The sequence below is a fragment of the Streptomyces sp. NBC_00038 genome (assembly GCF_026343635.1).
Taxonomy (GTDB): domain Bacteria; phylum Actinomycetota; class Actinomycetes; order Streptomycetales; family Streptomycetaceae; genus Streptomyces.
This window is the reverse complement of the sequence record NZ_JAPELQ010000001.1, coordinates 7,206,208-7,318,902: the sequence shown is the minus strand read 5'-3', so window position 1 is coordinate 7,318,902 and position 112,695 is coordinate 7,206,208. Positions and strand designations below refer to the sequence as shown.

The window sequence follows — 112,695 nt, the reverse complement described above, 5'->3', positions numbered from 1 at the left end:
AGCTCCGATCCGACCACATCCTCCGAGGAACCGTCCTCCGCCGGCACGACGGACGACACCGAGACCCCGGACGCCGACACCCCGGACCCAGACACCACCGCCGACGCGGCCGCCTACATCACCGGCACGGGCACGGGCACGGGCACCGGCACCACAGCCCTCCAGGCCGCCTACCGCACCGCGACCGACGCCGAGTCGGCAGCCCTCACCGCCGACGAGATCTTCGCCCTCGACGGCCTCGCGGGACCCGGCATCGGCGGCACGACCGCGGTCGCCGACGCCTCCCTGAGCGGCAACGGCGATAGCGACGGCAGCGGCAGTGACCACGAGGCCACCCTCACCGTCACCCCGGACTCCGACTTTCTCGCCTCCGAGGACACCGAGCTGCCCCTCTTCATCGACCCTCCCTTCGTCGGCCACAAAGAGGCCTGGACCACGGCGTACACCCGCTACCCCGGGTCGAGTTTCTGGAACGGCACCAACTTCAACGACGGCACCAGCGAGGCGCGCGTCGGCTACGAGTCGACGACGTACGGCAAGTCGCGCTCGTTCTTCCGCCTCGACTGGAGCCCGGCCCTGAAGGGCGCGCACATCACTTCCGCCTCCATCACCGCCCTGGAGACGTACTCCTGGTCCTGCACCGGACGAACCGTCCAGCTGTGGCATACCGGCGGCATCTCCTCCAAGACGACCTGGAACAACCAGCCGGACTGGAAGACCCAGATCGACTCCAAGGACGTGGCCCACGGCTACAGCAGCTCCTGCCCCGACGAGTACCTGAAGTTCGACGCCAAGTCCCTTGCCCAGGACGCGGCCGACGGCGGCTGGGAGAAGATCACCATCGGTCTGAAGGCGGCCGCCGACGGCGAGGACGACGCGGGCGCCTGGAAGAAGTTCAAGGCCACCGGTGACCACTCGCCGTACCTCAAGGCGTACTACAACCGGAGGCCGACCACCCCCAGTTCGCTCACCATGACCCCGGGCCCGGACTGCGACCGCACCTCCCCCTACGCCCACGTCGGCAAGTCCGACCTGGTCTTCGCCGCCACCTCCTCCGACAAGGACGGCAACCTGGCCTCCCTCGACTTCGAGTTGTGGCACATTGGCGACTTCGACGACAAGATCCTCGACAAGAACGTCAGCACCGACGCCGCCGGCCACGCCTCCACCACCGTCGCCTCCTCCAAGTTCACCAACGGCTACATCTACTCCTGGCGAGTACGCGCCCTCGACGACCAAGGCGAGGGCGCCGCATCGTCCTACGCGCCCACCGCCGACCCTCAGGCCTGCCGCTTCGTCTACGACAGTGCCGCCCCGAACTCCCCAGAAGTCTCCTCCACCGACTTCCCCGCGGCGAACGACAGCGGCAGCGTCTGGTCGAAGGTGAAGTTCGGCACCTCCGGCTCCTTCACCTTCGCGCCTGACACCGACACCGACGTCACCAAGTTCGAGTACTCCTTCAACTCCACCGCTTACTCGGGCAGCAAGACCGTCACCGCCGGCGCCTCCGCGACCGTCGTGCTCAAGCCCCCTGTGGCCGGCCCGAACGTCCTGTACGTGCGTGCCGTCGACTCCGCCGGAAACGTCTCGGAGGGCACCAAGCACCTCTTCTACGTCACCCCCCGGGACACCGCCGACGCCGTCGGTGACACCACCGGAGACGGCGTGCCCGACCTGCTCGTGATCGACGAGAGCGGCGACCTACGCCTGTACCCGTCCAGTTCCACCGGCGACCTTCACGTCGGTCTGGAAGCCGCGCACCGTGACGGCACCGCGCTGACCGGCAACGGCGAGAGCGGTTACTGGAAGTCGTCCACCGACAACTCCCCCGCCCTGATAGCCCACGGCGGCGACCTGCTCCCCGGCGACGGCGTCACCGACCTGATCGCCCGCATGCCGGACGGCAACCTGTACGCCTACCGGGGCGACGGCTACGGAAGCGTGGACGTCTCGCAGCGCATGTCGATCCGCCTGCCCTCCGGATCTCCCGACCCCGGCACCTTCACCCAGGTGATCCTCGGTGATTACAACCTGGACAGTCGCCCCGACCTGTTCGCCACCACCGACGGCGGCGGCCTGTGGGCGTTCAGCGGATACACGGGGGCCTCGTTCTCGACCGCCACCCAGATCGCCGCAAGCTCCTGGGCCGTACGTGACCTGGTGAGCATCGGCGATCACAACAGTGACGGCGAACCAGACCTGCTCTGGCGCTCCGGCTCGTCCGGAAACCTGTACGTTCGCTACGGCATCGCGGACAGCGGCGGCGGATCCACCATCGCGTCGCTCTCAAGCGCCGCGGGTTCCCTCACCGGCATAGACACGACGTATGCCACCGGCTGGACGGAGGACGCGAAGCCGATGCCGCGTTTCTACGGCACCCCGGATGTCACGGGCGACGGCATCCCCGACATCTGGGCCCTCGACAGCGACGGCACCGTCGACGTGTACCCAGGCGGCAGCGCCGCGATCGGAACGGCCACCCAGGTCATCAGCGCGAGCACCACCTGGGCCACCAGGCTGGCCCTCGGCTGATCCCCAGAAGCTCCGGCTTGCCTCGCGCGAGGCCGGAGTTCATCCCCGTCGGGGAGGCGGAGACGCACGTCACATTCGCCCATGTCACAACCTGCCGAGCTGACCCGTCACAGAGGTGTAAGCGCAGACAACGGCAGGGAGTGCACCATGGAAGCTCGGTTGAACCTCTTCACCAACCCGGTCGCAGCCAAGTTCGGGAAGCACATCGTCGCTGCGGGCAGGGTGCTCGCGGACTCGACTGTGCCGGTCTCGACGCAGGAGCTGGTGAGGCTCCGCGCCAGTCAGATCAATGGGTGCGGCTTCTGCACCGACATGCACACCAAGGACGCCGCGCACGCCGGGGAGACATCGACGCGCCTCAACCTGGTCGCGGCCTGGCGCGAGGCCACGGTGTTCACCGATGCCGAGCGTGCCGCCCTGGAGCTCGCGGAGCAGGGCACCCGCATCGCCGACGCGGCCGGCGGTGTCACGGACGAGGCATGGGCGAACGCCGCCAAGCACTACGACGAGGACCAGCTCGCCGCCCTGATGTGCAGCATCGCCCTCATCAACGCCTTCAACCGGATGAACGTCATCGTCCAGCAGCCCGCCGGCGACTACCAGCCCGGCCAGTTCGGATAACGAGAAGCAGCCGACCGGCCGGAGCCCTCTTGCGGGCTCCGGCCGTTGCTGTCCCCCGGTCCGGCTACCTGTCTTCCTGTGCCGACAGGAACTCCTCGGCTCCGTCGGCTCCGGAGTCCCGTACCCCCAGCAACCTCCGCGTCAGCCGGTCCCGGTCGGAGAGCAGTTCGTCGACGGCCGCGCGCAGATCGTCGGGCTCGGTGTGCTCCGACTCCCGCTCCGCGGCGATCAGTACGGCCCGTCGTACGAGCTCCTTGGTGAAGGAGGCCGTCGTGCCGTCCGTGCGGGCGACGATCTCGTCGGTGAGGTCCTTGCCGAGGCCGAGGGAGGAGCCGTACAGGGTGAGGAGGCGGGCGCGGCCCTCGGCGTCCGGGACGGGGATCTCGACGGCGAGGTCGACGCGGCCGGGGCGCTGGACGAGCGCCGGTTCCAGCAGATCGGCCCGGTTGGTGGTGAGCAGGAAGGCGACGTCCGCGTCGTCGCCGAGGCCGTCCATCTCGTTCAACACCTGGAAGAGGAGGGGCTGTTCACCGCCCCCGTGGTCGCGGGCCTCGGCGATCAGGTCGCAGTCCTCCAGGACGACGAGCGCGGGCTGGAGCATACGGGCGAGCGCGCACGCCGGGCCGATGGCGTTGATGCTCGTGCCGGCGAGGACGACAACCGTGAACTCCGGAAGGTGGGAGAGGAGATAGCGGATCGTGTGGGTCTTGCCGGTGCCGGGCGGACCGTACAGGAGAAGGCCGCGACGCAGGTGCTGCCCTGCGGCGAGGAGCCGTTCGCGACGCCGAGCCACCCCCACCACCTGCCGCTCGACGCGCTCCAGCAGCCCGGCCGGCAGCACGATCTCCTCGCGGCTGAGCCCGGGGCGGCGGTGGAAGCGGAACGGCCCGAGACCGTGGCCGAAGTCGGAGCCCTCGAAGGAGAGGACCTGCCCGCGGAAGATGTTGTGCTCACGTACGAGTGCCTCGATCTCGGCGAGCAGGCGGTCCGCGAACTCCTTCTCCTGGGCGAGGACTTCGATCTCGACCTTGTTGCGCCCGTACTGGTCGGCCGGGCCGCGCAGCAGCACCGCGAACCGCTCGTCGCCCTCCACACCGAGGTAGAACCCGAAGGAGACACAGGGGAGTTCCTCGTCGGGGGAGACCGGCAGATGCGCGTAGTCGACCGCGCCGATCACGAACCGGTTGTAGCGGTCGGCCGATTCGAGGATCTCGCCCAGCGTCAGGTCCCCGTGATGGGAGGAACCGCGCATGCCGATCAGCTCGTAGGAACGCCCGTCCGCCGCGAACCAGCGCTCCAGCGCCAGATGCACGTTGGGCAGGTCGTACGGGGCGTACGCCGCCTTGACCACCGGCTGGTCCCCGGGCGCCGACCCCAGATGCGCCCGCATCCGCTCGGCGAGGTTGCGACCCTCATCGGCCCGCCGCTTCGGCCGCGCGACCGCCTCGAGAAACTCCTGAAACAGCTCGGCCACCCGATCGAGCGGCAGCGCCTGCCCCGCCCCCTCCGCAGCAACCCGGGCCTTGTACTCCGAACCGCTGATGATCTCGGTCTCACCCATGCCGCCTCCACGCGATCCGGGCCACTGAGGCCCCCAGCGTGGGCCCGAACACATGGGCCAGTCAAAGGATTTGGGCGGGATGTCCCCGAAGAGATGTACGGGCGATTCCGGGTGCGCGGGCCTCGGCGCCCTGGAGACGATCCGGGCGTCGCGGAGGGTTCCCGTGCTCCGCGTGCCCGGAGTGGCGGGCCCGGTGACCGGACCCGCCACTCCGCTCCCCCGCGGCGCCTCCCCCGGACGCCGGTCGGCCCGCGAACGCGGGCATGTTCAACTGCCGGCCGGAACCGCCCCGTCGACCCAAGGCAACGCCGCCTCCGTACGCCCCGTCAGCAGAAGCAGCAGCGCGGAGACCGGGCCGCTGATCTCCGCGCCCTCGCCCCGGGTCCACTCGATGTCCGTGGCGACGAGCCGGGCGTGCGGGAGGGGCCAGGGGCGGGGTGGGAAGCGCATCGTCCATACGCGGTCGGCCGCGTCGCGGGCGGCGTCGAGGGGCATGGTTCGTTCGCGGCCTACGGCGAGGGCGATGTCCTGGCCGTGGACGAGGATGTCGAGGAGCGGTTCGCGGCGGGTGGTGCCGGGGGCGAGGCGGCGGGAACCGACGGTCGAGCGGAGGTCGGCCAGGATGTCCGCGGGGGGCCGGTCGGCGGCGCGGACCGCGGTGTCGTGGATCATCCGGTCGGCGTTGCCGCGGGCGCGGGCGAACTCCCGTAGGGCCGTCCCGTACGAGATGCGCGGGGCGAGCGCGAGATGCGCGGCGACGTCCCGTACGCGCCAGCCGTCGCACTGAGTCGGCAGCTCCCACTCTTCGGGGCTCAGACTCTCCAGGAGGTCGGCCAGGCCGGCTCGCTCGCGGTCGATCGCCTGCCAGCGCTCTTCGGTGCCGAGGACGGTCCCTAGGACTGCACCCATGGGGATCACCACCTACTCAAAGTGGTAAGCTTCTCTGACCAAATTAGTCAGAGACTCTGACCATTGTCAAGGAACCCGGGAGTGGCGATCATGGTGGCCGAGAGCGAGCTCAACACGGGGCTGCTCCTGTTCATCCCGTACCGGGCTCTGGAGAACCGTGTCTTCGCCGCGCTCGCCGAGGCGGGCTTCGACGACTTCACGCCCGCCCAGGCCCGGGTCATGCAGCGCATCGGCCCGAACGGCACGCGGCTGACCGAGCTCGCCGAGCAGGCCCAGGTCACCAAGCAGACGGCGGGTTTCCTGGTCGATCAGCTGGAGCGGGCGGGGTACGTGAAGCGGGTGCCGGACCCGACCGACAGGCGGGCCCGGCTGGTGTGCGTCGCCGAGCGCGGCCTCGCGGCGATCCCCGTCGCCGAGGGGACGGTCGCCGAGGTCGAGAAGGAGTGGGAGGCCCACCTCGGCAAGCGCCGTATGTCCCAGCTGCGGCAGGCGCTGTCGATGCTGCGGGAGATCACCGACCCCTACGCGTGAGCCGCACGAGCCACGTGAGCCGCACGAGGCGTGCGAGGCGTGCGAGCCGTTTCCAAGCCGCCGACCTCTCCGCCGCACCCGCCCTACCCACCTCACTCGCCTCACAGGAACCACACGCAGCCCTCGCCAGACCAATTGGTGGAGCCCTTGTGGAGGGAGCAAGGGCTTTCCCCCCGGCCGTGCACAATGGCCGCCATGACCACGGAAATCCCCGGCCGCGCGGCGGTCCCCAGTCGCGCGGCAGCCCCCAGTCGCAGGGGAATCCCCAGCCGCGCAGACGTGAACCGCCGCCGCATCCTCGACGTCGCGCTCGTCGAGCTGCTGCGCGACCCCGACGCGTCGATGGACCAGATCGCGCGGGCCGCGGGCGTCGTACGGCGCACGGTGTACGGGCATTTCCCGGGTCGTGAGGCCTTGGTCTGCACGCTGTTCGACGGCGCGGTGGAGGCGGTGGAGCTGGCGCACGCGGCGGGGCGCGACGGCGTCGGGGATCCGGCGGAGTCGCTCGTCCGCTCGACGCTCGCCGTCTGGGAGATCGCCGACCGCTACCGGCTGCTGGTCGCGCTCGCCCAGCGCGACGTCACGCCCCAGGGCATCCGCGAACGTCTCGCACCCGTGCGCGAGGCCAGTGTGGACGTGCTCCGGCGCGGACTGGAACAGGGCGTATTCGAGTCCCCGCTGTCCGCGACGGCCCTCGCCCACGTACACGAGCAGATGCTGTTCGCCCTCATGGAGGCGGTGAACGACGGTCTGCTGGCAGCGGAAGAGGCGGGCCGCTCCGCCGTGGTCACGATGTTGACCGCGGCGGGCGTACCCGCCTCACGCGCCACCGAGCTGGTGGCGAAGCTGAGCGACTGAGGCTGCGACTTCAGGAGACGCACCGAGCGGCCAGGCTACGGGGGGAGGCCTGGCCGCTCGGCGTTCTGGGGAGGGGATGTCCCGGTCCCCGGTTCGCGGGCGCCCCGTTCAGGAGGGCACCCGCGACGATTACGCCTTGGTCAGTTCCTTCTCGCCGCCCTGCTCCGGGATCTCCGCGTCGGCCGGAACCCCGGCGTCGTCGTCATCGTCCAGCAGGGTCTTCTCGTCGAACGGGAACTCACCGGCGAGGACGCGGTTCACCCGGTCCCTGTCGATCTCCTTCGTCCACGTGCCGATCAGGACGGTGGCGACCGCGTTGCCCGCGAAGTTCGTCAGGGCGCGCGCCTCGCTCATGAAGCGGTCGATGCCGACGATGAGGCCGATGCCGTCCACGAGGGCGGGCTTGTGCGACTGCAGACCGCCGGCCAGGGTCGCGAGGCCCGCGCCGCTGACGCCCGCCGCGCCCTTCGAGGCGACGAGGAGGAAGAGCAGGAGCGGGATCTGCTCGCCGAGCGACATCGGGGTGCCCAGGGCGTCGGCGATGTAGAGCGAGGCCATGGTCATGTAGATCATGGTGCCGTCGAGGTTGAAGGAGTAGCCGGTCGGGATGGTGATACCGACCACCGGCTTGCTGACACCGACGTGCTCCATCTTCGCGATGAGCCGCGGGAGGGCGGACTCGGAGGAGGAGGTGGAGAGGATCAGCAGGAACTCGCGGCCCAGGTACTTGAAGAGCGTGAGGATGTTCAGGCCCGCGACGACGCGCAGCAGCGTGCCGAGCACGACGAAGACGAAGAGGAAGCAGGTGGCGTAGAAGCCGAGCATCAGGACGGCGAGGCTCTTGAGCGCGTCCAGACCGGCGGAACCGGTGACGGCCGCGATGGCGCCGAAGGCACCGAGCGGGGCCGCCCACATCACCATGGCGAGGATGCGGAAGACGAGCCGCTGGATGTGCTCGACTCCGCGGAGGATGGGCGTTCCGGCCGATCCCATGGCCTGGAGCGCGAACCCGGCGAGCAGCGCCACCAGGAGGGTCTGCAGGACCTGGCCCTCGGTGAACGCGGAGATCATGGTGGTCGGGATGATCGACAGCACGAACTCGACCGGCGGCAGCGCCTCGGCCGACACCTGCCCCTGACCGGCTTCCTTGACCGCGTCGGTCACCTGGAGGCCCGTGCCCGGGTCCAGGATGTTGCCGACGACCAGGCCGATGGTGAGCGCCACCAGCGACATGACCAGGAAGTATCCGAGTGCGATACCGCCGACGGCGCCGACCTTGGCGGCCTTGCGTACGGAGCCGATGCCCAGCACGATCGTGCAGAAGATGATGGGGGAGATCATCATCTTGATGAGGTTCACGAAGCCGGTGCCGATGGGCTTGAGCTCGACCGCGAAGTCGGGAGCGATCAGGCCCACGGCGATACCGAGGATCACGGCGCCGATCACGGCGATGTAGAGATAGTGGGTGCGGTCCCGCTTTACGGCGGGTGCGGCAGGTGCGGTTTGCGGGGTGCTGGCCACGGCTGCCCTCCTTGACGACGTCGTCGGCATCATCCGGCGTGCGGCTCACGACCGGCGGAAACCCGGAGTACGGCTCACGTCCGGGGGATTCTGGAAGTCGCGCCTCCCGGGATCCGGGAGGCGGATTCCCGGCGGGACCGGGAGACGGGCTCCCGGCGTGTCCGGGAGGCGCACTCCCAGGGGATGCGGTGACTATCTCCCGCCTTGTGAGGGCGGTCACCCTTCCGTTCATTTAGTTCACACTTATACGTAGAGGGAGACTGTTGGTCATGCGCTTCCCCCGCGTCCCGAAACCCCGCAGCCTCGCCGGTCAGCTCTTCGGCATGCAGGCCGTGCTCATCGCGGTGCTCGTCGCCGGGTACGCGCTGTTCAGCTACGTCACCGACCGCGGCCAGGCCGAGGACGCGGCGGGCCGCCAGGCCATGGCCGTCGCCGGCGCGGTCGCGGACTCCCCTTCGGTGCGCGAGGCGATCCGCACCCCCAAGCCGACGACGACCCTCCAGCCGTACGCCCTCCAGGTCCAGAAGGACACGGGGGTGGACTTCGTAACGATCATGAACCCGCAGGGCATCCGCTGGACGCACCCCGACGAGACGCTGATAGGCAAGCACTTCCTCGGGCACATCGGCCCCGCCCTGGAGGGCGAGTCCTTCACGGAGACGTACACCGGCACCCTCGGCCCTTCCGTCCGTGCGGTCACGCCCATCTGGGACGACGGCAAGATCGTCGGTCTTGTCAGCGCGGGCATCAAGGTCGAGGCGATCACCGCGCGCGTGCAGGAGCAGGTGACGGCGCTCCTCGGGGTCGCGGCGGGCGCCCTGGCCCTGGGCGGTCTCGGCACGTACGTCATCAACGCCCGGCTGCGCCGCTCCACCCACGGGATGAACGCGGCCGAGCTGAGCCACATGCACGACTACCACCAGGCCGCGCTGCACGCCGTACGCGAGGGTCTGCTGATGCTGGACGGGCAGTTCAAGGTGGCGCTGATCAACGACGGCGGGCGGGAGCTGCTCGGCGTGAGCGGCGATGTGGTCGGCCGTTCCGTGGCCGAACTCGGGCTGCCCGCACCGCTGACGGGCGCGCTGCTTTCGGCGGAGTCACGGGTGGACGAGGTGCACCTGACCGCGGAGCGCGTCCTGGTCGTGAACACCTCCCCGGTCTCCGGCGGCGAACGCCGCGGCACCGTCGTGACCTTGCGCGACGTGACCGAACTCCAGTCCCTGATGGGCGAGTTGGACTCGGAGCGCGGCTTCACCCTGGCGCTGCGCTCGCAGGCGCACGAGGCCGCGAACCGTCTCCACACGGTGGTGTCGCTCATCGAGCTGGACCGTGCGGAGGAGGCCGTCGACTTCGCCACGGCGGAACTGGAACTGGCGCAGACGCTCACCGACCAGGTGGTCGCGGCGGTCAGCGAGCCGGTCCTCGCCGCGCTCCTCCTCGGCAAGGCGGCGCAGGCCAACGAGCGGGGCGTGGAACTGGTGGTGTCCCAGGACAGCGCCATCGACGACGGGCTCCTGCCGGACTCGCTGTCCGCCCGCGACCTGGTCACGGTCCTGGGGAACCTCATCGACAACGCGGTCGACGCGGCGCAGGGTACGACGGGGGCACGCGTCACGGTGACGGCGTTCACGGACGCCGACGGGCTGGTGCTGCGGGTCGCCGACACCGGTGCGGGGGTCGCTCCCGCCCATGCGGAAGCGGTCTTCCAGCGCGGCTGGTCGACCAAGCCGTCGGGGCCCGGCGGGCGGGGGCTCGGACTGGCTCTCGTACGACAGGCCGTGAGCAGGCACGACGGCACCCTGACGGTGACGGAGGCCGCCGGGGGCGGGGCGGAGTTCGAGGCCCGCCTGCCATTGCCTACGGTGTCCTCGGCGGCGAGGGCCGCGGCGCCCGATGCCGAGGCATCCGCCGCGCCGACCCGACAGCAGGACGACCGGCCCGAATCCGCCCAGCCCGCCTTGCCTGGAGGCGACGTATGACGCCCGACCCCGGACGTACGACGACCGACCCCATCCGCGTACTCGTCGTCGAGGACGACCCGGTCGCCGCCGACGCGCACGTCATGTACGTCGGCCGCGTGCCCGGCTTCACGGCGGTCGGGAAGGCGCACACGGGTGCGGAGGCGCGGCGTGCGCTGGACCGTACGCCGGTGGATCTGCTGCTGCTCGACCTGCACCTGCCGGACGTGCACGGGCTGCAGCTCGCGCGTTCCCTGCGTGCCGCCGGCTATCACGCGGACGTGATAGCGGTGACGTCGGCGAGGGATCTGGCGGTCGTACGGGAGGGTGTGTCGCTCGGGGTCGTCCAGTACGTCCTGAAGCCCTTCACCTTCGCCACCCTGCGGGACCGCCTGATCCGGTACGCGGAGTTCCACGCGGCGGCGGGCGAGGCGAGCGGTCAGGACGAGGTGGACCGCGCCCTGGCCACCCTGCGCGCACCGGGCCCGGCCGCGCTCCCCAAGGGCCTGAGCGCCCCCACCCTCGAACGCGTCACCGTGGCCCTCCGGGACTGCGCCGAGGGCCTGACCGCGGCCGGGGTCGCCGAGTCGGTCGGCATCTCCCGGATCACGGCCCGGCGGTACCTGGAGCACCTGGTGGAGTCGGGCCGGGCGGCGCGCGCTCCGCAGTACGGGCAGGTGGGGCGGCCGGAGTTGCAGTACCGGTGGGTGAAGGGGTGAGCCCCGTGCCACCCGTGGGACGTCAGCGACTTCGCGGCACCTCAGGCAGCCGAGTGATCGCCGCGAAGGCCACGAAGGCGGCCAGACTCCCGCACACGAGGCCGGGACAGGAGGCCCAGTCGGGATCGACGGATGCGGGCACCCCGGCATCCACCAGCGTGCCGACGGACCAGCCGACCCCGAGACCGACGACGAAGGCCGGCCATCGATGCCGTACTCCCTTGATCACGTCGTCGAGCAGCGCGTACACCGTGCCGACCACCACCAGGACCGCAACGTCGAACCACCCGACGGCGACGGCCCCCGCTGCGGCACCGAAGAACCAGACCCGCGCCAGCGGCAGGACCGGGGCGACATCCCGCCGCTCCCCCGGCGGAAGCCAGAAGAACCGGCGCACACTCTCAACGAACCCGCGAGCCCTGTCCCCGTCGTACGACGTCATGCCGCCCCCCGTCGTGATGGCCACCCGGCCGCCCGCTCACCTCGTACGAGGTGGACTCACGGCAGCGCCCGAGGGTTGCGCGTACAACACGACCTGCACCCCGAGACCCACCGCGGCCAGCGCCTCGACGACGGACAACACCAGCAGTCCGTCCGCGACTTGACCGCTGCTCCAGTACACGACGAGCCCGGCGAGCGGTACGACACAGAAGGCGAGCAGGTCGACCCCGCACTGGATGACCTTGCGGGACACCCTCCGCCTGTCGCCGCGATGGGCGCTCTCCCACCCGAAGGCACCCTCGGCGTAGGCGAGTCCGGCCAGCCTCGGCCCCAACTCCTCGCGCACATAGGCCCCGATCGCGGAGATCTTCTCGTCGTTGACGAGGTAGGTCCACCCGAGGACGACGCACACGGGCGGAAGGGCCAGCAGCATCGACGTCTGCTCGGCCTGCGCGGCCGCGGCGACGACAGCGGCCACGACGGCGAGGGTCACGTACAGCAGGTTGTCCCGAAACCCGATCCGCACCTTCTGCTCATCCTTGACGACCTGATACTCGGCGAGCAGCAACTGCCCGACGGTGACCCCTTGCTCCGGCACCCGTGCCCCCTTCGATCTGCTCCCAACACACCTTCTGGACAGGCGACTTGGCAGTACGCGGAAATGTGCCCGACGCGCCCCCCGGCGCCCGGATCGTCGCCGCCCTCACGCAGGAGTATGCGGGAGGTTGTCCGGTACCGGCCGACCGCGAGCGAATAACAACGTTGTCACGTTGATGACATGCACCGTTGCACAGGCATTGACCGTGCTCCAACACCCACCTTAGGTTCACCGAGCAGAGAATCCCGGCCACCATCGACGTCGGCCAGCAGGAGGTCCTGCCCGTGCGCCCCACCGCCGCCCCACTTCTCCTCGTCACGCTGCTCACCGCCACCACGCTCACCGCCTGCGGATCGGGATCCGGCAGTGATCCGGACACCGTGAAGGTCTCGTTCAAACAGTCCACGGACAACTCCATCAAGGTGATGGACACCTATCTGGGCGAGATGAAGAAGCAGTTCGAGAAGGCGAACCCCGGCAAGAAGATAGAACTGGTCCCGATCAAGGCCGCGGACTCCGAGTACTACACGAAGCTCCAGCAGATGCTGCGGTCACCGAAGACGGCCCCCGACCTGGTCTACGAGGACACCTTCCTCATCAACTCGGACATCACCAGCGGGTACTTGAAGCCCCTGGACACCTACCTCGACAAGTGGGCGGACTGGGACCAGTTCATCGACACGGCCAAGACGGCGGCCAAGGCGGAGGACGGGAAGACGTACGGCGTGCCGGACGGGACGGACACCCGGGGGCTCTGGTTCGACAAGGGCATCTTCGAGAAGGCGGGCCTGCCGAGCGACTGGCAGCCGAAGACGTGGGACGAGGTCCTCGACGCGGCCCGCACCATCAAGGAGAAGGTCCCCGGCGTCACGCCCCTGAACATCTACACGGGCAAGCCGGCCGGTGAGGCCGCCACCATGCAGGGCTTCGAAATGCTGCTGTACGGCACGGGGGACGGCTCCACGGACCCCCTGTACGACACCGCCTCCAAGAAGTGGATCGCCGGCAGCCAGGCCTTCAAGGATTCTCTCGGATTCGTCGAGACGGTCTACAAGGAGAAGCTCGGCCTCGACGTCTCCGACGCCCTCGACCCCAACATCGCGACGAGGGTCCGCGGCGAACTGCTGCCCGAGGGCAAGCTCGGCATCAACCTCGACGGCAGCTGGCTCCCGCAGGACTGGCTGGAGGGCTCGGGCCACGAATGGCCCGAGTGGTCCGACAAGCTCGGCCTCGCGTACATGCCCACGCAGAACGGCCAGGCCCCCGGCAAGGTGAGCATGTCCGGCGGCTGGACCTGGGCGATCCCCTCCAAGGCGGCCAACCCCGACCTCGCCTTCAAGTTCATCGAGACGATGCAGACCAAGGCGAACGCCCAGAAGTGGTACATCGCCAACTCCGGTATCGCGGTACGGAAGGACGTCGCCGCCGACCCCGCGTACGTGGAGGCGCAGCCCGGCATCAAGTTCTTCACGGACCTGGTCGCGAGCACGCACTACCGGCCCGCGTACCCGGCGTACCCGAAGGTCTCGACCGCCATCCAGGAGGCCATGGAGGGCGTGACGACCGGGGACAGTTCGGTCGCGGATGCAGCGAGCGGGTACGACGAGGAGTTGAAGACGGCGACCGACGACCAAGTGATCACGAAGTGAGCGTCGGCACGCCGGCGGTGCCTCAGGTCCGCCCCCCGGACTCGGGCACGAAGGTCGCCTCCCCTCGCCGGGGAGGCCTCCGCCGCTCCCTCGTCCGCGCACTCCCGGTCTCCCCCGCCGTCATCCTCCTGCTCCTCTTCCTCGCGGGCCCGATCGGCTACTGCGCCTACATCGCCTTCACCGACCTGCAGTTGACGGGCCAGGCACAGTCGTCGTTCGTCGGCTTCGACAACTTCCGGGCGGCGTTCCAGGACGAGGCGTTCCTGAACGCGGTCTGGCTGACGCTGGTGTTCACGGTGCTGTCGTCGCTGGTCGGGCAGAACACGCTGGGGCTGGCCCTCGCCGCACTCATGCAGCGGGCGTCGAAGCCGGTGCGGACGGTGGTGGGCGGGATCGTCGTCACGGCGTGGGTGCTGCCGGAGGTGGTCGCAGGGTTTCTGCTGTACGCCTTCTTCCGGCGGGAGGGGACGCTGAACGCGATCCTTGACTGGCTCCATCTCCCGTCCCAGAACTGGCTGTTCACGCTGCCCATCCTGGCGGTGTCGTTCGCGAATGTGTGGCGGGGGACGGCTTTCTCGATGCTGGTCTATTCGGCCGCGCTGAACGAGATCCCCAAGGAGATCACGGAGGCGGCGGAGGTGGACGGGGCGGGGGGCTGGCGGCGGATGTGGCACATCACGCTGCCGATGATCCGCCGGTCGATCGGTACGAATCTCATGCTCAACACGCTGCAGACGCTCTCTGTCTTCGGGCTGATCTGGGTGATGACCCGGGGTGGGCCGAGCGGAAAGAGCCAGACCCTTCCGCTCTTCATGTACGAGCAGGCATTCCAGAAGAGCATGATCGGGTACGGGACGGCGGTGGCGTTGTTGCTCCTGATCGTCGGCTCGTTGTTCTCGGTCGTGTATATGCGGCTGCTGCGGACGGAGGTCTGAGATGGCGCTGTCCACGGCTCGTACGACCGCTCGTGCCACCACTCGTACGTCCCTCAAGTCCCGCCGCACCAACCGGCGTCTGGCCGCTGACGCGGGGCTCCTCTTCCTGGCCGCCGCGTTCGCGCTGCCGCTGGCCTGGGTGGTCCTGTCCGCGCTGGACCCGGACGCGGGCCTGAAGGTGCAGGTTCCGGACGGCCTCACTCTGGACAACTTCGACGCGGTCCTGAAGCCGGACATCACGTTCACGCCGTTGCTCAACAGCCTGATCCTGTGCGGGGGCGGAACGCTGCTGACGGTCGTGTGCTCGACCCTGGCCGCCTATCCGCTGTCGCGGTTCCGGTCGCGGCTGAACCGGCCGTTCCTGCTGACCATTCTGTTCGCGACGAGTCTGCCGATCACGGCGATCATGGTGCCGGTGTACGCGCTCTTCGTGCAGGTGAATCTGATCGACACCATGCAGGGCACGATCTTCTTCTTCGCTGCGTCCCAACTGCCGTTCGCCATTTGGCTGATGAAGAACTTCATGGATGGGGTTCCGAAGGAGCTGGAGGAGGCCGCCTGGACTGACGGGGCTTCTTCGCTTCAGTCGCTCGTGCGGATTGTGCTGCCGCTGATGGGGCCGGGTGTGGCTGTCGTGACGGTGTTCTCGTTCGTGATGATGTGGGGGAACTTCTTTGTGCCGTTCATGTTGTTGCTTACGCCGGATCAGATGCCTGCGTCGGTGAGCATCAATGAGTTCTTCGGGAATCGGGGGACTGTGGTTTATGGGCAGTTGGCGGCGTTTTCCATTATTTATTCGACGCCGGTGATTTTGTTGTATGTGTTGGTGGCGCGGCGGTTGGGTGGGGGGTTTGCTTTGGGTGGGGCGGTTAAGGGGTGAGGGGTGGGGTGGGTGTTACTGCTGTTCCTCGGCCCGGGTGCGGGCCTGGTCGGCTTGGGCGGTGGCACCGACCCGGGTGAAGGCGTCGGCCGCCTGGAGCCAAGAGGCACGGGCCTCGGCAGGACGGCTGGCGGACTCGTGGACAAGGGCGAGGTTGTGCAGAACCTCGCCCGTCCGGTACCAGTCCTCGAACTCCCGGTAGACCTCCAGCGCTTTGCCGTACCCCTCGACCGCCTCCGCCACCCGGCCCTCCTCGTCCAGGGCGTCGCCGAGGCCGTGCCACGCGGTGGCCTCGCCGTGGCGGTCCCCGGCGGCCTGGTACAGGTCGCGGGCCCGGGTGTGGGCCTCGATCGCCTCCGCCACCCGGCCCGCCTCGTGCAGGGAGGCGCCGAGGTTGCCCCACGCGACGGCCTCGCGGTGGCGGTCCCCGACAGCCTGAGACAGGTCGCGGGCACGAGTGAGGGCCTCCACCGCCTCCGCCACCCGGCCCGCCCCCCGCAAGGCAATGCCGAGGTTGCCCCACGCGACGGCCTCGCGGCGGCGGTCCCGGCCAGCCTGAGACAGGTCGCGGGCACGAGTGAGGGCCTCCACCGCCTCCGCCACCCGGCCCGCCCCCAGTCTCCCGAGCCTCCCCAAACCCCCACTCCCCACCACACACCCGCACCACACACCCCAACACCCGCAACGCCCCCCGCCTCCGCGCATCACAAGCCGCCACCAGCCGCGGATGACTGTGCCGAGGATGCCCATCAAACAGAACCACCCTCAACGCCCCCTCCCGATAACGCAGCGACACATACACCTCGGCATCCGGCGTGAACCGACAAGCGCAAGCCGCCAGTTCAGCCACCACCTGAACCGCCGCCTCCGTCATGTCCTCCAGCCCATGCGACTGCAGAACAACCCGAGTCGCCGCCCGCGCGACCCGCGAACTCGCCGCCCCGGCGGGCAACGTGAAGCTGTACGCGAGCGTGTCCGGAGACGGTGGCGCTGTCTCCCGTAGGTCGGCTGAGATGGGACAGGCCGAAGCGGCCAGCGATGCGGACATGGCGAACTCCCTCTAGCTGCGGTGGACTTGACCTGCGCGTACGGCTCGACCAGTGGCCTGTCTCCCTGGCGCGGGCCCGCCCCTCCCAGGGAGGGAGAACGCGGGCAGGCTCACGCGATGCGCTTCCGAACGACGTCGGGCCGTAAGCGACTCGTCACCGACTGTAGGGCATTAGAGGAGTACATGTACTACTCTCCTGGGAACTTCCCGGTGGACCGATCACACGCCCCAACGGCAGACTGGCCCCGCCACAAAACCGGACGGGAGGGGGCGCATGCCGCCGAGGAGTGCACCGACAGAGCGACAGCGGCGGCTGGGCGCGGAGTTGCGCAGGATGCGCGTCGCGGCCGGGATGAAGACCGAGTACGCCGCCGGCCTGCTGGGCGTGCCCCGTACGAACGTGCCCAACATGGAGTCGGGCCGCTCCGGCATCAGCGTCGACCGCGTACGCACGCTCGCGAGCAACTACGGTTGCGTGGACGGGGAGTTCGTCGAGGCTCTGGCCGCCATGGCCGCCGGGCGCGACAAGGGCTGGTGGGAGGCGTACCGGGGTCAACTGCCCGACGGCTTCCTGGACATCGCCGAGTTGGAGTGGCACGCCAGGCGGCTGCGGATCGCGGTCACCGTGCATCTGCCGGGGCTGATCCAGACCGAGGAACACGCCCGCGCCGTCTTCGAAGCGGTGATCCCGCCCCTGCCCGTCTCCGACGTCGACGTGCGTGTCGACCATCGCGTCGACCGGCAGCAGGTGCTCGACCGGCCCGAGCCCCCGGACCTCGACGTGATCCTCCACGAGGCCGCCCTCCGCATGGAGTTCGGTGGACCGGCGGTCGCGCGGCGGCAGTTGGAGCACCTGCTGCACGTGTCCGAGCGCGAGACCGTGACCGTACGCGTCATCCCGTTCAAGGCGGGCGGCTTCCCCGGCGCCGGGCAGTCCGTCGTCTATGCCGAGTCGGACGTTCCCCGCCTCGACACCGTGGAGCTCGACAGCACGCACGGCCCGGAGTTCATCGACACCGAGGCGCAGCTCGGCAAGTACCGGGCCCAACTCGACGCCGCCGCCTCCGTGGCACTCCCCCCGAAGTCCTCCCGGGACTTCATCCGCACCCTCGCCGACGACCTCTAGGAGACCTCATGCCCGACATCACCTGGGAAGACCCCTACTGCGGTGAAGGCGCCAACTGCTTCCGCATAGGCACCGACCCCACCGGCAACGCCTACATCGCCATCGCCGGCCAGGAAGACACCTACCTCACCGACACCCGAGAAGCCCTCCGCACCCTCATCCAGGACATCAAGGCCGGAAAGGCCGACCACCTCCTCTAGCCCCCCGCCGGGTCGCAACTCCCTGACGGCCGTCGGCGAACTGGTCCGGTGTTCGAAAAGCGCACGCCACGGCGCACCCCCGTGGCGCACCATGACCTCATGCGCACCCGGCTTTCGTACCAGCAGCAGGACGAGCGACCGGCCTCCTCCCTGGCGGCCGCGCTGAGGCGTGTCGGGGCCGACCTCGTACTCGACGCGTGGACGACGGGCCCGGGCCCGGGCCCGGACAACTCCCCTGCGTCCCGCGGCAAGGCGGACCCCTCCGCCGATACGGAGGACGCCGTCGTCCTCCTGTGGTCGGCCGCCGCCGGAACCGCGTGGGGCAAGGCCCTGGAGGAATCCGGCCTGCCGAGCGGCCTCACCGGCACCGGCGAGGCCCGCCTCGTGCCCGTCCGGCTCGACGACACGCCGCTGCCGCCCTCCCTGGGCAGCCTGCGTCACGTACGGCTCGCGGGAGGCACGTACCGTATGACGGACGCGACGGCGGCCATGATCGTGCACCTCGGTTCAACCACCGTGCCCGCGCCCGCCGTTCGGGGCGACATCTCCGAACACGTCTTCGCCATCAGCGACTTCGGCGACCTGGGCCTTTTCGCGGCGTGTCCGGGGTGCGGCGTGAGCAGTGACCGGCTGGGCTCGTACACGACCGTCGAGCACATCAGCGACCGGGCCCTGTACCTGGTCATCTGCGGCGCGTGCGACTGGCAGGACGCCTGCGACATCTGACTCCGTTGAACCGGAAGACCTCTGACGAACCGAAAGCACGCGACACGGGGGCGACATGCCAAAGCGAAACCCGAGCCGACGGAGACGGACAAGCCGGCGCCCACTTGAGGGCATCCAGCTCCGCACTCCGAACCCACCGGCCCAAACCGTGGAACCCGGAACCGTGCGATGGCGAGTGCACGTAGGAGGCAAGGTGCACTCGGCGCCGTACGTCACCGACGGGACCGTCTACGTCACCGGCCGGGGCGTGTGGGCCGTGGACGGAGCCGACGGATCCGTCCGGTGGACCAACGCCGACGCCGGACTCACAGGTTCTCCCACCGCGGCCGGTGACACCGTCTATGCCGCAGGTTATGCCCCGTACTGGGGCACGTTGCTCGCCCTCGACGCCGCCGACGGCCGACCCCGCTGGCGCAGGCGGATGGGGCAGTACTCCTTCACCCAACCCCTCGTCGCGAACGGGCTGCTCCACTACGTCGACGGCGGCCGGTACCTGCGGACCATGGACGCGGCGACCGGGCGCCGCCGCTGGAGGGCGAAGTACCAGGGCAAAGGCTGGGGGACCGTATCGGCGCCCGCGCTCGCCGACGGCATCCTGTACGCGGCCGCCAAGGACGGAACCGTCTGGGCGTTCGACGCGGCCACGGGCAAGGTCCGCTGGAAAGAGACCGTCTACAGCCAGTCCCCTGCCACGCCGCTGCTGCACGACGGCACCCTGTACGTGGGGGACGGGCTGGGCCCGCACGTGCGGGCGCTGGACGCCGCCACCGGCGCATTCCGCTGGCGCACGTTGCTCCAATCCGTCGGCAGCGTCCGGACCACGCCCGCGATCTCCGGCAACACCCTGTACGTCGGCTGCCAGGACCATCGGCTGTGGGCGCTGAACGCCACCACCGGCGCCATCCGGTGGCACGTCACCACGGACGGCCCCGTCGACTCCTCCCCCGTGGTGGCGGACGGCACCGTGTACTTCGGCAGCGACGACGGCCACCTGTGGGCCATCAGCGCGGAGAACGGCCGTGTGCGGTGGAAGGTGAAGACGGGCGGGCCGGTGAAGTCCCCGGTCGTGGCCGACGGCGTGCTCTACGTCGGCAGCGGGGACGGATACCTGTACGCGATAGAGGCGAGCCCGGACCCGAACGGACCGTAGCCCTGGAGTCATGGATACCGCCAACGACCTGGCCCCTCCGGTGCCGGGAGCCCCCGTCCTCAGCGGCGCCCCAACGCCCGGTACCGCCACCCCGCCGCCCGCCAAGCGGCGGGGTCGAGCACATTGCGGCCGTCGACGACATTGCGCACCGCCACCGCCTCCCCCAGCTCCTCCGGTGAGAGGTCGACGAACTCCTGCCACTCGGTGAGCAGTAGTACGACGTCCGCTCCACGCGCCGCTTCGGCGGCCGAGGTGGCGTAGCCGAGTGAGGGGCGGGCTTTGCGGGCGTTGTCCAGGGCCGCCGGGTCGTAGACGGAGACCCGGGCGCCTTCCTGTTCGACGGCCACGGCCACGTCCAGGGCGGGCGAGTCCCTGATGTCGTCGGAGTCCGGCTTGAACGCGGCGCCGAGTACCGTCACGGTGCGGCCGGTGAGCGAACCGCCCACGAGCTCGCGGGCGAGATCCACCGTCCGGGCGCGGCGCCGCGTGTTGATGGCGTCGACCTCGCGCAGGAACGTCAGGGCTTGGCCCGCACCGAGTTCGTCGGCCCGGGCCATGAAGGCGCGGATGTCCTTGGGCAGGCAGCCGCCGCCGAACCCGAGCCCCGCGTTGAGGAAGCGCCCGCCGATGCGGTCGTCGTAGGACAGCGCCTCGGCCAGCCGCACGACATCGGCGCCGGCGGCCTCGCACACCTCGGCCATGGCGTTGATGTACGAGATCTTCGTGGCCAGGAACGAGTTCGCGGCGGACTTCACCAGCTCCGCGGTGGGAAAGTCGGTCACCAGGACGGGCACCGCGCCGAGTGGCTCGTACACCTCGCGGAGCACCGTCTCGGCCCGCTCAGTGGCGACGCCGAGGACGACGCGGTCCGGGTGGAGGGTGTCCTTGACGGCGAACCCCTCGCGCAGGAACTCCGGGTTCCACGCCAAATCGACGTCCACGCCCGCGGGGGCGAGCGCCCTCAGGCGGGCGGCCAGCCGCTCCGCCGTACCGACCGGCACGGTGGACTTGCCGACGACGAGGCACGGCCTGTTCAGCCCCGGCGCCAAGGAGTCGACGGCCGCGTCGAGTTGCGAGACGTCGGCCGCGTATCCGCCCTTCCGCTGCGGGGTTCCCAGGCACAGGAAGTGGATGTCGCCGAACTCGGCCGCCTCCTGGTAGGAGGTGGTGAAGCGCAGGTTCCCGGAGGCCAGTCCCCGGCGGAGGAGTTCCTCCAACCCCTGCTCGTGGATGGGCAGTTCGCCGCTGTTGAGCCGACGGACCCGGTCCTCGTCGATGTCCAGGCCGATGACCTGGTGGCCGATCTCGGCCATGCAGGCGGCGTGGGTGATGCCGAGATAGCCGCTGCCGATCACGGTCATGCGGTACCGCATGGGCGCACTCCTGTGGTGTGTGGAGGCCGTCTTGGTGGAGGTCGTTCAGGTGGGACGGGTACCTCAGAGCCGGGTGCGAGGCAGGCTGCGTACGGGGCGGACGACGAGCAGTGCGAAGGCGCAGCCGAGGCTGACGACGGCGCCGGCCAGCAGCAGTTCACGCACGCCGACGAGGGAGCTCGCCGGCCCGGCGAACGCCTGGCCGAACGGCACGGCGAGGATGGAACCGGCGATCTCGTAGGCGGCCACCCGGTTGAGCTTGTCCTGCGGGATCTGGGTCTGCACCGAGGTCGCCCACTGGACACCCCAGAACGCCCAGCCGATCCCACTCACCGCGTATCCGAGCATGAGCACCGGCACGGACGGCACCAGAGCCGCCGCCAGCGGCATCAGCGGGAACAGGCACATGGCGATCCCGCCGGCGAACAGCGGACGCGCCGGACGCACCCGGATGGCGAGCAGCCCGCCGACCACGCACCCCGCGCCGAATGCGCTCTCCGCGTAGCCGAACGCCGCCTTGCCGTGCGCCTCGATGATGGAAGCGGCGCCGACCGGTGTGATGGGCCCCCAGACGAACACGCCGAGCACCCACCAGATGAGGATCACCGACCAGAGCCAGGACCGGGACCGGAACTCGTCCCATCCCGTGCGCAGGTTCTCCAGCGTGGACTCGGTGCGGTCGGCCTTGAACGGCGGCAGCCGCAGCGCCGCGAGACAGACACCGCTGACCGCGAAGGTCATCGCGATCACCACGAACACCGACGCCGCGGAGACCGTGGCGACGAGCGTGCCGGCGATCGCGGGGCCGGCCATCGTCGCGAGCCCCTGGCTGACCCGCACGACCCCGTTGGCCTTCTGCGGATCCTCGGAGACCTGCGGCACCAGGCTGGTGAGGCCCGGCTGGAACATGGCCGTCGCCAGCCCGCCGAGCAGCGATCCGCCGATGATGAACCACAGCGGCGGATGCCCGATCCACAGGGAGAGGGCGAGCGAGGCCTGGATCACGCAGCGCAGGGCGTCCGCCCCGATCATCTGCGGCCGGGGATGGAACCGGTCGGCGAACACCCCGCCGAACACGACGAAGAGGGCGAACGCCCCCATCCAGGCACCGAGGGTGACCCCGACCTCGCTCACCGAGAACCCGAGCGCGTACATCGCGACCGCCATCGCGACGGGCATCATCGTGTCGGCCAGTACCGCCATGGTGCGGGCGGTGAAGTAGAGGCCGAAGTTGCGGGTCCAGAGACGGGAGGGCGCGTCGACGGACACGGCCATGCGGGATCTCCTTGGTGAAGTCGGCTTTCCGGGGGCCTGCGTACGGCTCAGAGGTCCAGCCGCACACCGTAGGTACGCAGCCAGCTGTCCAGCTGAAGAGCTGTCTCCAGCACCGCCCTGCTCACCCCGACGTCCAGGCCGGCCGCTCCTCGCTCGGCCACCGCCTTCCTGAGCGCGGAGGAGAGCAGGGGCGCGGCCGGGCTGAGGGGGTCGCGGACGACGGCCGCGAGCCGCTCCCGGAGCACCTGGTCGTAGGCGCCGGAACGGAGATTGGGGTACGGCGTCTTGACCCGCATCGAGACGGCCTCGGGCAGCAGGCCCTTCATGGCGGCGCGCAGCAGGCTCTTCTCCCTGCCGTCGAAACTCTTCATCGCCCAGGGGATGTTGAAGGCGTACTCGACAAGCCGCGGGTCGGCGAACGGAACCCTGATGTCGAGGCCCGCGGCCATGCCCAGCCGGTCGAGGCGGTCGAACAGCACCCGCGTGTGACGGGTGTGCGCCAGGTGGGCGACCTCCCGGTACCGCGCCTCGTCCGGGTCGTCGATATGGTCGCCGGCCGAGATCTCCGCGACGGCCGAACTGTGGCAGTCCCGCTCGTACGAAGCCAGGTCGAGTTCGCCGAGCAGTTCGGGGTCGAAGACGGCGTCGTTGCCGCGGAAGCGGGGCCGGCCCTCGTCGACCCAGGGGAAGGTGTCGGAGGACACCCACTGAGGGAGCCGGTTCCAGTTGTAGCCGCCGAAGACGTCGTCCCCGACCTCGCCGGAGAGGGCCACGGCCGCGTGTTCCCGCGCGGCGCCGAACAGCAGGCGCAGAGAGGCGTACTGGTCGCCCTTGTTGAGGGGCACGTCGTAGGCGGCGAGCACCGACGCCCGCAGCTCCGGATCGAGCAGGTCCAGGCCGAGCAGGGACACCTCGCTGTGCCGGGTGCCCGCGTGGTCGGCCATCAGCCTTGCGTAGACGTGGTCCTCGTTGCCCTGCGCGCCGGCGGCCGCGGTCGGGTCGTGGTCGTTCACCGCGAGTGAGCGCAGGGGTTCGCGTCCCTGGTCACGGGCGGCCGACGCGGCGAGCGCGGTGAGGGAGCTGGAGTCGAGACCGCCGGACAGGAGCGAGCACGGCAGCTCCTCGCTCCCGAGGTGCTGAACGACGGAGGCTTCCAGCAACTCCCGTACGGTGGCAATGGTCTGCTCAAGGTCGTCGGAGTGTTCCGCGACGCGCAGCTGCCAGTAGCGGGTCTCGGTCAGGCCTGACCGGGTGACGCGCACCAGGCCGCCCGGAAGGACTTCCCGCAGGCCGCGGAAGACGGCGTGACCCGGCACCCTGGCGACCGACAGGATGTCGCGCAGCCCGTCGGCGTCCACCGCGGCACGGAAGCCGGGATGCGCGAGGACCGCCTTCGGCTCGGAGCCGAACAGCACGCCGGCCGGGGTCGGCGCGTAGAACAGCGGCTTGACGCCCATCCGGTCGCGGACCAGGAGGAGTTCCTGCCTGCGCGCGTCCCAGAGAGCTATCGCGTACGTCCCCTGGAGCCGGGCGACGAAGTCCGGCCCCCACTCCAGGTAGGCGTGGAGGACCACGTCGGCCTCGGTGCCCTCGCCGAGGTCGTGGCCGGCCGACCGGAGCAGTCCGCGCAGCTCCTCGACGTTGTGGAGATGCCCGCCGTACGTCACCACGCGCGGGCCCGAGCCGTCGTCGAAGGCCCGGGGCAGCCGCTCGCCGTCGCCCGATCTCCGGTGCCCGAGACCCGCGTGCTCCGCGCACCACAGTCCCGCACCGTCGGGACCTCGCCGGACGAGCGTGGCCGTCATGGCCTGTACGACGTCCCTCTCCCTCGCCACATCGCGCGAGAAATCGACCCAGCCAGCTATACCGGACATGACGTACTCCAGAAGACGTTGGAGAGGACCAGGGGCCACGTACAGCTGCGCGATCGGCCGGGGCCGGGCATCACGAGCGTACGGATGAGAAGCCGTTTCCACAGGTGAAACGGTGGAACCGGAGTACGCGGTCGCGGTCGCGGACCGCTTCCGTGAAGCGGCTACCCGACGCTGTAGTCGCCGTGGATGTCGCAGGCGTACCACTGGGCGAGCGCCCGCATGCTCTCCCGGAGCGGGGCGGATCCCCGGGGGCCGAGTTCGGTTTCGATCAGTTCCGTGGACATCGTCCACCGGTCCCTGGGTACCGGCCGACCACGCGGTGCTGGCCGCCGTCACCATCGGCCCGGACGGCCACCGGTTCCTGCCCAACGCCGCCGCCAAAGCGGCAGGCCACCGAAGGCTCGGCAGGAACTACGGCGAGGCCGTCCTCGTCGATCCCCACCTGTGCGGCAGTGGAGGGTTCCGCTACGGGCACTCCGCCGAGGTACGCGGCGTGATCGTGGGAGCCAGTTCCCAGTCCCCCGACCAGGACCTCTTCGAGGCCGGCCAGCTGGCCCGCGACTTCGTCAACGCGATCGCGGCACACCACCTCTCCTGGGAGGAGAGCCGCGGCCCCGGCGACTGGTTCTCCGACACCGACGCCCCGCACCCGGGGCACCGCGAGATGGTCGACTTCTTCACCGCCGACATCCCGGTCCACGCATAGCGGACGCCCCCGAACCCCTCACCCACTTCTCACCCACCTGAGAAGGAACTCATGATCCACACCTTGGTGTGACCATGCCGCTTAACTGACGCTTACACGCATGAGCCACAGACCCCTCGTCGCCATGACCGCCACCACCCTCACCGCAGCCACCCTCTGGTACACCGCAACCCCCGACGGCGAAGCGGCGACCACGACCGCGACCACCGCCACAGCGATCCCCAGCGGCCTCAACGCCCCCTACCTCTACCTCGGTTGGGGCAACCCGCCCTCCCCCGCCAAGGTCATGTCGGCCACCGGCACCACCCAGTTCACCCTCGCCTTCATGCTCTCCGACGGCACCTGCAACCCGAAGTGGGACGGGGAACGCGCACTCACCGGGGGGACCGACGCCGCCGCGATCAAGTCCATCCGCAAGGCCGGCGGCGACGTCACCGTCTCGTTCGGCGGCTGGAGCGGCGCCAAGCTCGGCGAGAAGTGCACGACCGTCGCGAAGCTCGCGGCCGCCTATCAGAAGGTCGTCGACGCGTACGACCTGAACTCGATCGACATCGACATCGAGTCGACGGAGTACGAGAGCGCAACCGCGCGCAAGCGGGTCGTCGCCGCCCTCAAGACCGTCAAGAAGAAGTACCCCGGCCTCAAGGTGTACGTCACCTTCGGCACCGGTCCCGCCGGGCCGGGCGCGGCCGGTGTCGCCATGGTCGAGCACGCCGCCGCCCAGAAGCTGAACATCGACGGCTGGGCCGTCATGCCCTTCGACTTCGACGACGGCACCTCGGACATGGTCACGGCCACGAAGTCCGCCGTGAAGGGCCTCAAGGACGTGGTCGCCGACGCGTACGGGATCTCCTCGGCCGCCGCCTACCGACGCGTCGGCTTCTCCACCATGAACGGCGTGACCGACTCCGACGGCGAGACGGTCACCCTCTCCGACTTCAAGGCGATGGTGACGTACGCGAAGACGCGCCACCTCGCACGCGTCTCCGTCTGGTCCGTGAACCGCGACCGCGCCTGCGCCGACGGCGCCGAGGCGACGGCGTCGGACACATGCAGCGGCATCGACCAGACCACGTACGCCTTCACCAAAACCCTGGCGGGCTACACCGGTTGAGCGGCTGACCCCCCGTAGGACCTACGGGCGCGGCGCATCCTCCCCCACCAGCCCGTCCACCGACTCCCGGATCATGTCGGCGTGGCCGGTGTGCCGCGCGTACTCCTCGATCATGTCGATCAGGATGCGCCGCAGGCTGGGGGCGCTGCCGTCGCGCGAGGTACGCAGGGCGAGCCGGTCCAGGCCACCGTCGGCCAGCGCTTCCGCGGTCAGGGCGCGGGAGCGGGCCACGGTGTCCTCCCAGAGCGCGTAGAGCTGCTCGGGGGTGTCCTCGGCGGCGGAGCGCCACTCCCAGTCGGGGGTGGCGTCCCAGTCCGCCGTGTCCCAGGGGGACCCCGGCTTCCGTCCGAACAGCCGCCCGGAGAAGTAGTCGTCCTCCACCAAGGCGAGGTGCTTGAGCAGCCCGCCCAGGGTCATCGTCGAGGCGCCGACCGTCGCACTCAGACCTGCCGCGTCCAGCCCGCCGCACTTCCACGCGAAAGTCCTGCGCTGGCGCTCCATGGAGCCCAGCAGCGTGTCGACCTCGTCGCCCGCGACGGGAGGCTCCCAAAGAATCGTCTCGTTGCTCTCACTCATGGCAGGCAGGCTACTGGCGGGCACTGACACCTAGGAAGACGCCTCCGGCAGCACCCCCGCCCTGAACGGCTCCACCCCCACCAGCTGCCGCACCCGCACCACCTCGATCAGCAGCATCACCCGCCGCTCCCCGGGCATGAGCCACGGGTAGCGGTCCTCGCCGATGTACTTCTTCGCCAGCCGGTCCATGGACCGTTCCGCCTCCTCGCCCTCCACGAAGCGGACGACGCGCCCCCGGATCTCGGCGCGGTCGTACGGGTTGTCGGGGTCGTGGTGGGACAGGGACACGTTCGGATTGCGCCGGAGGTTTTCCTCCTTCACGCGCCCCATGGAGGTGTTGACCATGACGTAGTCGCCTTCCATGTCGGCCCACATGGGCGACACCTGAGGCGCACCGTCGGGTCCCACCGTCGCCAGATGCCAGAAGTTGGGGGCGAGCAACCGCTCACGCATATGCCCGTCTACCTTGCCATTCACGTTTTCGCCGCCTTTCCGGACCGCCCGCACGAGCCGCCCGGCGCCATACTGACCGCCCCCGGCCACGTGTCACCAGGTGATCTTCGGCCACCACGGCCCGACGTCCGAAACCGTATGTTCCTACAATCTGTGATTGTGGCTGAACAGACCGTAGTCACCGCAGCCCCGCGCCCATAGCTTGGCCGCGTGCACCGACCGCAGGCCCACCAGCCCACCCCGCCCTTCAACGCCCCGGCTGCCCGCAGACTGCGGGCAGCGCTCGGAATGGGGCCCGAGCATGTCGCGTACGGGATGAGAGCCTCGTACGGACTTCCCTACGTCACTCCGGACCTGGTCGCGGCCTGGGAGCGCGGGGTTGCCGAGCCGAGCGCGCCCGAACTCACCGCGCTCGCGGGCGTGTTGTGGTGCTCGCAGGGTGAACTCATCGGCGCGCCACGGACCTTGCGCGAACACCGTGTCGCACGCGGCCTCGCCACCGAGGACCTCGCGCGTGCCGTCGGGCTCGAACTCCTCGCGTACCAGCGGATGGAGGAGTCCGGCGAGTGGCGCGGCAACGAGCGGCAGTCGGCCACGCTCGCCGAGGTACTCGAACTCTCGCTGCCCGACTTCATCACCGTGACGGGGCGCGACGACAAGCTCGCGGAGCTGCTGCGCAGCGCGATGACGACGCGCTGGCAGGCGTATGTGCGCCCGGTCGGCAAGATGGTGCCCCTGGACCGGCGTCTCCTGGAGGGCGTCCTGGAGGAGATGCACACCGAGTACCAGGGGCAGATGGTCGCTTCACTGAGCTGGGCCGGCGGGTCGGCCGCCACCGACGCCGGCGAATCGGGCCGGGACTTCCTGGACCAGATCGTCGGCAACTTCTGGTCGATGGTCCAGAGGAGTACGTCCTGAGCGGCGAACCGGACGCCGGTTAGAACACCGACTCCGCCTCGTCCATCCGGTCCTTCGGCACCGTCTTCAGCTCGGTGGTCGCGTCCGCCAGCGGCACCATCTCGATGTCCGTGCCGCGCAGCGCCGTCATCCGGCCGAAGTCGCCGCGGTGGGCGGCCTCGACGGCGTGCCAGCCGAAGCGGGTGGCGAGCACCCGGTCGTACGCGGTCGGTGTGCCGCCGCGCTGAATGTGGCCGAGGATGACCGGCTTGGCCTCCTTGCCGAGGCGCCGCTCCAGCTCGTACGCGAGGGCCGTGCCGATGCCCTGGAAGCGCTCGTGGCCGAACTGGTCGATCGCGCCGTGGCCGTAGTCCATGGTGCCCTCGACGGGGTGGGCGCCCTCGGCGACGCAGATGACGGCGAACTTCTTGCCGCGCGCGAAGCGCTCCTCCACCATCGACACCAGGTGGGACGGGTCGAAGGGCCGCTCGGGCAGGCAGATGCCGTGGGCGCCGGCGGCCATGCCGGACTCCAGGGCGATCCACCCGGCGTGGCGGCCCATGACCTCGACGACCATCACGCGCTGGTGGGACTCGGCGGTGGTCTTGAGCCGGTCCATGGCCTCGGTGGCGACACCCACCGCCGTGTCGAAGCCGAAGGTCCGGTCCGTGGCCGAGATGTCGTTGTCGATCGTCTTCGGGACGCCTACGACCGGGAGACCCGCGTCCGACAGCATCCGGGCGGCCGTCAGCGTGCCCTCGCCGCCGATGGGGATGAGCGCGTCGATGCCGAACTCGCGCGCCATGTCCTGAGCGTTCTCACAGGCCTCGCGGAGCCGGTCTCGCTGCAGGCGGGAGGAGCCGAGGATGGTGCCGCCGCGGGCCAGGATGCCGCTGACCGCGTCGAGGTCGAGGTTGCGGTAGTGGCCTTCGAGCAGGCCGGCGTAGCCGTCCTCGAAGCCGACGACCTCGTCCCCGAAATTGGTGACCGCTCGGTGCACGACCGACCGGATCACTGCGTTCAGGCCAGGACAGTCGCCGCCTGCGGTGAGAATTCCGATGCGCATCGTGCTGTTTCTCCTGCTCGCTGCCGGTACGTGTGAGCCGGTCCGATTGTTTCACGGCACGGAGGGCATCGTCGCTTCCGCACCCCCGGGCAGGACGTTCTCCCTGGCGGGCGCCCTAGCTACCCGCAGAGGTATTGTCAAGAGGGTTCTGCTCACGTTGGCGGGCCATTTTCTTGAGCCCCGAAAACGGCTGACCCCCAAAAACTCGCCCCCCCAAAAAACGGATGGAGAACGCGCGTGACGCGCAGCGTGTACGTGACCGGGATCGACCGCGGCGACGGCCGTCAGGTCGTCGAGCTGGGGGTCATGGAGCTCCTGACCCGCCAGGTCGACCGGGTGGGGGTGTTCCGTCCACTCGTGCACGACGGTCCCGACCGGCTCTTCGAGCTGCTGCGCGCCCGCTACCGCCTCGCCCAGGACCCCGCGACGGTCTACGGCATGGACTACCACGAGGCGTCCGCGCTCCAGGCCGAGCAGGGGGCGGACGAGCTGGTGTCCACCCTGGTCGACCGTTTTCATCTCGTCGCCCGTGACTACGACGTCGTCCTCGTCCTCGGCACCGACTTCGCCGACACGCAGTTCCCCGACGAGCTGGCGCTCAACGCCCGGCTGGCGAACGAGTTCGGCGCGTCCGTCATCCCGGTCATCGGCGGCCGCGGCCAGACCTCCGAGTCCGTGCGCGCCGAGACCCGCAACGCCTACCGCGCGTACGACGGACTCGGCTGCGACGTCCTCGCGATGATCGTGAACCGGGTCGCGCCGGCCGACCGCGCCGGGATACACGAGCGGCTCGACAGCCGTCTCCCGGTGCCCTGTTACGTGCTCCCGGACGAGCCCGCGCTCTCCGCGCCGACCGTCGCGCAGATCACCCAGGCCCTCGGCGGCACCGTGCTCCTCGGCGACGAATCGGGCCTCGCCCGTGACGCGCTCGACTTCGTCTTCGGCGGTGCGATGCTGCCGAACTTCCTCAACGCCCTGACCCCCGGCTGCCTGGTCGTCACCCCCGGCGACCGCGCCGACCTGGTCGTCGGCTCGCTCGCCGCGCACAGCGCGGGCACCCCGCCCATCGCCGGCGTACTGCTCACCCTGAACGAGCGGCCCACCAACGAGATCCTCACCCTCGCGGCCCGCCTCGCCCCCGGCACCCCGGTCGTCTCGGTGGCCGGGAACTCCTTCCCCACCGCCACCGAACTCTTCGGCCTGGAAGGGAAGTTGAACGCCGCCACCCCGAGGAAGGCGGAGACGGCGCTCGGTCTCTTCGAGCGGTACGTGGACACCACGGACCTCCTCAAGCGCGTCTCCGCGCCGAGCAGCGACCGCCTCACGCCGATGATGTTCGAGCACAAGCTCCTGGAGCAGGCCCGCTCCGACAAGCGCCGCGTCGTGCTGCCCGAAGGCACCGAGGAACGCGTGCTGCACGCCGCCGAGGTGCTGCTGCGCCGGGGCGTCTGCGACCTGACACTGCTCGGCCCCGTCGACCAGATCCGCAAGAAGGCCGCCGACCTCGGCATCGACTTGGGCGCCACCCAGCTCATCGACCCCGCGACCTCCGAACTGCGCGACCGGTTCGCCGAGAAGTACGCCGAGCTGCGCGCCCACCGCGGCGTGAGCATCGAGCTGGCGTACGACGTCGTCGCCGACGTGAACTACTTCGGCACGCTGATGGTGCAGGAGGGCCTCGCCGACGGCATGGTCTCGGGCTCCGTGCACTCCACCGCCGCCACCATCCGGCCCGCCTTCGAGATCATCAAGACAAAGCCGGACACGAAGATCGTCTCGTCCGTCTTCTTCATGTGCCTCGCCGACAAGGTCCTCGTCTACGGCGACTGCGCGGTCAACCCGGACCCGAACGCCGAGCAGCTCTGCGACATCGCCATCCAGTCGGCCGCCACCGCCCAGCAGTTCGGCGTCGAGCCGCGGATCGCGATGCTGTCGTACTCGACGGGTACGTCCGGTTCGGGCGCCGACGTCGACAAGGTGCGCGAGGCGACCGAGCTGGTGCGACTGCGCCGGGGCGATCTGCGGATCGAGGGGCCGATCCAGTACGACGCGGCCGTCGAGCCGTCCGTCGCGGCCACCAAGATGCCGGACTCGGACGTCGCCGGGCAGGCGTCGGTGCTGATCTTCCCGGACCTCAACACCGGCAACAACACCTACAAGGCCGTACAGCGCTCGGCCGGCGCGATCGCCGTCGGCCCGGTCCTCCAGGGCCTGCGCAAGCCCGTCAACGACCTGTCCCGCGGCGCGCTCGTCCAGGACATCGTGAACACCGTCGCCATCACGGCGATCCAGGCCCAGACCCCCAGCGAGAAGGCAACCGCCCAGTGAGCGCCACCCGCGTCCTCGTCCTCAACTCCGGCTCCTCGTCGGTCAAGTACCAGCTGCTCGACATGCGCGACAGCAGCCGGCTGGCCGTGGGCCTGGTCGAGCGCATCGGCGAGGAGACCTCCCGGCTCAAGCACACCCCGCTGCTCGGCGGGGAGACCCGCGAGCGGACCGCCCCCATCGCCGACCACGAGGTCGCCCTCAAGGCCGTCGCCGCGGAACTCGCCAAGGACGGGCTCGGCCTCGACTCCCCCGAGCTGGCCGCGATCGGCCACCGGGTCGTACACGGCGGCAAGACCTTCACCGATCCGACGGTCGTCGACGAGGCCGTACTCGCCGAGATCGAGCGGCTGATCCCGGTGGCCCCGCTGCACAACCCGGCGAACCTCACCGGCATCCGCACCGCCATGGCACTGCGCCCCGACCTCCCCCAGGTCGCCGTCTTCGACACCGCGTTCCACACGACGATGCCGGAGTCCGCGGCGCGCTACGCGATCGACGTGAAGACCGCCGACGAGTACCGCATCCGCCGGTACGGGTTCCACGGCACCTCGCACGCGTACGTGTCCCGGGCGACCGCCGAGCTCCTGGGCAAGGCCCCGGAGGAGGTGAACGTCATCGTGCTGCACCTCGGCAACGGGGCGTCGGCCTCCGCCGTACGGGGCGGGCGGTGCGTGGACACCTCGATGGGGCTCACGCCCTTGGAGGGGCTCGTGATGGGCACCCGGTCCGGGGACATGGATCCGGCGGTCATCTTCCATTTGATGCGCGTTGGGGGGTTGTCCACCGACGAGATCGACACTTTGCTGAACAAGAAGAGCGGCCTGATCGGCCTGTGCGGCGACAACGACATGCGCGAGATCCGCCGTCGTGTCGACGAGGGTGACGAGCAGGCCCGGCTCGCCTTCGACATCTACATCCACCGCTTGAAGAAGTACATCGGCGCCTACTACGCGGTCCTCGGCCGGGTGGACGCCATCGCCTTCACCGCCGGAGTCGGGGAGAACGCCGCCCCGGTGCGCGAGGCCGCGATCGCAGGGCTGGAGGAGCTGGGCCTGGCGGTCGACGGCGACCTGAACGCCGCACGAGCGGATGGGCCCAGGCTCATCTCGCCGCAGTACGCGCGCGTGGCGGTCGCCGTGGTGCCGACGGACGAGGAACTGGAGATCGCGACACAGACGTACGCACTGGTGGGCGGCGCGGACGCCGGAAGGGCCGCCGAGGTCCACGCCTGAGCACGTACCCGCCCATTTGTATCTTCCACCAGACGGAATATTCCGTAGCGAAACAAACCGATAGGATCGCCCTATGCGCCGTTCGAAAATCGTCTGTACTCTCGGCCCCGCGGTCGACTCCCACGAGCAGCTCGTCGCGCTGATCGAGGCCGGCATGAACGTGGCCCGCTTCAACTTCAGCCACGGCACTCACGCCGAGCACCAGGGCCGGTACGACCGTGTCCGGGCCGCCTCGGCCGAGACCGGCAAGGCCATCGGTGTGCTCGCCGACCTGCAGGGCCCGAAGATCCGCCTGGAGACCTTCGCCGAGGGTCCCGTCGAGCTGGTGCGCGGTGACGAGTTCACCATCACCACCGACGACGTTCCGGGCGACAAGTCGATCTGCGGCACGACCTACAAGGGCCTGCCCGGCGACGTCTCCAAGGGCGACCAGATCCTCATCAACGACGGCAACGTCGAGCTGCGGGTCGTCGAGGTCGAGGGCCCCCGGGTCAAGTCGATCGTCGTCGAGGGCGGCGTGATCTCCGACCACAAGGGCATCAACCTTCCCGGCACGGCTGTGAACGTCCCCGCGCTGTCCGAGAAGGACGTCGAGGACCTGCGCTTCGCCCTGCAGATGGGCTGCGACATGGTCGCCCTGTCCTTCGTGCGCGACGCCCACGACGTGAACGACGTCCACAAGGTGATGGACGAGGAGGGCCGCCGGGTCCCCGTCATCGCCAAGGTGGAGAAGCCGCAGGCGGTCGACAACATGGAGGGCGTCGTCGCGGCCTTCGACGCCGTCATGGTGGCCCGTGGCGACCTGGCCGTCGAGTACCCGCTCGAGAAGGTCCCGATGGTGCAGAAGCGCCTCGTGGAGCTGTGCCGCCGCAACGCCAAGCCGGTGATCGTCGCGACCCAGATGATGGAGTCGATGATCACCAACTCCCGCCCGACGCGCGCCGAGGCGTCCGACGTCGCCAACGCGATCCTCGACGGCGCCGACGCGGTCATGCTGTCCGCCGAGTCCTCCGTGGGCGCGTACCCGATCGAGACGGTCAAGACGATGTCGAAGATCGTCGTGGCGGCCGAGGAGGAGCTCCTCTCCAAGGGCCTGCAGCCCCTGGTCCCCGGCAAGAAGCCGCGCACGCAGGGCGGTTCGGTCGCCCGCGCCGCCTGCGAGATCGCCGACTTCCTCGGCGGCAAGGGCCTGGTCGCCTTCACCAAGTCCGGCGACACCGCCCGCCGCCTCTCCCGCTACCGCGCCTCCCAGCCGATCCTGGCCTTCACCACCGACGAAGGCACCCGCAACCAGCTCACCCTGAGCTGGGGCGTCGAGTCCCACGTCGTCCCCTTCGTCCACAGCACCGACGAAATGGTCGACCTCGTGGACCAGCAACTCCAGCAGCTCAACGTCTTCAACGACGGCGACGTCGTCGTGATGACAGCGGGCTCGCCTCCCGGGGTCCCGGGCACCACGAACATGGTCCGGGTGCACCACTTGGGCGAGAGCGCCCGCACGGCCTGACCTGTGGTGCTTGTACGACACTGAGGGCGCTCCCTGTGACAGGGGGCGCCCTCAGTCGTGCGCCGGTCGGGCCTCAGCCGACAGTGCCCCAGTCCACCGGGAAGTCTGGGGGCCGCGGCCTGGAGAAGTCGAACAAGGACGGATCCTCGAACGTGCAGGCCGCTTCCCGCCACGCGGGAGCGCTCGAGACGACGAAGCTGCCGCCGTCCGGATCGATCATCCACGTCCAGGACGCGTCGTCCGCCGGGATGTCATGACGTTCCCGCAGCGTGGCGAACTCCTCTTCGGAGGCCCGCCGGATACGCAGTCCCTTTCGGTAGATGGGCTTGAGGAACATCAGCTCCACATGCCCGAAGTACACCTCGACCCGGGTTTCCGTCTGGTCGATCTGGGTTGCGTCGCTGCGCAGAATGAGCTGACGATGTGACGCGGCGAAACTCACCACGCGGAACAGCCGTCCCTCGCGTACGAACTCAGGCATCGCCTGTGTACTCCCTCGTCTTGGCTCCACTCAAGACTGTGGCCCGGTTCCTCCGCCTGGGCGGAAAAACCGGGCCACAGCCCTGTGTGCGGCTCCCGGATGGGCTCTGGGCGGTGCTCAGTCCTCGGTCTGGTACGTGCTCATCCCGGGGATGGTCAGCGTGCCGCCGAACTGGCCGGCCTGGACGACCTTCACGTCGGTGAAGTAGATCAGCGGGATGTTCAGCGGCGGCGGGTTGTCCGGGTCGAAGGTGATCGGGATCAGGCCGAACAGCTTGCCGGAGATGCTCTCCGTGTACATGACCGTCTTGCCGTCAGTGATGGTGGACGTCGTGCCCTCGCCCGCCTGGACGTGGTACGTCTGGCCCGCCCGCTTGTCGATCACCGTCTGGTGCAGATCGCCGATGTCGGTGCCGTCGGAGACCACGTACTTCAGGACCTTCTTGACCGTGCCGTTGGCGGTCTTCACCTTCACGACACCCTGGTAGTCGGCGCCCTTGAGCAGCAGCGAACTGGCGTTGAGGATCCAGGGGTCGTCGGGCAGGATCACCGGGTTGTCGACGTTGCCCTCTTCGTCCGTGGAGATCGGGCACTCCGCGGCGTCCGTGGTGGCGCTCGCGGACGGGCTGGGGCTGGCCGACGAAGTGGCCTCGTCCGCCGTCTCCTTGGCCGCCTCCGCGCTGTCCTCGGCCGCCTTGGACGCCGTGTCGGTGGTGTCCTTCACGGTGTCCTCGACCGTCTCGGTGACCTTGTCGGCCGTGTCCTTGACGGTGTCGGAGCTGTCGCTGCCCGACGTGTCCTCGCTCGCGCTCGCCGAGGCGCTGGCGGACGGCGTGGGGGTGGCGCTCGCCGTCTCGTCGGGCGTGAGGATGTCCTTGATGGCGTCGCCGATGCCCAGCGGGTCAAGCGGGTTGCTGCTGGTCTCGGACGCCGAGGGGGTCGCCGTGGCCGTGTCGGCGCTGCTGTCGCTGCTCTCGGACGTCTTGGTCGCGGACGCCGACGGTGTGGGCTCGGCCTCGTCGTCGGAACCTGAATCCGACGAAGAGGTGTCGTCCTCACCCGAGGTCGCCGTGGCCGAAGGACTGGGCTCGTCCTCGTCCGCGGACTCGGAAGCGCTCGCCGAGGCGGAGGGCGTCGCGGTGGCGGACGCGTCAGTGCCGTCCTCGGCCCCGTCCAGGAGCTCGACGCAGGCCTGGTACTCCTCGGCCGTCAGACTCTTCGAGGTGGTCGGCTGGTCGTCGGCGTTGGCGAGCGTCGGCGTGAGCCCTATCCCCATGAGGACCGCGGTCGGCATGGCCGCGAAGGCTATCGCCTTGCCTGCGGGCATGTGGAACCTGGTGGACAGCGGCTTCTTGGGGGCTGCGTGGCGCGGCCCGGTTCTCACACGGGGCTGAGCCTCGGAGTCGCCCTGGGGCACCTCGTCAGTCGGCACGGTACCCCCCGTTGCCGTTGTCGGCAGTGGCGCTCTCGGTCAGGTGCTGGTCCGACTCCGGCGCGCCCGCGTCGGTCGTACCGCCGGCATCGCCCTCGGCGGGAGCGGGCGCTTCCTTCGCGTCCCCAGCGTGCTTACGGGACCGCTTGCCCTTCGCGCCATCGTCCGACGCGTCGCTGGGCATCCAGGAGACGGACAGCGCGCCGCCGATCAGGGAGAGCAGGAAGCCGACGATGAAGCCGCCGATGTTGGAGACCACCAGCGACACCAGGCCGAGGACGATCGCGGCGACACCGGCGAAGACGCGCGTGGCCTGCTGGAACCACATGGTCAGGCCCAGCGTGACCAGCAGTACACCGATGATCAGCGATCCGGCGCCCGCGGTGGTCGCCATGGCGAGCGACATGTTGCCGAGCTTGAAGGTGGCGTACGGGAAGTAGGCAATCGGCACCCCGCCGAGCAGGGTGAACAGACCGGCCCAGAACGGCCGGTTGCCCCGCCAGTCACGGAATCGCAGACGCGCGCGGGTGAAGTACCCGGCGCTCTGGACCGGAGTCTCGGCACTCATGGAAAAAGCTCCCTGGGTCCGGTGGAAGTACGTACCGGCTCGGCCTTGGGGTGGAGAAGCCGGAAAGTATGGGCTGAAAGAACCCGGTGCGGGGCATCGGGTGGGTGTGCGGGGCGGAGAAGCGAAGGCTCCTCCGCCCCCTCGGACAGCTCAGCTGCCCGAGTACACCTCTGCGACGGAAACCGTCAGAAGCACTCCATCGAGGCGCTCGTGCCGAGGCGCATCTTCAGGCCGCTGAGCTTGAAGGTGCCGGCCGTGGTCGCCCACGCCGTCTGCTCGACCTTCGTGAGGTCGGCCGACTCCGCCTGCTGGGCGAAGCCGCCCGGCAGGGAGGACCCGTCCTGCTTCACGGGAGCGTTCCGGGTCTTGTCGATGTCCTTGACCGCAACACCGATGTCGATGTTCTTGAACGTCGCGTCGGCGTCGAGCTGAGCGACGTCGATGTAGAGGTTCTCGGCTTCGACCTTGTGGTTCGCGTCCGGACCGGCGTCGAGACGGAGGTAGATCGTCTTCCCTATGAGGGGAATCTCCGTCTTGACCGACTGGCACATGTTCGTGATCTGAGCGGTCTTGAACGACGAGATCGCGACGGGGCGAACCGTCTTGGTCTTGCCGTCGGTCGACGTGTAGCCGCTGTCGATGCCGCCGTACTGGGCAAAGCCCTGGCCCTCAAGATGCCCGGCACTGACCTTGAACTCCTGGCCGGAAACGCTGAAGGACGCGGCGAGCGCACCCTGCGCAAGCCCGACGCCGATCGCGGCGGCCGCAGCGACGCTGGGCACCATGACCACAGCGAAACGCTTCCATCTTGTCCCGCCACGCACCTGGGACTCCATATTTCCTCCTTCTCGGACGTACATCTCCTGGCCCTGACTGCCCCGTTGTAGCGGCCCAGCCGGGCAGGGATGGGAGAAGTGCTACGTCCTCGGGAAGGAGAGCGCCCGTACTTTCAGGCGCAAACCGAGCCCGAATCACTGGCGATCACCCCCGAGCGACAACCACTGGTCGCGCCTGACGCACATCACGCACAACCTGCTGGACAGGCTCTGCCGAACGGCAAAGACCCCCCTGCCCAAGAGACGGCACCACTGTCGCCGTCCCTACTCGGTGGGGACCCAGAAAACCCCTTGACCCGATTGGCTGTCGGGGTAGGGGGTAATGGACCGAGCGTCGCCGATCGTGGTGCATTCTCGCCGCCCCCGCAAGGGGGTTCGTTACTGGCTAGTAACGGGCGGATAACCGAACAACGACCCGTCGGTATCGGTCGACAACGCAGGGTGGCATCAAGGTGGGTGACACACTGGTTGATCCTCGGACAGAATCCGACAGATCAACGCCCCCGACTTACTCCAAGTAACAGCGGCCGCGTTTACCAAGATTTGGTAAAGCGCGGCCACTTCTCGCTCCGTCGGCACATCTTTCACCCGGGCATCACACGCCCCGGCGTTTAGCAACAGGTCAGAGAACCCGTCGGAGTCCCCGTCAGAAGAGCGCCCGCGCCAGCGCCCTGCGCGCCGCGATCACCCGCGGGTCATCGGCGCCGACCACCTCGAAGAGCTCCAGCAGCCGCAGTCGTACGGCATCCCGGTCGCCGCCCGCCGTGCGCTGCACCGTGTCGATGAGCCGCCCGAACGCGTCTTCGACATGCCCGCCCACGAGATCCAGGTCGGCGGCGGCGATCTGCGCCTGCGCGTCCCCCGGCTTCTCGGCGGCGTCCTTGCGCACCTGCTGCGGATCGGCGCCCGCCACCCGCTGGAGCAACTCGGCCTGGGCGAGGCCCAGCTTGGCCTCCGTGTTGCCCGGGTCGTCGCTCAGCACGTTCTTGTACGCCTGTACGGCACCGCCGAAGTCACCCGCGTCCAGGGCCTGCACGGCGGCTTCGAGGAGCGCGTCGTACGGTCCGGCCGGCGCCTCGGCAGCCTCGACCGGGGCGCTCCCGGGCTCGGCGTCCGGGTCGACGACCAGGCCGGTCAGCCCGAAGCGCTCCTCGGCGACCTGCACGAGCTGGTCAAGGGTGCCGCGGATCTGGGCCTCGCCCGCCGCACCCTGGAAGAGCGGCAGCGCCTGCCCGGCGACCACCGCGAAGACGGCCGGGATCCCCTGGATCCCGAACTGCTGCATCAGCATCTGATTGGCATCGACGTCGATCTTGGCAAGAACGAAGCGTCCGTTGTATTCGGCGGCCAGCCGCTCGAGCACCGGGCTGAGCTGCTTGCACGGCTCGCACCACTCGGCCCAGAAGTCGATGACGACCGGGACCTCGGTGGAGCGCTGCAGGACGTCGCGCTCGAACCCGGCCTCGTCGACATCGATGACAAGGCTGGCGGGAGAAACACCCCCGCTCTCACCCCCGCCACCCTGCCTGGCCGCTTCGGCGCGCGCCTGCTCCGCCTTCGCCTTGGCCTCCTGGGCCGCCTTCACCGCGGCGAGGTCGACGACTCCGCTCATGGACATGTTCCGTGGCTGCATGAGTACATCTTCCCCCTCCTGTGCGCGCGTGTGAAAAGCCTTGTGAAAGCCAGGCCGATTACGTCCCCATTGAGTACTGCCGGGCGCCGGGTCCCCACCTGGCGCCAGTGCGGTTGTCGTCCGCGTTCGAGCTTTCGCTACGGGTCGTAGCGTAACTGTCGGGGGGCCTCGATGTCCGCCCTCCCCCGGTGATCTGGCTCACGGCTTCACAGGAAAACCGGATACGGCCGCAGGACACGGCCCCGCACGGCCGGATCCGCGACACAGGGCGGCCGGATATGGTCACTGACATGCAGAGTCGCACTTCCGCCCCCCATACGACGGGGCGCCCACGCAGCGCCGCCGCGGACGCCGCGATCCTGGAGGCGACGCGGGCCGCACTGGTCGAACTGGGCTGGTCCAAGCTGACGTTGGGAGACGTCGCGACCCGCGCCGGCGTGGCCAAAACAACCCTCTACCGCCGCTGGGCGGGCAAGAACGAGCTCGTGGTCGACGCGGTCGCCGAACTCTTCGACGAACTCGAACTCCCCGACCGCGGCAGCCTTGCCGCCGACATCGAGGGCGTGGTCCTCCAGTTCGCGGCAATCCTGTCCCGCCCGGAGGCGAAGACCGCCCTGATGGCGGTGGTGGCGGAATCAACCCGCGACGAGCCCCTGCGCGAACGCATCCGCACCTCCATCGTCGACCGCCAGAAGTGCCTGGTCCTGGAGGGCCGCACCCGAGCCCAGCTCCGCGGCGAACTCCCACCGGAGCCGGACCCCGTCACGGCGGCCCGCACAGCCGACCTCATCTTCGACGTGGTAGCGGGCGCGGTGGTCCACCGCACCCTGGTGAGCGCGGAGCCCGCGGACGAGAACTGGGTGCACAGCTTCACCCGAGTCCTGCTGCTCGGCCTGGCAGGCGCGGCGGAATCGGCGTAAAGGCATCCCCCTCAAGGGCCGGGCCTCAGGGCGCCCTGCGCGCCGTCCCCCGCCCGCAGCAACCGCAAAAACGCCTTCAACCCCGAGATGATCTCCTCGTTGTTGGTGAGCCGGTTCACCGTGGCCTCGAACTCCCGTCCCAGCGCGACGATCTTCCGGTCGGCGTCATCGGCACGTTCGTACACCGAGACACCCAACGCGTCGACCGTGCGCCGGAGTTCGGCGAGGGAGCGGTACTGCTCCTCGGTCTTCTCCTCCAGGACCCGCACGCCCGTCACCAGCCGCGTGACATTGCCCCGCAGCTCGACCACGTCGTCGCGCGGGTACGTCACGTCCTTGAGCAGCGTGCCGAGGCGTCGGCGCAGTTGCGCAAAGTAGGCGCCCGCGGGGCGGAAGACCGTGCTCAGCAGGAAGAAGCCCGCGAACCAGTAGCCGGTGGCGTTGCCCGTGGCGGCGGTGACCGCGACGACGAGGCCCGCCGTCACCAGGTGACCGGCGATGGCGACCCGGAGCATCACGCGGGCGATCCTCGCGGCCTCGGCGTCCCGTTCCGCGGAGACCACGAGCCCCTTCTCCCGGCTCACCGCGATCTCGGCGAGCACCGAGTGGGCCCGGAAGTAGAGATTCCACGGCACCGTCAGCAGAACGAGCAGCCAGAGCAGGCTCACCACCCCGGCCGCGGCCCCCAGCACCACGGAGAGCGGCGCCCCCACCGCGTACGCGAGCACGAGCGCTCCGACCGTCGCGAACACAGCGCACACGCCTGTCAGGAACTTCCCCATACCGTCCCCCAGTTGCCCCGCCCGGGTCCACCATCACGGCCCATCGTCCCGCCCCGGCGGCAGCCGGTCATGAGTACAACTGCCTACGGCCGCTCCCCGCGCCGGTGACCGGCGCCGAGAGCGGCCGTGAGGTGTCGCTGATCGCGCGGCGCCCGTCAGAAGCCCGGCGGCTCCGTGTACGTCCCCCACTCGTCCCGGAGGACGTCGCAGATCTCCCCGAGCGTGGCCTCCGCCCGTACCGCGTCCAGCATCGGGCCGATCATGTTGGAGCCGTCGCGGGCGGCGGCCAGCATGGCGTCCAGTGCGGACCGGACCGCCGCGCCGTCCCGAGCGGCCTTGCGGCCGCCGAGCGCCCGCACCTGCTCCCGTTCCACCTCATGGCTGACCCGGAGGATCTCCAGGTCGCCGGTCACGGAGCCGTGGTGGACGTTCACGCCCACCACCCGCTTGTCGCCCTTCTCCAACGACCGCTGGTACTGGAACGCGGACTCGGCGATCTCCCCGGTGAACCACCCGTCCTCGATGCCCCGCAGGATCCCGGAGGTGATCGGACCGATCGGATGCTGTCCGTCCGGGTGCGCGCGCAGCCCCCGTTCCCTGATCTGCTCGAAGATCTTCTCGGCGTCCGCCTCGATCCGGTCCGTCAGCTGTTCGACGAACCAGGAACCGCCCAGCGGGTCGGCCACGTTGGCCACGCCCGTCTCCTCCATCAGCACCTGCTGGGTACGGAGGGCGATCTCCGCGGCCTGCTGGGAAGGCAGTGCGAGCGTCTCGTCCAGGGCGTTCGTGTGCAGCGAGTTCGTGCCGCCGAGGACCGCCGCCAGCGCCTCCACCGCCGTACGCACCACGTTGTTGTACGGCTGCTGAGCGGTCAGCGAGACGCCCGCCGTCTGCGTGTGGAAGCGCAGCCACTGCGCCTTGTCGGAGGTGGCCCCGTACACGTCCCGCATCCAGCGGGCCCAGATCCGCCGTGCCGCCCGGAACTTGGCGATCTCCTCGAAGAAGTCGAGGTGCGCGTCGAAGAAGAAGCTCAGGCCCGGTGCGAAGACGTCCACGTCGAGGCCGCGGGACAGGCCCAGCTCGACGTACCCGAACCCGTCGGCGAGGGTGTACGCCAGCTCCTGAGCGGCCGTCGAGCCGGCCTCGCGGATGTGGTAGCCGGAGACGGAGAGCGGCTTGTAGGCCGGGATCCGCTCGGCGCAGTGCTCCATCAGGTCGCCGATGAGGCGCAGGTGCGGCTCGGGCTGGAAGAGCCACTCCTTCTGCGCGATGTACTCCTTGAAGATGTCGGTCTGGAGCGTGCCGTTGAGGACGGCGGGGTCCACGCCCTGCCGCTCGGCGGCCACCAGGTACATGCAGAAGACGGGCACGGCAGGCCCGCTGATCGTCATCGACGTCGTGACGTCGCCGAGCGGGATGTCCTGGAACAGGACCTCCATGTCGGCCGCCGAGTCGATCGCGACGCCGCAGTGCCCGACCTCGCCGAGCGATCGCCGGTCGTCGGAGTCCCGCCCCATCAGCGTCGGCATGTCGAAGGCCACGGACAGGCCCCCGCCGCCGTTGGCGAGGATCATCTTGTAGCGCTCGTTGGTCTGCTCGGCGTTCCCGAACCCGGCGAACTGCCGGATGGTCCACGTGCGCCCTCGGTAGCCGGTCGGGTAGAGGCCGCGGGTGAAGGGGTACTCCCCCGGCCAGCCGATCCGCTCGAAGCCCTCGTACGTGTCCCCGGGCCGCGGCCCGTACACCGGCTCCACGGGATCGCCGGAGAGCGTGGTGAAATCCGCGTCGCGCTTGCGTGCGGCGTCGTACCGGGCCTGCCAGCGTCGGCGGCCCTCTTCGATGGCGTCAGCGTCCATACCTTCGAATTTACTAGGACGTCCTAGTAAATGTCGATGGCTGACCGCCGTACGTTGCCCATACGGCGGCAGGGGTTATGCGATTACGCCTTGGCGACCACGGGAGAGCCGTCCACGACCTTGCCCTCGAGCTCATGGGAGATCTTGCGCTCGACGAAGAAGGCCGCGGTCGGGATCGTCCCCGAGAGCAGCACCCATGCCAGCTTGCCGAGCGGCCACTTCGCCTTGGAGCCCAGATCGAAGGCGAAGACGAGGTAGACGATGTAGAGCACGCCGTGGATCTGCGAGACCACGAGCGTGATGTCCTCTCCCTTGTCGAAGCCGTACTTGAAGATCATGCAGGTGCACAGCACCAGCAGCATCACGGCGGTGACGTAGGCCATCACCCGGTAGCGGGTCAGCACGCTCTTCTTCATGCCAACGAGCGTAACCAGGCACTCCGGGCGATCTTCGGGCGCCCCCGGCTCGTACCGGAGGAGGCTATTCCTCGTCGAAGTCCCGCGCTGCGACCCGCAGCGGCCGCAGCATCGCGAAGATCTCCCCGCACTCCTCGGCGTCGTACGCCCCGAGCCCGAAGTCCATCGACATCAGGTCCTGGGTGGCCGCGTCGCAGACCTCGCGGCCCTTCTCGGTGATGGAGGCGAGCGTGCCGCGCCCGTCGTTGGGATTGGGGCGCTTGTCGACGAGCCCGGACTTCGCCAGCCGGTCCACCGTGTTCGTCACGGACGTCGGATGCACCATGAGCCGCTCACCGATCTTGGACATCGGCAGCTCGCCCGCCTTGGAGAACGTGAGCAGCACCAGCGCCTCGTACCGCGCGAACGTCAGCCCGTACGGCTTCACCACCGCGTCCACCTCGGCGAGCAGGATCTGGTGCGCGCGCATGATCGAGGTGATCGCCGCCATGGACGGCACCGATCCCCACCGCTGCTTCCAGTGCTCGTCGGCACGGGCGATGGGATCAAAGGCAAGGCTGAGCGGCTTCGACACGCCAAAGACCTTACCGGCCGGTCACATCGTGGTCAGCCCCGTCTCGCGTTTCGGTACCCGGCCGCGGAACGCCTGGCAGAACGCCCTCCGAACCCCGCCGCCCCAGTGTCGTATCCATGTCGATTAAGCGCTCTATGTAACGATTGCTCATGAATCGTCACTGATAGTCACTTTCGTTCAAGGGGGCAGGATGTCCCGGCTGATCCGTACCTTCGCGGCACTCGCGGTGCTCGGGCTCGCGGCGGGCTGCTCGTCCATGACAGGCGTCGACGAGGCCTCCGTCGCCGGCGCCGCCACCAAGAAGGCGAGCCCCGCGCCGGCCTCGCCCTTCTGGGTCGATCCGGCCAGTTCCGCCGCCGAGCAGATCGAGCTGTGGGAGCGGCAGGGCCGCACCGCGGACGCCGAACAGCTGGAGCGGATCGCCGGGCAGCCCGTCGCTCTGTGGCCTGCCGGTGAGATCGACCCGGCCCCCGCGGTCGCGTCCGCGACCACGTCGGCGTCGCAGGAGGGGCGGACGGCGCTGTTCGTCGCGTACAACATCCCGCACCGGGACTGCGGCCAGCACTCGGCGGGAGGGGCGCCGGACGCGGACGCCTACCGGGCGTGGATCGGGAAGTTCGCGGACGCGCTCGGCGGCAGCAAGGCCCTGGTGGTGCTGGAGCCCGACGCGGTCGCGCACATCGTGGACGGCTGCACTCCCGGCGAGTACCACGCCGAGCGCGAGCAGTTGCTCGGCGAGGCGATCCTCCGCCTGAAGCAGCAGCCGAACACGCAGGTGTACCTGGACGCGGGCAACCCGTCCTGGATCCAGGAGCCGTGGAAGCTGGTGGACCCGTTGAAGCGGGCCGGCATCGAGAACGCGGACGGCTTCGCGCTCAACGTCTCCAACTTCCAGACGGACGCGGTGACGAAGACGTACGGCCTCCGTCTCTCCCAGGACCTCGGAGGCAAGCACTTCGTCATCGACTCCAGCCGCAACGGCAACGGGCCGCTGCCCGGCGTCTGGTGCAACCCGTCGGGCCGGGCGCTGGGCACCCGCCCGACCACCGACACGGGCGAGCCCGCCCTGGACGCCTATCTGTGGATCAAACGGCCCGGGGAATCGGACGGCACCTGCGAGGGCGGGCCGGACGCCGGTCAGTGGTGGCCGGAGTACGCGCTGAGTCTGGCGCGTAACTCCAAGTCGTAGGCACGGCAGGCCGGTTCACCGCACCTGGATCCACTTCGCCTCCGACGGCGTCCCCTCCCCGTCCGTCACGAACAGCATGTACCACCCCGGCGGCACCAACGCCCGGTCGTTCGGTACGTCCACGGTGACCGAGTTCCTGGTCTTGGTGAGCCCGAGTTCGATGGACCGCTGCTCGACGTCCGTCGTGTGCGTGACCGCGCTCGGGCGCATCAGCCGGGCCTTGACCACACGCTCCGGATTCTCGGTGGGGTAGGTCGCGCGCCGCTTGCTGTCCAGCACCTCCGGGCCGTCTCCCAGCACCGGGCGGTTCTTGCCGTTCTTGTGCAGGGCGGGCGGGGTGAAGATCTCCATGCGCTGCTCGAAGTGGCCGAGCTTGGTGTTCTGCTGGTCGTCGAAGAGCGGGTCGGAGCCGAAGGTGGCGACGCGGCCGTCGGGCAGCAGCAGTGCCTCGGAGTGGTAGTTGCGCCCGACCTTCGGAGAGGCGGCCTCGTAGAAGGAGTTGGCCTTGGGGTCGTAGAACTGCGCCTTGAGGATGTTGCTGGCGCTGCGGCCGCGGTAGTCCTCGGAGCCGTTGGTGGTGAAGACGGAGTCGTCCGGCATGATCACGCTGTTCAGGTACCGGGTGCCCTGGGGGAGGTTGGGGCCGTCCTCGAAGGAGGGGCTGCCCTTCTTGAGGTCGACGACGGCGGTGCGCGGGGTCGACTTCTTGGACTCGCCGACCCCTCCGCCGCCGAGGATCATCACCTTCTGGTCCTGCGCGGGCGGCAGCAGGAGGGAGGCGGAGGTCTCCGTCTCCTCCGGGTCCCGCAGGCCGGGGACCTTCTCGAACTTGTTGGTCTTCAGGTCCCAGATGCCGGGCTCGCGGCCCTTCTCGGCGGGCCCGTAACCGGCATTGGACGCCGGGTAGAAGAGCTTGCCTCCCTTGGTGAGGAAGAGCGCGGGGTACGTCGGGAAGTACCGCTTGGGGCCCGGCGTCCACTTCTTGGTCTTCGGGTCGTAGATCTCGTTGTCGCCGGGGTCGATCATGCCGACGTCGTCGAGGCCGGAGACCGCGAGGACCCGCCCGTCCTGGAGTCCGACCAGCGTCGGGTACCAGCGGGCCTTCTGCATCGGGTCGACGGGGATGTACTTCTCGGCCTTCGGGTCGAACTCGTAGGCGGCTCTGATCCCCTGGAAGTCCTGCTTCTCCAGGGTGATCTTCTCGGAGAGGCCGTACGTGTTGTCCGCCTCCTTGCCCTTCAGGCCGACGATCTCGTACTGGGCCTGCTTGTCGGTGGCCGAGGTCGGGCCGTCCTCGGTGGCCTCCACGAAGACGCGGGCCTCACTCGCGACGACCTTGGTCTTCCAGGGCTGCATGACGCCCGCACGGTTGTACGTGATCTTCTGGGTGCGCTTCGCCTTGGGGACCGTGACGTCGACCTTGCTGACGTACTCGACGCCGGCGGGTGAGCGGAAGCGGGTGCCCTTCTTCAGGAGGACCGCCTTGTCGGGGTTCTCGTTCTTCACCCGCATACCGCCGCCGGCCCGTTCGACCTCGTCCTCGAGCAGCTCGTAGCGGGCGGTGCCGCCGGCCACCAGCATTCTGCCGCTGGGGAGTTGGGCGTGCCCGGAGCAGAAGAAGTCGTCGGGGGTGGGGATCTTCTTGAAGGTGTCCGTCGTCGGGTCCCAGAGGACGGTGTCGAAGGACCCCTTGTCGAACTTCCGCTTCTCGTTGCCCGAGCCCGCGACGATCAGCACCTTGCCGGTGTGCAGGAGGGCGGCGTGGATGGCGTTGGTGCGGTAGTCGTCGGGGATGTCGAGGTGGCTCCAGGAGCCGTACTGCGCCTTGTAGCCGGGCTGCGCGATCTTGTACTCGTAGTACTTCTCGCTGGCGAAGCCGACGGCGGCGGGGGCGTTGAGTCCGGCGAGTACGACTATGCCGCCGATGCCCAGCACGGTCTTCTTCGTCTTCTGCGAGGGCTGGTAGGCCATGGCCTAGTTACCTCCTGTCGTGGAGCCGGTGACCGTGGCGGAGCTGCCGCTGGCCGCGAGGGCGGGCTCGGCGGCCTCGGTGATCCGTGCGGTCGGCGTGTGGGGCAGCTGCCGGGCCCTGCGTTCCTTGAGCAAGGTGGAGATCCACACTCCGACCGGGGCGAGCGAGATGCCCATGGCAAGGAGCGCCCAGGTGCGCATGGCCGCGTGGGTGTGGTCGAGGGCGACCGACGCGGCGAGTGAGACGCCGAGGAGCGCCGCCCAGGTGAGGTGGATACGGAAGGTCAGCAGCCGGTCGGGGTTGGCCTCGCCGCCCTTGGGGGTGACCACGAAGCGGCTGGGGCGGCGGATCAGGGCTTCGCCGAGCGACTTCAGGTAGATGGGTGCGGAGAGGGCCGACATGGCCATCCCGGCGAGTCCGCCGGAGCCTTCGGGTTCGTGCGGGGAGACGTTGTGCCGCCGGTTCCAGAGGTAGAGGCCGATCTGGAGGGCGGCCGCGTCGCTGTAGAGCATCAGCCAGACGGACGCGGTGACCTGGGTGCCGGATGCTCCGAACCACAGGAAGAGGAAGCAACTCATGATGCCCAGCAGCCAGTTGACGGCTGTCATCGGGTAGTAGACGAGCATCATGGTGTAGGAGAAGAGGCGGCCGGGAGGCATCGTGAACGGCGCCTTCCAGTACTGCTTGAACAGCGTCTCGTACGTCCCTCGCGACCAGCGCATCTGCTGGGTGAAGAAGTCCGTCCAGGAGGCGGGCCCCTCGCCGACGGCGAGCACGTCCGGGGTGTAGACGGACTGCCAGTGCCTGCCGGTCTTCGGGTTCTTGTGGCGGTGGAGTTCGAAGCCGGTGGCCATGTCCTCGGTGATGGAGTCGTACAGGCCGCCGATCTGGCGGACGGCCGCGATGCGTACGACGTTGTTGGTGCCGACGAACATGGGGGCGCGGTAGCAGTTGCCGGCGCGCTGGATCAGCGCGTGGAAGAGGAACTGCTGGGACTCGGCCGCCTTGGTGACGGGGGTCTGGTAGTTGCCGTAGACCTGCGGCCCGACGACGAAGGCCACGTTGGGGTCCCGGAAGTAACCCATCATCCGTTCAAGGAAGTTGGGGAGCGGGACGTGGTCGGTGTCGACGGAGGCGAAGAACTCGTACTCGGCGCCGTGCATCGCGATCCACGCGTTGTAGTTGCCGTGTTTGGTACGGGCCTTGTGGGCGCCCTTGTCGCGGTTCCACGCCGGGACGCCGAACCGGGTGAAGTGGCGGACGCCGAGTTCCGCGCAGAGGTCCTTGGCCTGTTCGTCGTTGCCCTCGTCGAGGAGCCAGACGTCCACGGGTCCGGTGTGGGTGACCCGGACGGCGCCTTCGAGGGTGGCGCGGACCATGGAGAGGGGTTCCTTGCCGGGGACGTACGTGGTGAGGAAGGCGACCCGTGTCCCTTCCTGGGCCGCGACGGGGATCGGGTCCCGGGCCACCATCGTGGCGTGGGCGATGCTGACCACGTTGACGACCATGAACAGCTCGATCAGCCCGATGGCTATGAGCATCGTGATGTCGAGGCCGATCAGCCAGCGTGCGCCGCCTTCGCGCTCCACCCAGTGGCTCGGCCACACGAGGTAGACGAGGAGCACGCCGGTGAGGATCGGCGCGAAGGTCATCAGCAGGATGGCGCGTATTCGGTGCGGCTCTCGCGAGAGGAGCTTGGTGTACTGCACCTGGTACGCCGGGCCGGACGGCTGCGTGAGCGGTCCGGCGAGTCGGCTGTAGGTGTCGTAGTCGTAGCCCTCGGGCCGCACAGCGCCCTCCAGTGATTGAACTTGTCCGGTGATCGAACGAACCGATACCCATACACAAGTGGACATTTGGCGGCGTGTCGAACTGGGCGCGTCCGAAGGGGTAATCGGCGGCGGTGGACCGGACACAACAAAACCCCGGCCCAGAAGGACCGGGGTCTGCCTGCGCGAGGTCTACGCGGACAAGTGGCGTTCCACCGTCTCGACCTTGGACGTCAGACCGTCCGTCACACCGGGGCGGATGTCCGCCTTCAGGACGACGGAGACGCGCGGGGCGCGCTCCTCGACGACGGCGACGGCGCGCTTGACCACGGCCATCACCTCGTCCCACTCACCTTCGATCGAGGTGAACATGGCGTCGGTGCGGTTGGGGAGCCCCGATTCGCGTACGACCCGGACGGCGTCGGCGACGTACTCTCCCACGTCCTCGCCGACACCCAGGGGTGTCACGGAGAAGGCGACGATCATGACGTCTCCACGACTCCCTCGCGCCGGGCGCGGGAGGCGATGACCGCGTTCTCGGCCTCGCGGCGCAGCTTGCGCTCGGCCATGAAGCCGCCGCCGGGGATGATCGAGTACGCGAGGTAGAGCGCGCCGGTCCCGGCGTTCCACTTGGTGCGGTTCCAGGCGTCCAGGCAGAAGATCACGTACAGGATGAACAGCACGCCGTGGATCGGCCCGAGCACCGGGGCGACGTCGAAGCCCTCGGCGACCGTGTACTTGATGACCGTGCACGCGGCGAGCAGGATCCAGGAGATGCCCTCCGGCACGGAGACCAGGCGGAGGCGGCGGAGGGCGGAAGCTGTCTTGAGATCCACGGGTCACCTTCGGTGGGAGACGTCGGCCGACAGTTTGTGAACACAAGCACAAACGTGCGTCCATTGTGGCAAACGGCTGGACGGTACAGGGCCACGGGGTCCGCTCCGGCGCCCCTAGGGGTGCGATCAGGGTCGATATCCACCCTGGGGCCCTTTTGGCGGCCCGTACTCGGCCGCTACCTTCGCAACGTGGCGATGTTCCGACTTCAAGGCAGCAAGGTGCTGGCCGTCGACATGACCGGGGACGCCGTGAAGGCGAAGAACGGCTCGATGGTGGCGTACGACGGTCAGATGGCCTTCAAGAAGATGAGCGGCGGTGGTGAGGGCGTACGGGGGATGGTGACCCGGCGTCTCACCGGTGAGCAGATGACGGTGATGGAGGTGAAGGGGCATGGGACGTGCTGGTTCGCGGACCGGGCCTCCGAGATCAACCTCGTGAATCTCCAGGGGGACAAGCTGTACGTCGAGTCGAGCAATCTGCTGGTGACGGATGCCGGGCTGCGTACGGGCACGTCGTTCACCGGCATGCGCGGTGCCACCCAGGGCAACGGGCTGTTCACGACGACCGTCGAGGGGCACGGGCAGGCGGCGATCGTGTCCGACGGCCCGGCGGTGGTGCTGCGGGTGAGTTCGCAGTACCCGCTGACGGTCGATCCGGGCGCGTACATCGCGCACCAGGGCAATGTGCGGCAGTCCTTCCAGTCCGGTGTGACCTTCCGCACGTTCATGGGTGAGGGTGGCGGCGAGGCCTTCCAGATCCGCTTCGAGGGCGACGGCCTTGTCTATGTGCAGCCCAGTGAGCGGAACACGATCGCGGGGGATGTGTGACATGCCTTTCCGCGAAGTGAACTCGAAGATGGTCGAGGCCACGGTGATGCCGGGGCAGCGGATGTTCAGTCAGCGCGGGGCGATGCTCGCGTACAAGGGTGAGGTGTCCTTCACGCCCAACATCCAGGGTGGTCAGGGCGGGGTGATGTCGATGCTCGGCCGCCGCCTGGCGAACGAGGCGACGCCGCTGATGACGGTCGAGGGTTCCGGCACGGTGCTCTTCGGGCACGGCGGCCATCACATCCAGGTGATCGGCCTCACCGGCGACACCTTGTACGTGGAGGCGGACCGGCTGCTCGCCTTCGACGGCACCCTCCAGCAGGGCACGATGTTCATGGGCTCGCAGGGCGGGGTGATGGGCATGGTGCGCGGCCAGGTGAGCGGCCAGGGGCTCTTCACGACGACTCTGAAGGGGCACGGCGCGGTCGCCGTCATGGCGCACGGGGGTGTCTTCGAGATCCCGATCACCCCGCAGCGTCCGGTCCATGTCGACCCGCAGGCGTATGTCGCGCACCACGGCGACGTGCGCAACAAGCTGTCCACGGCGCTCGGCTGGCGCGACATGGTGGGCCGCGGCTCGGGCGAGGCGTTCCAGCTGGAGCTGAGCGGCAACGGTGCGGTGTACGTCCAGGCCTCGGAGGAGAAGCTGTGAGCGGATACGGGGCTTCCGGGCCGGTCGTCCACGACCCGATGACGCTGCCCGTCGACGACAACGTGAACAACTACACCTTCTGCGTGGAGCTCAAGGGGAGCCAGTGGTTCCTGCAGAAGGGCAAGATGATCGCCTACTACGGATCGATCTCCTTCAACGGCGTCGGACACGGCCGACTCGACCGACTTGTCCGTACGTCCTTTCATTCGCCTCTGCACGCGAGCGACTGGGTGGTGGCGGAGGGCTCGGGCAAGATGCTCCTCGCCGACCGGGCCTTCGACGTCAATTCGTACGACCTGGAGAACGGCAACCTGACCATTCGCTCGGGCAACCTGCTCGCTTTTCAGCCAAGTCTCGCGCTGAAGCAGTCGATCGTGCCGGGTTTTCTGACCCTTATCGGAACGGGCAAGTTTGTGGCCGCCTCGAACGGCCCCGTGGTGTTCATGGAACCCCCGATCCGAGTGGACCCACAGGCCCTGGTCGGCTGGGCGGACTGCCCCTCCCCGTGCCACCACTACGACCACGGGTACATGACAGGTGTCATGGGCGGCCTACGTGCGATGACGGGCATCGGCGGGGCCTCCGGTGAAGAGCACCAGTTCGAGTTCGTAGGGGCGGGCACGGTGCTGCTCCAGTCCACCGAGACCCTCATGGCCGAGCAGGCCACGGGCGCGGTCCCGCAGCAGGCCGGAGTGCCGGGCGGGGGCGGGGTGCCGGGTCAGCACGGACAGCAAGCCGGCGCACCGCGCCTTCCCGGACAGCTGGGGGACCTCCAGCGTCGCTTCGGGCTGTGAGCGGTAGTCTGCGGAGTGTGACGTCGAACGCGTGCGCGTAGTCACACAACCCTCACTAGTTCGCCTTTCAACATTTTAGGTAGACTTCACTTATGGAGACCGAGACGGCCACGCGCTGGCTGACCAATGCGGAGCAGTGTGCCTGGCGCACCCAACTGGAGGTCAACAGGCTGTTGACCTACCAGCTCGAAAGGGACCTGCAACCGTTCGGCCTGACCATGAACGACTACGAGATCCTCGTGAACCTCTCCGAGGCGGAGGGCGTACGGCTGCGGATGAGCGACCTGGCAGCCGCCACCCTCCAGTCCAAGAGCCGCCTCTCGCACCAGATCACGCGCATGGAGAACGCGGACCTGGTGCGCCGCGAGAACTGCGAGTCCGACCGGCGGGGGCTGTACGCGGTCCTCACCGAGCACGGCATGGAGACGATGCGGAAGGTTGCTCCGCACCATGTGGCCTCTGTGCGGCGGCATTTCATGGACCTGCTTTCGCCGGAGGCGCTTGAGGAGCTTCACAAGACTCTGACGCCGATCGCGGAGCATTTGCGGGGGCAGCGGGGCAAGCCGTAGCGCTCCGCTGGGTAGGCCGACTCTAGCTGCGGGTCGGCTTTGTCTGCGGGGCCGCTGTGGCTGGTCGCGCAGTTCCCCGCGCCCCTTACGGGGCTCCAGGGAGCCGGAGTTCGAAGAGGGCGCCTCCTCCGGGTGCCTCTCGGGCCGTGAGTGTTCCACCGTGTCGTACCGCCACATCCCGCGCGATGGCGAGGCCCAGGCCGGCCCCGCCGTCGTCGCGGGTGCGGGCGTCGTCGAGTCGTACGAAGCGCTCGAAGATGCGCTCGCGCTGGTCGGCGGGTACGCCGGGCCCGTCGTCGGCGACCTCCACCACGGCCCAGGCACCGTCTGTACGCAGTGTCACGGTGACTCTCTCCCGTGCGTGCCGCTGGGCGTTGTCCAGCAGGTTGGCGAGCACTCGCGCCAGCTGGCCCCGGGACCCGGTCACTTCGACGGTCGGGGCGTCGACGGTCACCCCCGCCCGGCCGGCCGCCTCCTCCCGTACGACCGCCCCCAGGTCCAAGCGCGTGTCCGCGGGCCTCTCCCCCGCGTCGAGTCGTGCGAGCAGCAGCAGATCGGCGGCGAGCCGCTGCAGTCGTACGGTGTCCTCGACGGCCCCCGCCACATCGAGCAGTTCCGGGTGCGCGGCGCCCACTTCGAGCTGGGTGCGGAGCGAGGCGATGGGGCTGCGCAGTTCGTGCGAGGCGTCGGCGACGAACCGTCGCTGCCGTTCGACGGACAGTTCGAGCGCGGCCAGTGTCTCGTTGGTCGTGCGCGCCAGACCGGCGACCTCGTCGTGCGTGTCCGGCACGGGGACCCGCCGCGTCAGATCCTCGGAGGCGGTGATGGCGGCCATCTCGCTCCGGATGCCCTCGACGGGCCGCAGCGCCCGCCGGGTCACCCGCCAGGTCACCGCGGCCACCACGGCGAGGAGCAGCGGGAACCCGATCAGCATGACGGTCGACGCGGTGCGTACGGCGCTCTGTTCGGCGGCCAGTGGCTCACCCGCGTACACGGTGAGCGTGCCCTTGTCCGGCACCTCCACCGTCACCGCGGCGAACCGGTAGTCCTCCGAGTCTCCGTCGATGGTGGCGGAGCCGTCGCTGAAGGTCGTCGCCTCGCCGATCTCACCGGGTTCGAGGGACTCGTCGTCCGCCTCGTCGTCATCGTCATCGTCGCCGACGCCGGCCGTAGGTGCCCCCGGCCGTACGGCGTCGACGCCCGTCCCGCTGATCCGCTCCAGTTCCTCGCTCGCGGCGACCAGCGTCCCTGTCTCGTCGACGACCTGGACAGGGCGGTCGTCGTCGTCCAGTGACAGCTGGTCGTAGGCCTGCCCGCCCGCGAGATCGGCGGCGACCGACCGGGCGGCCCGCTCGGCCTGCGTACTGGCCTGCCCGCTCAGGTTGGACCGCAGGGACAGTGTCACGGCGGCCCCGGCGGCGATCAGCGCGACGGCGACGACCAGGGTCGCGCCCAGGGTGGCCCGCGACCGCACGGACCCGAAGAGGCGTCTCATCGTGACTCCAGGCGGTAACCGGCGCCGCGTACCGTCCGGATGAGGGCGGCGCCCAGCTTCCGGCGCAGCGTGCTGACGTACACCTCGACGATGTTCGGATCCCCGTCGTACGCGAAGTCCCAGACGTGCTCGAGGATGTCGGCCTTGGAGACCACCTCCCCGGCACGCACCACGAGCTGTTCGAGGACCGCGAACTCCTTGGCGGTGAGGGTGACTTCGTCCTCACCGCGGAAGACCCGCCGGGCGGCGGTGTCGACCTTCAGTTCACCGACGACCCGCACCGGCGAGGCCCCGGCCTGTCCGCGCCGCCGCAGCAGCGCCTTCACGCGCGCCACCAGCACCACGTACGAGAACGGCTTGGTCAGGTAGTCGTCGGCGCCGGTGTCGAGCCCTTCTGCCTCGTCGTACTCGCCGTCCTTCGCGGTGAGCATCAGGATCGGCACGTCGTGGCCTGCGGCACGGAGGGTGGCGCAGACGCGGTAGCCGTTCATGCCGGGCAGCATGATGTCGAGGATGACGAGGTCGTACGTCCCTTCGGTGGCCCGGTGCAGCCCTTCGAGCCCGTCGTGGACGACGTCCACGGCGTAGCCCTCGGCCGTCAGGCCCTTGGCGAGCGACAGGGCCAGCCGCTTCTCGTCCTCCACGATCAACAGGCGCATGCGCCAAGCGTCGCAAACCGAACCTGAAGAAGGCTTCAGGCGGCTTCAGGCTGCCTTCAGCGTCCGTCGCGCAGATTGGTCCCCGTCGAACGGCGCCGTACCGCGTCGTACGGGTACAACTCGGGAGGAACTCTCATGAAGCGCAACATCGTCATCGCCACGATCGCGGCCGCGGCACTGGTCGGGGGCGGCACGGCGACGGCCCTCGCGGTCACGGACGACGACGGGGCGCGGACGCGGCCGTCGGAGGTGCGGGTGGCGTCCGACGTCCAGGACGACGACGTACGCCATGACGAGGACGGTCGGGACGACGACGCCACCGTGGTGAAGTCCACGAAGGTGACGGCGGCCGACGCGCTGGCAGGCGCCCTGCGTCACACTCCGGGCACCGCGGTCTCGGCGGAACTGGACGACGAGGACGACGCCGTGACCTGGGACATCGACATCCTCGACAGTGCATCCAAGTGGCACAGCGTCCACGTCGACCCCGCCACGGGCAAGGTCCTCTCCTCCCACACCGAGCGCGAGGACGACTCCGACGACGCCGACGACGCCGCCCGGGTCCGGGCCGCCCTGCAGGGCGGCTCCATCACCGCGACGGAGGCGGCGAAGGCCGCGGCGGCCCACGGCACGGTCACCTCGATCGACCTGGACGAGGACGCCGGCTCCCCCGCCTGGGAGGCGGAGACCCGGACGCAGAGCGGCGGCACGGAGCACGACTGGCTGGTCGACCTCCGGACGGCCCAGGTCACCCCGGACCGCTCGTCGGACGACGACTGAGACCGCCACCTCGCGGGCGGTCAGACGCGGCTCGGCGCCGCCTCCGCGGCGGCGCCCTGCGGGGCGGACCTGCGACGTGCGCCGCTCGCGGAGACCAGGGCCGTCGCGAGTGCCACTCCGCCCGAGACCGCGAAGCACAGGCCGATCGACAACTGGCCGACCAGCAGGCCCACCCCTGCCGCACCGGCCGAACTCCCGGCGTTCACCGCGGTGTTGACCCAGGCGCCCGCCTGGGTGCGGAAACCGGGTGGTGCCGCCTCGTCCGCGATCAGGTAGGACGTGGTCAGCGCCGGGGCCACGAAGAAGCCGGCGCAGGCCACGGCGACGGTCAGTGTACCGAGTCCTGGCGCGAGCCCGGCGGCCAGCAGGGCGAGCCCCACTCCCCCGGCCATCAGCGGCAGCCGTACCCGGGCGGACGTACGCCAGTCGACGGCGCCGTTCAGCAGCCCGCCCAGCGCGCTGCCCGCGGACAGTGCGGCGAGTACCCAGGCCACCACGTCGTCCCCGTGATGGCGCTGCTCGGCGAAGGCCATGACCAGCAGGTCGAGGGCGCCCAGCGCCAGTCCGACGCCCGCCGCGACGACGACGGGTTGCGCGAGGGCGCGGCCGCCGCGCAGCCGCGCTCGCGGGCGGCCCGCCTTCGGTGCGGCGGGCCGTACGCCCGCCACCGCCGGCGACAGGACGAAACCCAGGGTCCCCGTCCACACCAGCACGGCGCTGAGCGCTACTCCGGCGGCCGGGGGCGCGAACTGCACGACCCCGCCCACCAGCAGTGGCCCGGAGACGAAGAGGAGCTCCTCCGCCACACCGTCCAGGCTGTACGCCCGCTGCAACAGCAGCCTGTCCTCGACGACTTCGCTCCAGACGGCGCGCAGTGTGGGGCCGAGCGGGGGCGTGCAGGCGCCCGCTGCCACGGCCAGTGCGCCGAGTACCACCGCCGGTGCTCCTGGGCGCCAGGCGGTCGCGGCGAAGGCTCCCAGCAGGGTGGCGTAGAGCGAGGCCATGGGGATGAGGGCACGGCGTGGGCCGTACCGGTCGATCAGGGCCGCCCTCGCGGGCGACAGGAACACGCTCATCGCGCCGAACAGCGCCATGACCGTGCCGGCCACGGCGTACGACCCGGTCGTGCGGGTCACGGTCAGCATCATGGCCAGGGAGACCATGCCGTACGACAGTCTGCCTACGAGGGCGGTGGTGAAGGTGCGGCGGGCGTGGGGGATGCGGAGGACGGCGGCGTACGTGGGCCGCCGCGGGGGTGACGCGGGCATGGGTGTGTTCCTCGGCGAGAGGGCGGAAGGGGGCGCCTGAGTGCCGCGGTGGCCGCGGCTCGGGCGGGCCCTATGCCATGAGGAGGAACATGGGGATCAACTTAACAGCGGGGGTGGGGGGGTGGGGAGGGCTTTTTTCGCCCCCTCCGCCCCTTCCCGTCCCGTTCCTGGGGGCTCCGCCCCCAGACCCCCGTTCGGCCTGGACGGCCTCGTCCTCAAACGCCGGACGGGCTGAAACCGGGCGTAGCCCGGAAGTGCGGGACGGGTAGGGGCGGAGGGGGCGAAAAAACCTGACCCTCAGCCCTCCCTCAACCCCTCCACCAGCGAATCCGCCGCCCGGTAGGGATCCAGCTCCCCCGCCACGATCCGCTCCGCGAGCGCGCCGAGGCGCCGGTCCCCGTGCAGGTCGCCGATCCGTTGCCGCAGCGCGGTGACGGCGATCGTCTCGATCTCCCGGGATGCCCGGGAGAGGCGACGCTCGGTGAGCACCCCGTGCTCCTCCATCCACGCCCGGTGCTTCTCCAGCGCTTCAACGACCTCGTCGATACCCTCACCCCGCGCGGCGACGGTCTTGACGATCGGCGGACGCCAGTCGCCGGGACCGCGGGACTCGCCGAGGCCGAGCATGTGGTTGAGCTCGCGGGCCGTGGCGTCGGCCCCGTCCCGGTCGGCCTTGTTGACGACGTACACGTCGCCGATCTCGAGGATGCCGGCCTTGGCCGCCTGGATCCCGTCGCCCATGCCGGGGGCGAGGAGCACCACGGACGTATCGGCCTGCGAGGCGATCTCGACCTCGGACTGCCCGACGCCGACGGTTTCGACGAGCACCACGTCGCAGCCCGCCGCGTCCAGGACGCGGATCGCCTGGGGGGCCGCCCAGGCGAGCCCGCCGAGGTGGCCCCGGGTCGCCATGGAGCGGATGTAGACGCCGGGGTCGGAGGCGTGCTCGGACATCCGCACGCGGTCGCCGAGCAGCGCGCCTCCGGAGAACGGCGAGGACGGGTCGACGGCGAGGACGCCGACCCGCTTGCCCTGCCGCCGGTACGCGGTCACCAGCGCCGACGTGGACGTCGACTTGCCCACGCCGGGCGAGCCGGTGAGTCCGACGACGTACGCGTTCCCGGCGAGCGGGGCCAGCGCGGCCATGACCTCGCGGAGTTGCTCGGACGCCCCCTCCACCAGGGAGATCAGCCGGGCCACGGCCCGCGGCCTGCCTTCCCTGGCCTGGGCCACCAGCGAGGCGACGTCCTGCATCACAGCTCCGTTCAGTAGAGGTGGGCGAGAAGCCTGCGTCAGCCCTTGGGTACCCGCACGATCAGCGCGTCACCCTGTCCGCCGCCACCGCACAGCGCGGCGGCGCCCACGCCACCGCCCCGCCGCTTCAGTTCGAGGGCGAGGTGCAGTACCAGCCGCGCGCCGGACATCCCGATCGGGTGACCCAGGGCGATGGCTCCGCCGTTGACGTTCACCTTGTCGGTGGACACCCCGAGGTCCTTCATTGACTGCACGGCGACCGCCGCGAAGGCCTCGTTGATCTCGATCAGGTCGAGGGCCGAGACATCCAGGCCCTCCTTCTTGAGGGCGTGCAGGATCGCGTTGGAGGGCTGCGACTGGAGCGAGTTGTCCGGCCCGGCCACGTTCCCGTGGGCGCCGATCTCGGCGATCCAGTCGAGGCCCAGCTCCAGCGCCTTCGCCTTGCTCATGACCACGACGGCGGCGGCGCCGTCCGAGATCTGGGAGGACGTGCCGGCCGTGATCGTGCCGTCCTTGGTGAAGGCGGGACGCAGCTTGCCCAGCGACTCGACCGTCGTCTCGGCGCGGATGCCCTCGTCCTTGCTGAAGACGACGGCCTCGCCCTTGCGCTGCGGGATCTCGATGGGGGTGATCTCCGCCTCGAAGATGCCGTTCTTCTGGGCGGCGGCCGCGCGCTGATGCGAGAGGGCCGCAATCTCGTCCTGCTCGGGGCGGGCGATGCCCAGGCGGGTGTTGTGCTTCTCCGTCGACTCGCCCATGGCGATGTTCTCGAAGGCGTCGGTCAGGCCGTCGTACGCCATGGCGTCGAGCATCTCGATCGCGCCGTACTTGAAGCCCTCGCGGGACTTCGGGAGGAGGTGGGGCGCGTTGGTCATGGACTCCTGGCCGCCGGCGACGACGATCTCGAACTCACCGGCACGGATGAGCTGGTCGGCGAGCGCGATGGCGTCGAGGCCCGAGAGGCAGACCTTGTTGATGGTGAGGGCGGGGACGCTCATCGGGATGCCCGCCTTGACCGCGGCCTGGCGTGCCGGGATCTGCCCTGCCCCGGCCTGGAGCACCTGGCCCATGATCACGTACTGCACCTGGTCGCCGCCGATGCCCGCACGGTCGAGGGCGGCCTTGATCGCGAAGCCGCCGAGGTCGGCTCCGGAGAAGGACTTCAGCGAGCCCAGCAACCGTCCCATGGGCGTACGGGCGCCCGCGACGATCACCGAGGTCGTGCTGTTCGTTCCAGACATGAGGTGCGATCCCCTTTCAGCTGCACAGCTGAGGAGTGTGAACGAGGGTTTACTTGAATGTACTGAGCGGTAGGCCACCCGTCATCCGGCCCGGAGTGTGATCGCGCGCACGTTGCGTAACCAACTCAGGAGCGCTGCACTGACTCCATGCTGACGCGAATCGACCACATTGGGATCGCCTGTTTCGACCTCGACAAGACCGTCGAGTTCTACCGGGCCACGTACGGCTTCGAGGTCTACCACTCCGAGGTCAATGAGGAGCAGGGCGTACGCGAGGCCATGCTCAAGATCAACGAGACGTCCGACGGCGGCGCCTCCTACCTCCAGCTGCTCGAACCCACCCGCGAGGACTCCACCGTCGCGAAGTGGCTGGCCAAGAACGGCGAGGGCGTCCATCACATCGCTTTCGGCACCGCGGACGTGGACGCCGATGCCGCGGACATCAAGGACAAGGGCGTACGAGTGCTGTACGACGAGCCCCGGATCGGGTCGATGGGCTCCCGGATCACGTTCCTGCATCCAAAGGATTGCCATGGCGTCCTGACAGAACTGGTCACTTCGGCGCCTGTTGAGTCACCTGAGCACTGACCCTCGTACATATGGGCCGGTAGGGTTGGGCACGGCCGCCGCCTCTTCGGGGCGGCCCGGGTTCCTTTCATTGGGATTCGAGGGCCGGGGTCCAGGTTTTCGGGGGACGGGCGGGACGAGCGTCGGGGCATCGGCCCGTGCTCCGCCGGTGATCTGACACCATTCCCCGGGGGCCCCGTTCGGCGGATGGACGGTGCTCGTTTGGAGAGACTTGCGACCAGGGGACGGATGGGACCGCGCAGTGCGGGGCTACGAACGCCAGGAGCGAGAGCCGGCGGCTGACGTCGACCACCTCTCTCGGTTCGAGGCCGAGATGGAGCGGCTGAAGACCGAGCGGGAGAAGGCCGTCCAGCACGCCGAGGACCTCGGCTATCAAGTCGAGGTGCTGCGCGCCAAGCTGCACGAGGCGCGCCGCAGTCTGGCGACCCGGCCTGCCTACGAGGGCGGGGACCTGGGCTACCAGGCCGAGCAGCTCCTTCGTAATGCGCAGATCCAGGCCGACCAGTTGCGCGCCGACGCCGAGCGCGAGATGAGCCAGGCCCGCGCGCAGACGCAGCGCATCCTCCAGGAGCACGCCGAGCAGGCCGCCCGCCTTCAGGCGGAGCTGCACCAGGAGGCGGTCACCCGCCGCCAGCAGCTCGACCAGGAGCTGGGCGAGCGCCGGCAGACCGTCGAGTCGCATGTCAACGAGAACGTGGCGTGGGCGGAGCAGTTGCGCGCCCGCACCGAGCAGCAGGCCCGGCGGCTCCTGGAGGAGTCGCGCACCGAGGCCGACCAGTCCCTTGCCGCCGCCCGCGCGGAGGCCGAGCGGGTCGCCGCCGAGGCCCGCCAGCGGCTGAACGCCGACGCCGAGTCGGCGCGCTCGGAGGCCGAGGCGCTGCTGCGCCGGGCCCGCACGGACGCCGAGCGGCTGCTGAACGCGGCTTCCAACCAGGCCCAGGAGGCCACCGACCACGCCGAGCAGCTGCGCAGCTCCACGGCGACCGAGTCGGACTCCGCCCGCCGTCAGGCCACCGAGCTGAGCCGGACCGCCGAGCAGCGCGCGGCCGAGGCCGATGCGGCGCTGCGCGAGGCGCGGGCCGAGGCGGAGAAGACCCTCGCCGAGGCGAAGGAGGCCGCGGCCAAGGCCCTGGCCACCGCCGAGTCGACGAACGAGCAGCGCACGCGTACGGCGAAGGAGCAGGTCGCCCGGCTGGTCAACGAGGCCAACGAGGCGGCCGAGACCACCAAGGCGGACGCCGAGCAGGTCGTCGCGGAGGCCAAGGCCAAGGCCGAGAAGATCGTCGCGGAGGCCGAGGAGAGCGCGCGGAGCCTCACCGCCGAGGAGACCGCGTCCCAGCTCGCCAAGGCCGCGCGTACGGCTGAGGACGTACTCAACAAGGCGTCCGAGGAAGCCAAGTCGACCACCAAGGCGGCGGTCGAGGAGGCCGAGCGGATCCGCGCCGAGGCCGAGTCCGAGGCGGACCGGCTGCGTGCTGAGGCGCACGACATCGCCGAGCAGCTCAAGGGCACGGCGAAGGACGACACCAAGGAGTACCGCGCCAAGACGGTCGAGCTGCAGGAGGAGGCGCGCCGGCTGCGCGGCGAGGCCGAGCAGCTGCGCGGCGACGCGAACGCCGAGGGCGAGCGGATCCGCAGCGAGGCCCGGCGCGAGGCCGTCCAGCAGATCGAGGAGGCGGCCAAGACCGCCGAGGAGCTGCTCGCCAAGGCCAAGGCGGACGCCGACGAGCAGCGGTCGGTCGCCACGACCGACAGCCAGCGGGTGCGCACCGAGGCCATCGAGCGCGCCACGACGCTGCGCCGACAGGCCGAGGAGACCCTGGAGCGGACCCGCACGGAGGCCGAGCGGCACCGTGCCGAGGCCGAGGAGCGGTCCGAGGCCGTCAAGGCGGAGGCCGAGCGGGCCGCGGAGGCGATGCGTGAGGAGACCGAGCGGGCCATAGCGGCCCGTCGGGCGGAGGGCGCCGAGGAGCTGACCCGGCTGCACACCGAGGCCGAGCAGCGGGTCGCCTCGGCCGAGCAGGCGCTCGGGGACGCCCGTGCGGAGGCCGAGCGGATCCGTCGCGAGGCCGCCGAGGAGACGGACCGGCTGCGTTCGGAGTCCGCCGAGCGGATCCGTACGCTCCGGGCGCAGGCCGAGGCGGAGGCCGAGCGGCTGCGCAACGAGGCCGCGGCGGACGCGTCCACGTCGCGGGCCGAGGGCGAGAACATCGCCGTACGGCTGCGTTCGGAGGCCGCGGCGGAGGCCGAGCGGCTGAAGTCGGAGGCGCAGGACAGCGCGGACCGGGTACGGGCGGAGGCGCAGGCCGCGGCCGAGCGGCTTGCGACCGAGGGTGCCGAGGCGCTGGACGCCGCGCAGGAGGAGGCCCTGCGGCGGCGCCGCGAGGCCGAGGAGCTGCTCGGTTCGGCGCGCCAGGAGGCCGACCAGGAGCGTGAGCGGGCCCGGGAGCAGAGCGAGGAGCTGCTGGCTTCCGCGCGCAACCGGGTGGATGAGGCGCAGGCCGAGGCCGTACGGCTGGTCGAGGAGGCCGACCGGCGCGCGACCGAGATGGTCTCGAACGCCGAGCAGACCGCGCAGCAGGTCCGTGACTCTGTGGCCGGGCTGTACGAGCAGTCGCAGGAGGAGATCACCGGTCTCAGGTCCGCCGCCGAGCATGTGGTGGACCGGATGCGGAACGAGGCGCAGGCGGAGGCCGACCGGGTGCGCGCCGACGCGTACGCGGAGCGGGAGCGGGCGAGCGAGGACGCGGGCCGGGTCCGGCGGGAGGCGTCCGAGGAGTCGGAGGCCGCCAAGTCCCTTGCGGAGCGCACGGTTTCGGAGGCGATCGCGGAGTCCGAGCGGCTGCGTTCGGAGGCCGCCGAGCACGCCCAGCGGGTACGCACCGAGGCGTCGGACGCCATCGCGAACGCCGAGCAGGACGCTTCACGTACCCGGGGCGAGGCCCGGGAGGACGCGAACCGGATCCGTTCGGACGCGGCGACGCAGGCGGACACGCTCATCACCGAGTCGCGGTCCGAGGCGGAGCGGCTCACGGCGGAGACGAACTCCGAGGCCGAGCGGGTCCGGACGGAATCCGTGGCCAAGGCCGAGCAGCTGATCTCGGACGCGACCGGGGACGCGGAGCGGCTGCGTGCCGAGGCCGCCTCGACGGTCGGTTCCGCGCAGCAGCACGCCGAGCGGATCCGCACCGAGGCGGAGCGGGTCAAGGCGGAGGCGGCGGAGGATGCGGAGCGCCTCATGTCGGCCGCGCGCGAAGAGGCGGAGCGGACGACGGACGAGGCGCGCCGGGCGGCCAACAAGCGGCGCTCCGAGGCCGCCGAGCAGGTCGACACGCTCATCTCGGAGACGACCGCCGAGGCCGACAAGCTGCTCTCGGAGTCCCAGCAGAGCGCGCAGAAGACCACGGCGGACGCCGAGGAGCAGGCCGACACCATGGTGGGTGCGGCCCGCAACGAGGCGGAGCGTCTGGTGTCCGAGGCGACGGTCGAGGGCAACTCCCTGGTGGAGCGGTCCCGCACGGACGCCGACGAGCTGCTGGTCGGCGCGCGCCGGGACGCGACGGCGATAAGGGAGCGCGCGGAGGAGCTGCGCGACCGGATCACCAGCGAGATCGAGGAGCTGCACGCGCGGGCCCGCCGCGAGTCCGCCGAGACGATGAGGGCGGCCGGCGACCGGTGCGACGCGCTCATCAAGGCGGCCGAGGAGTCTCTGGTCAAGGCCGAGGCGAAGGCCAAGGACCTGGTCTCGGAGGCCAATTCCGAGGCGAGCAAGGTGCGGATCGCCGCCGTCAGAAAAGCGGAAGGGCTCCTCAAGGAGGCCGAGCAGAAGAAGAACTCGCTCGTCGCCGAGGCTCAGAAGATCAAGGCCGATGCCGAGCAGGAAGCGCGGCGCATGGTCGAAGAGGGCAAGCGCGAGCTCGAAGTCCTGGTCCGGCGGCGTGAGGACATCAATGCGGAGATCTCCCGTGTCCAGGACGTCCTGGAGGCGTTGGAATCCTTTGAGGCCCCGTCCGGAAACAAGGACGGTGGAGTCAAGGCAGGCGCTGCCGCGGGTGCGACTCGTTCGGGTGGCAAGGCGTCAGAGGGCTAGCCAGAAGCACCGATTCCATGCTTTGTAGGGACCTTTGACACAGGCTCTGGCAAGCGCTCCGACAGGTAGCCACCCAAAAGGAGTGTCATTCTCCAGATCAAACACGTATCCGCTCGATGACACACCGCTTTGACCCCTAGGATTCCCCCTATCACCTCACCGGTCTCATTCGACAGGAACCCCATGAGCGACACTTCCCCCTACGGCTTCGAGCTTGTGCGGCGTGGGTACGACCGCGCTCAGGTGGACGAACGCATTTCGAAGCTCGTCTCCGACCGTGACAGCGCTCTGGCTCGTATCACTGCTCTGGAAAAGCGCATCGAGGAACTCCACCTCGAGACGCAGAACGCCCAGTCCCAAGTGAGCGACGCTGAGCCGTCGTACGCGGGACTCGGCGCGCGCGTCGAGAAGATCCTCCGCCTCGCCGAGGAGGAGGCGAAGGACCTGCGCGAGGAGGCCCGTCGCGCGTCCGAGCAGCACCGCGAGCTCGCCGAGTCGGCGGCCCAGCAGGTCCGCAACGACGCAGAATCGTTCGCTGCGGACCGCAAGGCCAAGGCGGAGGACGAGGGCGTCCGGATCGTCGAGAAGGCCAAGGCCGACTCTTCCCAGCTTCGCGGCGAGGCGCAGAAGGACGCGCAGCAGAAGCGCGAGGAGGCGGACGCTCTCTTCGAGGAGACCCGCGCCAAGGCCGCGCAGGCCGCCGCCGACTTCGAGACGAACCTCGCCAAGCGGCGCGAGCAGTCCGAGCGTGACCTGGCGTCCCGTCAGGCCAAGGCGGAGAAGCGTCTCGCGGAGATCGAGCACCGCGCGGAGCAGCTCCGCCTGGAGGCCGAGAAGCTGCGCACGGACGCCGAGCGCCGCGCCCGCCAGACGGTGGAGACGGCTCAGCGCCAGGCCGAGGACATCGTGGCCGACGCGAACGCCAAGGCCGACCGCATCCGCTCGGAATCCGAGCGCGAGCTGGCGGCTCTGACGAATCGTCGCGACTCGATCAACGCCCAGCTCACGAACGTCCGCGAGATGCTCGCGACGCTCACGGGTGCCGCGGTGGCCGCCGCCACGCCGGCCGAGGAAGAGCCGGTCTCGCGTGGGGTACCGGCTCAGCAGTCCCGGTAGTTCCTCGCATCGCCGACGGCCCGCACTCCCTCCTCGGGGGTGCGGGCCGTCGGCGTACGCGCCGGGGGCGCCCGGACAGGACGGCGCGGCAGCCGGGGCACGGTGAACAAGGGGCAAAAACACTTCCGCCCAAGTGGCACCGCCGCAACCCCCGTTTTAGCGTGGCCGCATGATCGAGCTCGAGGGGCTGACCAAGCGGTACGGCGAGAAGGTGGCGGTCAACAATCTGACCTTCGCCGTCAGACCCGGCATCGTGACGGGGTTCCTGGGGCCGAACGGCGCCGGCAAGTCCACGACGATGCGGATGCTGCTCGGTCTCGACCGGCCCACCGCGGGTGACGTGCGGATCGACGGGCAGCACTACGACCACCTCAAGGATCCGCTGAAGTACATCGGTGCCCTCCTCGACGCCAAGGCCATGCACGGCGGGCGCAGCGCCTTCAACCACCTCCTCTGCCTCGCGCAGAGCAACGGCATCCCCAAGGCGCGGGTGCACGAGGTCCTCGACACGGTCGGGCTGACCGCCGTCGCGAAGAAGAAGGCGAAGGGGTTCTCGCTCGGCATGGGCCAGCGGCTCGGCATCGCGGGCGCGCTGCTCGGCGACCCGCGGATCCTGATGTTCGACGAGCCGGTCAACGGGCTCGACCCCGAGGGCATCCACTGGATCCGCAACCTCATGAAGTCGCTCGCCACGCAGGGCCGTACGGTCTTCGTCTCCTCGCACCTGATGAGCGAGATGGCGCTGACCGCCGACCACCTCGTCGTCATCGGCCAGGGCAGGCTGCTCGCCGACACCTCCATGGCCGACTTCATCCAGCAGAACTCCCGGTCGTACGTCCGTATCCGCACCCCGCAGCGCGAGCGCCTCCTCGATCTGCTGCACGGCGCCGGGATCACCGTCGTCGAGACGGGCGCCGGCACGCTGGAGGTGGACGGTTCCACGCCGGAGCACCTCGGGGAACTCGCCGCGCGGCACCAGGTCGTGCTGCACGAGCTCAGTCCCCAACAGGCCTCCCTGGAGGAGGCGTTCATGCAGCTGACGGCGGAGTCGGTGGAGTACCACGCGCACACGGACGCCGCCCTCATGGAGCCACCCCGTCCGGAGACCCCGCCGCCACCGCAGGGGCAATGGGGCGGCGACTGGAAGAGGGACTGAACCATGGCGGCGACGCAGGTCATCAAGTCCGAGTGGACCAAGATCCGCTCCGTGGCGTCCACCATCTGGACGCTGAGTCTCGCCGCGGTCGTCACGATCGCCCTGGGCATCCTGATCTCGCTCCTGTCCAAGAACGAGTTCGACAACATGAGCGCGAAGGACCAGCTCTCCTTCGACCCGACGTTCATCAGCTTCGCGGGCATGAGCCTCGGTCAGCTCGCGATGATCGTGTTCGGGGTGCTCGTCGTCTCGAACGAGTACAGCACCGGCATGATCCGCACCTCGCTCTCCGCGGTCCCGCAGCGCGGCACCTTCCTCTTCAGCAAGATCGCGGTGGCGACGGTCCTCGCCTTCGTCGTCGGCATCATCACCAGCTTCGTCGCCTTCTTCCTCGGACAGGCGATGCTCGGCTCGCACAAGGCGTCGATCGGCGACTCCGGCGTGCTGCGCGCGGTCATCGGCGGCGGCCTCTACATGACCCTGATCGCCGTCTTCTCGATGGGCGTCGCGACGATGCTCCGCAGCCCGATGCTCTCCCTCGGCATCCTGATGCCCTTCTTCTTCCTGATCTCCAACATCCTCGGCGCCGTCTCCGCGACCAAGAAGGTCGGCCGCTACCTCCCCGACCAGGCCGGCAGCAAGATCATGCAGGTCGTGACCCCGATCGACGACGACACTCCGTACGGTCCCTGGGGCGGGCTCGCGATCATGGTGGCCTGGGTGGCGGTGGCGGTGGTCGGGGGGTATGTGCTGCTCAAGAGGCGGGATGCGTAGGGTCCGCCGCGTCCGGACGAGCGGGAATCGCGGGGTCTTCGGCGTCCGGAAGTGACTCCAGCACCCCGTCGAAGTCCGTCCACCCCTCCCAGCGCCACACGTCCTTGTCCAGGTCCGGCTGGAGCGGCACGAAGCGGCCGAGCTCGAAGTCGCCGCCCGCCAGGTCGAACCAGCGCTCGTCGGCGACCTCGGTACCCAGGCCCACGGTCCGCGCCGTCAGCCGCACGAGCAGCTTCACGCCGTACGAACTGGACAGATCCTTGCCCTGGATGCGCTGGAACGGCAGCTCGGCCACCGGTGCCTGCACCGGTATCCACACGGTGAAGGGCGCCCCGCGCTCCACCGCGAGCCAGGACCGCTCCTCGGCGAGCTCCCCGTTCGCGTCCAGTACCTTCAGCCACTGCTTGTAGATGACCAGGCTGCCGTCGTGCGGCGACCGCTCCAGATAGCGCAGATGGACCCGGGCCCGCAGATCCACGACCGAGAGGTTGTCGAAGCGGTTGTAGAAGCGGACGGCGATGATCGCGTCCTCGCTGTCGGCGTGGTCCCGCGAGTAGCCGGGAAAGTCCGCGGTCCAGGCGTGCGAGACGCTGGCCCGCTGCCGCCAGACGAACGGCCGCAGCGCGAACAGCTTGATGAGCACGATCCCGAGGAGCACCGCGGGCACCATGGCGCCGGTGACCGAGGAGAGTGTGGCGAGCAGCTGGTGGGCAGTGCTGTCCGGTTCCGGTTCGAGGTTGTCGGTCCCGACGCAGGCGCGCAGCACCGTGAGGCTGAGGTCGAAGAGCCGCTCCTTGTTGGAGAAGCGCTCCGCCATCGACCGCCCCGAGTGCTCCGTGACCGTCCACAGCGCCGCGACGACGACGGAGAGCACGGCCAGCGCGCCGAGCGTCATCAGGAGCAGGGCGTGGACGGTGCGTGCGGCGATCCACCAGCGAACAGACGTACGGAAGCGCGGATGCGTCCGGTCCCGCCGCGGCTGCCCCCAGCGGCGCTCACCACTTCTCAGTAAGCTCAACTCACGTCCCCCGTAGCCGACATCGTCCCCACTCGTACAATGGGACGCCATGATTCCCGGTGTCCGTTCCGGCCAACCCCACTCCGGTGGGCAAGACCTGGGTCGGTCCCGGGTAGACCTCGGGTGGAACGCTGTGCCCGTACCGCGCGACCACCCCCGAAGGGCGTCACCTTGACGACGAAGGACCGAAGCCTCCGAGCGCTGGGCCTGGACGACGTGCCCGCCAAGCAGCCGCTCACCTATCCGGGCCGCCCCACCACCGAGCCGTCCCTGCTGACCGGGGGTGAGCTGCTCCATCTCGGCGTACGCCCGCTGCGGCTCGGCGAGTGGTACGTGGAGGAGCGCGAGGAGTCGCAACGCCTCGACGAGGCCCTCGCCGGCCTCGGCCAGGTCGGCACCGGCCGCCGCCACCCGGTCATCGCCGTCGGCTCGAACGCCTCCCCCGGCCAGGTCGCCCACAAGCTCACCCGGCTCGGCATCCCGGCGACCGTGCCGATGGTGCCGGTACGGGTGCGCGGCATCGGCGTCGGCTGCTCGGGGCACATCAGCCCCGCGGGGTACGTGGCCGGGACGCCGTACGTCGACCCGGACGCGGAGACGACGCTCGTCGTCACCTGGCTGGACTCCACGCAGCTGAAGGCGGTCGACGACACCGAGTTCCCGGACTACCGGCGGGCGATACTCCCCGGCGACGCCTTCGGGATGACGATGCCCTCCGGCGAGCGGCTCGGCGCCGCGTACATCTACTTCAGCGCGCACGGCGTGCTCGCCGACCCCGCGACCGGTGAGCCGCGCCCCGGCGGCGGCGACCAGTCCGCGCTGCTCGCCGCGCTGCTCGCCGACTCCGCCGCACTGCGCGAGCTGCTCGGACCCGACCCGGCGACCTGGGTGCGCCGCGCCGGAGCCGACCCCTCCCTGCGCGAGCAGGGCACGCTGCTCTTCGGCAAGGAGGGCTGGGTGCTGCCGCAGACCGACTTCCTCCCCTACGCCGACGAATCGGACGAGCTGCGGCTGTACGACGACCTGCCGCCGCTGGACGACTCGCTTCCGTATCGCGGCTGAGGAATCGGTTTCCGGCCCCCGGCGATTCCGTTTCCACGCTGACCAGGCAAGACGCGTACCTGCCAAGGGGGCGGCTTGACCTGCAGTGTTTTACTTTCTTTTGAGTGGAACCGTCAGCACACCGATATCCTCCTAACCCTTACGGGGGCGTGTGCCCCGACGTCCGAGACGTCCAGAACCTTTCGATGGGTGCGGAGCATGATCGAGGCAGTCGGCCTGACGAAGCGCTATGGCGCCAAGACAGCCGTGTACAACCTTTCCTTCCAGGTGAGGCCGGGTGCCGTCACCGGCTTCCTCGGGCCCAACGGCTCGGGCAAGTCGACGACGATGCGGATGATCCTCGGCCTCGACAACCCCAGCGCCGGGCAGGTGACGATCGGCGGCTTCCCCTACCGCAAGCTGCCGAACGCACCCCGCCAGGTCGGCGCGCTCCTCGACGCCAAGGCCGTGCACGGCGGCCGGCACGCCCGCAACCACCTCCTCTGCCTCGCCCAGCTGTCCGGCATCCCGGCCCGCCGCGTGGACGAGGTACTGGGCGTGGTGGGCCTCCAGGAGGTGGCCAGGAAGCGCTCCAAGGGCTTCTCGCTCGGCATGGGCCAGCGGCTCGGCATCGCGGCCGCGCTGCTCGGCGACCCGCAGGTGCTGCTCTTCGACGAGCCGGTCAACGGCCTCGACCCCGAGGGCATCCTCTGGGTCCGCAACCTGATGAAGTCGCTCGCGGCGGAAGGCCGCACCGTCTTCGTCTCCTCGCACCTGATGAGCGAGATGGCGCTGACCGCCGACCACCTGATCGTGATCGGCCGCGGCCAGCTGCTCGCCGATCAGAACATCAAGGACTTCATCTCGCACAACTCGGCCGACTTCGCCCGGGTCCGCACCCCGGACACGGAGCCGCAGCAGCGCGAGAAGCTGACGTCCGCGCTGACCGAGGCGGGCGGCCAGGTGCTGCCCGAGCAGGACGGCGCGCTGCGCGTGACGGGCCTGCGGCTGCCGCAGATCAGCGACCTCGCGCACTCCGCCGACGTACGCCTGTGGGAGCTGTCGCCACACCAGGCCTCGCTGGAGGAGGCGTACATGCGGATGACGCAGGGCGCCGTCGACTACCGCTCGACCATCGACCAGAAGGCGGGGCTCCAGCAGCAGCTGCCGCCGGGAGCGATGCCGCCGCCGCAGATGCAGATGCCGGTGCCGGGTCAGGGCCAGCCGGGCTGGTACGCACCGCCGCCGCCCCAGCACGGCGGGCAGCCCTTCGCGATGCCGCAGGGCCAGCCGCAGCCGGGACCGTACGGTGCACCGGGCCCGTACGGCGCTCCGGGCACCCCGGCGGCTCCTGGCGCCCCGGCCGCCAACCCGTACGCCCAGGCCGCGCCCCAGGCCCCCGCGGCACCGGCCGCCGCCCCCGACCTGACCAAGCCCGAGGACGCCCGATGAGCACGCCCCAGCCCCCGATGCAGCAGCAGGCAGCGCCCAACTGGCAGGCGGCGCCCGGCTCTTCGTACACCTCGCCGATCCCGGTCACGCGCACTCACCTGGGCCACGCGCTCGCCTCCGAGTGGACGAAGATCAAGTCGGTGCGCTCGACGATGTGGACGCTCGGTGTCTTCCTCGTCCTGGTCGTCGGCATCGGCTTCCTGGTCGCCGTCCAGACCACCGACGAGGACTTCGGCGACGTCCCGTACACGATCCCGGCCTTCTTCGGGCTGATCCTCGGGCAGATCTGCCTGATCACGCTGGGTGTGCTCGTGGTCTCGTCCGAGTACGGCACGGGCATGATCCGTACGACGTTCACCGCCTCGCCGCAGCGGCACCGGGTGCTCACCGCGAAGCTGATCATCTTCTTCGCGGTGGCGTTCGCCGTGTCGGCCTTCGCGATCGGCCTGGTCGGCCTGTTCACCTCGGGGATGCACAGCGGCGGCTCGGAGGTCTCCTGGGGCGGCACGGTGGTGATGGGCGCGCTGTACGTCTCGCTGCTCGGCACCCTCGCCCTCGCGGTGGGCTCGATGCTGCGTCACTCGGCGGGCGCGATCACCGCGATGCTCGGCATCGTGCTGGTGCCCGCGATCATGCCCGCGTTCCTGCTGATGTCCGAGAGCCTGCAGACGATCGGCAACAAGATGCTGGAGTACAACGCCCCCAACTCCCTCGCCAAGATCTTCCACCTGGACGACGAGAACGGCACGGGCGGCGCACAGCTCGGCCTGCTCGCCGCGGTGACGGCGGCGGCGATCGTCGGCGCGTTCGTACTGCTCGAGCGCCGGGACGTCTGACCGGAACGACCGACCGGGATGTGTGAAGTCGCCTAGAACCTGGGCGCGTTACGGGACCGCTGCACCCTTGAGGTGCGGCGGTCCTTCGCGTTCCAGCAGGACTTGTGCCAGTGGCGGCGTTCGTCGACACCCGAGTGCTCCGGCCAGGCCACCACGTGCGGGACGCCGGAGGGGATCATCTGGTCACAGCCGGGGCAGCGGTAGGTCTTGCCCTCGGAGCTCGCGCCCGCCACATGGCGCACGCTCCACTCCTCTCCCTGCCAGTTCTCCGTGGACTGAAAGCCGCCGTAGCGGCCGCCGTCCTCCGAGGACGCGCTCGGGCCGGACGAGCCGGCGTCCTTCGGACGGTTGCGACGCGGGGACACAGGACACCTCACGGAGCTATACAGGGAGCAGGGGCCGTAACCAGCCTACGCGGCACACACAGGGGTACGCGTACTCCACCAACCCCCACAGACCGCCCTCCCATCGGCTCATTTTGCAGACAATCCGCAAATCCCTCCGAGAGGCCGTGTCCTCGGCACGTGTCGGGCGGTTATGCCGGTGGGGGAGCTCCGAGACGGGGCCAAGGAAGCAGGAAGTGCAATGCACGTTGGAAGTTTTGTACTGGCCGCCCAGTTCCCGGGCCAGGGCCAGGGGGAGGCCCTGCACCGTGCGGTGCGGTCGGCCGAGGTCGCCGAGGAAGCCGGACTCGACTCGGTCTGGCTGGCCGAGCACCACTTCGTTCCGTACGGCACCTGCCCGTCGGCGGTCACCCTGGCGGCCCTGCTGCTCGGCCGTACGCGACGGATCCGGGTCGGCACCGCGGTGAGCGTGCTGCCCACCGTGCACCCCGTGGCGCTCGGCGAACAGGCGGCGCTGCTGCACGTGACGTCCGGCGGACGGTTCTCGCTGGGCGTGGGGCGTGGCGGCCCCTGGGTCGACCTGGAGGTCTTCGGCTCGGGTCTCGGGGCGTACGAGGAGGGGTTCCCGGAATCCCTCGATCTGCTGATGCGCTGGCTGCGCGAACCGTCCGTCGCCGGTACCGGAGAGCGGTTCGGCTTCCGTGAAGTCGCCGTGGTGCCCAGGCCGTCGGAGGCGCTGAGCTGTGCGCCGGGCCCCGAGGTGGTCGTCGCCTGTACCTCACCGGCGAGTGTGCGGCTCGCGGCCGAGCGCGGACTGCCGATGCTCCTCGGGATGCATGTGGGGGACGAAGAGAAGGCCGAAATGGTAGCCCTGTGGCGGCAGTACGCGCGTGTGGCGGGGCGCCCCGCGGACGAGATCTTCGCGGCGGCCCATGTGTCGGCGGGGGTCTGCCAGATCGCGGACCGCCGCACCGACGCCGTGGAGTCGCTCCTCAAGGCGATGCCGGGCTGGCTGAAGCAGGGACTTGACGCCCATGTGACGATCGACGGCCGCGCCCGCACGATGCGGGACCCGCTGGCGTACACCGAACTGCTCTGCGGGCTGCACCCGGTGGGGACTCCGCAGCTGTGCGCCGACCGGCTCGCGGCGACCTCGGAACGCACCGGCATCTCACGCTTCGCTCTGCTCGTGGAGGGCTCGGGGGATCTGGCGGCCACCGAGGAGAACGTACGACGCCTTGGCACCGAGGTGCTCCCCCAGCTCCGGTGACCGGCCCGGGCCCGGGTGCCAACGGGCCGGTTCCGCGGGGAGCTTGCCGCCCCAGTACAAAACACCTCCCGCGTACGGAGCGGCAAGCAGTGCGGCGTCACCGCCTCAGCAGTCCCGGAACTCCGGGGACTGGTTCAGCAGCTGACTGCGGACCGAGGTGAAGCGTGCCAGTGTGTCGTCCACTGAGGTGTCCAGCGGGAACACCGCCACCCGGTGGCAGTTCTGGAAGGCCAGTCGCACTCCGAAGTGCCGCTGCAGCGCACCGCGTATCGCGTCACTCGCGAGCGCACGCAGCAGCTGGCCACGTGCCTGCTCGTCCGGCGGGGGCGTCTGGTTGTCGGCGAAGTTGCCGCCGTCCACCTTCAGCTGGGCCACCAGCGAACTGATCATCTCCCATGCGTAGGGCAGGGAGGTCCGGACGCAGTCGACGAATTCAGCTTCATCGACCTCGCCTCGCTCGGCCTGTTCGAGTAGGGCCGGTGAGACGTCGAGCGACATGAGTTCTCCTCTCGCACCCCCAGACCTCGGGGGTTGCCGGACAGGGAAGGGAGTTCGCGATATCGAACACGCTGAGTACACGCATCGCGACCTCCTGTTTATACGGTAAGCAACGGACGGTGACGGCACCAGGAGAATGGGCACATAGCGAACTCCCACTAGGCACACAATCAGCCACTGCCGAACAGGCGTCTTCCAGGGCGAATCGCGTGGACCACTGCCCGTCGAGTAGCGTTGCGGACCATGCGTCTCGTCATTGCCCGTTGCTCCGTCGACTACGCGGGCCGGCTCACCGCCCATCTCCCGTCCGCCCCTCGCCTCATCCTCGTGAAGGCGGACGGCAGCGTCTCGATCCACGCGGACGACCGGGCCTACAAGCCCCTCAACTGGATGTCGCCGCCCTGCACCCTGAAGGAGGGTTCCGGGGACGAGGAGGGCGTCTGGACCGTCATCAACAAGGCGGGCGAGAAGCTCATCATCACGATGGAGGAGATCCTCCACGATTCCTCGCACGAACTCGGTGTGGACCCGGGCCTGATCAAGGACGGCGTGGAAGCACACCTTCAGGAACTCCTCGCGGACCGCATCGAAACGCTCGGCGACGGCTACTCGCTGATCCGCCGTGAGTACATGACGGCCATCGGGCCCGTCGACATCCTGTGCCGGGACGGCGAGGGCCAGACCGTCGCCATCGAGATCAAGCGGCGCGGTGAGATCGACGGCGTGGAGCAACTCACGCGCTATCTGGAGCTGTTGAACCGCGACCCGCACCTCGCGCCGGTCCGCGGCATCTTCGCCGCCCAGGAGATCAAGCCGCAGGCCCGCGTCCTCGCCACCGACCGCGGCATCGGCTGCACGGTCCTGGACTACAACGCGCTGCGCGGCATCGAGGACGACAAGCTGCGGCTGTTCTGACCGCGAGGCAGGCAACGTAGGAGGGCCGGGTCCGATGACGGACCCGGCCCTCTTTGCTTGCGTAGCCCTGGGGCTCAGATCACTGCGCCACTGGGCGATCCGGCCTCGCTGCTGCCCTCCGGGGCGCTGGTGAGGCTGCTCTCCGGGGCGCTGGAGGTGGTGCCGCTGGCGGAGTCCGTAGTGCTCGGCTCCGTCGAAGTGCTCGGCGAAACCGAAGGCGACGCCGAGGTCGGCGGCTCACTCGACGGCGGCTCACTCGACGGCGCCTCGCTCGACGGCGCGTCACTGGACGGCGGCTTGCTCGACGGCGACTTCGTAGGCGACTTGGACGGCGACGTAGACGGGCCGCTGGTGCCCTTCGTCCCGCTCGGATCGTCCGAAGGCCGCGCCGTCTCCGTAGGCGTCGGATCGTCCGAAGTCCCGTACGTCCCGTCAGGACCCGGATCCGTCGGCGTACTCACCGCTCCGGTGCCGGAGTCGCCGTCGCCCTTCTTCGCCTTGTCCGCGCCCAGGCTGTCGTCGTCGGTGCCCTGACTGGCCGACGGGTTGACGCCGACCTTCTCGGACGGCGGGTCGTTGCTGCCGTCCGAGGTCGCGCCGAGCGTCACCACGGTGCCGAGCACGGCGACGAGGAGCGCGCCCGCGCCCGCGGCCACCAGGTTGCGCTTGGTGCCGCTCACCAGACGGCTGGCGATGCCGGCGCGATGCGCGCCGGGGCCGGACTCGGCGCGGTGGGTGACCAACGTCGAGGGATCGCCGGACTGTTCGGCCAGGAAGGCGGCGGCCGGTACGCCACCCGGAGGCGACGCCGACTCCTCGTACCGGGATTCGGACACCTCCTCGCCGCCCGCCGTGCTGGCGCCTGCCACGAGGGTTCCGGAGCGGTCGGAGACCAGTGCGAGAGCGCGCCGCCCCGCGGTCGAGCCGCGCTTGTCGGCGAGGGCGCCACGCAGCCCGATGGAGGCCTCCAGCTCGGAGCGGGCCCGGTCCAGCTGGCCGCCGCAGAGCGCGAGGATGCCCAACTCGTGGTGGAAGTAGGCCTGTTCGCCCACCTCGCCGGAGAGCCGGGAGGCCTCGGCGCCAGCACGCAGCGCACGCTCCCAGGCGCTCCAGTGCATCCCTGCCGCGAACGCGGGCGCGGCCGTACGGGCCAGTTGTACGGCGGCGGTCTCCTCCTGCTCGTCGAGCGGTGGCGTGGTGAGCGGGACCAGGACGGTGAGCGCGGCGAGCAGGGCGTCGGCCTCGGCGCAGACCCGCTCCGGGGTCACCGAGGGATGTCCGGCCCACCAGGTGTAGTGCCGGGCGGCGGCGAACGACCGCTCCTCGGCTCCGTCCGCGTATCCGGCGGCCTCCAGCTGGGCCTGCACACCGGCCGCGAGCCGGTAGCGGGAGCCGACCGGGGAGACCAGCGCGCAGCCCGCCAGTTCGGCGAGTGCGGCGTCCGCGTGGGTGTCGCCGACGAGCGCGGGCAGATGCGCCTGGTGCGGCACCTCGCCGCCCAGTGCGATCGCGAACCGCAGGGTGGCGCGCGCCGACCCACTGAGCCGGGACGCGAGCAGCGAGGCGGGCGCGGCGCCCTCGGCGAGCGAGGGCAGCGGTACGTCGTGTTCGTCGCCGGCCGCGAAGGGCGCGTCCACCGGAGCGTCCTCGTAGTACCCGAACTCGTCGAAGGCGTTCGGGTCGGCGCGCAGCTGGTCGCGCTGCCGGAGCAGCGCCCCGGCCTGCATGAAGCGCAGCGGGAGGCCTTCGGACTCGAACCAGAGGTCGCCCGCCCAGTTCGACTCCTCCTCCGTCAGGACGCGTCCGACGGCCCGTTCCAGGAGTTCGAGGCCGCCGCTGCGGTCGAGGCCGCCGAGGAACACCTCTTCAAGGAGGGAGTCGGTGGTCGGCGCGGGGACGTCGGGCGTCGCGGCGATCACGAAAGCACACTCGGGGGTGGCGTCGAGCAGCTCGTCGAGCGCCGCGCCGCCGAACTCCACGTCGTCGAGGACGACGACCGCGCCGATCTCGTTGACGAGCCGGAGCAGTTCGTCCCGTTCCGGCCGGTAAAGGGGCGCTTCGTAGACGGCGGCGAGGAGCTCGTGCAGCAGGTCGTTCGCCGTACGCCGGTACCCGGAGAGGCGTACGACACCGTCGGGCGCGAGGTCCGCGCAGTCGTCGGCGACGGCGTCGAGCAGGCTGGTGCGGCCCGAGCCGGCGGGTCCGGTGAGCCGTACCGAGCGCCCGCGTGCGAGGAGGCGTACGAGCCGCTCGCGCTCCTCCTGGCGCTCCAGGAGCGGCAGCCGTGGCTGCGCCGGGCCGGGCGGGACGGGCGGCTGGGCGGCGCGGCTCAGCTCGGTGCGTTCCGCCGCGCCGTACTTCGTCGGCCGTGGTGGCCGCTCCCCCGGCGGGCAGGCCTCGATCTCGCTGCCGTCGACGGGGTTGACCGTGAGCAGGAAGTCGCCCGAGACGAGCTGGACCGTGCGGGCGAGCGCCGGTGTGTGCTGCCCGAAGTCGGTCGTGAGCGGGTCGCGCGGCGGGCGCGAGCGAGGCGCCTGGCCGTCGTCGTCATGGCCGTACTCTTCGGATCCCCGGTTGTTCGGGTCCATGTTCCAAGCCCCCCAAAAGCGTCGTGTGCCGAGCCCCTCCCGGCCTTGCCGCACACCGCGCTGTCGCTTCTGGTCCGGTGCCCGCTCCAGGGTTTCAGTCGGCGGGCAGCCGAACCCTAAACCTTCGCACAGTATCTACGAACAGCCGGGGTACCGCGCCGCCCGAGACGTCACAGCTTCGTGAGGATTGTGCGCGTGGGGCGTTTCGTACGCCGTTGCGCGCTCCTCCCCCTTGCCCTGCCACTCGCCCCGGTCAGACCCTTGCGCGGTCAGACCCGGGGCAGTGACTCCACGCCGATGCCGCCCTCGATCGCGAGGATCCGGTGCAGCCGGGTGGCCACCAGGAGGCGCTGCATCTGAGGCGGTACACCGCGCAGCACAAGCCGTCGGCCGCACCGCCCGGCGCGTCGGTGGGCCCCCATGATGACACCGAGTCCGGTGGCGTCCCAGGAGTCCAGCTCGGACAGGTCGAGCACCAGGTCGCCGGCTCCGTCGTCGACGGCCGAGTGCAGGACCGTGCGGGCGTCCGCCGCGCTGCGTACGTCGAGGCGGCCCCCGACGACCAGCTCGGCGTGGTCGCCCCTGATGTACATATGCGCTCCCCGAGAGTGCTTCTCGTACTCCGCGTCTGTCTGTGCCCCGTCTGACTGCCCGAGGGGCAGTGTGGTTGCTGCTTGTAAGCGAACCGATACCGAATTCACCTCAAGGGGTGATGCCCCAGAGGCACGTGCGGTTTCAGTGGTGTACGCAGACGGGTGGTACTTGATCTTCAGTGCTTGTAGAAGCCCTGCCCGCTCTTGCGCCCGATGTCACCGGCGTCAACCATCCGGCGCATCAGCTCGGGCGGCGCGAACTTCTCGTCCTGGGTCTCGGTGTAGATGTTGCTCGTGGCGTGCAGCAGGATGTCGACGCCCGTGAGGTCGGCGGTGGCCAGGGGTCCCATGGCGTGGCCGAAGCCCAGCTTGCAGGCGAGGTCGATGTCCTCGGCGCTGGCCACGCCCGACTCGTAGAGCTTCGTCGCCTCGACGACGAGCGCCGAAATGAGACGGGTCGTCACGAAGCCGGCCACGTCACGGTTGACGACGATGCAGGTCTTGCCGACGGACTCGGCGAACTCCCTTGCGGTGGCGAGGGTTTCGTCACTCGTCTTGTAGCCGCGGACCAGCTCGACGAGCTGCATCATCGGCACCGGCGAGAAGAAGTGGACGCCGACGACCCGCTCCGGGTGCGCGGTGGCCGCCGCGATCTTCGTGATCGGGATCGCGGAGGTGTTGGAGGCGAGCACGGTGTCGTCGCGGACGATGCCGTCGAGCGTCCGGAAGATCTCGTGCTTGACCTCCAGCTTCTCGAAGACGGCCTCGACGACGATGTCGGCGTCGGCGGCGGCGTCCAGATCGGTGGTGGCCGTGATGCGTGCCAGCGCCGCGTCGGCGTCCGCAGCTTCCAGCTTGCCCTTGCTCACGAACTTGTCGTACGAGGTCCTGATGCCGTCGATGCCACGCTTCAGCGCCTCGTCGGTGACATCGCGCAGGACGACGTCCCAGCCCGCCTGCGCGGAGACCTGGGCGATTCCGGACCCCATGAGTCCGGCTCCGATGACGGCGAGCTTCCGTGCCACTCCGACTCCCCTTAACACGCTGTTCAAGTTGCCTCTCCGGCGGACCCTAGCGCTCGTGAGGGCCTGTGTGACCGCTTAGTAATGCGCGTCACGTCTCAACAGACGGACATCACACCGGATGGCTCACCCAGCGTCCTCCGGCGCGCAGTTGAGTACCTTCCGACACGGTAGGTCCGTCATGTCGTCGGGGAGCCCGAGTACTTCGCGTGCCGCTTCGTCCGGATTGCGCCCGCCGTGACAGTCGGCACACGTGTCCGCCGGAAAGCCGGGGCGTAACTACGCTGGGCACATGGTCAATCTGACGCGCATCTACACCAGGACCGGCGACCAGGGCACCACCGCCCTCGGCGACATGAGCCGGGTCGCCAAGACCGACCTGCGGATCTCCGCATACGCGGACGCCAACGAGGCGAACGCGGTGATCGGGACGGCGCTCGCGCTCGGCGGGCTCGACGAGGAGGTCGGCACGGTCCTCACCCGCGTGCAGAACGACCTGTTCGACGTGGGCGCGGACCTGTCGACGCCCGTGGTCGAGGACCCGAAGTTCCCGCCCCTGCGAGTCGAGCAGTTCTACATCGACAAACTGGAGGCGGACTGCGACCGCTTCAACGAGCGGCTGGAGAAGCTCCGCTCCTTCATCCTGCCGGGCGGAACCCCGGGGGCGGCGCTGCTCCACCAGGCCTGCACCGTCGTACGCCGCGCGGAGCGCTCCACCTGGGCCGCCCTAGAGGTGCACGGCGAGGAGATGAACCCCCTCACCGCGACCTACCTCAACCGGCTATCGGACCTGCTGTTCATCCTTGCCCGGACGGCGAACAACGACATCGGGGACGTGCTCTGGGTCCCGGGCGGGGAGCGCTGACTCCGGCCGCTTCTTCGGCCAGACGACATACGTCAGCGCGATGATCCCGTGGATGCCGGCGGTCCTGAGCGAGATCCACTGGAAGGACCGCAGCGACGAGGTGTCGCCGTCGCCGACGTACCAGATCGCGGCCTGCAGCAGCGTGCACGCGACCGCCGCCATCAGGACCGTACGGAGCCACAGGCGTCCCTCGTGCCGGGCCCGCGCCATCCCGTAGCGCGGGGGCTTCGGCGGGCGCGGGGCCCCGGCCAGGCGGTGGGCGGCGTGGCCGTCGAGCCAGCGGATCGTGTAGTGGCCGTACGCCACCGTGAAGCCGATGTACAGCGCCGCCAGGCCGTGCTCCCAGCTCGGCTCGGCGCCGTTCCTCAGGTCGATCGCCGTCACGACGAAGAGGACCAGTTCGAGCACGGGCTCGCAGAGCAGCAGCACCACGCTCGTACGGCGCCGTTTCAGCAGGTAGCGGACGGCCAGGCCCGCGGCCAGCAGCACCCAGAAGCCGACTTCACAGGCGATGATCAGTGCGACGATCACGGTTCGCTCCTCTCGGTCACCCTTCCAGGCTCCCGGCCGCGCGGGCCCGGATCGTCGTCGCCAGTGACGAAGTGGCACTGCATCCTTCGATGTAGCAGCGGACCGTCCCCCGGCATCAGGCGCCGAGCACGTACGCCGTGTTGGATGGAGTCATGGCCGTACGACTCCCCCGCCCCCATCGAGACGACGTGCGGATCGCGCTCGGCGGCCTGCTCGGCGGGCTCCTTCTGTACGCCGTCGGCCTCGGCGTCCGGCCGGCGGACGAGCCGATCGTCCTGTGGCCGGACAGCCGCGCGCTGCTGGTGCCGCTCGTCGTGACGGCGGGCTGCGAGCTGCTGCGCCGGGCCATGCCGCGTACGGCCCTGCTGATCGGCACGGCCGCGGTGACCGCCGATCTCTTCACGCGCGGCAGCCTGGCCACCGTCCTGATGTTCACCGACCTCATGTACGCGGCGGTGCTGTACGGCCACGCGGCCTCCGCCCGGCGCATCCTCTGGATCACCGGGCTGATCACCGTGGCCGGCACGGTCGTACCCGTCGCGGTCCTGCGCGTTCCGGAGGCTCTGCTGATCGGGGTGGGCGTGGGCCTGGTGGCGCTGACGCCCGCGGCCACCGGCTGGATCGTCCGCAACCACCGCGACACGGCCGCCGCGGAACGCCTGCGGGCCGAACAGACCGCCCTGCTCGCGGAGATCGACCGCAGCCAGGCGGTCACCGCCGAACGGGCGCGCATGGCACGGGAGTTGCACGACATGGTCGCCAACCACCTGTCCGCGATCGCCATCCACTCCACAGCCGCGCTCTCGCTCGACGACCCGAAGACCTCGAAGGACGCCCTCGCCGTCATCCGCGAGAACAGCGTCGAGGGGCTCGCCGAGATGCGCCGGCTGATCGGGATCCTGCGTGACGAGAGCGGCGACCGGGAGCCCACCGCGGCACCCACCCTCGACGGCCTGGAGGCCCTGGTGGTGAGCGCCCGTACCAACGGGCTCGACGTCACACTCGACGCCGGCCACGAGGCCCGGCTCCCCGCCCCGGTCGAGCTGGCCGCCTACCGCATCGTCCAGGAGTCCCTGACCAACGCCCTCAAGCACGCCTCCCCCGGCCTTGTCACCGTCACCCTCGCCCAGCTCGACGGCTCCCTCACCGTGCGGGTGACCAGCCCGTACGGCGACCGGGACGGGCCGCGCGCACCCGGCTCCGGGGCCGGTCTGGTCGGGATGGAGGAACGGGTCGCCCTGCTGGACGGGACCTTCGAGGCGGGCCCCGAGGGCGCGGGCCTCGTCAAGGTCTGGACCGTGCGCGCCACCCTGCCGATCACCCACAGAACCCACAGAACCCCTGGAACCCAGGGAACCCACGGAGGAACCGAATGATCCGCGTGCTCGTCGCCGAGGACCAGTCCGCCGTACGCGCCGGACTCGTCCTCATCCTGCGCAGCGCGCCGGACATCGAGGTGGTCGGCGAGGCCGCGGACGGCGAACAGGCGGTAGCTCTCGCCCGTCAACTCCGGCCGGATCTGGTCCTGATGGACGTCCAGATGCCCCGGCTCGACGGAGTCTCCGCCACCCGCCAGGTCGTCGCCGAGCAACTCGCCGACGTGCTCGTCCTCACCACCTTCGACCTCGACGAGTACGTCTTCGGGGCGCTGCGCGCGGGCGCCTCCGGGTTCCTGCTGAAGAACACCGAGGCGCGCCAACTCCTGGAAGCCGTCCGCACGGTGGCAGGCGGCGAGGGGCTGATCGCGCCCGCGGTCACCCGTCGGCTGATCGCCGAGTTCGCCGCGCGGCCCGTACGGGATACAGGGCCCGGCCCGGCGGTCCTCGAAGCCCTCACCCGGCGCGAACGCGAGGTGCTCTCCTGCCTCGGCGAGGGGATGTCCAACGCGGAGATCGCGACCCGCCTCGACATGGCGGAGGCGACCGTGAAGACCCACGTCAGCCGCCTCCTGGCGAAGCTGGAGCTGCGCAGCCGGGTGCAAGCGGCGGTGCTGGCGCAGGAGTTGGGCGTGTAACAAGTAACAGCAAGCAACCCGCTCAGTGGTCTGGACCTATTGACCTATGGTCCAGACCTTTCTATCGTCCTGCGCATCTCATCAAATCCCCCGGAGGACCGCGGATGCGCTTCAGACACCGAGCCAGACAGAGAGCCGTGGCAGGACTCACCACCCTGCTGCTCCCGTTCGCCGCCATGGTCGGGCTCGCGAGCCCCGCGCAGGCAGCCACCAGCGCCACCGCCACGTACGCCAAGACCCAGGACTGGGGCACCGGCTTCGAAGGCAAGTGGACGGTCAAGAACACCGGGACCACGAGCATCAGTTCATGGACGGTCGAGTGGGACTTCCCCTCGGGTACCTCCGTGACCTCGGCCTGGGACGCGGACGTCACGTCCTCCGGCACCCACTGGACCGCCAAGAACAAGTCCTGGAACGGCACCCTCGCAGCCGGCGCCTCCGTCTCCTTCGGCTTCAACGGAGCCGGCACCGGCGCCCCCTCCAACTGCCTCCTCAACGGCGGCTCCTGTGACGGCGGCACCACACCGGTCCCGGGTGACGCGCTGCCCTCCGCGCCCGGCACCCCGACCGCGTCCGCCATCACCAACACCTCGGTGAACCTGTCCTGGGCCGCGGCCACCGACGACAAGGGCATCAAGAACTACGACGTCCTGCGCGACGGCGCCACGATCGCGACGGTCACGGGCACCTCGTACTCGAACACCGGCCTGACCGCCGGCACCACCTACTCGTACACGGTCAAGGCCCGTGACACCGCCGACCAGACCGGTCCGGTGAGCGGCGCGGTCTCCGTGACCACCACCGGCGGCACCACGACCCCGCCGACCGGCGGCAAGATCAACCTCGGGTACTTCACCGAGTGGGGCGTCTACGGCCGCAATTACCACGTCAAGAACCTGGACACCTCCGGTTCCGCGTCGAAGATCACGCACATCAACTACTCGTTCGGGAACGTCACGAACGGGCAGTGCAAGATGGACGACTCCTACGCCGCCATCGACAAGGCATACACCGCCGACCAGGCCGTCAGCGGCGTGGCCGACACCTGGGACCAGGCGCTGCGCGGCAACTTCAACCAGCTGCGCCAGCTGAAGGCCAAGTACCCGAACATCAAGGTGCTCTGGTCGTTCGGCGGCTGGACCTACTCGGGCGGCTTCGCCCAGGCCGCGGCCAACCCCACCGCCTTCGCCCAGTCCTGCAAGGCCCTGGTCGAGGACCCGCGCTGGGCCGATGTCTTCGACGGCATCGACATCGACTGGGAGTACCCCAACGCCTGCGGCCTGACCTGTGACACCTCCGGCTTCAGCTCCTTCAAGACGCTGACCTCGGCGCTGCGCACGGAGTTCGGCAGCAACTACCTGGTGACCGCGGCCATCACCGCCGACGGCTCCTCCGGCGGCAAGATCGACGCGGCCGACTACGGCGGCGCCGCCCAGTACCTCAACTGGTACAACGTGATGACGTACGACTACTTCGGCGCCTTCACCCCCGCAGGCCCGACGGCCCCGCACTCCCCGCTGACCTCGTACACCGGCATCCCGACGGCCGGCTTCAACTCGGCCGACGCGATCGCCAAGCTCAAGTCGAAGGGCGTGCCCTCCAACAAGCTGCTGCTCGGCATCGGCTTCTACGGCCGCGGCTGGACCGGCGTCACCCAGGCAACCCCTGGCGGCACGGCGACCGGCGCGGCACCCGGCACGTATGAGGCTGGCATCGAGGACTACAAGGTCCTCAAGACGTCCTGCCCGTCCACCGGCACCATCGCAGGCACGGCGTACGCGTACTGCGGCAACAACTGGTGGAGCTACGACACCCCGGCCACCATCGGCACGAAGATGGCCTGGGCCAACGCCCAGGGCCTGGGCGGCGCGTTCTTCTGGGAGTTCAGCGGTGACACCACGAACGGTGAACTCGTGACCGCCATCAAGAACGGTCTCGGCTAAGAAAGTTAAGAACTAAGCCACATTGACGCGCTGACCGGGCGGGGCTGCCTCAAGCCACGCGAGAAATCCGGTCAGCGCGTCTTCGCTCATCGCCAGTTCGAGACGCGTGCCCCTGTGCAGACAAGCGAGGATCATCGCGTCGGAGAGCAGTGCCATCTCCTCCTCGCCCTCCGGGGCGCGGCGGCCGGCCACCTCGATCGCCGAGCGTTCCAGGACGCGGCGCGGGCGGGGGGCGTAGGAGAAGACGCGGTACCACTCGATGCGGTCGCCGTTGTAGCGGGCGACGCCGTAGCCCCAGCCTTTGCCGTTGGTGTCGGCCTTCTCGGGCACGTCCCAGCGCAGGCTGCAGTCGAAGGTGCCGCCGGAGCGCTGGATCAGCCGGCGGCGGAGGCCGAAGACGAACAGGCCGAGCACCACGAGCGCCACTACCAAACCGCACACAGTCAGAGCGAGGACCATCGACACCGACCTCCTCGTCTCCTAGGTAAAGCAGGTAATGAAACGGAAAAAAGCACCGGCATCGCCTCAGCCGCGACCCGGTCCGGAGCAAGCTCCGGTCCTGGCCGCGGCTGAGTCACTTCCTGTCGCGCGCTGGTTTCAGTGCGTCGACACCGCTCGCAGACGGACGTCCGCGCGACGCTCGGCGGAGGCATCGCCCTCCGCCTTCGCGCGCTCGAGCTCCCGCTCCGCACGCTGGACGTCGATCTCGTCCGACAGCTCGGCGATCTCGGCCAGCAGCGACAGCTTGTTGTCCGCGAACGAGATGAAACCGCCGTGCACCGCGGCGACGACCGTTCCACCATCACTCGTACGGATGGTCACCGGGCCCGACTCCAGCACACCGAGCAGCGGCTGGTGACCGGGCATGACGCCGATGTCGCCGGACGTGGTACGCGCGACGACCAGGGTGGCCTCGCCGGACCAGACACTGCGGTCCGCGGCGACGAGCTCGACATGCAGCTCAGCAGCCAAGGTGGGCTCCTCGGGTCACCACCCGGTCGTTGCCGCCGGGTGTTGGGTCAAAGTCTAGTAGGCGTACGGGAGGGGACGGGACGCACCCCGCGAGGTGCGACCCCGCCCCCTCACCAAGAAGCAGTACTCGGTTAGGAGACCGTTCAGGAGACGCCGAGCTCCTTGGCGTTCTTCTTGAGGTCCTCAATGCCACCGCAGAGGAAGAACGCCTGCTCCGGGAAGTGGTCGTACTCGCCGTCGATGATCGCGTTGAAGGCCACGATCGACTCGTCCAGCGGGACGTCCGAACCGTCGACGCCGGTGAACTGCTTGGCGACGTGGGTGTTCTGGGACAGGAAGCGCTCCACGCGACGGGCACGGTGGACGGTGAGCTTGTCCTCTTCGCCCAGCTCGTCGATACCGAGGATCGCGATGATGTCCTGCAGGTCCTTGTACTTCTGAAGAACCGACTTGACGCGCATCGCGGCCGCGTAGTGGTCCGCCGCGATGTAGCGGGGGTCCAGGATGCGGGACGTGGAGTCCAGCGGGTCCACGGCCGGGTAGATGCCCTTCTCGGAGATCGGACGGGAGAGAACCGTCGTCGCGTCGAGGTGGGCGAAGGTGGTGGCCGGGGCCGGGTCGGTCAGGTCGTCCGCGGGGACGTAGATCGCCTGCATCGAGGTGATCGAGTGACCACGGGTCGAGGTGATGCGCTCCTGGAGGAGACCCATCTCGTCGGCCAGGTTCGGCTGGTAACCCACCGCGGAGGGCATACGGCCGAGCAGGGTCGAGACCTCGGAACCGGCCTGCGTGAAGCGGAAGATGTTGTCGATGAAGAACAGCACGTCCTGCTTCTGCACATCGCGGAAGTACTCCGCCATGGTCAGACCGGCAAGGGCCACGCGGAGACGGGTGCCCGGGGGCTCGTCCATCTGACCGAAGACAAGCGCCGTCTTGTCGATGACGCCGGACTCGGACATCTCCTCGATGAGGTCGTTGCCCTCACGGGTACGCTCGCCGACACCGGCGAACACGGAGACACCGTCGTGGTTGTTGGCGACGCGGTAGATCATCTCCTGGATGAGCACCGTCTTGCCGACGCCGGCACCGCCGAACAGGCCGATCTTTCCACCCTTGACGTACGGGGTGAGAAGGTCGATGACCTTGACGCCGGTCTCGAACATCTCGGTCTTCGACTCGAGCTCGTCGAAGCGCGGGGCCTTGCGGTGGATGGTCCAGCGCTCGCCCGTGTACTTCTCGTCGGAGTTCAGCACCTCACCGAGGGTGTTGAACACCTTGCCCTTGGTGAAGTCACCGACCGGGACGGAGATGCCCGTGCCGGTGTCGGTGACCGCGGCCTGGCGGACCAGACCGTCGGTGGGCTGCATGGAGATCGTGCGGACCAGGCCGTCACCCAGGTGCTGGGCGACCTCCAGGGTCAGCGTCTTCTTCTCGCCGTCCTTGGCCGGGTCGGCCACCTCGACGTGAAGGGCGTTGTAAATTTCCGGCATCGCGTCGACGGGGAACTCCACGTCGACGACCGGGCCGATGACCCGGGCGACGCGGCCCGTGGCAACGGCCGTCTCAACTGTCGTCGTCATTACTTGTCACTCCCCGCGGTCGCGTCGGCCAGGGCTGCGGAGCCACCGACGATCTCGCTGATTTCCTGGGTGATTTCGGCCTGGCGGGCCGCGTTGGCAAGACGGGAGAGCATGGTGATCAGGTCTCCCGCGTTGTCGGTCGCCGACTTCATCGCGCGGCGCGTGGCGGCGTGCTTGGAAGCAGCCGACTGGAGCAGCGCGTTGTAGATACGGCTCTCGACGTACCGCGGCAGCAGGGCGTCAAGGACGTCCTCCGCCGACGGCTCGAACTCGTACAGCGGAAGGATCTCGCCCTTGGGCGCCTCCTCCGCAACCTCTTCGAGGCGCAGCGGCAGCAGACGGCCGTCCACCGCGTTCTGCGTCATCATCGAGACGAACTCGGTGTAGACGATGTGGAGTTCGTCCACGCCGCCCTCGGCCGTGTCCTTCTCGATGGCCTCGATCAGCGGACCCGCGACCTTCTTCGCGTCCGCGTAGGTGGGCTCGTCGGTGAAGCCCGACCACGATTCCACGACCTTGCGCTCGCGGAAGTTGTAGTGGGCCAGACCGCGGCGGCCGACGATGTACGTGTCGACCTCCTTGCCCTCCGCCTCAAGGCGTGCCGTCAGCCTCTCGGCCGCCTTGATGGCGTTGGAGTTGAAGGCGCCGGCCAGTCCGCGGTCGCTCGAGAGGAGCAGTACCGCGGAACGGGTCGGCGTCTCCACCTCCGTGGTCAGCGGGTGCTTGGTGTTCGAGCCGGTGCCGACCGCCGTGACCGCGCGGGTGAGCTCGGTCGCGTACGGCGCGGAGGCCGCCACCTTGCGCTGCGCCTTGACGACACGCGAGGCGGCGATCATCTCCATCGCCTTGGTGATCTTCTTGGTCGCGGTGACGGACTTGATACGACGCTTGTAGACCCGGAGCTGGGCTCCCATGAGTCAGGTCCCTTCCGTCGTCACTTGGCCGCGGCGGCCGGAGCGTCTTCGCCGAGAAGCTTGCCGTCCGAGGTCTCGAACTGCTTCTTGAAGTCCGCGATGGCGTCGGCGATGGCCGTGAGGGTGTCGTCCGACATCTTCGCGCCCTCCTTGATGGAGGTCATGAGGCCCTGCTCCTTGCGGTGCAGGTACTCAAGCAGCTCCGTCTCGAAGCGACGGATGTCGGCGACCGGGACCTCGTCCATCTTGCCGGTGGTGGCCGCCCAGACGGAGACGACCTGGTCCTCGGTGGCCATCGGCTGGTACTGAGGCTGCTTGAGCAGCTCGACCAGTCGCTGACCGCGCTCCAGCTGCGCCTTCGACGCGGCGTCCAGGTCGGAACCGAAGGCGGCGAACGCCTCCAGCTCGCGGTACTGGGCGAGGTCGAGGCGGAGTCGGCCGGACACCTGGCGCATCGCCTTGTGCTGGGCGGAGCCACCGACGCGGGAGACCGAGATACCGACGTTCAGGGCCGGACGCTGACCGGCGTTGAACAGGTCGGACTCCAGGAAGCACTGGCCGTCGGTGATGGAGATGACGTTGGTCGGGATGAACGCCGACACGTCGTTCGCCTTGGTCTCGACGATCGGCAGACCCGTCATCGAACCGGCGCCCATGTCGTCGGAGAGCTTCGCGCAGCGCTCAAGCAGACGGGAGTGCAGGTAGAAGACGTCACCGGGGTAGGCCTCGCGCCCCGGCGGACGGCGCAGCAGCAGGGACACGGCGCGGTAGGCGTCGGCCTGCTTCGAGAGGTCGTCGAAGATGATGAGGACGTGCTTGCCCTCGTACATCCACTGCTGGCCGATGGCCGAACCGGTGTACGGCGCAAGGTACTTGAAGCCGGCCGGGTCGGACGCCGGGGCGGCGACGATGGTCGTGTACTCCAGCGCGCCGGCCTCTTCGAGGGCGCCACGCACGGAGGCGATGGTCGAACCCTTCTGACCGATGGCGACGTAGATGCAGCGGACCTGCTTCTTGGTGTCGCCCGAGCGCCAGTTGTCGCGCTGGTTGATGATCGTGTCGACGGCCAGCGCGGTCTTGCCGGTCTGACGGTCACCGATGACCAGCTGACGCTGGCCGCGGCCGATCGGGGTCATCGCGTCGACGGCCTTGTAGCCCGTCTCCATCGGCTCGTGCACCGACTTGCGGACCATGACGCCCGGGGCCTGCAGCTCGAGGGCGCGGCGTCCGGTGGTCTCGATCTCGCCGAGGCCGTCGATCGGGTTGCCGAGCGGGTCGACGACGCGGCCGAGGTAACCCTCGCCCACGGCGACGGAGAGCACCTCACCGGTGCGCTGCACCGGCTGGCCCTCCTCGATACCGCTGAACTCGCCGAGGACGACCGCACCGATCTCGCGCTCTTCCAGGTTCAGCGCGAGACCGAGGGTTCCGTCCTCGAACTTCAGCAGTTCGTTCGCCATCGCCGAGGGGAGACCCTCGATCTTGGCAATACCGTCGCCGGCGACGGTGACCGTACCGACCTCCTCGCGCGAGGCCGCGTCCGGCTGGTACGACTGGACAAAGTTCTCCAGCGCGTCCCGGATCTCCTCCGGCCGGATCGTGAGCTCCGCCATCTGGGTTCCCTGCTCTCCTTGTTGGGCCCGAAGTTTCACTTGGGGGGATGGGGACTCCCCCCTGTAAAGAGGTGAATCCTCTGCACGGCCCAACGAGGGCCGTAGGTGCGTACTACGTATGAAGTTGGGGTCAGCCGGCCATGCGGCGGCTGGCGTCCGAGAGACGGTCCGCGATGGAGCCGTTGATCAGCTCGTCGCCGACCTGCACCTGGACTCCGCCGAGGACCTCGGGGTCCACGTCGAGGTTGAGGTGCATCTGACGGCCGTAGAGCTTGGCCAGCGCGGCGCCGAGGCGCTGCTTCTGTCCGTCACTCAGCGGAACCGCGGAGGTGACGACGGCGACCATGCGGTCACGACGCTCGGCGGCGAGCTTGGACAGGGACTCGAGTCCCGCTTCCAGGCTACGTCCACGCGGCGCGGTCACAAGGCGCGTCACCAGACGCTCGGTCGTCGCGTCGGCCCGGCCGCCGAGCAGGCTGCGCAGCAGCTCGCTCTTGGCCGCGGTCGTCGCGGCGCGGTCGGTCAGCGCGGCGCGCAGCCCGGTGCTGGAAGAGACGATCCGGCCGAACCGGAACAGCTCGTCCTCGACGTCGTCGAGCTTGCCGCCCTGCTGCGCCGCCGTGAGGTCGGCGATGGAGGCCAGCTCTTCGAGAGCGTCCACGAGGTCGCGCGACTGCGACCAGCGCGAGCGCACCAGGCCGGCCACCAGATCGGCGGTCGTCCCGCTGACCTGGCTGCCGAGCAGGCGCTCGGCCAGTTCGGCCTTGGCCTCGCCGGTCTGCGACGGGTCGGTCAGGACCCGGCGCAGCGACACCTCGCGGTGGAGCAGCGCGGTGACCGCGGCCAGCTCGTCGCCGAGCTGCGCCGCGTCGACGGACGTGTTGTCCGTCAGCGCGTCGAGACGCTCACGTGCGGCTGCGGTTGCCTCGCGGCTCGCTCCGTGCGCTGTCATCGAGCCGCCTCGGCCTTCTCCTCAAGCTCATCGAGGAAGCGGTCGATGGTGCGGCTCTGCCGGGCGTTGTCCTCAAGGGACTCGCCGACGAGCTTGCCGGCCAGGTCGGTGGCCAGCTGGCCGACGTCCTGACGCAGCGCCTGAGCCGCGGCCTTGCGGTCCGCCTCGATCTGCGTGTGACCGGCGGCGATGATTTCCTCACGCTGCCGCTGGCCTTCCGCGCGCATCTCGGCGATGAGCGTGGCGCCCTGCTCCTGCGCCTCCTGGCGCAGCCGCGCGGCTTCGTGACGGGCCTCGTCGAGCTGAGACTTGTACTGCTCGAGGACGCTCTGGGCCTCGGTCTGAGCGGCCTCGGCCTTTTCGATACCGCCCTCGATGGCCTCGCGACGCTGCTCCAGAACCTTGTTGATGTTCGGGAGAAGCTTCTTGGCGAGGAAGCCGAAGACGATGACGAAGGCGATCAGGCCGATGACGAGCTCGGGGATCGGCGGAATGAGGGGGTTTTCAAGCTCCTCAGCCGCGATATTGAGCATCTGGCTCATATCAGTGCCTTTCGTCTAGTGGGCTGTCGTGGATCCGCGGATCACACGCCATAGACGAACGGCATGACCAGACCGATGAGCGCGAGCGCCTCACAGAAGGCGAAGCCGAGGATCTGGTTGGCGCGGATCAGGCCGGCAGCCTCGGGCTGACGGGCGAGGGCCTGGGTGCCGTTACCGAAGATGATGCCGACGCCGACGCCAGGACCGATGGCGGCGAGGCCGTAGCCGATGGAGCCGAGGGAGCCGGAGACGGCGGCGAGGGTCTCAGTGGCAGCCATGCTGATTCTTCCTTCTCTGTACGGACCGGCGGAGGTTGGCCACCGGACGCTTAGGGGGTTTTACAGGGGGTTGCTCAGTGGTGCTCGGCGAGCGCGCCCTGGATGAAGGTGCAGGTCAGAAGCACGAAGACGTAAGCCTGCAGGGCCTGGATGAACAGCTCGAACGCCGTCATGACGATCACCATGATGAACGAGACGCCGGCGTAGGCGATCCCGATGCCGTTGAGCAGGTACCAGCTGGCGATCGTGAACAGCAGCAGCAGGGTGTGGCCCGCGAACATGTTCGCGAAGAGTCGCACCGCGTGCGTGAACGGCCGGACGATCAGGTTCGAGAGCAGCTCGATACCCATGGCCAGCGGGAGAACCGGGCCCAGCGACTTGTCGTAGCCGGAGAAGTTCTTGAACGCGCCGACGAATCCGTGCCTCTTGAAGGTCAGTGAGACCCACAGGATGTACACGATCCCGGCGAGGACCGCGGGGTACGAGATGATCGCGGTGACGGGGAACTGGGCGATCGGAATGATCGACCAGAGGTTCATCATCCAGATGAAGAAGAACAGCGAGACGACCAGCGGTACGTACTTCTCGCCTTCCTTCTTGCCGATCGTCTCGTAGACGACACCGCGGCGGACGAAGTCATATCCGGCCTCGGCAACCATCTGCAGCTTGCCCGGGACGACCTTCGGCTTACGGAAGGCGGCCCAGAAGAAACCGATGATGATGACGGAGCCGAGCAGCGCCAGGAGCATCGTCTTGTTGAAATAGACGCTGCTGTCCGCGTCGCCCACGAGGGGCTCGAACAGGAACGAGTGCAGGCCAGGAGCGGGGAAGCCACAGCCGTCGAAGATGTGGCAGTCGGTCTCAAAGGCGAGCACCTGCGTCGGGTCAGCACTCACCGCGGGCTCCTTCAGCGTGGCGCATAGGTACGGCAACCTCGTTGTGTCGGCGCGGCGCGCAGCCGCGGTTCGGCACTGGACTGGTGTTACGGATGTGGGGGCGGCTGTGGGGCATCAAGCCTCGCGTTTGAGCAGGCGTCAGCTCAGATGCCCGCGCCCGCGATGCCGCAGTTGGCACCGGACGATAGCAGGGGTTCCTACGCTCGCTTATCCCGGCCCTACCCCTCACGACGAGTGCCCCGTCTTTTCGGGCTTGTCGCCCTTCGAAGACTCGGGTTCGACGTAGAGGATCTTGGCCTTCATCTGGGCACGCGCCTGTGCGCCGATCCACGCGAGGGTGGCGGCGACGAGCGAGATCGCGAAGGCCTTGGGGTTGAACAACGTCGTGTTCTTGAACGCGGCGACAAAGATGAACAGCAGAAGAATCTGTGCCGTGTAGAGCATCAGACCCATCGCCTGGAACAAGTGCGGAAGCGATTTGGCAGTGCGCTGCAGAACGTAGAGCCCGATGCCCATGAAGAGGATCACGACCAGCGTCGCGACGATCGCCCCGATCGCTCCCTTGCCACCGGCGACCACACCACTGACGACGGCGGCAATCGCGCCGACGGCAGCTGTGGGCACAGCGGCCTGAAGGAGAATCCGGACGTCATTGGACGGCATGGCGGCAACTCCGCTTGCTAAGGGGGGCAGGGTGTCGTCATGGACGAGCGTAATCCCGGGCTGAGAGAGAACCTCACGCCAAGGGACCGTCTCTCTAGGGTCCTTCGGCTCCGTCCCGGGTTCTCGTGAACCGTATCACAAACTATTTGATGAGGTCTTTACCTGGTTGGTGTGCTCGCTGTCACACATGAGAGTGAAGGTGCGCGTCTGTGCATTCTGAGCGTCAAGTTGTCTGGTATTGGGACGGTTTGCCGACGCGCGAGGACTCATGCCTCTTGCAAGATTCTTACTTTGCCGTCAGCGCGACGACCCGGCTTTACCCCGATCCAGGAAGCGCGAACGGGCGCCAATTGCCGTCGCCCCGTTGACTCCTGAGACACCTGAGACTCCTGCCACAGCCGGGGTGCGGTGCTCCCGGGCACCGTCCTCCTCCGCGGGAGCCGCCGTTTCATGCACGACGGCCGACGCGGCTTCCGCTGCCGCTGCGTCAGACAGGGCGGCGGTGGCCTTCCTGCGGCGGTAGCGCGGCGGCACGAAGTTCTCGGCCCAGCGCGGGGCACGCGGGGTGAAGCGCGGCAGCAGGAGCAGGACGAGACCGACCGCGCTGAGCCCCATGATGCCGAGCACACTCCACATGGCACCCGAGTTGACCGAGTACGCGAGGGCGCCGAAGGAGATCAGCGCCGACCAGAAGTACATGATCATGACCGCGCGGCTGTGCGAGTGCCCGACCTCCAGGAGGCGGTGGTGCAGGTGCCCGCGGTCGGCGGCGAACGGGGACTGTCCGCGCCAGGTGCGCCGCACGATGGCGAGCACCAGGTCGGCGGCCGGGATCGCGATGATCGTCAGCGGCAGCAGCAGCGGGATGAACACGGGCACCGTCTGGTGCACGGTGTTCCGCTCGGAACCGGAGAACAGGTTCATCACGTCGGGGTCGATCTGCCCGGTGATGGAGATGGCGCCGCCGGCGAGCACGAGGCCGATGAGCATCGAGCCGGAGTCGCCCATGAAGATCCGCGCGGGGTGCATGTTGTGCGGCAGGAAGCCCAGGCACATGCCCATCAGGATCGCCGCGAAGAGCGTCGCCGGGGCCGCGGCCTCGATGCCGTAGCTGTACCAGATGCGGTACGCGTACAGGAAGAACGCGGCGGACGCGATGCACACCACACCGGCGGCGAGACCGTCGAGGCCGTCCACGAAGTTGACCGCGTTGATGGTGATGACGACGAGCGCGACGGTGAGCAGGGTGCCCTGCCACTGGGTGAGCGCGACGAGGCCGACACCCGGGATGGGCAGCCACAGGATCGTCAGACCCTGCATGACCATCACGCCGGCCGCGATCATCTGGCCGCCCAGCTTGATCAGGGCGTCGATCTCGAACTTGTCGTCCAGGACACCGATCAGCCAGATCAGGGCGGCCCCGGAGAGCAGGGCCCGCGGCTCGTTGGAGTTCGCGAAGACGTCGCTGAGGTTCTCCAGGTGGTCGGCGACCAGCAGGCCCGCGCACAGCCCGAAGAACATCGCGATGCCGCCGAGCCGCGGAGTGGGTTCCCGGTGCACGTCGCGCGCACGGATTTCCGGCATGGCTCCGGCCACGATCGCGAACTTCCGCACCGGCCCTGTCAGCAGATACGTCACCGCGGCCGTCACACAGAGCGTCAGCAGGTATTCACGCACGGGCTTCCCCACAGGTCTCGCTGGCCATCTGAGCCCCACACCTTAGCGATGCACGCATATGGTTGGGGACTTCCGGGTAGCGACGATGGTTGCACGAGTGGCTGTGCACGAAGTCCCGCCTACCCCTCATCAGCCGGGATACGGCGGAAATCCACTGGTCAGCTCCTTGACTTCTTCACGGGCCTTCCTGCCGTCCACCTCGTCCCGCAGCACACCCGCGAAGAGTACGGCGACCCGCGCCATCTCCGCCTCGCCCATACCCTGCGTGGTCAGCGCCGCCGTGCCCAGGCGCAGTCCCCGTGCGTCCCCGGCCGTGACATTAGCGGCTCCGCCGCGTGGCAGCGCACAGGTGTCGAGGACCATTCCGGCGGCGGCGAGACGTCCGCGGGCGGTGCGGCCGTCGACGCCGAGGGGTGCGGTGTCCGCGGTGAGCAGGTGGGTGTCGGTACCGCCGGTGGTGATCGCGAGCCCTTCCGCGTCCAGTACCTCGGCGAGCACCCGTGCGTTGGCGACCACCCGATGGGCGTACGCCGTGAAGGCCGGGGTCGCCGCCTCGCCGAACGCGACGGCCTTGGCGGCGATCGTGTGCATCTGAGCGCCGCCCTGGGTGAACGGGAACACCGCCCGGTCGACCCGCTCGGCCAGCTCGCCGCCGCACAGGATCATTCCGCCGCGCGGGCCGCGCAGCACCTTGTGCGTGGTGGCGCAGACCACATCGGCGTACGGCACCGGATTGGGCGCCGCTCCCCCGGCGACGAGCCCGATGGGGTGGGCGGCGTCGGCGATGAGGTAGGCGCCGACCTCGTCGGCGATGTCCCTGAACAACGCGTAGTCGATGTGCCGGGGATACGAGATGGAGCCGCAGACGATGGCCTTCGGGCGGTGCGTACGGGCCAGCGCGCGCACCTGCTCGTAGTCGATGAGCCCGGTCTCCGCCTCGACGCCGTACCCGACGAAGTCGAACCACTTCCCCGAGAAGTTCGCGGGCGATCCGTGCGTGAGGTGACCGCCGAAGGGCAGCCCCATCGCGAGCACGGTGTCACCGGGTCGCAGGAGTGCGGCGTACGCGGCGAGGACCGCCGAACTCCCCGAGTGGGACTGCACGTTGGCGTGCTCGGCGCCGAAGAGCGCCTTCGCCCGGTCCACCGCGACCCGCTCGGCGACGTCCACGATCTCGCAGCCGCCGTGATGGCGGGCACCGGGATATCCCTCGGCGTACTTGTTCGCCAGCGGCGACCCGAGCGCGGCCAGCACCGCCGGCGAGGTGAAGTTCTCGGCCGCGATCAACTGCAACGTCGTCGACTGTCGCTCCAGCTCCCCGATCAGGATCTCGGCGAGCTCCGGGTCCTGCCGACGCAGAACATCCGCTTCCAGCGTTTGTGTGACCGGCATGATGGACTCCGGACCTCGGCGTGGGGGTGCGTAAGTCCAATGTAGAACCGGGACCGGTGGGTCGCCCGGTGTTACGTCCGTGTAGGTACACCCGTCAGCGCCGTCACCACCGGATCCAGCGCCTCATTGATCTCGTCCCCGATCGACCGGAAGAACGGCAGCGGCGCCCCGTAGGGGTCGAACACCTCGTCCGCCTCCGCGGTGGGCGCCAGGAGCCACCCGCGTAGAGCCGCGGCAGCCCGCACCAGGGCGCGTGCGCGCTCGACCACTCCCTCCTCCAGGGGCGGGAGTGTGGTCGGGTCTATGGCCCGGACGAGGCGGGTGAACTCCTTCAGGGTGAAGGTGCGCAGGCCCGCCGAGTGGCCCATGGAGATGACCTGGGCGCGGTGGTCGCGGGTGGCGGTGAGGACCAGGTCGGCGCGGATGACGTGGTCGTCGAGGAGTTCGCGGCCCACGAAGCCGGAGGGGTCCGCGCCGTAGTCGGTGAGGACCGTGGCCGCGTTGGTCTCCATGGGCGCGCCCTCGTGCCCCCAGGTGCCCGCGCTCTCCACGATCAGGCCGCCCCACAGGGGGTCGCCGAGCCGGTCCGCGAGGGCATGCCGGGTCAGCCGCTCGGTGATCGGCGAGCGGCACACATTGCCGGTGCTGACGTGGAGGATGCGGAAGGACCCCCTGGGAGAACCGTTGGCCCCCGTGATCCCCGTGCCTATGCCACGCCCCGCGTCAGGGGCTGTCAATTCGCCACCTCGAGGTCGGGTACGACCTTCCGGAGCTCCTCGGCCGACAGTGCCCCCTCGCGCAGCAGCACGGGTACCTTGCCGGTCACGTCGACGATCGAGGAGGGGACGATGCCGGGGGTCGGGCCGCCGTCCAGGTAGACGGAGATGGAGTCGCCGAGCATCTCCTGCGCGGCGTCACAGTCCTCCGGCGAGGGGTGGCCCGTGAGGTTGGCGGAGGAGACGGCCATCGGGCCGACCTCGGTGAGCAGTTCGATGGCGACCGGGTGCAGCGGCATGCGCACGGCGACGGTGCCACGGGTGTCCCCCAGGTCCCACTGGAGGGACGGCTGGTGCTTGGCGACGAGGGTGAGCGCCCCCGGCCAGAACGCGTCGACCAGTTCCCAGGCCATCTCGGAGAAGTCCGTGACCAGGCCGTGCAGGGTGTTCGGGGAGCCGATGAGAACGGGGGTGGGCATGTTGCGGCCCCGGCCCTTGGCGTCCAGGAGATCGGCGACCGCCTCCGAGGAGAACGCGTCGGCGCCCACGCCGTACACCGTGTCCGTCGGGAGGACGACCAGCTCGCCACGGCGGACGGCGGACGCGGCTTCACGCAGACCGGTGGAGCGGTCGGTCGCGTCGTTGGTGTCGTATCGCCGTGCCATTTAGCGGGCCTCCTCGTACACGTACTGCTGCCTGGGGAACTCGATGCGCGCGCTCACGGCATCGCCTTGCGGGCGGTCGCGAACCGCGGCCGGTTGTTGAGGTCCGGGTGGTCGGCCGCGTCGGCCCAGCCCCGCTCCTCGGTGAAGATCCACGGCACCTGCCCGCCCTGGGTGTCGGCGTGCTCGACGACGACGACGCCACCGGGGCGCAGCAGACGGTGTGCGGTGCGCTCGATGCCTCGGATGAGGTCGAGTCCGTCCTCCCCGGAGAACAGGGCGAGTTCGGGATCGTAGTCCCGCGCCTCCGGCTGGACGTACTCCCACTCCGTCAGCGGGATGTACGGCGGGTTGGAGACGACCAGGTCGACATGGCCGTCGAGGTCCGGGAAGGCCTCCAGGGCGTCTCCCTGGCGCAGGTCGACCCTGGACCCCTCGACGTTCTTGCGCGTCCACTGGAGGGCGTCCTCGGACAGCTCCACGGCGTGCACACGGGAGCGCGGGACCTCCTGCGCGAGGGCGAGCGCGATGGCGCCGGAACCCGTGCAGAGGTCGACGATCAGGGGCTCCACGACGTCCATGGCGCGTACGGCGTCTATGGCCCAGCCGACGACGGACTCGGTCTCCGGGCGGGGCACGAACACGCCGGGCCCCACCTGGAGTTCGAGATACCGGAAGTACGCGCGCCCGGTGATGTGCTGGAGCGGCTCGCGGGCCTCGCGGCGCGCGGTCACCTCCCAGTAGCGGGCGTCGAAGTCGGTGTCCTTGACCGTGTGCAGCTCGCCCCGCTTCACGCCGTGCACGAAGGCGGCGAGCTCTTCCGCGTCATTGCGCGGCGAGGGCACGCCGGCGTCGGCCAGCCGCTGGGTGGCCTGGGCCACTTCCGCGAGCAGCAGGTTCACGCTGGTCCTCCGGGCTGGGCTGTTGTCGTGAAGGTCGGTGGGGCTCTACACAGCTGGTTCGACTTACGCGGCGGCGAGCTTCGCGGCCGAGTCCGCGTCGACGCAGGCCTGGATCATCGCGTCCAGGTCCCCGTCGAGGACCTGGTCCAAGTTGTACGCCTTGAAGCCGACCCGGTGGTCCGAGATGCGATTCTCCGGGAAGTTGTACGTACGGATCTTCTCGGAGCGGTCGACGGTGCGGACCTGGCTGCGGCGGACGTCCGCGGCCTCCCGTTCCGCTTCCTCCTGCGCCGCCGCGAGGAGCCTGGAGCGCAGGATACGCATCGCCTGCTCCTTGTTCTGCAGCTGGCTCTTCTCGTTCTGGCAGGAAGCGACGACTCCGGTGGGAATGTGCGTGATGCGCACCGCGGAGTCGGTGGTGTTGACGGACTGGCCGCCGGGTCCCGAGGAGCGGTAGACGTCGATGCGCAGGTCGTTGGCGTGGATCTCGACGTCGACCTCCTCGGCCTCGGGCGTGACCAGCACACCGGCGGCGGAGGTGTGAATGCGGCCCTGCGACTCGGTCGACGGCACACGCTGTACGCGGTGCACCCCGCCCTCGTACTTCAGTCGCGCCCAGACGCCCTGGCCGGGCTCGGTCGCCCCGTTGCCGCCCTTGGTCTTCACGGCGACCTGGACGTCCTTGTAGCCGCCCAGCTCGGACTCGGTGGCGTCGATGATCTCGGTCTTCCAGCCGACGCGCTCGGCGTAGCGCAGGTACATGCGCAGCAGGTCACCGGCGAAGAGTGCCGACTCGTCGCCGCCCGCGCCCGCCTTGATCTCGAGGATGACGTCCTTGTCGTCGCTGGGGTCGCGCGGGACCAGCAGCAGACGCAGCTTCTCCGTCAGCTCCTCGCGCTGCTTCTCCAGCTCCTTGACCTCGGCCGCGAAGTCGGGGTCGTCGACCGCGAACTCCTTCGCGGTCCCGATGTCGTCCCCGGTCTGCTTCCAGGAGCGGTACGTCGCGACGATCGGGGTCAGCTCCGCGTAGCGCTTGTTGAGCTTGCGCGCGTTGGCCTGGTCGGCGTGCACCGACGGGTCAGCGAGCTTCGTCTCCAGATCGGCGTGCTCGCCGATGAGTTCCTCGACCGCCTCGAACATCTCCGGCTCCAATGGGCTGTCCCCTCAGCTCCATCATGGGCTCGGGGACGTAGGTAAGACGAATGGGGGCTGCACCGCAAAGCGCCGGTCCCGGCGCCCCCGTGCAGGGGGCGCCGAAGACCGGCGCTGTGAGGTCGCTACTTCTTGGCAGCGGCAGCCTTGCCGAAGCGGGCCTCGAAGCGGGCCACGCGGCCACCGGTGTCGAGGATCTTCTGCTTGCCCGTGTAGAACGGGTGGCACTCGGAGCAGACCTCGGCGCGGACGGTGCCGCTGGAGATCGTGCTGCGGGTGGTGAACGACGCGCCACAGGTGCAGCTGACCTGCGTCTCGACGTACTCGGGGTGGATGTCGCGCTTCAAGGTGTCTCCTAGTTTCGGGAGGGCGCCGGGTCGCCGCCGCGGATTGCGGGTGCGTGAACCGGAGCCGACGTACCAGTCTGCCAGGACTGGCCGCATCCCCCAAAACCGGGGGGCGCGGCGATCTATTCCCGCAGGGTCCTCAGGCCGCTCAGCCGGCGCTGACGACGTCCTTCGCGGTGCCCGTGGCCGTGCCCTCGGTGGCCGACTTCGGGATCACCTGGTCGTTCTTCAGGGCGTCCCAGACCAGCTTGTCCTTGGCCTCGTCGACGAGCACCCGGTTGGCGTTCGCGCTGTCGTACTGGACCGGCATCGTCACCATGGTCATCTTCGAGGAGCTGATGCCCTTGAGGCCGCCGGCGAAGGACACCAGGTCGTTGACGGACTTCAGGTCGGAGTCGGTGGTGATGGCGTTGGTGGCGGTGTCGGCGAGTTCGAGCAGCTTGGTCGGGCTGGTCAGCAGGCCGATGCTCTTGACCTGGTTCATCAGGGCCTTGATGAACGCCTGCTGGAGCTGGATGCGGCCGAGGTCGGAGCCGTCGCCGACGCCGTGCCGGGTGCGGACCAGGCCGAGCGCCTGCTCGCCGTCGAGGGTGTGGGTGCCGGCCGTGAGGTTCAGGTGGCTGTCGGGGTCGTTGATGTCCTGGGTGGTGGTGATCTTCACACCGCCCAGGTCGTCGATGAGCTTCTCGAAGCCGCTGAAGTCGACCTCGATGTAGTGGTCCATGCGGATCCCGCTCATGGACTCGACGGTCTTCACGGCGCAGGCGGCGCCACCGGTGGAGTACGCGGAGTTGAACATGACCTCGGAGGCCGCGTCGTGCGTGACACCGTTGGCGTCCGTGCAGGAGGGGCGCTCGACGAGGGTGTCGCGGGGTATGGAGACCACGCTGGCCGACTTGTGGCCCTCGTACACGTGCACGACCATCGCCGTGTCCGAGCGGGCGCTGCCGTCGTCGGTGCCGCCGCCCAGCTCCTCGTTGGAGCCGGAGCGGGTGTCGGAGCCCAGGACCAGGATGTTCTCGGAGCCGTTGTCGACCTTCGTCGGCCGGTCGGTGCCGAGGGCCTGGTTGATGTCGACGTTCTTGATGTTGCCGTTGAGCTTGAAGTACAGGTATCCGGCGCCGGTGCCGCCCAGCACGACGATCCCCGCCGCCACCCAGGCCGTGATCAACAGGCCCTTGCGGCGCTTGCTGCGGGTCTTGCGGCGGCGCCCCTTCGCACGGTGGCGCGGGCCGCTGGTGCCGGGCTCCCCGGGTATGCCGGGTTCCGGCGTGCTCTCGGCAGGCATGTGCTCCTCAGTCCTTGTTCGGGTCGGTTACCCCCTGCTTTCAGGCTCAGGCCCGGTCGTAGTGCCACGTACTGCTCCATGGTCACTCCGTACGGTCAGACGGGGAAACTCGGGAAAGGGTTGCACAACGCACTGTGCTCGGCCTGTGGGTCTACGGGCACAGCGAGTCACCGGGAATGCCGGGGAAGCCCCCGCTCACCTGCGATTTCGGCCCACTCCGCCGCACTGCCCGGAATCGGCACCGGTCTTGATCATTGTGGGAAAGGTCTCTCCCGGCCGTCTTGCCGTGCCATGCAACGTGCCACGCAAAGGGCCGCCCCCGTCACCTGGGTGACGGGGGCGGCCCTTTGGCTCCGCGGGGTCCGGATCAGTCGTTGCCGTTGCCCGGCGTCGTCTTCGCGATCTGCATCAGGAACTCGGCGTTGGACTTCGTCTGCTTCATCTTGTCCAGCAGGAGCTCGATGGCCTGCTGCGAGTCGAGCGCGTGCAGCACCCGGCGCAGCTTCCAGACGATGGCGAGCTCCTCCGCGTTGAGGAGGATCTCTTCCTTACGCGTACCCGACGGGTCGACGTCGACCGCCGGGAAGATGCGCTTGTCGGCGAGCTTCCGGTCGAGCTTGAGCTCCATGTTGCCGGTGCCCTTGAACTCCTCGAAGATCACCTCGTCCATGCGCGAGCCGGTGTCGACGAGCGCGGTGGCCAGGATGGTCAGCGAACCGCCGTCCTCGATGTTGCGCGCGGCACCGAAGAAGCGCTTCGGCGGGTACAGCGCGGTCGAGTCGACACCACCGGACAGGATGCGGCCGGAGGCGGGGGCGGCGAGGTTGTACGCACGGCCCAGACGCGTGATCGAGTCGAGCAGTACGACGACGTCGTGACCCAGCTCCACCAGACGCTTGGCGCGCTCGATGGCGAGCTCGGCGACCGTGGTGTGGTCCTCGGCCGGACGGTCGAAGGTCGAGGAGATGACCTCGCCCTTCACCGACCGCTGCATGTCGGTGACCTCTTCCGGACGCTCGTCGACCAGGACGACCATCAGGTGGCACTCGGGGTTGTTGACGGTGATCGCGTTGGCGACCGCCTGCAGGATCATGGTCTTGCCGGTCTTCGGCGGGGCCACGATCAGACCGCGCTGGCCCTTACCGATCGGCGCGACGAGGTCGATGATGCGGGTCGTCAGCACACCCGGGTCGGTCTCCAGACGGAGCCGGTCCTGCGGGTAAAGGGGCGTCAGCTTGTTGAACTCCGGGCGGCCGCGGCCGGATTCGGCGGCCATGCCGTTCGCGGAGTCGAGACGGACCAGCGCGTTGAACTTCTCGCGGCGCTCGCCGTCCTTGGGCTGACGGACCGCGCCCGTGACGTGGTCACCCTTGCGCAGACCGTTCTTGCGGACCTGGGCGAGGGAGACGTACACGTCGTTCGGACCCGGAAGGTAGCCGGACGTACGGATGAACGCGTAGTTGTCGAGGATGTCCAGGATGCCCGCGACGGGGATCAGGACGTCGTCGTCGGCGACCTGCGGCTCGTTCGGGCCGAAGTCCTCGCGGCCACGACGGCCACGGCGGTCCCGGTAACGACCGCGACGGCCGCGACGGCCATCGCCGAACTCGTCGTCGTCCTGCGGGCCGTTGTCGCGCTGCTGACGGTCCTGGCGGTCCTGACGGCCACCGCCCTGACCCTGCTGCTGACGGTCCTGGCGCTGCTGACCGCCGCCCTGACCCTGGCCGCCCTGGCCCTGGCCCTGCTGCTCGTCGGCCTTGCCACCGCGGCGGTCGCGGTCACGGCCACCACGGTCGCGGTCACGGCGGTCACGGCGGCCCTGACGGCCGTCGGCGTCACCGGTGTCGGCCTTGGCCTCGACCAGGGTCTCCGTCTTCGGCTCGCTCTTCGCCTCGGCGGTGACCGTCTCGGGGCTGCCGGCCTCGGCGACGGCACGGCGACGGCGGCGCTCGCCCGCGGGGGCGTCGTCGCTGGCGGGCTGGCCGGGAATCTCGATCTGCTGCTTGGCCACGGCCTTCTCGGCGGCGGCGGGCTTCTCAGCCTTGGCCTCGGCCGCGGCGGTCTCATCGCCCGTACGAGCCTTCGAGGTGGCGCGGCGCTTCGGCTTGGTCTCGGTGGCGGTGTCGGCCTTCGCCGGGGCACCCCCGCCGGCCTGCGCCTCCTTGATGACCTCGATCAGCTGGCTCTTGCGCATCCGCGCAGTGCCCTTGATACCGAGGCCGGACGCGACCTGCTGAAGCTCGGCAAGCACCATGCCGTCAAGGCCGGTACCGCGGCGCCGCCGGGAGCCTGCACCGGAGGCAGGCGCGGCAGAGGCGTCCGTGGCGGGCGCGGCAGCGGTCTCCTCGACACGTGCGCCCATCAGATCGGTGGTGTCGCTCACGAAGGGTCCTTCCCTGGAGCGGACGTCGGCCTGTCTGGCACGGCGACCGGTTTTGCTGTCCGGATTTGGTCCTTTTTGTATGGACCGTGCCGGGGCGGTGGTCCGCCAACGCGGCGGAAGAAATAACTGGTGATGACGATTCCGGAGCCGTGGCACTGAATTGCGGTGTCATCGGCACGGTCACGCCGGTTCCGGAGCGTGCTCAACACTGCTCAGCACATAGCACCCAATGCATGGCACAAAGCAGTTTGGGAGGCTCCCGGAAGAATGGGTGTCCCGGACGGGGACGCGAAGCACCTCGCCATGGTGAGGTCGGGTGCAGACTTGAGATTAACACTACCGGATCCAACAAACATTCCCCCTCTCGAAATCCGGCAACCGCACGCTTCTAATTGACGCCGGAGGGTGCGAGCGGCAACACGCTCGCCCCCGTGGCATCGAGGTCCAGTCGATTGGCCGCCCACCCCTGACCTGCAAGATCGGCGATTTTGTCGGCCGAAGCCCCGTCCGCGAGGGCCAGCACCGTGGGCCCCGCGCCGGAGATCACCGCGGGGATGCCGTCGCCCCGCAGCCGCTCCACCAGCGCGATGCTCTCGGGCATGGCCGGGGCGCGGTAATCCTGGTGCAGCCGGTCCTCGGTTGCCGGCAGCAGCAGCTCGGGGCGCCGGGTGAGGGCCTCGACGAGCAGTGCGGCGCGGCCCGCGTTGGCGGCGGCGTCGACATGAGGCACGGTACGCGGGAGCAGTCCGCGCGCGGTCTCGGTAAGAACCGGCTTTCCCGGTACGAAAACCACCGGAACGATGGAATCGGCGGCATCCATCCTGATCGCCCGCGCAGCGCCGGTCTCCATCCAGGAGAGCGTGAATCCGCCGAGCAGACAGGCCGCGACATTGTCGGGGTGCCCCTCGATCTCGGTGGCGAGCTCCAGAAGGGCGGTGTCGTCGAGCTTGGCGTCCCCGCCTATGGTCACCGCCCGCGCGGCGACGATGCCGGCGCAGATGGCGGCCGACGAGGAACCGAGACCCCGCCCGTGCGGAATGCGGTTGGCGCAGACGATCTCGAGGCCGCGCGGCTGTCCGCCCAGCAGATCGAAGGCGGTGCGCAGGGAACGTACGAGGAGATGACTCTCGTCGCGCGGCAGCGTCTCGCTGCCCTCACCCGCGATGTCGATGTGCAGCCCGGCGTCGGCCACCCGGACGACCACGTCGTCGTACAGCCCCAGTGACAGGCCGAAGGCGTCGAAGCCCGGCCCGAGATTGGCGCTGGTGGCGGGGACGCGCACCCGGACGGCGGCGGCGCGGAAGGCTGGACCGGCCATCGCTCGATGACTCTCCTTGAGCTGCGTGATGTACGAGATTCTCGAAACCTGCGATACGACGTGCGATACGAACGTGGGACGAGTTGCGTTGCGACCTGGGACGACTGGCGATACGAACCTGACGGGTACGTCACTACCCGAAGGCCGCAACGAGGGCGGCACCGCGGCATATGCGGCGGGCGGGTTCAGTACAGCCTATCGAAGACAGGTTCTGTGGCGACATAGGGCGCACAGGAGGCGCACGATGCGTGTCGCGAGCCCCCCGTGCACCCCCCGTCGGGTCTGCCTACCTTGCTTGTGCCCCTGCCGGTCGCACCTCAGTCGGATGTTCTCCGACTACAGGGACTACGCCAGGCCGAGGCGCTCCGCGGCGGCGACGGCGTCCACGGGGACGGTCACCGGCTGCGGGGCACCCGCGACGGCCCAGTCGGGATCCTTGAGCCCGTTTCCAGTGACCGTGCAGACGATCTTCTGGCCCGGGTCGACCTTGCCCTGCTCGGCCGCCTTCAGCAGACCGGCGACGGACGCGGCGGACGCGGGCTCGACGAAAACGCCCTCCTGCGCGGCCAACAGCCGGTAGGCGCGCAGGATCTCACGGTCCGTCACCTCGTCGATGAAACCGCCCGACTCGTCCCGGGCGGCCAGCGCGAACTGCCAGGACGCCGGGTTGCCGATACGGATCGCGGTGGCGATGGTCGACGGGTCCTTGACGATCTCGCCGCGCACGATCGGGGCGGAACCGGAGGCCTGGAAACCCCACATGCGCGGGGTCCGCTCGGCGATGCCGTCGGCGGCGTACTCCTTGTACCCCTTCCAGTACGCGGTGATGTTGCCCGCGTTGCCCACCGGCAGGACGTGGATGTCGGGTGCGTCGCCGAGCATGTCCACGATCTCGAACGCGGCGGTCTTCTGGCCCTCGATACGCACCGGGTTGACCGAATTGACCAGCGCCACCGGGTAGTTGTCGGACAGCGCGCGCGCCAGCGTCAGACAGTCGTCGAAGTTTCCGTCGACCTGGAGGATCTTCGCGCCGTGCACGAGGGCCTGGCCCATCTTGCCGATCGCGATCTTGCCCTGCGGCACGAGAACGGCACAGACCATCCCGGCGCGTACGGCATAGGCCGCGGCGCTCGCGGACGTGTTGCCGGTGGAGGCGCAGATGACGGCCTTCGCGCCCTCCTCCTTGGCCCTCGTGATGGCCATGGTCATACCGCGGTCCTTGAAGGATCCGGTCGGGTTGGCACCCTCCACCTTGAGGTGGACCTCGCACCCGGTGCGCTCGGAGAGCACCTGCGCGGGCACGAGCGGCGTACCGCCCTCACGGAGCGTAATGACCGGCGTGCTGTCGGATACCGGCAGCCGATCCCGGTACTCCTCGATGATTCCGCGCCACTGGTGGGTCATTGCTGGTTACTCTCCTTCAACCCGCATGATGCTTGCGACACCCCGCACGGTGTCGAGGCTGCGCAGCGCCTCGACGGTCCCGTTGAGGGACGCGTCGGACGCACGATGGGTGACGACGACGAGGGAGGCATCGCCGCCTCCGTCTTGTCGGCCTTGCTGACGCACGGTATCGATGGACACCCCGTGCTCGGCGAAAACGGTGGCCACCTGGGCGAGAACACCCGGTTTGTCGGCCACGTCGAGGCTGATGTGGTAGCGCGTGACGACCTCGCCCATGGGCGAGACGGGCAGCTGCGCGTACGCGGAGTCGCCGGGCCCGGTCGAGCCGCTGAGCTTGTTGCGGCAGACGGCCACGAGGTCGCCGAGCACGGCGGACGCGGTGGGCGCGCCACCGGCGCCCGGCCCGTAGAACATGAGCTGCCCGGCGGCGTCCGACTCCACGAAGACGGCGTTGTACGCGCCGCGCACGGAGGCGAGCGGATGGCTCAGCGGAATCATCGCGGGATGCACGCGCGCGGTGACGGACCCACCGTCCGCGGCCCGCTCGCAAATGGCGAGCAGCTTGATGGTGCAGCCCATCGCCTTCGCCGAGGCGAAGTCGGAGGCGGTGACCTCGGTCATGCCCTCGCGGTACACGTCGTCGAGGCGCACGCGCGTGTGGAAGGAGATTCCGGCGAGGATCGCGGCCTTGGCGGCTGCGTCGAAGCCCTCGACGTCGGCGGTGGGGTCGGCCTCGGCGTACCCAAGTGCGGTGGCCTCATCCAAGGCCTCCTGGTACCCAGCTCCCGTCGAATCCATCTTGTCCAGGATGAAGTTGGTGGTGCCGTTGACGATGCCCATCACGCGGTTGATCTTGTCGCCGGCGAGGGACTCGCGCAGCGGCCGGATGAGCGGGATGGCACCGGCGACGGCGGCCTCGTAGTAGAGGTCCCGCTTGTGCTCCTGTGCGGCGGCGTGCAGCGCGGCGCCGTCCTGCGCGAGGAGCGCCTTGTTGGCGGAGACGACGGAGGCGCCGTGCTCGAAGGCCGTGGTGATGAGCGTACGAGCGGGCTCGATACCGCCGATGACTTCGACGACGACGTCGATGTCCCCGCGTTTGACGAGCGCGGTGGCGTCGGTGGTGACGAGGTCCGGGTCGATGCCCTCGCGAACCTTGGCGGGGCGGCGGACGGCGACGCCGGCCAGCTCGATCGGGGCCCCGATCCTGGCGGCGAGGTCGTCGGCGTGCGTCGTCATGATGCGCGCCACCTCTGAGCCGACAACCCCACAGCCCAGCAGCGCCACCTTCAGCGGACGCGTACGCATCATCCGACCTCGTTTCCTCTTACCGTCACGGTTGGACCAGTCTCACTCACCGGACGGGAGTTTCTGCCCTTCGTCCGGATCGTGAGACGGCTATTTCATTTTTAGCGGGGTGGAAGACCGGAGATCTTCCGCCGGTGACACTCAGCCGATGTCGAGGCGAAGCAGGTCTTCCTCCGTCTCCCGGCGGACGATCACCCGGGCCTCGCCGTCGTTCACGGCGACGACCGGCGGGCGGAGTGCGTGGTTGTAATTGCTGGCCATGGAACGGCAGTAGGCGCCCGTGGCGGGTACGGCGATGAGGTCGCCGGGCGCGAGATCGGCGGGCAGGAAGGCATCGCGTACGACAATGTCGCCGCTCTCGCAGTGCTTGCCGACGACGCGCACGAGCATGGGCTCGGCGTCACTCGCACGAGAAACGAGGGCGACGCTGTACTCGGCGTCGTAGAGAGCGGTCCGGATGTTGTCGGACATGCCTCCGTCCACGGAGACGTACGTCCGCAGCCCGTCGAGCGGCTTGATGGTGCCGACCTCGTAGAGAGTGAAGGCGGTCGGGCCCACGATGGCGCGCCCGGGCTCCACGGAGATCCGGGGCGTCCGCAGCTTGGCGGCCTCGCACTCACGGGTGACGATCTCGTTCAGCGCCTTGGCGATCTCGTGCGGCTCGCGCGGGTCGTCCTCGCTGGTGTACGCGATACCGAGGCCGCCGCCGAGGTCGATCTCCGGCAGCTCGACACCGTGCTCGTCACGGACGGCGGCGAGCAGCGCGACCACGCGTCGGGCGGCGACCTCGAAGCCGGCCATGTCGAAGATCTGCGACCCGATGTGGCTGTGGATCCCGACGACTTCGAGCCCGTCGAGGGCCAGAGCCCGCCGTACGGCCTCCGCGGCCTGCCCGTCGGCGAGCGCGATCCCGAACTTCTGGTCCTCGTGCGCGGTCGCGATGAACTCGTGGGTGTGCGCCTCCACACCCACCGTCACCCGGATCTGCACGCGCTGCCGCTTGCCGAGGGACTGCGCGATGTGGGCGACCCGGACGATCTCCTGGAAGGAGTCGAGGACGATACGTCCGACACCGCTCTCGACGGCCTTGGTGATCTCTTCGGTGGACTTGTTGTTGCCGTGGAAGGCGATGCGGTCGGCGGGCATACCGGCGGAGAGCGCGGTGGCGAGCTCACCACCGGAGCAGACATCCAGATTGAGCCCCTCTTCGTGCAGCCAGCGCACGACGGCCCGGGACAGGAACGCCTTCCCGGCGTAGAAGACATCGGCGTCGTGCCCGAAGGCGGTACGCCAGGAACGCGCCCGCGCCCGGAAGTCGGCCTCGTCCATGAAGTACGCGGGGGTGCCGAACTCCTCGGCGAGCGTGGCCACATCGATGCCACCGACGCTGACGACCCCGTCTTCGTTACGGCTGACGGTGTGGGCCCAGACCTTCGGGTCGAGGGCGTTGAGGTCGGCGGGCGGGGCGGTGTAGTGCCCCTCGGTCAGAACATCGGCGTGACGGGGCCCGGCGGGGTGTGCGGAACGGCTCATGTCTGTGGGCTTTCTGCTGTGTCATCTGTTGTGCCAGATGTGTCAGATGTGTCATCTGCTGTTGTGTCATCTGCTGTGTCAGAGGTTTTCGGGTGCACTGATGCCGAGCAGGGACAGGCCACCGGCGAGCACCGTCCCGGCGGCTTCGGCGAGCGCGAGCCGGGCACGGTGGGCGGCCGAGGGTTTCTCGTCGCCGAGCGGCAACACGGTGTGCTGGAAGTCGAGGAGTGCGTCGGCGATGGTGACGAGATGCCGGGCGAGCCGGTCGGGGGCGCGGTGGGTCGCCGCGGCGCCGAGGACGCGGGGGTACTCGGCGAGGGAGGTGAGCAGGTCCTGCGCTTCGGATACGTCGCCGGGGGCGCTGTCGAAGCCGAGAGCGGCGGCGTTGCGGCTGAGGGCCCGGGTACAGGCGTGGGCGTACCGGACGCGGAAGAGGGGATTGCTCTCACGCTGGACGAGATGGTCCGCGGTGATCCTGGGCCGGTCATGGGGTGCGAGGTGGAGGAGCGCCCAGCGGGCGGCATCCGGACCGAGGAGGGCCGGGTCCTCCGGCGCCGGAACAGGGCGGAGGTTCACGGGCTCGGCGTGATGGACCTCAGCACGGCCGCCCTGGGTGGCGATGATCCGTACGAGGGTGTCGGCGACGACTTCGGCACGGGTGTCGTGGGGGACGCGGAGGGGGATGACCTGCCTGGTGAGGGTGTCGGCGTGCCCGTACCGGTTGGCTTGTAGGCGGATCTCGGAGACGAGCGTCCGGGCGACTTCCTGGCTGAGGCTGATGTTCAGAAATCCGGGTCCGGTGATCGCGACATCGGTGATGCCGTCCGCGCCCTTGAGGTGCGTCCGCAGGATCTCGGCAACCTGCCGCGGCGCCCGCCCGGCCGGACGCGCCAGCTGCAACGCGATGTTCGTGGCGTAGTCCCCACACCCTCCGGGCCCGGGAGACGTCACCACGGCCCGTGCTGGCACCACCACGCTCAGTTCCCCCTCATCCACAGCACGACGCACCGCGCGCAGCACGGTACGGGAGAGCTCGACGGGGGTCACGGGACAAGCCTAGGGGAGGAGGGGGGTGGGTAGGCGAGTCGGTTTGGGGGTGGGTCCGGGATGTGGACGGGGTGGGGGGCGGGGTGGCGGAGGCGCGGGTTCGGGGATTGCGGTGGGTGGGTGGCGGTGGCCGCTCGGGGGGCGGGGGCGGATTCGGTGGCGGTGACCGCTCGGGGGCGGGTGCGGATTCGATGGCGGGGGGCGCCTCGTCGGTGAGGTGTGTGGACGTCGGCGGCCGGTCGGCGAATCGTTGGTGTGCACGGACGCCGGTCCGTGGCCCGTTGGCGATGGGCAGGCCGGCCAATGGCAAGCCCGTCAGTGACCGGTACGTCCGGCCCGCTCGGCTCTCTCGGCCTCCTCGGCACCGAAGGCACCGTGGAACGACGACCCGGCGTCGGCGTCGCCCCCATCACCACCCACGCCGGCACCACTGACACCACCAGTACCACTGACACCACCGGTACTGCTGGCACCGCCGCCTGCGCTGCTCCCCCGACGCTCCATCAACTGTCGTACGAGCCGCACGAGTTCGGCGGGCTCGAAGGGTTTGGCGAGGAAGGCGTCGACCCCCACATCGAGCCCGCTCTCGACCTCGTACTGAGTGCAGGCACTGACGATGGCGAGGGGAAGATTCCGGGTCCGCGGATCGGCCCGAAGCCGAGCGGCGGTACGCAACCCGTCCAACCGAGGCATGACCACATCGAGTGTCACCACATCGGGCCGCACCTGATGCACCACGTCCAGACATTCGGCACCATCGGCCGCGGTCACGACCTCGAGACCCTCCAGCTCGAGATTGACCCTGATCAGCTGCCGGATGACCTTGTTGTCGTCCACAACAAGCACCCGACCCGACGCGCCTGGCACAACTTGAGAGTAGGTCCGCACCCACCACCGCGTCCGGGTTTTCCCCACTTCCACCCCCTGCGGACACCCCTTCTTCCACCCCGCCCGGAACCCACCACTCCCCCGACAACACCCCGCCCCACCCCCACCGAAACCCATGCCCGTCACCCCCAAAAGAGCTGGTAGGGTTCTACCCGTCGCCGCACAAAGCGCCCGACACGCCCCCGTAGCTCAGGGGATAGAGCAACGGCCTCCGGAGCCGTGTGCGCAGGTTCGAATCCTGCCGGGGGCACCCTGTATGAGGTGCCCAGAGACCCCGCCATCAGCGCTTTAGCTGAGGACGGGGTCTTGGCGTTTGTGCAGCCATATGCAGCCCTGAGCGGCCCTATGTCAGAGTCCGTGGACTATTCGTGGACAGGATCTTGCGGGCATCGTCCCTGGTCAGCCCCCAGAAACGACGAAGGCCCCCGGACGGAATCCAGGGGCCTGGAGCCTAACGCGGCTCACGCACTACTCATACGCGGTCGTCACTCGTACTCGCGCAACAGCTCTTCGATCTTACGGTTGGCGACCTCTTGCCGCCCGTCGATGCACTTCGCGTAGCGGCTAAGCAGGACCTCAACGCTGTTGCCCGCGCGTTCGGCGACCTCGGTTGCGTCAACACCAGAGTTGAGCCATGTAGACAGCGCCGAGTGCCGCAGGTCGTACGGGCGTGACGCGAGCGGCGAGGCGACCGCGGCCGGCGGGAGCGCCAGCACACGAGCCTCCTGCCACACGCGGTAGTACGTCGACGAGCCGACCACTCCCCCACGCTCGTTGGTAAACAGGCGCCCGTCCTCCGCAGTGCCGAACGTGTCGAGGTGATCCCGCAGGATCGCAACGAGCTGAGGCGGGATAGGGACCGGCCGAACCTCCTCCACTGGCCGATTCTTGAGCCCGCGATCGTCGTGCGTTTCGCCAGAGTCGGTCCAGCGCTTTCCCACACTTGGGCGAGTCCGATTCAGGAGCGCCGTCCCCCAGCCCTTTTCGGGCAGCTTCAGGTCTGCCTCCGTGAGCCCGACAGCTTCGGCTGGACGAAACGCGCCGTAGTACATGCAGGCGAACAGGCCGACTAGCCGACGACCGCGGGCCCGACCATATCCGCCGATGTAAGAGACCGCGGTCAGCATGGCTCGGGCCTGTTCCGGGTTGGCCACTACCCGCGGATCTACTTCCTTGACAACCTTCGGCTTCTTCCAGCGGATTGAAGTGATCGGATTCTCTTTAAACTCTCCGAGATCCACCGCGTAGTGCAGCGCGTTGACGAGTGTCCGCCGCTTACGCTGTACGGTCTCCGCTGCTGCCACCGTGCCGTCGAGCTTGAGTTTCAGCGAATCGAGAACGGCACGGCCGATCGAGGCATCCGCAAGGTCCGAGAGGGAACGCGACGCCTTGGCCACCCAGTGCAGCGTGTTCGCAATCTCTACCGGCAGCTCACGGTTTTCGGGTCCAGGAAGCACAAAGCCCAGTTCCGGAGAGACTTCCTCAGTAGTTCATCGGATGGCCGTCCCGGGCGGTCGTCGAGAAGGACCACCGTCACAGCGGTCAACGACTCGTTGATCCCGTCGCGCGTGTTGGGCGCAACATGCGGCCACTTCATCACGAGGTACTTGAGCGCGAAGGAGTACCACGTCATGGAAGGAGCCTTCTCAGCCATCGAGTCAGGCAGCCCGCTCACGGCGTCGAATTCTTCACCGTCACGCGTGGCACGGAGCAGCTTGGAGCGGTAATTGTCCGCAAGCCCCTTGGTGCGGAACGACTCTGAGAACACCTTCCCGACAACGGCCCATCTGACGTCATAGGACGACTTCTTGGTGTTCCTCTTCCGAACGCCCCAGACCTTCACATCGAGTGACTTCATGCCGCCTCCCTCTCTCGGCTGTTCAGCCACGCCGTGAAGTCACTGCGCCACACCCTCAGTTCACCATTGGGCAACTTGAAAGCCCGGGGAGCCTGCCCCAACTCACGCCAGCGGTAGAAAGTCCGCCGTGAAACATCCTTGAGCTCAGCCAGGATTTCCTTAACGGTCATCAGCTCGTCTTTCACGCCGGCGCTCCGTCCAAGGCTCGGCTGTCCTGCAAGGCCTCGCGTGCTGTCTCGCGGTTCAGTTGGAGGTCTCGGGCGATGGATGCGGCGAGGGCGGATTCTCCGGGGGTGTGGCCGTGGCCGGCGTATTGCCAGGAGGCGAGGACGAGCACGGTGTCCGGCTCGGTGTCGTCGAGGCCGCGGGTTTGGCGTTCCTGGGCGGCCCGGTAGTCGGCGCGGGTCTGACGGAGGGTGCCGAGCGTGGTCGAGTAGCGGCGGGACTTCGAGGAGAAGTGACCGCGGAAGCCGAGCATGTGAGCCCAGGCGCGTAACCGCCGGTCGGGGTAGAGGGGTTCAAGATCGAAGCAGGCGTCGATGAGGCGGCGGGCGTGGTCAGGGACGCCGAGGAGCACGGGGGCCTCGCGGTT

The 112,695-nt window shown here is 69.3% G+C and carries 105 protein-coding genes, 1 tRNA gene and 1 pseudogene (2 of these 107 cut by a window edge); 41 read left to right on the top strand and 66 right to left on the bottom strand.

Annotated features, from left to right (window positions below; genetic code table 11):
• Positions 1-2,532: the 3' portion of an FG-GAP-like repeat-containing protein gene (locus OG219_RS33300; protein ID WP_266832799.1), read on the top strand. The gene continues 1,017 nt to the left of window position 1, outside the view; the window shows 2,532 of its 3,549 coding nt (coding positions 1,018-3,549); the start codon falls outside the window, past its left edge; its stop codon occupies positions 2,530-2,532.
• A 147-nt stretch (positions 2,533-2,679) separates the two neighbouring features.
• Positions 2,680-3,153: a carboxymuconolactone decarboxylase family protein gene (locus OG219_RS33295; protein WP_266832797.1), complete on the top strand. Its 474-nt coding sequence runs from the start codon at positions 2,680-2,682 to the stop codon at positions 3,151-3,153.
• A gap of 64 nt (positions 3,154-3,217) precedes the next feature.
• Here OG219_RS33295 and OG219_RS33290 read toward each other — a convergent pair whose 3' ends face one another.
• Together OG219_RS33290 and OG219_RS33285 are read right to left on the bottom strand one after the other, a co-directional pair.
• Entirely contained in the window at positions 3,218-4,714 is a 1,497-nt protein-coding gene (locus OG219_RS33290; RefSeq protein ID WP_266832795.1) for an ATP-binding protein, read from the bottom strand.
• A gap of 267 nt (positions 4,715-4,981) precedes the next feature.
• Positions 4,982-5,623 carry a maleylpyruvate isomerase family mycothiol-dependent enzyme gene (locus OG219_RS33285; RefSeq protein ID WP_266832793.1) on the bottom strand — a complete coding sequence of 214 codons (642 nt, stop codon included), beginning with the start codon at positions 5,621-5,623 and terminating at the stop codon, positions 4,982-4,984.
• A 90-nt stretch (positions 5,624-5,713) separates the two neighbouring features.
• Between OG219_RS33285 and OG219_RS33280 the strand changes: the two genes are divergently transcribed.
• Together OG219_RS33280 and OG219_RS33275 are read left to right on the top strand one after the other, a co-directional pair.
• Entirely contained in the window at positions 5,714-6,154 is a 441-nt protein-coding gene (locus OG219_RS33280; RefSeq protein WP_266454092.1) for a MarR family winged helix-turn-helix transcriptional regulator, read from the top strand.
• A 195-nt stretch (positions 6,155-6,349) separates the two neighbouring features.
• Complete coding sequence (locus OG219_RS33275; protein WP_266832791.1) at positions 6,350-7,012, top strand: TetR/AcrR family transcriptional regulator; 663 nt, start codon at positions 6,350-6,352, stop codon at positions 7,010-7,012.
• A 129-nt stretch (positions 7,013-7,141) separates the two neighbouring features.
• On the opposite strand, the gene OG219_RS33270 is transcribed toward OG219_RS33275, so the two are convergent.
• On the bottom strand, positions 7,142-8,563 hold the full coding sequence (locus tag OG219_RS33270; RefSeq protein WP_266836319.1) for a cation:dicarboxylase symporter family transporter: 1,422 nt from the start codon (positions 8,561-8,563) through the stop codon (positions 7,142-7,144).
• Positions 8,564-8,802: 239 nt separating this feature from the next.
• Here OG219_RS33270 and OG219_RS33265 point away from each other — a divergent pair, with 239 nt between their 5' ends.
• Both OG219_RS33265 and OG219_RS33260 read left to right on the top strand, forming a co-directional pair.
• The gene (locus OG219_RS33265; RefSeq protein WP_266832789.1) at positions 8,803-10,512 is read left to right on the top strand and encodes a sensor histidine kinase; all 1,710 of its coding nucleotides are present in this window, start codon (positions 8,803-8,805) and stop codon (positions 10,510-10,512) included.
• Positions 10,509-11,210, top strand: a complete 702-nt coding sequence (locus tag OG219_RS33260; protein WP_266832787.1) for a response regulator — start codon at positions 10,509-10,511, stop codon at positions 11,208-11,210. Before OG219_RS33265 ends, OG219_RS33260 begins: the two co-directional genes overlap by 4 nt.
• A 22-nt stretch (positions 11,211-11,232) precedes the next feature.
• Here the strand turns inward: OG219_RS33260 and OG219_RS33255 are convergent, their stop codons facing one another.
• Both OG219_RS33255 and OG219_RS33250 read right to left on the bottom strand, forming a co-directional pair.
• A complete protein-coding gene (locus OG219_RS33255; RefSeq protein WP_266832785.1) occupies positions 11,233-11,676 on the bottom strand; it encodes a hypothetical protein in 444 nt (147 codons plus the stop codon).
• Between the two features lie 12 nt (positions 11,677-11,688).
• A complete protein-coding gene (locus OG219_RS33250; protein WP_266832783.1) occupies positions 11,689-12,249 on the bottom strand; it encodes a hypothetical protein in 561 nt (186 codons plus the stop codon).
• Between the two features lie 278 nt (positions 12,250-12,527).
• Here OG219_RS33250 and OG219_RS33245 point away from each other — a divergent pair, with 278 nt between their 5' ends.
• Genes OG219_RS33245 through OG219_RS33235 form a run of 3 tightly spaced genes read left to right on the top strand, consistent with a single transcriptional unit; the run spans position 12,528 to position 15,713 of the window.
• A complete protein-coding gene (locus OG219_RS33245; RefSeq protein ID WP_266836318.1) occupies positions 12,528-13,898 on the top strand; it encodes an extracellular solute-binding protein in 1,371 nt (456 codons plus the stop codon).
• Positions 13,895-14,833, top strand: a complete 939-nt coding sequence (locus OG219_RS33240; RefSeq protein ID WP_266832781.1) for a carbohydrate ABC transporter permease — start codon at positions 13,895-13,897, stop codon at positions 14,831-14,833. Before OG219_RS33245 ends, OG219_RS33240 begins: the two co-directional genes overlap by 4 nt.
• A gap of 1 nt (position 14,834) precedes the next feature.
• Positions 14,835-15,713: a carbohydrate ABC transporter permease gene (locus OG219_RS33235; RefSeq protein ID WP_266832779.1), complete on the top strand. Its 879-nt coding sequence runs from the start codon at positions 14,835-14,837 to the stop codon at positions 15,711-15,713.
• A gap of 15 nt (positions 15,714-15,728) precedes the next feature.
• Here the strand turns inward: OG219_RS33235 and OG219_RS33230 are convergent, their stop codons facing one another.
• Positions 15,729-16,349: a tetratricopeptide repeat protein gene (locus OG219_RS33230; protein WP_266832777.1), complete on the bottom strand. Its 621-nt coding sequence runs from the start codon at positions 16,347-16,349 to the stop codon at positions 15,729-15,731.
• 686 nt (positions 16,350-17,035) lie between these two features.
• Between OG219_RS33230 and OG219_RS33225 the strand changes: the two genes are divergently transcribed.
• The 4 genes from OG219_RS33225 to OG219_RS33210 all read left to right on the top strand — a co-directional run bounded on the left by OG219_RS33225 (position 17,036) and on the right by OG219_RS33210 (position 19,963).
• Positions 17,036-17,887, top strand: a complete 852-nt coding sequence (locus tag OG219_RS33225; protein WP_266832775.1) for a helix-turn-helix transcriptional regulator — start codon at positions 17,036-17,038, stop codon at positions 17,885-17,887.
• 8 nt (positions 17,888-17,895) lie between these two features.
• Positions 17,896-18,087: a hypothetical protein gene (locus OG219_RS33220; RefSeq protein ID WP_266832773.1), complete on the top strand. Its 192-nt coding sequence runs from the start codon at positions 17,896-17,898 to the stop codon at positions 18,085-18,087.
• A 99-nt stretch (positions 18,088-18,186) separates the two neighbouring features.
• The gene (locus OG219_RS33215) at positions 18,187-18,813 is read left to right on the top strand and encodes a toll/interleukin-1 receptor domain-containing protein (RefSeq protein WP_266832771.1); all 627 of its coding nucleotides are present in this window, start codon (positions 18,187-18,189) and stop codon (positions 18,811-18,813) included.
• 55 nt (positions 18,814-18,868) lie between these two features.
• Positions 18,869-19,963, top strand: coding sequence for a PQQ-binding-like beta-propeller repeat protein (locus OG219_RS33210; RefSeq protein ID WP_266832769.1), 1,095 nt, complete (start codon positions 18,869-18,871; stop codon positions 19,961-19,963).
• Between the two features lie 59 nt (positions 19,964-20,022).
• Here the strand turns inward: OG219_RS33210 and OG219_RS33205 are convergent, their stop codons facing one another.
• The 4 genes from OG219_RS33205 to OG219_RS33190 form a co-directional block, all read right to left on the bottom strand.
• Positions 20,023-21,336 (bottom strand): UDP-glucose/GDP-mannose dehydrogenase family protein, encoded by a 1,314-nt coding sequence (locus OG219_RS33205; RefSeq protein ID WP_266832767.1) that lies wholly within the window; start codon positions 21,334-21,336, stop codon positions 20,023-20,025.
• A 63-nt stretch (positions 21,337-21,399) separates the two neighbouring features.
• Positions 21,400-22,611, bottom strand: a complete 1,212-nt coding sequence (locus OG219_RS33200) for an MFS transporter (RefSeq protein ID WP_266832765.1) — start codon at positions 22,609-22,611, stop codon at positions 21,400-21,402.
• A 47-nt stretch (positions 22,612-22,658) separates the two neighbouring features.
• On the bottom strand, positions 22,659-24,485 hold the full coding sequence (asnB, locus tag OG219_RS33195; protein WP_266832763.1) for an asparagine synthase (glutamine-hydrolyzing): 1,827 nt from the start codon (positions 24,483-24,485) through the stop codon (positions 22,659-22,661).
• A gap of 161 nt (positions 24,486-24,646) precedes the next feature.
• Positions 24,647-24,769, bottom strand: coding sequence for a hypothetical protein (locus OG219_RS33190; RefSeq protein ID WP_266832761.1), 123 nt, complete (start codon positions 24,767-24,769; stop codon positions 24,647-24,649).
• Positions 24,770-24,804: 35 nt separating this feature from the next.
• Between OG219_RS33190 and OG219_RS33185 the strand changes: the two genes are divergently transcribed.
• Both OG219_RS33185 and OG219_RS33180 read left to right on the top strand, forming a co-directional pair.
• Positions 24,805-25,191 carry a hypothetical protein gene (locus OG219_RS33185; RefSeq protein ID WP_266832759.1) on the top strand — a complete coding sequence of 129 codons (387 nt, stop codon included), beginning with the start codon at positions 24,805-24,807 and terminating at the stop codon, positions 25,189-25,191.
• 100 nt (positions 25,192-25,291) lie between these two features.
• A complete protein-coding gene (locus OG219_RS33180; protein ID WP_266832757.1) occupies positions 25,292-26,305 on the top strand; it encodes a chitinase in 1,014 nt (337 codons plus the stop codon).
• A 21-nt stretch (positions 26,306-26,326) separates the two neighbouring features.
• Here OG219_RS33180 and OG219_RS33175 read toward each other — a convergent pair whose 3' ends face one another.
• Positions 26,327-26,881 carry a DinB family protein gene (locus OG219_RS33175; RefSeq protein ID WP_266832755.1) on the bottom strand — a complete coding sequence of 185 codons (555 nt, stop codon included), beginning with the start codon at positions 26,879-26,881 and terminating at the stop codon, positions 26,327-26,329.
• 30 nt (positions 26,882-26,911) lie between these two features.
• On the bottom strand, positions 26,912-27,334 hold the full coding sequence (locus OG219_RS33170) for a PPOX class F420-dependent oxidoreductase (protein ID WP_266836317.1): 423 nt from the start codon (positions 27,332-27,334) through the stop codon (positions 26,912-26,914).
• A gap of 288 nt (positions 27,335-27,622) precedes the next feature.
• On the opposite strand from OG219_RS33170, the gene OG219_RS33165 reads away from it, so the two are divergent.
• Positions 27,623-28,252: a helix-turn-helix transcriptional regulator gene (locus OG219_RS33165; protein WP_266836316.1), complete on the top strand. Its 630-nt coding sequence runs from the start codon at positions 27,623-27,625 to the stop codon at positions 28,250-28,252.
• A 19-nt stretch (positions 28,253-28,271) separates the two neighbouring features.
• Here the strand turns inward: OG219_RS33165 and OG219_RS33160 are convergent, their stop codons facing one another.
• Positions 28,272-29,297 carry an ATP-dependent 6-phosphofructokinase gene (locus OG219_RS33160; RefSeq protein WP_266832753.1) on the bottom strand — a complete coding sequence of 342 codons (1,026 nt, stop codon included), beginning with the start codon at positions 29,295-29,297 and terminating at the stop codon, positions 28,272-28,274.
• 237 nt (positions 29,298-29,534) lie between these two features.
• On the opposite strand from OG219_RS33160, the gene pta reads away from it, so the two are divergent.
• The 3 genes from pta to pyk all read left to right on the top strand — a co-directional run bounded on the left by pta (position 29,535) and on the right by pyk (position 34,364).
• Positions 29,535-31,625 carry a phosphate acetyltransferase gene (pta, locus tag OG219_RS33155; RefSeq protein ID WP_266832751.1) on the top strand — a complete coding sequence of 697 codons (2,091 nt, stop codon included), beginning with the start codon at positions 29,535-29,537 and terminating at the stop codon, positions 31,623-31,625.
• Positions 31,622-32,857 (top strand): acetate kinase, encoded by a 1,236-nt coding sequence (locus tag OG219_RS33150; RefSeq protein ID WP_266832749.1) that lies wholly within the window; start codon positions 31,622-31,624, stop codon positions 32,855-32,857. Before pta ends, OG219_RS33150 begins: the two co-directional genes overlap by 4 nt.
• Before the next feature lie 73 nt (positions 32,858-32,930).
• On the top strand, positions 32,931-34,364 hold the full coding sequence (gene pyk, locus OG219_RS33145) for a pyruvate kinase (RefSeq protein WP_266832747.1): 1,434 nt from the start codon (positions 32,931-32,933) through the stop codon (positions 34,362-34,364).
• Positions 34,365-34,437: 73 nt separating this feature from the next.
• Here the strand turns inward: pyk and OG219_RS33140 are convergent, their stop codons facing one another.
• The 5 genes from OG219_RS33140 to OG219_RS33120 all read right to left on the bottom strand — a co-directional run bounded on the left by OG219_RS33140 (position 34,438) and on the right by OG219_RS33120 (position 39,313).
• A complete protein-coding gene (locus OG219_RS33140; RefSeq protein ID WP_266832745.1) occupies positions 34,438-34,845 on the bottom strand; it encodes a hypothetical protein in 408 nt (135 codons plus the stop codon).
• Between the two features lie 117 nt (positions 34,846-34,962).
• Positions 34,963-36,171 carry a hypothetical protein gene (locus OG219_RS33135; RefSeq protein WP_266832743.1) on the bottom strand — a complete coding sequence of 403 codons (1,209 nt, stop codon included), beginning with the start codon at positions 36,169-36,171 and terminating at the stop codon, positions 34,963-34,965.
• A gap of 94 nt (positions 36,172-36,265) precedes the next feature.
• Positions 36,266-36,844: a DUF6114 domain-containing protein gene (locus OG219_RS33130; RefSeq protein WP_266832741.1), complete on the bottom strand. Its 579-nt coding sequence runs from the start codon at positions 36,842-36,844 to the stop codon at positions 36,266-36,268.
• A 185-nt stretch (positions 36,845-37,029) separates the two neighbouring features.
• Positions 37,030-37,680, bottom strand: a complete 651-nt coding sequence (locus OG219_RS33125) for a DUF6230 family protein (RefSeq protein WP_266832739.1) — start codon at positions 37,678-37,680, stop codon at positions 37,030-37,032.
• Between the two features lie 646 nt (positions 37,681-38,326).
• Positions 38,327-39,313: a tetratricopeptide repeat protein gene (locus OG219_RS33120; protein ID WP_266832738.1), complete on the bottom strand. Its 987-nt coding sequence runs from the start codon at positions 39,311-39,313 to the stop codon at positions 38,327-38,329.
• Between the two features lie 290 nt (positions 39,314-39,603).
• Between OG219_RS33120 and OG219_RS33115 the strand changes: the two genes are divergently transcribed.
• Entirely contained in the window at positions 39,604-40,233 is a 630-nt protein-coding gene (locus OG219_RS33115; RefSeq protein ID WP_266832737.1) for a TetR/AcrR family transcriptional regulator, read from the top strand.
• 11 nt (positions 40,234-40,244) lie between these two features.
• On the opposite strand, the gene OG219_RS33110 is transcribed toward OG219_RS33115, so the two are convergent.
• From OG219_RS33110 to OG219_RS33095, 4 genes are all read right to left on the bottom strand, one after another.
• Positions 40,245-41,015 carry a hypothetical protein gene (locus OG219_RS33110; RefSeq protein ID WP_266832735.1) on the bottom strand — a complete coding sequence of 257 codons (771 nt, stop codon included), beginning with the start codon at positions 41,013-41,015 and terminating at the stop codon, positions 40,245-40,247.
• Positions 41,016-41,170: 155 nt separating this feature from the next.
• Positions 41,171-42,871: a methylmalonyl-CoA mutase gene (locus OG219_RS33105; RefSeq protein WP_266832733.1), complete on the bottom strand. Its 1,701-nt coding sequence runs from the start codon at positions 42,869-42,871 to the stop codon at positions 41,171-41,173.
• 83 nt (positions 42,872-42,954) lie between these two features.
• Positions 42,955-43,287 (bottom strand): DUF3817 domain-containing protein, encoded by a 333-nt coding sequence (locus OG219_RS33100; protein WP_266832731.1) that lies wholly within the window; start codon positions 43,285-43,287, stop codon positions 42,955-42,957.
• 64 nt (positions 43,288-43,351) lie between these two features.
• Positions 43,352-43,861, bottom strand: a complete 510-nt coding sequence (locus OG219_RS33095; RefSeq protein ID WP_266832729.1) for a MarR family winged helix-turn-helix transcriptional regulator — start codon at positions 43,859-43,861, stop codon at positions 43,352-43,354.
• Positions 43,862-44,051: 190 nt separating this feature from the next.
• On the opposite strand from OG219_RS33095, the gene OG219_RS33090 reads away from it, so the two are divergent.
• On the top strand, positions 44,052-45,050 hold the full coding sequence (locus OG219_RS33090; protein ID WP_266832727.1) for a glycoside hydrolase family 6 protein: 999 nt from the start codon (positions 44,052-44,054) through the stop codon (positions 45,048-45,050).
• 15 nt (positions 45,051-45,065) lie between these two features.
• Here OG219_RS33090 and OG219_RS33085 read toward each other — a convergent pair whose 3' ends face one another.
• From OG219_RS33085 to OG219_RS33070, 4 genes are all read right to left on the bottom strand, one after another.
• Positions 45,066-47,021, bottom strand: coding sequence for a galactose oxidase-like domain-containing protein (locus OG219_RS33085; protein ID WP_266832725.1), 1,956 nt, complete (start codon positions 47,019-47,021; stop codon positions 45,066-45,068).
• Positions 47,022-47,024: 3 nt separating this feature from the next.
• Positions 47,025-48,812 carry a cellulose synthase catalytic subunit gene (locus OG219_RS33080; RefSeq protein WP_266832723.1) on the bottom strand — a complete coding sequence of 596 codons (1,788 nt, stop codon included), beginning with the start codon at positions 48,810-48,812 and terminating at the stop codon, positions 47,025-47,027.
• A 171-nt stretch (positions 48,813-48,983) separates the two neighbouring features.
• Positions 48,984-49,277, bottom strand: a complete 294-nt coding sequence (locus tag OG219_RS33075) for an MTH1187 family thiamine-binding protein (RefSeq protein WP_261707197.1) — start codon at positions 49,275-49,277, stop codon at positions 48,984-48,986.
• On the bottom strand, positions 49,274-49,627 hold the full coding sequence (locus OG219_RS33070; RefSeq protein ID WP_266832721.1) for a DUF3817 domain-containing protein: 354 nt from the start codon (positions 49,625-49,627) through the stop codon (positions 49,274-49,276). Before OG219_RS33070 ends, OG219_RS33075 begins: the two co-directional genes overlap by 4 nt.
• 195 nt (positions 49,628-49,822) lie before the next feature.
• On the opposite strand from OG219_RS33070, the gene OG219_RS33065 reads away from it, so the two are divergent.
• The 4 genes from OG219_RS33065 (at position 49,823) to OG219_RS33050 (ending at position 52,470) form a co-directional block, all read left to right on the top strand.
• Positions 49,823-50,455 carry an AIM24 family protein gene (locus OG219_RS33065; protein ID WP_266836315.1) on the top strand — a complete coding sequence of 211 codons (633 nt, stop codon included), beginning with the start codon at positions 49,823-49,825 and terminating at the stop codon, positions 50,453-50,455.
• 1 nt (position 50,456) lies between these two features.
• Positions 50,457-51,107, top strand: a complete 651-nt coding sequence (locus OG219_RS33060; RefSeq protein ID WP_266832719.1) for an AIM24 family protein — start codon at positions 50,457-50,459, stop codon at positions 51,105-51,107.
• Positions 51,104-51,901, top strand: a complete 798-nt coding sequence (locus tag OG219_RS33055; RefSeq protein ID WP_266832717.1) for an AIM24 family protein — start codon at positions 51,104-51,106, stop codon at positions 51,899-51,901. Before OG219_RS33060 ends, OG219_RS33055 begins: the two co-directional genes overlap by 4 nt.
• A 92-nt stretch (positions 51,902-51,993) precedes the next feature.
• Entirely contained in the window at positions 51,994-52,470 is a 477-nt protein-coding gene (locus OG219_RS33050; RefSeq protein WP_266832715.1) for a MarR family winged helix-turn-helix transcriptional regulator, read from the top strand.
• An 85-nt stretch (positions 52,471-52,555) separates the two neighbouring features.
• Here the strand turns inward: OG219_RS33050 and OG219_RS33045 are convergent, their stop codons facing one another.
• Positions 52,556-53,965, bottom strand: a complete 1,410-nt coding sequence (locus tag OG219_RS33045; RefSeq protein WP_266832713.1) for a HAMP domain-containing sensor histidine kinase — start codon at positions 53,963-53,965, stop codon at positions 52,556-52,558.
• Positions 53,962-54,624 carry a response regulator transcription factor gene (locus OG219_RS33040; protein ID WP_266832711.1) on the bottom strand — a complete coding sequence of 221 codons (663 nt, stop codon included), beginning with the start codon at positions 54,622-54,624 and terminating at the stop codon, positions 53,962-53,964. Before OG219_RS33040 ends, OG219_RS33045 begins: the two co-directional genes overlap by 4 nt.
• Before the next feature lie 135 nt (positions 54,625-54,759).
• On the opposite strand from OG219_RS33040, the gene OG219_RS33035 reads away from it, so the two are divergent.
• The gene (locus OG219_RS33035; protein WP_266832709.1) at positions 54,760-55,404 is read left to right on the top strand and encodes a PepSY domain-containing protein; all 645 of its coding nucleotides are present in this window, start codon (positions 54,760-54,762) and stop codon (positions 55,402-55,404) included.
• 20 nt (positions 55,405-55,424) lie between these two features.
• On the opposite strand, the gene OG219_RS33030 is transcribed toward OG219_RS33035, so the two are convergent.
• The 3 genes from OG219_RS33030 to OG219_RS33020 all read right to left on the bottom strand — a co-directional run bounded on the left by OG219_RS33030 (position 55,425) and on the right by OG219_RS33020 (position 59,167).
• Positions 55,425-56,672: an MFS transporter gene (locus tag OG219_RS33030; protein WP_266832707.1), complete on the bottom strand. Its 1,248-nt coding sequence runs from the start codon at positions 56,670-56,672 to the stop codon at positions 55,425-55,427.
• A 297-nt stretch (positions 56,673-56,969) separates the two neighbouring features.
• Positions 56,970-57,926 carry a methylmalonyl Co-A mutase-associated GTPase MeaB gene (meaB, locus tag OG219_RS33025; protein WP_266832705.1) on the bottom strand — a complete coding sequence of 319 codons (957 nt, stop codon included), beginning with the start codon at positions 57,924-57,926 and terminating at the stop codon, positions 56,970-56,972.
• A gap of 38 nt (positions 57,927-57,964) precedes the next feature.
• Positions 57,965-59,167, bottom strand: a complete 1,203-nt coding sequence (locus OG219_RS33020; protein ID WP_266832703.1) for an acetyl-CoA C-acetyltransferase — start codon at positions 59,165-59,167, stop codon at positions 57,965-57,967.
• A 147-nt stretch (positions 59,168-59,314) separates the two neighbouring features.
• Between OG219_RS33020 and mce the strand changes: the two genes are divergently transcribed.
• The 5 genes from mce to OG219_RS32995 all read left to right on the top strand — a co-directional run bounded on the left by mce (position 59,315) and on the right by OG219_RS32995 (position 66,891).
• Positions 59,315-59,755: a methylmalonyl-CoA epimerase gene (gene mce, locus OG219_RS33015; protein WP_266454169.1), complete on the top strand. Its 441-nt coding sequence runs from the start codon at positions 59,315-59,317 to the stop codon at positions 59,753-59,755.
• A gap of 241 nt (positions 59,756-59,996) precedes the next feature.
• On the top strand, positions 59,997-63,845 hold the full coding sequence (gene scy, locus OG219_RS33010; RefSeq protein WP_266832701.1) for a polarized growth protein Scy: 3,849 nt from the start codon (positions 59,997-59,999) through the stop codon (positions 63,843-63,845).
• 183 nt (positions 63,846-64,028) lie between these two features.
• The gene (locus OG219_RS33005) at positions 64,029-64,961 is read left to right on the top strand and encodes a cellulose-binding protein (protein ID WP_266832699.1); all 933 of its coding nucleotides are present in this window, start codon (positions 64,029-64,031) and stop codon (positions 64,959-64,961) included.
• Between the two features lie 169 nt (positions 64,962-65,130).
• Entirely contained in the window at positions 65,131-66,117 is a 987-nt protein-coding gene (locus OG219_RS33000) for an ABC transporter ATP-binding protein (protein ID WP_266832697.1), read from the top strand.
• 3 nt (positions 66,118-66,120) lie between these two features.
• On the top strand, positions 66,121-66,891 hold the full coding sequence (locus tag OG219_RS32995; RefSeq protein WP_266832695.1) for an ABC transporter permease: 771 nt from the start codon (positions 66,121-66,123) through the stop codon (positions 66,889-66,891).
• Here the strand turns inward: OG219_RS32995 and OG219_RS32990 are convergent.
• The gene (locus OG219_RS32990) at positions 66,872-67,909 is read right to left on the bottom strand and encodes a hypothetical protein (RefSeq protein WP_266832693.1); all 1,038 of its coding nucleotides are present in this window, start codon (positions 67,907-67,909) and stop codon (positions 66,872-66,874) included. The two genes, OG219_RS32995 and OG219_RS32990, sit on opposite strands and share 20 nt — an antisense overlap.
• Positions 67,910-68,080: 171 nt before the next feature.
• Here OG219_RS32990 and OG219_RS32985 point away from each other — a divergent pair, with 171 nt between their 5' ends.
• From OG219_RS32985 to OG219_RS32975, 3 genes are all read left to right on the top strand, one after another.
• Complete coding sequence (locus tag OG219_RS32985) at positions 68,081-68,971, top strand: hypothetical protein (RefSeq protein ID WP_266832691.1); 891 nt, start codon at positions 68,081-68,083, stop codon at positions 68,969-68,971.
• Between the two features lie 198 nt (positions 68,972-69,169).
• Positions 69,170-70,402: an ATP-binding cassette domain-containing protein gene (locus tag OG219_RS32980; RefSeq protein WP_266832689.1), complete on the top strand. Its 1,233-nt coding sequence runs from the start codon at positions 69,170-69,172 to the stop codon at positions 70,400-70,402.
• A complete protein-coding gene (locus OG219_RS32975; RefSeq protein WP_266832687.1) occupies positions 70,399-71,238 on the top strand; it encodes an ABC transporter permease subunit in 840 nt (279 codons plus the stop codon). The genes OG219_RS32980 and OG219_RS32975 overlap by 4 nt, the downstream gene beginning before the upstream one ends.
• 32 nt (positions 71,239-71,270) lie before the next feature.
• On the opposite strand, the gene OG219_RS32970 is transcribed toward OG219_RS32975, so the two are convergent.
• Entirely contained in the window at positions 71,271-71,603 is a 333-nt protein-coding gene (locus OG219_RS32970) for an ATP/GTP-binding protein (RefSeq protein ID WP_266832685.1), read from the bottom strand.
• A 220-nt stretch (positions 71,604-71,823) separates the two neighbouring features.
• On the opposite strand from OG219_RS32970, the gene OG219_RS32965 reads away from it, so the two are divergent.
• A complete protein-coding gene (locus tag OG219_RS32965; RefSeq protein WP_266832683.1) occupies positions 71,824-72,852 on the top strand; it encodes an LLM class flavin-dependent oxidoreductase in 1,029 nt (342 codons plus the stop codon).
• A 105-nt stretch (positions 72,853-72,957) separates the two neighbouring features.
• Here the strand turns inward: OG219_RS32965 and OG219_RS32960 are convergent, their stop codons facing one another.
• Positions 72,958-73,350 (bottom strand): SCO5389 family protein, encoded by a 393-nt coding sequence (locus OG219_RS32960; RefSeq protein WP_266454190.1) that lies wholly within the window; start codon positions 73,348-73,350, stop codon positions 72,958-72,960.
• A gap of 243 nt (positions 73,351-73,593) precedes the next feature.
• On the opposite strand from OG219_RS32960, the gene nucS reads away from it, so the two are divergent.
• The gene (gene nucS / locus OG219_RS32955; RefSeq protein ID WP_266832680.1) at positions 73,594-74,265 is read left to right on the top strand and encodes an endonuclease NucS; all 672 of its coding nucleotides are present in this window, start codon (positions 73,594-73,596) and stop codon (positions 74,263-74,265) included.
• Positions 74,266-74,339: 74 nt separating this feature from the next.
• On the opposite strand, the gene OG219_RS32950 is transcribed toward nucS, so the two are convergent.
• From OG219_RS32950 to OG219_RS32940, 3 genes are all read right to left on the bottom strand, one after another.
• Positions 74,340-76,853, bottom strand: coding sequence for an ATP-binding protein (locus OG219_RS32950; protein ID WP_266832678.1), 2,514 nt, complete (start codon positions 76,851-76,853; stop codon positions 74,340-74,342).
• 269 nt (positions 76,854-77,122) lie between these two features.
• The gene (locus OG219_RS32945) at positions 77,123-77,446 is read right to left on the bottom strand and encodes an STAS domain-containing protein (RefSeq protein ID WP_261707178.1); all 324 of its coding nucleotides are present in this window, start codon (positions 77,444-77,446) and stop codon (positions 77,123-77,125) included.
• 176 nt (positions 77,447-77,622) lie between these two features.
• Entirely contained in the window at positions 77,623-78,471 is an 849-nt protein-coding gene (locus OG219_RS32940; protein WP_266832676.1) for a 3-hydroxyacyl-CoA dehydrogenase family protein, read from the bottom strand.
• Between the two features lie 289 nt (positions 78,472-78,760).
• Here OG219_RS32940 and OG219_RS32935 point away from each other — a divergent pair, with 289 nt between their 5' ends.
• Entirely contained in the window at positions 78,761-79,333 is a 573-nt protein-coding gene (locus OG219_RS32935) for a cob(I)yrinic acid a,c-diamide adenosyltransferase (protein WP_266832674.1), read from the top strand.
• On the opposite strand, the gene OG219_RS32930 is transcribed toward OG219_RS32935, so the two are convergent.
• The gene (locus OG219_RS32930) at positions 79,250-79,864 is read right to left on the bottom strand and encodes a hypothetical protein (protein ID WP_266832672.1); all 615 of its coding nucleotides are present in this window, start codon (positions 79,862-79,864) and stop codon (positions 79,250-79,252) included. The two genes, OG219_RS32935 and OG219_RS32930, sit on opposite strands and share 84 nt — an antisense overlap.
• A gap of 152 nt (positions 79,865-80,016) precedes the next feature.
• Between OG219_RS32930 and OG219_RS32925 the strand changes: the two genes are divergently transcribed.
• From OG219_RS32925 to OG219_RS32915, 3 genes are all read left to right on the top strand, one after another.
• Positions 80,017-81,240 (top strand): sensor histidine kinase, encoded by a 1,224-nt coding sequence (locus OG219_RS32925; protein ID WP_266832670.1) that lies wholly within the window; start codon positions 80,017-80,019, stop codon positions 81,238-81,240.
• On the top strand, positions 81,237-81,878 hold the full coding sequence (locus OG219_RS32920; RefSeq protein ID WP_266832668.1) for a response regulator transcription factor: 642 nt from the start codon (positions 81,237-81,239) through the stop codon (positions 81,876-81,878). Before OG219_RS32925 ends, OG219_RS32920 begins: the two co-directional genes overlap by 4 nt.
• Positions 81,879-81,982: 104 nt before the next feature.
• Positions 81,983-83,821: a glycoside hydrolase family 18 chitinase gene (locus OG219_RS32915; RefSeq protein WP_266832666.1), complete on the top strand. Its 1,839-nt coding sequence runs from the start codon at positions 81,983-81,985 to the stop codon at positions 83,819-83,821.
• A gap of 12 nt (positions 83,822-83,833) precedes the next feature.
• On the opposite strand, the gene OG219_RS32910 is transcribed toward OG219_RS32915, so the two are convergent.
• The 25 genes from OG219_RS32910 to OG219_RS32790 all read right to left on the bottom strand — a co-directional run bounded on the left by OG219_RS32910 (position 83,834) and on the right by OG219_RS32790 (position 110,278).
• The gene (locus OG219_RS32910) at positions 83,834-84,280 is read right to left on the bottom strand and encodes a DUF2550 domain-containing protein (protein ID WP_266832663.1); all 447 of its coding nucleotides are present in this window, start codon (positions 84,278-84,280) and stop codon (positions 83,834-83,836) included.
• Positions 84,281-84,418: 138 nt separating this feature from the next.
• Entirely contained in the window at positions 84,419-84,793 is a 375-nt protein-coding gene (locus OG219_RS32905; RefSeq protein ID WP_266454205.1) for a F0F1 ATP synthase subunit epsilon, read from the bottom strand.
• Between the two features lie 143 nt (positions 84,794-84,936).
• Positions 84,937-86,373: a F0F1 ATP synthase subunit beta gene (atpD, locus tag OG219_RS32900; RefSeq protein ID WP_266832661.1), complete on the bottom strand. Its 1,437-nt coding sequence runs from the start codon at positions 86,371-86,373 to the stop codon at positions 84,937-84,939.
• Positions 86,373-87,287 carry a F0F1 ATP synthase subunit gamma gene (locus OG219_RS32895; RefSeq protein ID WP_266832659.1) on the bottom strand — a complete coding sequence of 305 codons (915 nt, stop codon included), beginning with the start codon at positions 87,285-87,287 and terminating at the stop codon, positions 86,373-86,375. Before OG219_RS32895 ends, atpD begins: the two co-directional genes overlap by 1 nt.
• A 20-nt stretch (positions 87,288-87,307) precedes the next feature.
• The gene (gene atpA, locus OG219_RS32890; RefSeq protein WP_266832657.1) at positions 87,308-88,900 is read right to left on the bottom strand and encodes a F0F1 ATP synthase subunit alpha; all 1,593 of its coding nucleotides are present in this window, start codon (positions 88,898-88,900) and stop codon (positions 87,308-87,310) included.
• 130 nt (positions 88,901-89,030) lie between these two features.
• Entirely contained in the window at positions 89,031-89,852 is an 822-nt protein-coding gene (locus tag OG219_RS32885; protein WP_266832655.1) for a F0F1 ATP synthase subunit delta, read from the bottom strand.
• Positions 89,849-90,394, bottom strand: coding sequence for a F0F1 ATP synthase subunit B (locus tag OG219_RS32880; protein WP_266832653.1), 546 nt, complete (start codon positions 90,392-90,394; stop codon positions 89,849-89,851). Before OG219_RS32880 ends, OG219_RS32885 begins: the two co-directional genes overlap by 4 nt.
• 41 nt (positions 90,395-90,435) lie before the next feature.
• The gene (locus tag OG219_RS32875; protein WP_067273352.1) at positions 90,436-90,672 is read right to left on the bottom strand and encodes a F0F1 ATP synthase subunit C; all 237 of its coding nucleotides are present in this window, start codon (positions 90,670-90,672) and stop codon (positions 90,436-90,438) included.
• A 74-nt stretch (positions 90,673-90,746) separates the two neighbouring features.
• On the bottom strand, positions 90,747-91,568 hold the full coding sequence (gene atpB, locus OG219_RS32870; protein ID WP_266832650.1) for a F0F1 ATP synthase subunit A: 822 nt from the start codon (positions 91,566-91,568) through the stop codon (positions 90,747-90,749).
• Positions 91,569-91,793: 225 nt separating this feature from the next.
• A complete protein-coding gene (locus OG219_RS32865; RefSeq protein ID WP_266454222.1) occupies positions 91,794-92,231 on the bottom strand; it encodes a hypothetical protein in 438 nt (145 codons plus the stop codon).
• Between the two features lie 297 nt (positions 92,232-92,528).
• On the bottom strand, positions 92,529-93,908 hold the full coding sequence (locus OG219_RS32860; protein WP_266832648.1) for an MraY family glycosyltransferase: 1,380 nt from the start codon (positions 93,906-93,908) through the stop codon (positions 92,529-92,531).
• 129 nt (positions 93,909-94,037) lie between these two features.
• Positions 94,038-95,300, bottom strand: coding sequence for a serine hydroxymethyltransferase (glyA, locus tag OG219_RS32855; protein ID WP_266832646.1), 1,263 nt, complete (start codon positions 95,298-95,300; stop codon positions 94,038-94,040).
• A 71-nt stretch (positions 95,301-95,371) separates the two neighbouring features.
• Positions 95,372-96,037: a protein-tyrosine-phosphatase gene (locus OG219_RS32850; RefSeq protein ID WP_266832644.1), complete on the bottom strand. Its 666-nt coding sequence runs from the start codon at positions 96,035-96,037 to the stop codon at positions 95,372-95,374.
• Entirely contained in the window at positions 96,034-96,681 is a 648-nt protein-coding gene (locus OG219_RS32845; protein WP_266832642.1) for an L-threonylcarbamoyladenylate synthase, read from the bottom strand. The genes OG219_RS32850 and OG219_RS32845 overlap by 4 nt, the downstream gene beginning before the upstream one ends.
• A 53-nt stretch (positions 96,682-96,734) precedes the next feature.
• On the bottom strand, positions 96,735-97,580 hold the full coding sequence (prmC, locus tag OG219_RS32840; RefSeq protein ID WP_266454238.1) for a peptide chain release factor N(5)-glutamine methyltransferase: 846 nt from the start codon (positions 97,578-97,580) through the stop codon (positions 96,735-96,737).
• 63 nt (positions 97,581-97,643) lie between these two features.
• A complete protein-coding gene (gene prfA, locus OG219_RS32835; protein ID WP_266832639.1) occupies positions 97,644-98,720 on the bottom strand; it encodes a peptide chain release factor 1 in 1,077 nt (358 codons plus the stop codon).
• Positions 98,721-98,857: 137 nt separating this feature from the next.
• Positions 98,858-99,079, bottom strand: a complete 222-nt coding sequence (gene rpmE / locus OG219_RS32830; protein ID WP_010984345.1) for a 50S ribosomal protein L31 — start codon at positions 99,077-99,079, stop codon at positions 98,858-98,860.
• A 148-nt stretch (positions 99,080-99,227) separates the two neighbouring features.
• Entirely contained in the window at positions 99,228-100,367 is a 1,140-nt protein-coding gene (locus OG219_RS32825; protein WP_266832637.1) for an LCP family protein, read from the bottom strand.
• Between the two features lie 367 nt (positions 100,368-100,734).
• Positions 100,735-102,750: a transcription termination factor Rho gene (gene rho, locus OG219_RS32820; protein WP_266832635.1), complete on the bottom strand. Its 2,016-nt coding sequence runs from the start codon at positions 102,748-102,750 to the stop codon at positions 100,735-100,737.
• Positions 102,751-103,138: 388 nt separating this feature from the next.
• Entirely contained in the window at positions 103,139-104,068 is a 930-nt protein-coding gene (gene thrB, locus OG219_RS32815) for a homoserine kinase (protein WP_266832633.1), read from the bottom strand.
• Positions 104,069-104,413: 345 nt separating this feature from the next.
• Positions 104,414-105,472: a threonine synthase gene (gene thrC / locus OG219_RS32810; RefSeq protein WP_266832631.1), complete on the bottom strand. Its 1,059-nt coding sequence runs from the start codon at positions 105,470-105,472 to the stop codon at positions 104,414-104,416.
• Positions 105,473-105,478: 6 nt separating this feature from the next.
• Positions 105,479-106,777 (bottom strand): homoserine dehydrogenase, encoded by a 1,299-nt coding sequence (locus OG219_RS32805; protein ID WP_266836314.1) that lies wholly within the window; start codon positions 106,775-106,777, stop codon positions 105,479-105,481.
• A gap of 141 nt (positions 106,778-106,918) precedes the next feature.
• On the bottom strand, positions 106,919-108,310 hold the full coding sequence (gene lysA, locus OG219_RS32800) for a diaminopimelate decarboxylase (protein ID WP_266832629.1): 1,392 nt from the start codon (positions 108,308-108,310) through the stop codon (positions 106,919-106,921).
• Between the two features lie 78 nt (positions 108,311-108,388).
• Positions 108,389-109,357 (bottom strand): ArgS-related anticodon-binding protein NrtL, encoded by a 969-nt coding sequence (gene nrtL / locus OG219_RS32795; protein ID WP_266832627.1) that lies wholly within the window; start codon positions 109,355-109,357, stop codon positions 108,389-108,391.
• A gap of 315 nt (positions 109,358-109,672) precedes the next feature.
• Positions 109,673-110,278 carry a response regulator gene (locus OG219_RS32790; RefSeq protein ID WP_266836313.1) on the bottom strand — a complete coding sequence of 202 codons (606 nt, stop codon included), beginning with the start codon at positions 110,276-110,278 and terminating at the stop codon, positions 109,673-109,675.
• A gap of 145 nt (positions 110,279-110,423) precedes the next feature.
• Between OG219_RS32790 and OG219_RS32785 the strand changes: the two genes are divergently transcribed.
• A tRNA-Arg gene (locus OG219_RS32785) sits at positions 110,424-110,495 on the top strand.
• Positions 110,496-110,730: 235 nt separating this feature from the next.
• Here OG219_RS32785 and OG219_RS32780 read toward each other — a convergent pair.
• From OG219_RS32780 to repSA, 3 genes and pseudogenes are all read right to left on the bottom strand, one after another.
• Positions 110,731-112,103, bottom strand: a pseudogene (locus tag OG219_RS32780) (tyrosine-type recombinase/integrase).
• The gene (locus tag OG219_RS32775) at positions 112,100-112,273 is read right to left on the bottom strand and encodes an AlpA family transcriptional regulator (protein WP_266836312.1); all 174 of its coding nucleotides are present in this window, start codon (positions 112,271-112,273) and stop codon (positions 112,100-112,102) included. Before OG219_RS32775 ends, OG219_RS32780 begins: the two are co-directional and overlap by 4 nt.
• 11 nt (positions 112,274-112,284) lie before the next feature.
• Positions 112,285-112,695 carry the 3' end of a replication initiator protein RepSA gene (gene repSA, locus OG219_RS32770; protein WP_266832625.1) on the bottom strand. 981 nt of this gene lie beyond the right edge of the window, so the window shows 411 of its 1,392 coding nt (coding positions 982-1,392); its start codon lies beyond the right edge, outside the window; its stop codon occupies positions 112,285-112,287.

What these genes read in the sequence shown, in the direction of transcription:
- OG219_RS33130 (WP_266832741.1), bottom strand. Translation starts at nt 36,844, where the DNA reads ATGAGTGCCGAGACTCCGGTCCAGAGCGCCGGGTACTTCACCCGCGCG.
- OG219_RS33260 (WP_266832787.1), top strand. Translation starts at nt 10,509, where the DNA reads ATGACGCCCGACCCCGGACGTACGACGACCGACCCCATCCGCGTACTC.
- OG219_RS32915 (WP_266832666.1), top strand. Translation starts at nt 81,983, where the DNA reads ATGCGCTTCAGACACCGAGCCAGACAGAGAGCCGTGGCAGGACTCACC.
- OG219_RS33030 (WP_266832707.1), bottom strand. Translation starts at nt 56,672, where the DNA reads ATGCCCGCGTCACCCCCGCGGCGGCCCACGTACGCCGCCGTCCTCCGC.
- atpA (WP_266832657.1), bottom strand. Translation starts at nt 88,900, where the DNA reads ATGGCGGAGCTCACGATCCGGCCGGAGGAGATCCGGGACGCGCTGGAG.
- nucS (WP_266832680.1), top strand. Translation starts at nt 73,594, where the DNA reads ATGCGTCTCGTCATTGCCCGTTGCTCCGTCGACTACGCGGGCCGGCTC.
- OG219_RS32875 (WP_067273352.1), bottom strand. Translation starts at nt 90,672, where the DNA reads ATGGCTGCCACTGAGACCCTCGCCGCCGTCTCCGGCTCCCTCGGCTCC.
- OG219_RS33200 (WP_266832765.1), bottom strand. Translation starts at nt 22,611, where the DNA reads ATGGCCGTGTCCGTCGACGCGCCCTCCCGTCTCTGGACCCGCAACTTC.
- OG219_RS32945 (WP_261707178.1), bottom strand. Translation starts at nt 77,446, where the DNA reads ATGTACATCAGGGGCGACCACGCCGAGCTGGTCGTCGGGGGCCGCCTC.
- OG219_RS33215 (WP_266832771.1), top strand. Translation starts at nt 18,187, where the DNA reads ATGCGCACCCGGCTTTCGTACCAGCAGCAGGACGAGCGACCGGCCTCC.
- OG219_RS32895 (WP_266832659.1), bottom strand. Translation starts at nt 87,287, where the DNA reads ATGGGAGCCCAGCTCCGGGTCTACAAGCGTCGTATCAAGTCCGTCACC.
- atpD (WP_266832661.1), bottom strand. Translation starts at nt 86,373, where the DNA reads ATGACGACGACAGTTGAGACGGCCGTTGCCACGGGCCGCGTCGCCCGG.
- OG219_RS33085 (WP_266832725.1), bottom strand. Translation starts at nt 47,021, where the DNA reads ATGGCCTACCAGCCCTCGCAGAAGACGAAGAAGACCGTGCTGGGCATC.
- OG219_RS33100 (WP_266832731.1), bottom strand. Translation starts at nt 43,287, where the DNA reads ATGAAGAAGAGCGTGCTGACCCGCTACCGGGTGATGGCCTACGTCACC.
- OG219_RS32925 (WP_266832670.1), top strand. Translation starts at nt 80,017, where the DNA reads ATGGCCGTACGACTCCCCCGCCCCCATCGAGACGACGTGCGGATCGCG.
- OG219_RS33005 (WP_266832699.1), top strand. Translation starts at nt 64,029, where the DNA reads ATGAGCGACACTTCCCCCTACGGCTTCGAGCTTGTGCGGCGTGGGTAC.
- OG219_RS32960 (WP_266454190.1), bottom strand. Translation starts at nt 73,350, where the DNA reads ATGTCGCTCGACGTCTCACCGGCCCTACTCGAACAGGCCGAGCGAGGC.
- OG219_RS32980 (WP_266832689.1), top strand. Translation starts at nt 69,170, where the DNA reads ATGATCGAGGCAGTCGGCCTGACGAAGCGCTATGGCGCCAAGACAGCC.
- OG219_RS32920 (WP_266832668.1), top strand. Translation starts at nt 81,237, where the DNA reads ATGATCCGCGTGCTCGTCGCCGAGGACCAGTCCGCCGTACGCGCCGGA.
- OG219_RS33295 (WP_266832797.1), top strand. Translation starts at nt 2,680, where the DNA reads ATGGAAGCTCGGTTGAACCTCTTCACCAACCCGGTCGCAGCCAAGTTC.
- OG219_RS33110 (WP_266832735.1), bottom strand. Translation starts at nt 41,015, where the DNA reads ATGGGGAAGTTCCTGACAGGCGTGTGCGCTGTGTTCGCGACGGTCGGA.
- OG219_RS33290 (WP_266832795.1), bottom strand. Translation starts at nt 4,714, where the DNA reads ATGGGTGAGACCGAGATCATCAGCGGTTCGGAGTACAAGGCCCGGGTT.
- OG219_RS33160 (WP_266832753.1), bottom strand. Translation starts at nt 29,297, where the DNA reads ATGCGCATCGGAATTCTCACCGCAGGCGGCGACTGTCCTGGCCTGAAC.
- thrB (WP_266832633.1), bottom strand. Translation starts at nt 104,068, where the DNA reads ATGGCCGGTCCAGCCTTCCGCGCCGCCGCCGTCCGGGTGCGCGTCCCC.
- OG219_RS33135 (WP_266832743.1), bottom strand. Translation starts at nt 36,171, where the DNA reads ATGCCCGCAGGCAAGGCGATAGCCTTCGCGGCCATGCCGACCGCGGTC.
- OG219_RS33180 (WP_266832757.1), top strand. Translation starts at nt 25,292, where the DNA reads ATGAGCCACAGACCCCTCGTCGCCATGACCGCCACCACCCTCACCGCA.
- OG219_RS32995 (WP_266832695.1), top strand. Translation starts at nt 66,121, where the DNA reads ATGGCGGCGACGCAGGTCATCAAGTCCGAGTGGACCAAGATCCGCTCC.
- OG219_RS32805 (WP_266836314.1), bottom strand. Translation starts at nt 106,777, where the DNA reads ATGCGTACGCGTCCGCTGAAGGTGGCGCTGCTGGGCTGTGGGGTTGTC.
- OG219_RS32965 (WP_266832683.1), top strand. Translation starts at nt 71,824, where the DNA reads ATGCACGTTGGAAGTTTTGTACTGGCCGCCCAGTTCCCGGGCCAGGGC.
- lysA (WP_266832629.1), bottom strand. Translation starts at nt 108,310, where the DNA reads ATGAGCCGTTCCGCACACCCCGCCGGGCCCCGTCACGCCGATGTTCTG.
- OG219_RS33190 (WP_266832761.1), bottom strand. Translation starts at nt 24,769, where the DNA reads ATGTCCACGGAACTGATCGAAACCGAACTCGGCCCCCGGGGATCCGCC.
- OG219_RS32865 (WP_266454222.1), bottom strand. Translation starts at nt 92,231, where the DNA reads ATGCCGTCCAATGACGTCCGGATTCTCCTTCAGGCCGCTGTGCCCACA.
- prfA (WP_266832639.1), bottom strand. Translation starts at nt 98,720, where the DNA reads ATGTTCGAGGCGGTCGAGGAACTCATCGGCGAGCACGCCGATCTGGAG.
- OG219_RS32935 (WP_266832674.1), top strand. Translation starts at nt 78,761, where the DNA reads ATGGTCAATCTGACGCGCATCTACACCAGGACCGGCGACCAGGGCACC.
- OG219_RS32845 (WP_266832642.1), bottom strand. Translation starts at nt 96,681, where the DNA reads ATGGCACGGCGATACGACACCAACGACGCGACCGACCGCTCCACCGGT.
- OG219_RS33265 (WP_266832789.1), top strand. Translation starts at nt 8,803, where the DNA reads ATGCGCTTCCCCCGCGTCCCGAAACCCCGCAGCCTCGCCGGTCAGCTC.
- OG219_RS33060 (WP_266832719.1), top strand. Translation starts at nt 50,457, where the DNA reads ATGCCTTTCCGCGAAGTGAACTCGAAGATGGTCGAGGCCACGGTGATG.
- OG219_RS33020 (WP_266832703.1), bottom strand. Translation starts at nt 59,167, where the DNA reads ATGTCTGGAACGAACAGCACGACCTCGGTGATCGTCGCGGGCGCCCGT.
- OG219_RS33205 (WP_266832767.1), bottom strand. Translation starts at nt 21,336, where the DNA reads ATGCGGTACCGCATGACCGTGATCGGCAGCGGCTATCTCGGCATCACC.
- OG219_RS33065 (WP_266836315.1), top strand. Translation starts at nt 49,823, where the DNA reads ATGTTCCGACTTCAAGGCAGCAAGGTGCTGGCCGTCGACATGACCGGG.
- OG219_RS33105 (WP_266832733.1), bottom strand. Translation starts at nt 42,871, where the DNA reads ATGGACGCTGACGCCATCGAAGAGGGCCGCCGACGCTGGCAGGCCCGG.
- OG219_RS33235 (WP_266832779.1), top strand. Translation starts at nt 14,835, where the DNA reads ATGGCGCTGTCCACGGCTCGTACGACCGCTCGTGCCACCACTCGTACG.
- OG219_RS33120 (WP_266832738.1), bottom strand. Translation starts at nt 39,313, where the DNA reads ATGCAGCCACGGAACATGTCCATGAGCGGAGTCGTCGACCTCGCCGCG.
- pyk (WP_266832747.1), top strand. Translation starts at nt 32,931, where the DNA reads ATGCGCCGTTCGAAAATCGTCTGTACTCTCGGCCCCGCGGTCGACTCC.
- OG219_RS33285 (WP_266832793.1), bottom strand. Translation starts at nt 5,623, where the DNA reads ATGGGTGCAGTCCTAGGGACCGTCCTCGGCACCGAAGAGCGCTGGCAG.
- OG219_RS33115 (WP_266832737.1), top strand. Translation starts at nt 39,604, where the DNA reads ATGCAGAGTCGCACTTCCGCCCCCCATACGACGGGGCGCCCACGCAGC.
- OG219_RS33170 (WP_266836317.1), bottom strand. Translation starts at nt 27,334, where the DNA reads ATGCGTGAGCGGTTGCTCGCCCCCAACTTCTGGCATCTGGCGACGGTG.
- OG219_RS33125 (WP_266832739.1), bottom strand. Translation starts at nt 37,680, where the DNA reads ATGGAGTCCCAGGTGCGTGGCGGGACAAGATGGAAGCGTTTCGCTGTG.
- OG219_RS33225 (WP_266832775.1), top strand. Translation starts at nt 17,036, where the DNA reads ATGCCGCCGAGGAGTGCACCGACAGAGCGACAGCGGCGGCTGGGCGCG.
- OG219_RS32885 (WP_266832655.1), bottom strand. Translation starts at nt 89,852, where the DNA reads ATGACAGCGCACGGAGCGAGCCGCGAGGCAACCGCAGCCGCACGTGAG.
- OG219_RS33280 (WP_266454092.1), top strand. Translation starts at nt 5,714, where the DNA reads ATGGTGGCCGAGAGCGAGCTCAACACGGGGCTGCTCCTGTTCATCCCG.
- OG219_RS32775 (WP_266836312.1), bottom strand. Translation starts at nt 112,273, where the DNA reads ATGACCGTTAAGGAAATCCTGGCTGAGCTCAAGGATGTTTCACGGCGG.
- OG219_RS33165 (WP_266836316.1), top strand. Translation starts at nt 27,623, where the DNA reads ATGGGGCCCGAGCATGTCGCGTACGGGATGAGAGCCTCGTACGGACTT.
- meaB (WP_266832705.1), bottom strand. Translation starts at nt 57,926, where the DNA reads ATGCAGGACGTCGCCTCGCTGGTGGCCCAGGCCAGGGAAGGCAGGCCG.
- asnB (WP_266832763.1), bottom strand. Translation starts at nt 24,485, where the DNA reads ATGTCCGGTATAGCTGGCTGGGTCGATTTCTCGCGCGATGTGGCGAGG.
- thrC (WP_266832631.1), bottom strand. Translation starts at nt 105,472, where the DNA reads ATGACCCACCAGTGGCGCGGAATCATCGAGGAGTACCGGGATCGGCTG.
- OG219_RS33140 (WP_266832745.1), bottom strand. Translation starts at nt 34,845, where the DNA reads ATGCCTGAGTTCGTACGCGAGGGACGGCTGTTCCGCGTGGTGAGTTTC.
- OG219_RS32910 (WP_266832663.1), bottom strand. Translation starts at nt 84,280, where the DNA reads ATGGTCCTCGCTCTGACTGTGTGCGGTTTGGTAGTGGCGCTCGTGGTG.
- OG219_RS32825 (WP_266832637.1), bottom strand. Translation starts at nt 100,367, where the DNA reads ATGCCTGCCGAGAGCACGCCGGAACCCGGCATACCCGGGGAGCCCGGC.
- OG219_RS32975 (WP_266832687.1), top strand. Translation starts at nt 70,399, where the DNA reads ATGAGCACGCCCCAGCCCCCGATGCAGCAGCAGGCAGCGCCCAACTGG.
- OG219_RS33210 (WP_266832769.1), top strand. Translation starts at nt 18,869, where the DNA reads ATGCCAAAGCGAAACCCGAGCCGACGGAGACGGACAAGCCGGCGCCCA.
- glyA (WP_266832646.1), bottom strand. Translation starts at nt 95,300, where the DNA reads ATGCCGGTCACACAAACGCTGGAAGCGGATGTTCTGCGTCGGCAGGAC.
- OG219_RS33270 (WP_266836319.1), bottom strand. Translation starts at nt 8,563, where the DNA reads ATGCCGACGACGTCGTCAAGGAGGGCAGCCGTGGCCAGCACCCCGCAA.
- OG219_RS33000 (WP_266832697.1), top strand. Translation starts at nt 65,131, where the DNA reads ATGATCGAGCTCGAGGGGCTGACCAAGCGGTACGGCGAGAAGGTGGCG.
- OG219_RS33175 (WP_266832755.1), bottom strand. Translation starts at nt 26,881, where the DNA reads ATGAGTGAGAGCAACGAGACGATTCTTTGGGAGCCTCCCGTCGCGGGC.
- OG219_RS33220 (WP_266832773.1), top strand. Translation starts at nt 17,896, where the DNA reads ATGCCCGACATCACCTGGGAAGACCCCTACTGCGGTGAAGGCGCCAAC.
- OG219_RS33275 (WP_266832791.1), top strand. Translation starts at nt 6,350, where the DNA reads ATGACCACGGAAATCCCCGGCCGCGCGGCGGTCCCCAGTCGCGCGGCA.
- OG219_RS33035 (WP_266832709.1), top strand. Translation starts at nt 54,760, where the DNA reads ATGAAGCGCAACATCGTCATCGCCACGATCGCGGCCGCGGCACTGGTC.
- OG219_RS33090 (WP_266832727.1), top strand. Translation starts at nt 44,052, where the DNA reads ATGTCCCGGCTGATCCGTACCTTCGCGGCACTCGCGGTGCTCGGGCTC.
- OG219_RS33075 (WP_261707197.1), bottom strand. Translation starts at nt 49,277, where the DNA reads ATGATCGTCGCCTTCTCCGTGACACCCCTGGGTGTCGGCGAGGACGTG.
- OG219_RS33045 (WP_266832713.1), bottom strand. Translation starts at nt 53,965, where the DNA reads ATGAGACGCCTCTTCGGGTCCGTGCGGTCGCGGGCCACCCTGGGCGCG.
- mce (WP_266454169.1), top strand. Translation starts at nt 59,315, where the DNA reads ATGCTGACGCGAATCGACCACATTGGGATCGCCTGTTTCGACCTCGAC.
- OG219_RS33050 (WP_266832715.1), top strand. Translation starts at nt 51,994, where the DNA reads ATGGAGACCGAGACGGCCACGCGCTGGCTGACCAATGCGGAGCAGTGT.
- OG219_RS33040 (WP_266832711.1), bottom strand. Translation starts at nt 54,624, where the DNA reads ATGCGCCTGTTGATCGTGGAGGACGAGAAGCGGCTGGCCCTGTCGCTC.
- OG219_RS32880 (WP_266832653.1), bottom strand. Translation starts at nt 90,394, where the DNA reads ATGAGCCAGATGCTCAATATCGCGGCTGAGGAGCTTGAAAACCCCCTC.
- OG219_RS32950 (WP_266832678.1), bottom strand. Translation starts at nt 76,853, where the DNA reads ATGGACCCGAACAACCGGGGATCCGAAGAGTACGGCCATGACGACGAC.